The 115,343-nt window shown below is 38.9% G+C and carries 93 protein-coding genes, 1 tRNA gene and 17 pseudogenes (1 of these 111 cut by a window edge); 74 read left to right on the top strand and 37 right to left on the bottom strand.

The annotated features are described in order from the left end of the window. Window positions 1–56: 56 nt before the first annotated feature. Window positions 57–128, bottom strand: a tRNA-Arg gene (locus WG932_RS18355). 227 nt (window positions 129–355) lie between these two features. Here WG932_RS18355 and WG932_RS18350 point away from each other — a divergent pair. The 26 genes and pseudogenes from WG932_RS18350 to WG932_RS18225 all read left to right on the top strand — a co-directional run bounded on the left by WG932_RS18350 (window position 356) and on the right by WG932_RS18225 (window position 29,418). After that, entirely contained in the window at window positions 356–937 is a 582-nt protein-coding gene (locus WG932_RS18350; RefSeq protein ID WP_014019444.1) for a 30S ribosomal protein S16, read from the top strand. Between the two features lie 14 nt (window positions 938–951). After that, window positions 952–1,481, top strand: a pseudogene (gene rimM / locus WG932_RS18345) (ribosome maturation factor RimM). A 6-nt stretch (window positions 1,482–1,487) separates the two neighbouring features. After that, a pseudogene (gene trmD / locus WG932_RS18340) lies at window positions 1,488–2,211 on the top strand (tRNA (guanosine(37)-N1)-methyltransferase TrmD). Window positions 2,212–2,259: 48 nt separating this feature from the next. Then, on the top strand, window positions 2,260–2,628 hold the full coding sequence (rplS, locus tag WG932_RS18335) for a 50S ribosomal protein L19 (protein WP_014019441.1): 369 nt from the start codon (window positions 2,260–2,262) through the stop codon (window positions 2,626–2,628). Window positions 2,629–2,856: 228 nt separating this feature from the next. Continuing rightward, window positions 2,857–3,393 carry a carboxypeptidase-like regulatory domain-containing protein gene (locus WG932_RS18330; RefSeq protein WP_483084934.1) on the top strand — a complete coding sequence of 179 codons (537 nt, stop codon included), beginning with the start codon at window positions 2,857–2,859 and terminating at the stop codon, window positions 3,391–3,393. A 32-nt stretch (window positions 3,394–3,425) separates the two neighbouring features. Next, window positions 3,426–4,952 (top strand): TonB-dependent receptor plug domain-containing protein, encoded by a 1,527-nt coding sequence (locus WG932_RS18325; RefSeq protein WP_483084933.1) that lies wholly within the window; start codon window positions 3,426–3,428, stop codon window positions 4,950–4,952. Beyond that, complete coding sequence (locus WG932_RS18320; protein WP_483084932.1) at window positions 4,919–5,929, top strand: TonB-dependent receptor domain-containing protein; 1,011 nt, start codon at window positions 4,919–4,921, stop codon at window positions 5,927–5,929. The genes WG932_RS18325 and WG932_RS18320 overlap by 34 nt, the downstream gene beginning before the upstream one ends. Window positions 5,930–5,949: 20 nt before the next feature. Further along, window positions 5,950–6,627, top strand: coding sequence for a RagB/SusD family nutrient uptake outer membrane protein (locus WG932_RS18315; protein WP_483084931.1), 678 nt, complete (start codon window positions 5,950–5,952; stop codon window positions 6,625–6,627). A gap of 185 nt (window positions 6,628–6,812) precedes the next feature. Further along, window positions 6,813–6,980, top strand: coding sequence for a hypothetical protein (locus tag WG932_RS18310; RefSeq protein WP_483084930.1), 168 nt, complete (start codon window positions 6,813–6,815; stop codon window positions 6,978–6,980). Continuing rightward, window positions 6,964–7,443 (top strand): RagB/SusD family nutrient uptake outer membrane protein, encoded by a 480-nt coding sequence (locus WG932_RS18305; RefSeq protein WP_483084929.1) that lies wholly within the window; start codon window positions 6,964–6,966, stop codon window positions 7,441–7,443. The genes WG932_RS18310 and WG932_RS18305 overlap by 17 nt, the downstream gene beginning before the upstream one ends. Window positions 7,444–7,837: 394 nt before the next feature. Then, entirely contained in the window at window positions 7,838–10,870 is a 3,033-nt protein-coding gene (locus WG932_RS18300) for a SusC/RagA family TonB-linked outer membrane protein (protein WP_483088679.1), read from the top strand. Window positions 10,871–10,899: 29 nt separating this feature from the next. Next, window positions 10,900–12,405 carry a RagB/SusD family nutrient uptake outer membrane protein gene (locus WG932_RS18295; RefSeq protein WP_483084928.1) on the top strand — a complete coding sequence of 502 codons (1,506 nt, stop codon included), beginning with the start codon at window positions 10,900–10,902 and terminating at the stop codon, window positions 12,403–12,405. A 210-nt stretch (window positions 12,406–12,615) separates the two neighbouring features. Then, window positions 12,616–15,273 (top strand): c-type cytochrome, encoded by a 2,658-nt coding sequence (locus tag WG932_RS18290; RefSeq protein WP_483084927.1) that lies wholly within the window; start codon window positions 12,616–12,618, stop codon window positions 15,271–15,273. Between the two features lie 75 nt (window positions 15,274–15,348). Then, complete coding sequence (locus WG932_RS18285; RefSeq protein ID WP_483084926.1) at window positions 15,349–16,146, top strand: 3-keto-disaccharide hydrolase; 798 nt, start codon at window positions 15,349–15,351, stop codon at window positions 16,144–16,146. A gap of 112 nt (window positions 16,147–16,258) precedes the next feature. After that, window positions 16,259–17,326, top strand: a complete 1,068-nt coding sequence (locus tag WG932_RS18280) for an aldose 1-epimerase family protein (protein WP_483084925.1) — start codon at window positions 16,259–16,261, stop codon at window positions 17,324–17,326. A 29-nt stretch (window positions 17,327–17,355) separates the two neighbouring features. Continuing rightward, complete coding sequence (locus WG932_RS18275) at window positions 17,356–18,561, top strand: class I mannose-6-phosphate isomerase (RefSeq protein WP_014019433.1); 1,206 nt, start codon at window positions 17,356–17,358, stop codon at window positions 18,559–18,561. 168 nt (window positions 18,562–18,729) lie between these two features. After that, entirely contained in the window at window positions 18,730–19,761 is a 1,032-nt protein-coding gene (locus WG932_RS18270; protein ID WP_014019432.1) for a sugar phosphate isomerase/epimerase family protein, read from the top strand. A 50-nt stretch (window positions 19,762–19,811) separates the two neighbouring features. After that, window positions 19,812–20,972: a Gfo/Idh/MocA family protein gene (locus WG932_RS18265; protein WP_483084924.1), complete on the top strand. Its 1,161-nt coding sequence runs from the start codon at window positions 19,812–19,814 to the stop codon at window positions 20,970–20,972. 312 nt (window positions 20,973–21,284) lie between these two features. Further along, window positions 21,285–22,172 carry an EboA domain-containing protein gene (locus WG932_RS18260; protein ID WP_483084923.1) on the top strand — a complete coding sequence of 296 codons (888 nt, stop codon included), beginning with the start codon at window positions 21,285–21,287 and terminating at the stop codon, window positions 22,170–22,172. 104 nt (window positions 22,173–22,276) lie between these two features. Then, window positions 22,277–23,188 (top strand): TatD family hydrolase, encoded by a 912-nt coding sequence (locus WG932_RS18255; RefSeq protein ID WP_149392195.1) that lies wholly within the window; start codon window positions 22,277–22,279, stop codon window positions 23,186–23,188. Window positions 23,189–23,196: 8 nt separating this feature from the next. Beyond that, on the top strand, window positions 23,197–24,096 hold the full coding sequence (gene eboC / locus WG932_RS18250; RefSeq protein WP_014019428.1) for a UbiA-like protein EboC: 900 nt from the start codon (window positions 23,197–23,199) through the stop codon (window positions 24,094–24,096). 69 nt (window positions 24,097–24,165) lie between these two features. Beyond that, window positions 24,166–25,325: pseudogene (locus tag WG932_RS18245) on the top strand (3-dehydroquinate synthase). Window positions 25,326–25,365: 40 nt separating this feature from the next. Then, window positions 25,366–26,574, top strand: coding sequence for a metabolite traffic protein EboE (gene eboE / locus WG932_RS18240; RefSeq protein ID WP_483084922.1), 1,209 nt, complete (start codon window positions 25,366–25,368; stop codon window positions 26,572–26,574). Further along, window positions 26,571–27,944: an alkaline phosphatase family protein gene (locus WG932_RS18235; protein WP_483084921.1), complete on the top strand. Its 1,374-nt coding sequence runs from the start codon at window positions 26,571–26,573 to the stop codon at window positions 27,942–27,944. The genes eboE and WG932_RS18235 overlap by 4 nt, the downstream gene beginning before the upstream one ends. A gap of 36 nt (window positions 27,945–27,980) precedes the next feature. Beyond that, the gene (locus tag WG932_RS18230; RefSeq protein ID WP_483084920.1) at window positions 27,981–28,139 is read left to right on the top strand and encodes a transmembrane 220 family protein; all 159 of its coding nucleotides are present in this window, start codon (window positions 27,981–27,983) and stop codon (window positions 28,137–28,139) included. Between the two features lie 283 nt (window positions 28,140–28,422). Continuing rightward, on the top strand, window positions 28,423–29,418 hold the full coding sequence (locus WG932_RS18225) for an adenosine kinase (RefSeq protein WP_041935008.1): 996 nt from the start codon (window positions 28,423–28,425) through the stop codon (window positions 29,416–29,418). A 48-nt stretch (window positions 29,419–29,466) separates the two neighbouring features. On the opposite strand, the gene WG932_RS18220 is transcribed toward WG932_RS18225, so the two are convergent. The 9 genes and pseudogenes from WG932_RS18220 to WG932_RS18180 form a co-directional block, all read right to left on the bottom strand. Then, window positions 29,467–30,363, bottom strand: coding sequence for a sugar phosphate isomerase/epimerase family protein (locus tag WG932_RS18220; RefSeq protein WP_339678391.1), 897 nt, complete (start codon window positions 30,361–30,363; stop codon window positions 29,467–29,469). A gap of 16 nt (window positions 30,364–30,379) precedes the next feature. Then, the gene (locus WG932_RS18215; protein WP_483084919.1) at window positions 30,380–31,108 is read right to left on the bottom strand and encodes an FG-GAP repeat domain-containing protein; all 729 of its coding nucleotides are present in this window, start codon (window positions 31,106–31,108) and stop codon (window positions 30,380–30,382) included. A gap of 32 nt (window positions 31,109–31,140) precedes the next feature. Further along, window positions 31,141–31,584 (bottom strand): hypothetical protein, encoded by a 444-nt coding sequence (locus WG932_RS18210; protein ID WP_483084918.1) that lies wholly within the window; start codon window positions 31,582–31,584, stop codon window positions 31,141–31,143. A gap of 407 nt (window positions 31,585–31,991) precedes the next feature. After that, entirely contained in the window at window positions 31,992–32,504 is a 513-nt protein-coding gene (locus WG932_RS18205) for a hypothetical protein (protein WP_483084917.1), read from the bottom strand. A gap of 31 nt (window positions 32,505–32,535) precedes the next feature. Next, window positions 32,536–33,214 (bottom strand): annotated as a pseudogene (mnmC2, locus tag WG932_RS18200) (tRNA (5-methylaminomethyl-2-thiouridine)(34)-methyltransferase MnmC2); the annotation flags it as partial. A gap of 11 nt (window positions 33,215–33,225) precedes the next feature. Further along, entirely contained in the window at window positions 33,226–33,705 is a 480-nt protein-coding gene (gene ispF / locus WG932_RS18195) for a 2-C-methyl-D-erythritol 2,4-cyclodiphosphate synthase (protein WP_483084916.1), read from the bottom strand. Window positions 33,706–33,716: 11 nt separating this feature from the next. Further along, complete coding sequence (locus WG932_RS18190) at window positions 33,717–34,979, bottom strand: M16 family metallopeptidase (RefSeq protein ID WP_483084915.1); 1,263 nt, start codon at window positions 34,977–34,979, stop codon at window positions 33,717–33,719. 50 nt (window positions 34,980–35,029) lie between these two features. After that, on the bottom strand, window positions 35,030–35,236 hold the full coding sequence (locus tag WG932_RS18185; protein WP_149392187.1) for a heavy-metal-associated domain-containing protein: 207 nt from the start codon (window positions 35,234–35,236) through the stop codon (window positions 35,030–35,032). A gap of 90 nt (window positions 35,237–35,326) precedes the next feature. Next, on the bottom strand, window positions 35,327–37,522 hold the full coding sequence (locus WG932_RS18180; RefSeq protein WP_483084914.1) for a heavy metal translocating P-type ATPase: 2,196 nt from the start codon (window positions 37,520–37,522) through the stop codon (window positions 35,327–35,329). A gap of 377 nt (window positions 37,523–37,899) precedes the next feature. Between WG932_RS18180 and bshC (WG932_RS18175) the strand changes: the two genes are divergently transcribed. Genes bshC (WG932_RS18175) through WG932_RS18160 form a run of 4 tightly spaced genes read left to right on the top strand, consistent with a single transcriptional unit; the run spans window position 37,900 to window position 40,528 of the window. Next, window positions 37,900–38,796 carry a bacillithiol biosynthesis protein BshC gene (gene bshC / locus WG932_RS18175; RefSeq protein ID WP_483084913.1) on the top strand — a complete coding sequence of 299 codons (897 nt, stop codon included), beginning with the start codon at window positions 37,900–37,902 and terminating at the stop codon, window positions 38,794–38,796. After that, window positions 38,793–39,494 carry a bacillithiol biosynthesis protein BshC gene (gene bshC, locus WG932_RS18170; RefSeq protein WP_483084912.1) on the top strand — a complete coding sequence of 234 codons (702 nt, stop codon included), beginning with the start codon at window positions 38,793–38,795 and terminating at the stop codon, window positions 39,492–39,494. The genes bshC (WG932_RS18175) and bshC (WG932_RS18170) overlap by 4 nt, the downstream gene beginning before the upstream one ends. Continuing rightward, window positions 39,454–40,038, top strand: a complete 585-nt coding sequence (locus WG932_RS18165) for a 5-formyltetrahydrofolate cyclo-ligase (protein ID WP_339678371.1) — start codon at window positions 39,454–39,456, stop codon at window positions 40,036–40,038. The genes bshC (WG932_RS18170) and WG932_RS18165 overlap by 41 nt, the downstream gene beginning before the upstream one ends. A gap of 16 nt (window positions 40,039–40,054) precedes the next feature. Beyond that, complete coding sequence (locus tag WG932_RS18160) at window positions 40,055–40,528, top strand: hypothetical protein (protein WP_014019412.1); 474 nt, start codon at window positions 40,055–40,057, stop codon at window positions 40,526–40,528. Window positions 40,529–40,659: 131 nt separating this feature from the next. Here the strand turns inward: WG932_RS18160 and WG932_RS18155 are convergent, their stop codons facing one another. Continuing rightward, window positions 40,660–41,085: a BT0820 family HAD-type phosphatase gene (locus WG932_RS18155; protein ID WP_483084911.1), complete on the bottom strand. Its 426-nt coding sequence runs from the start codon at window positions 41,083–41,085 to the stop codon at window positions 40,660–40,662. Between the two features lie 355 nt (window positions 41,086–41,440). On the opposite strand from WG932_RS18155, the gene WG932_RS18150 reads away from it, so the two are divergent. The 7 genes and pseudogenes from WG932_RS18150 (at window position 41,441) to WG932_RS18120 (ending at window position 49,993) form a co-directional block, all read left to right on the top strand. Next, a complete protein-coding gene (locus WG932_RS18150) occupies window positions 41,441–41,902 on the top strand; it encodes a hypothetical protein (RefSeq protein ID WP_149392183.1) in 462 nt (153 codons plus the stop codon). 30 nt (window positions 41,903–41,932) lie between these two features. Further along, a pseudogene (locus WG932_RS18145) lies at window positions 41,933–43,415 on the top strand (LruC domain-containing protein). 262 nt (window positions 43,416–43,677) lie between these two features. Next, on the top strand, window positions 43,678–46,620 hold the full coding sequence (locus tag WG932_RS18140; RefSeq protein ID WP_483084910.1) for a T9SS type B sorting domain-containing protein: 2,943 nt from the start codon (window positions 43,678–43,680) through the stop codon (window positions 46,618–46,620). Window positions 46,621–46,660: 40 nt separating this feature from the next. Then, window positions 46,661–47,635, top strand: coding sequence for a PorP/SprF family type IX secretion system membrane protein (locus WG932_RS18135; protein ID WP_014019405.1), 975 nt, complete (start codon window positions 46,661–46,663; stop codon window positions 47,633–47,635). Between the two features lie 2 nt (window positions 47,636–47,637). After that, window positions 47,638–48,186 carry a hypothetical protein gene (locus WG932_RS18130; RefSeq protein WP_483084909.1) on the top strand — a complete coding sequence of 183 codons (549 nt, stop codon included), beginning with the start codon at window positions 47,638–47,640 and terminating at the stop codon, window positions 48,184–48,186. Between the two features lie 74 nt (window positions 48,187–48,260). After that, the gene (locus WG932_RS18125; RefSeq protein ID WP_483084908.1) at window positions 48,261–48,899 is read left to right on the top strand and encodes a hypothetical protein; all 639 of its coding nucleotides are present in this window, start codon (window positions 48,261–48,263) and stop codon (window positions 48,897–48,899) included. A 53-nt stretch (window positions 48,900–48,952) separates the two neighbouring features. Beyond that, complete coding sequence (locus WG932_RS18120; RefSeq protein ID WP_483084907.1) at window positions 48,953–49,993, top strand: OmpA family protein; 1,041 nt, start codon at window positions 48,953–48,955, stop codon at window positions 49,991–49,993. 178 nt (window positions 49,994–50,171) lie between these two features. Here the strand turns inward: WG932_RS18120 and moeB are convergent, their stop codons facing one another. Genes moeB through WG932_RS18105 form a run of 3 tightly spaced genes read right to left on the bottom strand, consistent with a single transcriptional unit; the run spans window position 50,172 to window position 53,429 of the window. Beyond that, a complete protein-coding gene (moeB, locus tag WG932_RS18115; protein WP_483084906.1) occupies window positions 50,172–51,590 on the bottom strand; it encodes a molybdopterin-synthase adenylyltransferase MoeB in 1,419 nt (472 codons plus the stop codon). Between the two features lie 6 nt (window positions 51,591–51,596). After that, on the bottom strand, window positions 51,597–52,007 hold the full coding sequence (locus WG932_RS18110) for a M67 family metallopeptidase (protein ID WP_483084905.1): 411 nt from the start codon (window positions 52,005–52,007) through the stop codon (window positions 51,597–51,599). A gap of 57 nt (window positions 52,008–52,064) precedes the next feature. After that, complete coding sequence (locus tag WG932_RS18105; protein WP_483084904.1) at window positions 52,065–53,429, bottom strand: polysaccharide biosynthesis protein; 1,365 nt, start codon at window positions 53,427–53,429, stop codon at window positions 52,065–52,067. Window positions 53,430–53,571: 142 nt separating this feature from the next. Here WG932_RS18105 and rfbC point away from each other — a divergent pair, with 142 nt between their 5' ends. From rfbC to WG932_RS18090, 3 genes are read left to right on the top strand one after another with little or no spacing between them, the layout of a single operon-like run. After that, window positions 53,572–54,111, top strand: coding sequence for a dTDP-4-dehydrorhamnose 3,5-epimerase (rfbC, locus tag WG932_RS18100; RefSeq protein WP_014019400.1), 540 nt, complete (start codon window positions 53,572–53,574; stop codon window positions 54,109–54,111). Continuing rightward, on the top strand, window positions 54,108–54,371 hold the full coding sequence (locus WG932_RS18095) for a Gfo/Idh/MocA family oxidoreductase (RefSeq protein WP_483084903.1): 264 nt from the start codon (window positions 54,108–54,110) through the stop codon (window positions 54,369–54,371). The genes rfbC and WG932_RS18095 overlap by 4 nt, the downstream gene beginning before the upstream one ends. Window positions 54,372–54,385: 14 nt before the next feature. After that, the gene (locus tag WG932_RS18090) at window positions 54,386–55,402 is read left to right on the top strand and encodes an NAD(P)H-dependent oxidoreductase (protein WP_483084902.1); all 1,017 of its coding nucleotides are present in this window, start codon (window positions 54,386–54,388) and stop codon (window positions 55,400–55,402) included. A 62-nt stretch (window positions 55,403–55,464) separates the two neighbouring features. Here the strand turns inward: WG932_RS18090 and WG932_RS18085 are convergent, their stop codons facing one another. The 4 genes and pseudogenes from WG932_RS18085 to WG932_RS18070 all read right to left on the bottom strand — a co-directional run bounded on the left by WG932_RS18085 (window position 55,465) and on the right by WG932_RS18070 (window position 59,882). Continuing rightward, on the bottom strand, window positions 55,465–56,424 hold the full coding sequence (locus WG932_RS18085; protein WP_483084901.1) for an NAD-dependent epimerase/dehydratase family protein: 960 nt from the start codon (window positions 56,422–56,424) through the stop codon (window positions 55,465–55,467). 122 nt (window positions 56,425–56,546) lie between these two features. Continuing rightward, window positions 56,547–57,329, bottom strand: a complete 783-nt coding sequence (gene rfbF / locus WG932_RS18080; RefSeq protein ID WP_339678332.1) for a glucose-1-phosphate cytidylyltransferase — start codon at window positions 57,327–57,329, stop codon at window positions 56,547–56,549. Between the two features lie 52 nt (window positions 57,330–57,381). After that, window positions 57,382–58,458 (bottom strand): glycosyltransferase family protein, encoded by a 1,077-nt coding sequence (locus WG932_RS18075; RefSeq protein WP_483084900.1) that lies wholly within the window; start codon window positions 58,456–58,458, stop codon window positions 57,382–57,384. 156 nt (window positions 58,459–58,614) lie between these two features. Beyond that, window positions 58,615–59,882, bottom strand: a pseudogene (locus tag WG932_RS18070) (peptidoglycan DD-metalloendopeptidase family protein). Between the two features lie 237 nt (window positions 59,883–60,119). Between WG932_RS18070 and aspS the strand changes: the two are divergent. Further along, window positions 60,120–61,873: pseudogene (aspS, locus tag WG932_RS18065) on the top strand (aspartate--tRNA ligase). Between the two features lie 6 nt (window positions 61,874–61,879). On the opposite strand, the gene WG932_RS18060 reads toward aspS, so the two are convergent. After that, entirely contained in the window at window positions 61,880–62,581 is a 702-nt protein-coding gene (locus WG932_RS18060; protein WP_483084899.1) for a lysoplasmalogenase, read from the bottom strand. A gap of 591 nt (window positions 62,582–63,172) precedes the next feature. Between WG932_RS18060 and WG932_RS18055 the strand changes: the two genes are divergently transcribed. The 7 genes and pseudogenes from WG932_RS18055 (at window position 63,173) to WG932_RS18025 (ending at window position 73,929) form a co-directional block, all read left to right on the top strand. Beyond that, window positions 63,173–66,571, top strand: a complete 3,399-nt coding sequence (locus WG932_RS18055) for a TonB-dependent receptor (protein ID WP_483084898.1) — start codon at window positions 63,173–63,175, stop codon at window positions 66,569–66,571. 382 nt (window positions 66,572–66,953) lie between these two features. Next, window positions 66,954–68,030: an efflux RND transporter periplasmic adaptor subunit gene (locus WG932_RS18050; RefSeq protein ID WP_483084897.1), complete on the top strand. Its 1,077-nt coding sequence runs from the start codon at window positions 66,954–66,956 to the stop codon at window positions 68,028–68,030. A gap of 9 nt (window positions 68,031–68,039) precedes the next feature. Next, window positions 68,040–71,099: pseudogene (locus WG932_RS18045) on the top strand (efflux RND transporter permease subunit). A 1-nt stretch (window position 71,100) separates the two neighbouring features. After that, a complete protein-coding gene (locus WG932_RS18040) occupies window positions 71,101–72,432 on the top strand; it encodes a TolC family protein (RefSeq protein WP_339678317.1) in 1,332 nt (443 codons plus the stop codon). A 158-nt stretch (window positions 72,433–72,590) separates the two neighbouring features. Then, window positions 72,591–72,902: a transporter substrate-binding domain-containing protein gene (locus WG932_RS18035; protein ID WP_483084896.1), complete on the top strand. Its 312-nt coding sequence runs from the start codon at window positions 72,591–72,593 to the stop codon at window positions 72,900–72,902. A 26-nt stretch (window positions 72,903–72,928) separates the two neighbouring features. Beyond that, complete coding sequence (locus tag WG932_RS18030) at window positions 72,929–73,288, top strand: hypothetical protein (RefSeq protein ID WP_483084895.1); 360 nt, start codon at window positions 72,929–72,931, stop codon at window positions 73,286–73,288. Continuing rightward, a complete protein-coding gene (locus WG932_RS18025) occupies window positions 73,261–73,929 on the top strand; it encodes a transglycosylase SLT domain-containing protein (protein ID WP_483084894.1) in 669 nt (222 codons plus the stop codon). The genes WG932_RS18030 and WG932_RS18025 overlap by 28 nt, the downstream gene beginning before the upstream one ends. On the opposite strand, the pseudogene crtD reads toward WG932_RS18025, so the two are convergent. Further along, window positions 73,926–75,396: pseudogene (gene crtD / locus WG932_RS18020) on the bottom strand (1-hydroxycarotenoid 3,4-desaturase CrtD). The gene WG932_RS18025 and the pseudogene crtD overlap by 4 nt on opposite strands. Before the next feature lie 149 nt (window positions 75,397–75,545). Beyond that, window positions 75,546–76,205, bottom strand: coding sequence for a DsbA family oxidoreductase (locus WG932_RS18015; protein ID WP_483084893.1), 660 nt, complete (start codon window positions 76,203–76,205; stop codon window positions 75,546–75,548). Between the two features lie 270 nt (window positions 76,206–76,475). On the opposite strand from WG932_RS18015, the gene WG932_RS18010 reads away from it, so the two are divergent. The 3 genes from WG932_RS18010 (at window position 76,476) to WG932_RS18000 (ending at window position 77,908) form a co-directional block, all read left to right on the top strand. Then, window positions 76,476–76,820, top strand: coding sequence for a phage holin family protein (locus WG932_RS18010; protein WP_014019385.1), 345 nt, complete (start codon window positions 76,476–76,478; stop codon window positions 76,818–76,820). Continuing rightward, a complete protein-coding gene (locus WG932_RS18005) occupies window positions 76,817–77,047 on the top strand; it encodes a hypothetical protein (RefSeq protein ID WP_483084892.1) in 231 nt (76 codons plus the stop codon). Before WG932_RS18010 ends, WG932_RS18005 begins: the two co-directional genes overlap by 4 nt. Before the next feature lie 75 nt (window positions 77,048–77,122). Beyond that, window positions 77,123–77,908, top strand: a complete 786-nt coding sequence (locus WG932_RS18000; protein WP_014019383.1) for a phosphoglycerol geranylgeranyltransferase — start codon at window positions 77,123–77,125, stop codon at window positions 77,906–77,908. Here the strand turns inward: WG932_RS18000 and WG932_RS17995 are convergent. The 6 genes and pseudogenes from WG932_RS17995 to panC form a co-directional block, all read right to left on the bottom strand. Then, window positions 77,891–78,820, bottom strand: coding sequence for a helix-turn-helix domain-containing protein (locus tag WG932_RS17995; protein ID WP_014019382.1), 930 nt, complete (start codon window positions 78,818–78,820; stop codon window positions 77,891–77,893). The genes WG932_RS18000 and WG932_RS17995 overlap by 18 nt on opposite strands. Window positions 78,821–78,961: 141 nt before the next feature. Then, a pseudogene (locus WG932_RS17990) lies at window positions 78,962–80,099 on the bottom strand (acyl-CoA dehydrogenase). Window positions 80,100–80,382: 283 nt separating this feature from the next. Beyond that, window positions 80,383–81,075, bottom strand: coding sequence for a zinc metallopeptidase (locus WG932_RS17985; RefSeq protein ID WP_014019380.1), 693 nt, complete (start codon window positions 81,073–81,075; stop codon window positions 80,383–80,385). A 41-nt stretch (window positions 81,076–81,116) separates the two neighbouring features. Beyond that, window positions 81,117–82,004: a lysylphosphatidylglycerol synthase transmembrane domain-containing protein gene (locus WG932_RS17980; RefSeq protein WP_483084891.1), complete on the bottom strand. Its 888-nt coding sequence runs from the start codon at window positions 82,002–82,004 to the stop codon at window positions 81,117–81,119. 97 nt (window positions 82,005–82,101) lie between these two features. Then, the gene (gene panD, locus WG932_RS17975; protein WP_014019378.1) at window positions 82,102–82,449 is read right to left on the bottom strand and encodes an aspartate 1-decarboxylase; all 348 of its coding nucleotides are present in this window, start codon (window positions 82,447–82,449) and stop codon (window positions 82,102–82,104) included. A gap of 8 nt (window positions 82,450–82,457) precedes the next feature. Next, window positions 82,458–83,314, bottom strand: a pseudogene (gene panC / locus WG932_RS17970) (pantoate--beta-alanine ligase). Between the two features lie 127 nt (window positions 83,315–83,441). Between panC and WG932_RS17965 the strand changes: the two are divergent. Then, window positions 83,442–84,254, top strand: coding sequence for a glycogen/starch synthase (locus WG932_RS17965; protein WP_014019376.1), 813 nt, complete (start codon window positions 83,442–83,444; stop codon window positions 84,252–84,254). After that, the gene (locus WG932_RS17960) at window positions 84,196–85,593 is read left to right on the top strand and encodes a DUF4270 family protein (RefSeq protein ID WP_483084890.1); all 1,398 of its coding nucleotides are present in this window, start codon (window positions 84,196–84,198) and stop codon (window positions 85,591–85,593) included. Before WG932_RS17965 ends, WG932_RS17960 begins: the two co-directional genes overlap by 59 nt. Before the next feature lie 217 nt (window positions 85,594–85,810). Here the strand turns inward: WG932_RS17960 and prmA are convergent, their stop codons facing one another. After that, window positions 85,811–86,644 (bottom strand): 50S ribosomal protein L11 methyltransferase, encoded by an 834-nt coding sequence (gene prmA, locus WG932_RS17955; protein ID WP_483084889.1) that lies wholly within the window; start codon window positions 86,642–86,644, stop codon window positions 85,811–85,813. Between the two features lie 85 nt (window positions 86,645–86,729). Further along, on the bottom strand, window positions 86,730–87,479 hold the full coding sequence (gene tpiA, locus WG932_RS17950; protein WP_483088678.1) for a triose-phosphate isomerase: 750 nt from the start codon (window positions 87,477–87,479) through the stop codon (window positions 86,730–86,732). Between the two features lie 203 nt (window positions 87,480–87,682). Between tpiA and WG932_RS17945 the strand changes: the two genes are divergently transcribed. Further along, window positions 87,683–88,078, top strand: coding sequence for a regulatory protein RecX (locus WG932_RS17945; protein ID WP_483084888.1), 396 nt, complete (start codon window positions 87,683–87,685; stop codon window positions 88,076–88,078). Here WG932_RS17945 and WG932_RS17940 read toward each other — a convergent pair. From WG932_RS17940 to WG932_RS17915, 6 genes and pseudogenes are all read right to left on the bottom strand, one after another. Continuing rightward, window positions 88,062–88,295, bottom strand: a complete 234-nt coding sequence (locus tag WG932_RS17940) for a hypothetical protein (RefSeq protein WP_483084887.1) — start codon at window positions 88,293–88,295, stop codon at window positions 88,062–88,064. The two genes, WG932_RS17945 and WG932_RS17940, sit on opposite strands and share 17 nt — an antisense overlap. A gap of 120 nt (window positions 88,296–88,415) precedes the next feature. Next, on the bottom strand, window positions 88,416–88,703 hold the full coding sequence (locus WG932_RS17935; RefSeq protein WP_483084886.1) for an AlbA family DNA-binding domain-containing protein: 288 nt from the start codon (window positions 88,701–88,703) through the stop codon (window positions 88,416–88,418). 7 nt (window positions 88,704–88,710) lie between these two features. Next, on the bottom strand, window positions 88,711–89,025 hold the full coding sequence (locus WG932_RS17930) for a hypothetical protein (protein WP_483084885.1): 315 nt from the start codon (window positions 89,023–89,025) through the stop codon (window positions 88,711–88,713). A gap of 125 nt (window positions 89,026–89,150) precedes the next feature. Further along, a pseudogene (uvrB, locus tag WG932_RS17925) lies at window positions 89,151–91,185 on the bottom strand (excinuclease ABC subunit UvrB). Window positions 91,186–91,242: 57 nt separating this feature from the next. Further along, complete coding sequence (locus WG932_RS17920; protein WP_483084884.1) at window positions 91,243–91,986, bottom strand: DUF4105 domain-containing protein; 744 nt, start codon at window positions 91,984–91,986, stop codon at window positions 91,243–91,245. Then, complete coding sequence (locus WG932_RS17915; protein ID WP_483084883.1) at window positions 91,980–92,381, bottom strand: lipoprotein N-acyltransferase Lnb domain-containing protein; 402 nt, start codon at window positions 92,379–92,381, stop codon at window positions 91,980–91,982. Before WG932_RS17915 ends, WG932_RS17920 begins: the two co-directional genes overlap by 7 nt. 299 nt (window positions 92,382–92,680) lie before the next feature. Here WG932_RS17915 and WG932_RS17910 point away from each other — a divergent pair, with 299 nt between their 5' ends. From WG932_RS17910 to nagB, 20 genes and pseudogenes are all read left to right on the top strand, one after another. After that, window positions 92,681–94,915 carry a hypothetical protein gene (locus tag WG932_RS17910; protein WP_483084882.1) on the top strand — a complete coding sequence of 745 codons (2,235 nt, stop codon included), beginning with the start codon at window positions 92,681–92,683 and terminating at the stop codon, window positions 94,913–94,915. A 531-nt stretch (window positions 94,916–95,446) separates the two neighbouring features. Beyond that, window positions 95,447–96,018: pseudogene (locus tag WG932_RS17905) on the top strand (DUF6515 family protein). A gap of 353 nt (window positions 96,019–96,371) precedes the next feature. Next, window positions 96,372–97,339, top strand: a pseudogene (locus tag WG932_RS17900) (sulfatase-like hydrolase/transferase); the annotation flags it as partial. Then, complete coding sequence (locus tag WG932_RS17895; protein ID WP_483088677.1) at window positions 97,328–97,567, top strand: hypothetical protein; 240 nt, start codon at window positions 97,328–97,330, stop codon at window positions 97,565–97,567. The pseudogene WG932_RS17900 and the gene WG932_RS17895, both read left to right, overlap by 12 nt. Window positions 97,568–98,103: 536 nt before the next feature. Further along, window positions 98,104–98,805: an MFS transporter gene (locus tag WG932_RS17890; RefSeq protein WP_483084881.1), complete on the top strand. Its 702-nt coding sequence runs from the start codon at window positions 98,104–98,106 to the stop codon at window positions 98,803–98,805. 220 nt (window positions 98,806–99,025) lie between these two features. Beyond that, window positions 99,026–100,345 carry a gluconate:H+ symporter gene (locus WG932_RS17885; RefSeq protein ID WP_483084880.1) on the top strand — a complete coding sequence of 440 codons (1,320 nt, stop codon included), beginning with the start codon at window positions 99,026–99,028 and terminating at the stop codon, window positions 100,343–100,345. Window positions 100,346–100,364: 19 nt separating this feature from the next. Further along, window positions 100,365–100,829, top strand: coding sequence for a RidA family protein (locus WG932_RS17880; protein ID WP_149392169.1), 465 nt, complete (start codon window positions 100,365–100,367; stop codon window positions 100,827–100,829). After that, window positions 100,822–101,949: a D-TA family PLP-dependent enzyme gene (locus WG932_RS17875; RefSeq protein ID WP_483084879.1), complete on the top strand. Its 1,128-nt coding sequence runs from the start codon at window positions 100,822–100,824 to the stop codon at window positions 101,947–101,949. The genes WG932_RS17880 and WG932_RS17875 overlap by 8 nt, the downstream gene beginning before the upstream one ends. A 35-nt stretch (window positions 101,950–101,984) precedes the next feature. Beyond that, window positions 101,985–103,055 carry a dipeptidase gene (locus tag WG932_RS17870; protein WP_339678277.1) on the top strand — a complete coding sequence of 357 codons (1,071 nt, stop codon included), beginning with the start codon at window positions 101,985–101,987 and terminating at the stop codon, window positions 103,053–103,055. Between the two features lie 224 nt (window positions 103,056–103,279). Next, the gene (locus tag WG932_RS17865) at window positions 103,280–103,792 is read left to right on the top strand and encodes an RNA polymerase sigma factor (protein WP_014019359.1); all 513 of its coding nucleotides are present in this window, start codon (window positions 103,280–103,282) and stop codon (window positions 103,790–103,792) included. Between the two features lie 4 nt (window positions 103,793–103,796). Then, the gene (locus tag WG932_RS17860; protein WP_339678274.1) at window positions 103,797–105,272 is read left to right on the top strand and encodes a phytoene desaturase family protein; all 1,476 of its coding nucleotides are present in this window, start codon (window positions 103,797–103,799) and stop codon (window positions 105,270–105,272) included. Between the two features lie 32 nt (window positions 105,273–105,304). Then, window positions 105,305–106,147: a phytoene/squalene synthase family protein gene (locus WG932_RS17855; RefSeq protein WP_483088676.1), complete on the top strand. Its 843-nt coding sequence runs from the start codon at window positions 105,305–105,307 to the stop codon at window positions 106,145–106,147. Window positions 106,148–106,316: 169 nt separating this feature from the next. Continuing rightward, window positions 106,317–107,161: pseudogene (locus WG932_RS17850) on the top strand (4-hydroxy-3-methylbut-2-enyl diphosphate reductase). A gap of 28 nt (window positions 107,162–107,189) precedes the next feature. Continuing rightward, a pseudogene (locus WG932_RS17845) lies at window positions 107,190–107,899 on the top strand (fatty acid desaturase). A gap of 3 nt (window positions 107,900–107,902) precedes the next feature. Then, complete coding sequence (locus WG932_RS17840; protein ID WP_483084878.1) at window positions 107,903–109,342, top strand: TonB-dependent receptor; 1,440 nt, start codon at window positions 107,903–107,905, stop codon at window positions 109,340–109,342. Next, window positions 109,342–109,581, top strand: coding sequence for a TonB-dependent receptor domain-containing protein (locus WG932_RS17835; RefSeq protein ID WP_483084877.1), 240 nt, complete (start codon window positions 109,342–109,344; stop codon window positions 109,579–109,581). Before WG932_RS17840 ends, WG932_RS17835 begins: the two co-directional genes overlap by 1 nt. Before the next feature lie 14 nt (window positions 109,582–109,595). After that, entirely contained in the window at window positions 109,596–110,357 is a 762-nt protein-coding gene (locus WG932_RS17830) for a hypothetical protein (RefSeq protein WP_483084876.1), read from the top strand. Window positions 110,358–110,988: 631 nt separating this feature from the next. Then, window positions 110,989–111,618 carry a class I SAM-dependent methyltransferase gene (locus tag WG932_RS17825; RefSeq protein WP_483084875.1) on the top strand — a complete coding sequence of 210 codons (630 nt, stop codon included), beginning with the start codon at window positions 110,989–110,991 and terminating at the stop codon, window positions 111,616–111,618. An 8-nt stretch (window positions 111,619–111,626) separates the two neighbouring features. Beyond that, window positions 111,627–112,228: pseudogene (locus WG932_RS17820) on the top strand (trimeric intracellular cation channel family protein). Window positions 112,229–112,323: 95 nt separating this feature from the next. Then, window positions 112,324–113,052: a glucosamine-6-phosphate deaminase gene (gene nagB, locus WG932_RS17815; RefSeq protein ID WP_483084874.1), complete on the top strand. Its 729-nt coding sequence runs from the start codon at window positions 112,324–112,326 to the stop codon at window positions 113,050–113,052. A 39-nt stretch (window positions 113,053–113,091) separates the two neighbouring features. On the opposite strand, the gene WG932_RS17810 is transcribed toward nagB, so the two are convergent. Next, window positions 113,092–114,888 carry a PAS domain-containing sensor histidine kinase gene (locus tag WG932_RS17810; RefSeq protein WP_483084873.1) on the bottom strand — a complete coding sequence of 599 codons (1,797 nt, stop codon included), beginning with the start codon at window positions 114,886–114,888 and terminating at the stop codon, window positions 113,092–113,094. Between the two features lie 361 nt (window positions 114,889–115,249). Continuing rightward, window positions 115,250–115,343, bottom strand: the 3' portion of a protein-coding gene (locus WG932_RS17805) for a hypothetical protein (RefSeq protein WP_483084872.1). The gene runs 731 nt beyond the window's last position; the window shows 94 of its 825 coding nt (coding positions 732–825); its start codon lies beyond the right edge, outside the window — the gene reads right to left on this strand; its stop codon occupies window positions 115,250–115,252.

Below are 115,343 nucleotides of genomic sequence, written 5' to 3'. Positions count from 1 at the left end.
GACTGTCCCCCAAAAAACAAAAACCCCAAATACTAATAGTAGATGGGGTTTTTTTGTAGCCTCGGCAAGAATCGAACTTGCATCTAAAGTTTAGGAAACTTCTATTCTATCCATTGAACTACGAGGCTAAAGATTGATTAAGAAAGGGAGACCAATTGATTTGCAGGAATTTAACCCGCTTAGGGCTGGTCTTTGGGATCTTTTTCCCTTAAAAACATCGCAATTTAAACCATTATTTTTCTATTACGCAAATAAAAATTAGTCTTATTATTCTTTTTGATATTATTACCTTATCTTTGCAGTCCAAAAATTAACGATGGACGGGTTCCATCAATTAACTAAAAGTCAATATAATATGGCAGTAAAAATCAGATTAGCACGTAGAGGTCGTAAGAAAATGGCCATCTATGATGTAGTAATTGCTGATGCTAGGGCTCCACGTGATGGACGCTTTATCGAGAAAATCGGGTCTTACAACCCAAATACTGACCCTGCATCCATTAACATCAACAACGACCGAGCGTTGAAATGGTTGATGAATGGTGCGCAACCAACCGATACTGTGAAAGCAATGCTTTCTTATCGTGGAGTCATGTTAAAGAAACACCTTCAAGTTGGAGTTGTAAAAGGTGCAATTACGCAAGAGCAAGCGGATGAGAAATTCCAATCTTGGTTAGAAGGCAAAGAGAAAGCCATTTCTAGCAAAGTAGAGAAAATTCAAACAGCAAAAGAGAGCGTTAAAAAAGCAGCATTGGAAGCAGAAACTGCTAAAAATCAAGCTCGTCTTGACGCGATCAAAGAAAGAGAAGATGCAGCCAAAGCTGCTGCTGAGGCTGAAGCCAAAGCCGCTGAAGCTGCTGCTGCTCCTGCAGAAGAAGCGCCAGCTGAAGGAGAAGCTCCTGCAGCCGGAGAAGAAGCATCAGAGGACAAAGCATAAACTGATCGACAGCCATGAACAAAGACAATTGTTACCAATTGGGCCATATTGCCAAAGTTCATGGGCTACATGGAGAGGTTTTACTGGTGCTAGATGTTGATTATCCCGATGACTATGAAGGTTTAGGACATGTATTTGTGGAAAATGGTAACAGGTTGGTTCCTTATATTTTGGAGCACATGGTGCCACAGCCCAACAATAGGTTTTTAGCCAAGTTTGAGGAATTTGATCATGTAGACAAAGTTAAGCCCATGGTTGGTTCGGCTTTATACTTGCCGGTTACCGCGCTCCCGGAACTTGATGATGACCAGTATTATTTTCACGAATTGGTGGATTTTCTGGTTGTAGATGAAGAACTCGGGGAGTTAGGGAAAGTTAAGGTGATCTATGATATGGAAACCCAAGACTTGATTGGCATGGAATACAAAGACAGAGAAGTACTTATCCCTTTAAAGGATGAGATCATACAAAAAGTAGATAAGGCAGAGAAAAAGTTTTCTGTCGTTTGCCTGAGGGCTTGGTTGACATTTATCTGGAAGATTGATAGCTGATGCATATTGATATCATAACCGTTTTACCCGGCCTTCTTGAAGGGCCCTTTTCTCATTCAATTTTGAAGAGGGCTGAAGAAAAAGGTTTGGCAAAAGTGGAAGTTCATGATCTAAGAACCTATGGTATTGGTAAGCAAAAGACTGTAGATGGTTATGCCTTTGGTGGTGGTGCCGGAATGGTCATGATGATTGAGCCCATAGCCAATTGTATCAATTCCTTAAAAAAATTAAGGGATTATGATGAAATTATCTACATGACGCCTGATGGAGAAACGTTTAACCAAGGAATGGCCAACTCCTTGTCATTGAAAAAAACCTTATCATTCTTTGCGGCCATTATAAGGGCGTAGATGAAAGGGTAAGGGAACATTTCATTACCAAGGAAATCAGTATAGGTGATTTTGTGCTTTCGGGGGAGAACTTCCTGCAGCCTTAATTGCTGATGCGATTATTAGGTTACTTCCAGGTGTTTTGAATGATGAAACTTCTGCTTTGACAGATTCTTTCCAGGATGGCCTTTTGGCACCTCCGGTTTTTACCAGACCTGCAGATTATGCAGGATGGAAAGTACCCGAGGTATTGCTTTCGGGACATGCTGCTAAGATAGAGTCATGGAGGTTTGAACAATCGGTACGTCGCACTCGCGAAAGGAGGCCTGATTTAATGCAGGGAGAATACTCCGAAGAGAATGACGATAATAATATAGAACGAAAAGATAATTAAGGATGCTTATAAAGTATCCAGGAAAGCGATAAGCAAAATAGTAAAGCAATGAGCGAACTACTTATTAAATTCGTAGAACAGGAGTACAAGGACGTAAGGTCCAAATTTCCGTCTTTTAAGGCAGGAGATACTATCAATGTTCACGTAAAAATTACTGAGGGTACTAAAGAAAGGGTACAGCAGTTTCAAGGAACCGTGATTCAAAGGAAAAATGTTAATACCAATGGTGAAACTTTTACCGTAAGGAAAATTTCTAATGGTATTGGTGTAGAAAGAATATTCCCAATCATCTCTCCAAGCATAGAAAAAATTGAGGTCTTGAGAGAAGGTAAAGTAAGAAGAGCTAGATTATTCTACTTGCGAGGAAGACATGGTAAGTCCGCAAGGATTAAAGAAAAAATCAGGGTAAAAAAATAATTACTTTGACTATTAAATTTTAAAAAGGGAACCGAAAGGTTCCCTTTTTTTATGATACTATAACATTTCAATTTTTTAATCTCACTCCATAGTAAATAAGCTTTTGTGTTGATCCTTCCATGTAAAATTTTATACAAACAGGATAGAGCAGGATAGTCATTTGGTTTATTTTAAGTTTATTTCATTACGATAAGTATTGTTAAAATTTTCAATAAAACCCAAATAATTATGAGCAAACGATATGATTGGATGCAATCCTATCTTCGAATCCTTATGGCTTTTCTGATGTTAATGTTTGTCACGACAGGTTATTCCCGTCAGGCAAGCCAGGTCTCAGGAAAAGTGGTAAGTGTAGATGATAATGAACCATTACCGGGCGTGTCTATTCTGGTGAAGGGGACGAGTCGGGGAACTGTCACAAATATGGAGGGAGAATTTTCTGTTCAGGCAGCCCCCGGTGATATGCTTACGGTAAGTTTTATAGGTTTCGAAACCCAAGAGGTGGCAATCTCCGGTGGTCGAACCAACTATGAAATCTCTATGGAATCTTCCATGGGAGACCTTGGAGAAGTAGTGGTGGTGGGGTATGGATCCCAAAGAAAAGCCGACATTACATCAGCAGTCTCTGTAATCAATATGGACAATATTGGAGAAGTGCCCACCACCAATGTCTCAAGGTTGTTGCAGGGCCAGGCAGCAGGGGTACAGGTAAGGCAAAATTCAGGAAGACCCGGGGAAGAAATGGAAGTGACCATTAGGGGATAGGCTCATTAGGAGCCGGAAGTCAACCGCTATACGTGGTGGATGGATTTCCTGTAGGCACTTCATTGGGTCAAAGCCTCAATCCGTCAGATATAGAGAGTATGACAGTATTAAAAGATGCGGCATCCACTGCTATCTATGGCGCAAGAGGCTCCAATGGTGTAATATTGATCACCACAAAATCTGCCAAGGAAGGAACTGTAAATCTTGATTTTGTAGTCAATCAAGGCGTACAGAATATCCCTGATGGAAGAAGAACCAAAATGATGAATGGGGTTGAGTTTGCTCAATTTAAACATGATAGTTTCGTAGACAGAATCAGGTATTTCGAAAATAGAGAACCTGCCATCGAAGAAGTTCCTTTGGAATTTCGCTATCCGGAACAAACAACGGTATCCACAGATTGGTTTGATGAAATACTCAACCAAAATGCAAGGTTTCAGAATTACAATGTGACACTTTCCTCCGGTAAAGGGGGGATCCGTTCTCTGGTGTCCGTAGGCTATATCAATCAGGAAGGCGCAGTAATTGAAACCGGATTTGAACGATTCAATGTAAGAGCAAATATAGGAGGTAAAATCAACGATTTTATAACTATGGGCTGGAATATCGCTGCCTCTCGTTCCAATGAAGACTATGCCTCTACCAATGGTAGAAGTGCCTTGATCGGGCGAGCATTGTGGGCAGATCCCAGGTATCCTGTTTACAATGAAGACGGTAGCTTCAATAATTATATTGGCGGTACCAATGGCGTGTTTGGTACCGCCAATGTAGTACAGGAATTGCATGAAATGGAACGCACCCTTTCAGAAAACAACCTTTTAACCAATGGTTTCTTAGAATTTTCTTTTTTAAAAAATTTTAAATTTAGGACTTCGGTAAACGCCATCCTTGACAACACCGAACAAAAAGAATTCAGGCCTTCTACCTTGGCAGGAACAGGATTTAATCAGGCGCCACCCAGAGAGGCTACTTTGTACCAAAGAAGAAATGAAACACTGAATATAGCGGCAGATCAATTGCTGTCTTACAGTAAAATTCTTGGAAACCATAGAGTGGATGGTTTGCTAGGTTTTTCAGTACAGGAAGAGACTTACAAGTACTTACAGGGGAATGGTAATGAATTTCCCAATGATCAGGTTACCTATTTAAGCGCAGCAATTAGGCAAACTTCCACCTCAGGAGAAGCGGATTGGAGTCTAATGGCTTATTTTGCTAGGGCCAATTATAGCTTTAATGATAAATACCTGCTCTCTGCTTCTTTTAGAAGGGAAGGAAGCTCTAGGTTTGGTGCCAATAATAAATGGGGGAATTTTCCTGCTTTTTCTGCAGGTTGGCGGATTTCTGAAGAATCATTTATGCCTGAGACCCGCTGGATAACCGACATGAAATTAAGGGCCAGCTTTGGAGTTACGGGTAACAATGCGATTGGTAACTATTCAAGTTTGTCCAATATGGCCATTTCAAATTATGTATTGGGGGCAGCATTGCCAATGGCCAGATCCTTTCCAATTTTGCCAATGCCAATTTGGGTTGGGAACAATCCCAACAAACAGATATAGGTTTGGATTGGGCGATGTTTGACAATAGGCTTATTCTAACTGCAGAATATTACAATCGACTAACCAACAACATGCTTCTTTCCGTGGAAATGCCTGTGATTTCCGGATTTACCCAATCTTTAGACAATGTGGGGAAAGTTCAAAACAGAGGACTTGAGTTGGCTTTGGACTACAGAACCATGATCAATCAAGTAAACATTAGATCAAACGTGAATTTGACCATCAATAGAAATAAGGTTTTGGAAATTAGAGGTGAAAATGATGAAATCTGGGCAGGTGGGTTCTATAGTACATATAATGTAGCGCAAGTTGGAAGACCATTGGCCATGTTTCATGGCTTCAAAATGGTAGGCATTTTTAATACGGACGCTGAAATTGAAGCTTGGCCGGATCAAGATGGCGCTGTCCCCGGCACTTATAAGTATTTTGATGCCAATGGGGACGGGGTAATCTCCTATGACCAACAGGACATGATAGAGATAGGTAATCCACATCCGGATTATATTATAGGCTATACATTGGGAGGAGATTATAAGAATTTTGATTTTAACCTCATGTTTACCGGGGCATTCAATTACGATGTTTTTAGAAACATTGAGGCTACAACCATGAATATGGATGGGGTGTTCAACATCCTTCAATCCGGTGTTAATCGCTGGAGGTCTGCTGAAAATCCGGGAGATGGAAGAGGAGCGACTACCAATACTTGGAAATGGCAGCGTGAATCAAACTCCAGGTATGTGTATGATGCTAGCCATGTATGGTTGCGAAATATAACCTTGGGATATACCATACCTAAGAACCCTGTAGTTCCTCATGCTCGGGTGTTTTTCAGTGCTGAGAATCCATTTTTATTTACTTCGTTTCCCGGTACCAATCCGGAAGTCAACACCAGGGGAGGTATCAATATAGGGGTAGATGATGAAGCTTATCCAATGCCTAGAACTTTCACTTTAGGTGCAACAGTAAGATTCTAAATCATTAAATGACTTAAGACATGAAAAGATACATTAATACATTATTCATTGGCCTGGGTGTTTTATTAGCTAGCACATCCTGTGATGATGAATTTCTAAATAAAACCGATCCTACCGTATTGGTGTCGGATAATTTTTATCAGACAGAAACACAACTTATACAAGCTGTAAATGGTGTGTACGGTCAATTGCGGCCGTGGCATTTGAATCAATGGCAGTATACGGAGTTTATTTCCGACAATACCACCCTTCATTTTAATCCGGGAAATAGGGGGAATGGCCCAAGTCTGGAAGCCTTGGAGTTTTGGCAATACAATCCCGCAACTTCAAATATTACCAACTTATACAACAGTACCTACGGTATTATGGTCAATGTGAATACTAGCTTGAGCAAGCTGCCTGAATCCAATGCTTCGGATGCGATAAAAAATAGGTCTGAAGGGGAATTAAAAATGATTCGGGCATACCTTTATTTTCATTTGGTACAGCATTTTGGAGATGTGATCGTCATTACAGAGCCTGTGAGCTCCCCTGCCGAAGCCTTTGAATACAATAGGACTCCTGTGGAAGCTGTTTACCAGCAAATCCTTTCAGATTTGAATGATGCAGTAGCTTTGTTACCTCCAAGTTACGGTTCGGATGATATTGGCCGTGTAACCAAAGGAGCAGCTTTGAGTTTGCTGGGTAAGGTACCCTGAAAAGCAGAAGCCATAATGCCTTGACTCAGGTTCTCTTTAGGTTATGCCTTGCTTCAGGACTATGAGGCAATTTTCGATCGCAAAACAAAAATCACCAAGAATCTATTTGGGATATTCAGTATCAAGGAGACAATCAATTTGGGGTAGGTAGCAATTTCATTTACACCTTTGCACCAAGGGAGTCAGTGGGTGCAGTCATCGATTTTCCCGGTCAAGATGGCGGAGGATGGAACACGCCTACCAATGAAATAATTGCCTTGTATGAGGAAGGAGATTTAAGAAAAGAGGTGTCTTTGAAAGAAGGCTATACCAGCCTTGATGGGAGTTATATAGGTTGTGCCTTATATCAATAAGTTTCATCATCCACATTCCATCAGAGGGGTTACCAATGACAATTGGCCTGTAATCAGGTATGCTGATGTTTTGTTAATGCTTGCAGAAGCTATTAATGAAGTGGAAGGCCCCACAGGAACAGCCTTAGGGTATTTGAATGAGATTCGAGACAGGGCCGGTTTGGAGCCTGTAAATAGTTTGGGTAAGGATGCGTTCAGAGAAGTGCTCCTCAATGAGCGAAGAATAGAGCTGGCCTTTGAGAACCATCGCTGGTTTGATTTAAAAAGAACAAAGACAGAAAGTGAGTTGGTAAATCTGCTCAATGCCTATGGCCTAAGAGAAAGAGCAAATCCTACCACCTCCAGAGAGGGAATTCCCTTTTCAAACAATGACTTTATTTTTGAGGCTCATGAGATTTTATTTCCAATTCCTCAGGATCAAATGAGAATAAATTCTTCATTGGTACAAAACCCCGGTTATTAATTTTCATCTTTTTTATGGGCTTCGGACGACTATTGGTTGCCGAAGCCCCAATTTTTTAAAAAGCCTGTTCAGAATATTTATTTATTCGCTTGGACTGATTGTTTGTCTTTAACTGTAAAATTTTTCTTTTTAAAGATAATCAAAATTAAATTTTTTTATTCACTTTCTTTTAGCCAAACTATGATATACCTATCTGAATTATAGGGGAAAAGGTTGGTTTGTTTTTTCAGCACAGTACAGGACAGTTTTGGAGAAAATAAGGGTTTTATTGTAATTAAATTCATCATTAAACTGATGAATGAGTCAATTATCCCACTCAATTTAACCTATTAATTATGAAAAAAATTGTTACCAATTTTTGGATAGCAAGCAGTTATTTTCCCTTTTAGCTGCTATGTTATTGAGTTTCGCTTCATATGCGCAAAGCACCATTTCTGGTGTGGTACGCTCAGAAGGCGATAACGAAACAATACCGGGAGTGTCGGTATTGGTAAAGGGAACAACCCGAGGAACTGTGACAGACCTAGATGGAAAGTTTCAGGTAGAAGCTGCTGCAGGCGAAGTCCTTTCAGTAAGCTATATCGGGTACGCGACCAAGGAAATCACTATTCAGGGTGGTCAAACGCAATATGACATTACACTAGCCTCATCCATGAGTGACTTGACAGAAGTTGTAGTGGTTGGATATGGTAGTCAGTTGAAAAAGGAGATTACCGGTTCAGTGCAAACCATAGACGGAGATGACTTGATGGATATTCCGGCTACTCAGATAGCTCAGAAGCTTCAAGGTCAACTTGCCGGTGTACAGATCAACCAGACCACCGGTAGACCGGGTCAGGGCATGAATGTCCGTATCAGAGGGCAACTGTCCGTTTCCGCAGGAAGTGATCCATTGTACGTAGTAGATGGGTTTCCTATAACAGGTGATATTTCTACGTTAAATCCGGATGAAATTCAGGATATTACCATATTGAAAGATGCTGCATCTACTTCTCTTTATGGTTCAAGGGCTGCAAATGGGGTGGTCTTGATCACTACCAAAAGAGGAAAAGAGGGGCAATCTTCCGTTTCTCTAAATGTGTACAGGGGGTTACAAAATGTTCCTCATTACAACCGCTTGGAGATGATGGATGCTGTTGAGTTTGCTCAGTTCAAGAAAGAGTATTACGAAGATGCAGGAAGACCTGTTCCTGAAATGTTTCAAAATCCCTCTGAATATGAAGGGAAAACCCAAGACTGGTACGATGCTTTGTTGCAGACCGCGCCCATTTCAAATTACAATTTAACCATCAATTCCAATACAGAAAAAATGAGAACATCTGTAGTGGCAGGTTATTTTGATCAGGAAGGTGTTGTGTTGAATACAGATTATGAACGATTTTCATTAAGGATCAATTCTGACTATAAAGCTTCTGAGAAAATTTCTATGGGGTTCAATATTGCTCCGCAGTATGTACGGGACAATACCCCTAGAACAGATGGTTCAAGAGGTACAGGTATATTGTTCAATGCTTTACATGCTTGGCCAAATATGCCTATATATGATGATAATGGTGAATTGACGTATTATAATAGATTCCCAAGTGAGACGGGTAATATCTTTGCCTATCCAAATTATGTGCGTTCAGCCTTGGAAATTACCAATGAGACCAAGCAGACCAATTTACTTTCTAATGCCTATGTTCAATACGAACCAATTGAAGGCTTAGTAGTCAAATCTACTATAAATGCCGAAATTAGAAACAGTAAATTTTTCAATTTCACCCCTTCCACTGCCTCTGCAGGTATAAACATTGCACTTCCTGCAGTAGCATCATCCATTAGGGATCATTATGAAAATTTCAGCTGGTTGAATGAAAATACTGTAACCTATTCAAAATCGATCAACGATCACAATTTCCAGCTCTTGGGTGGGTTTACCAATCAGAAATTTAGAAGAGAGCGAACGAGAGTTGCTGCAGATACTTATGCAGATGACAGACTTCCTACCATTCAAGGTGCGATCAATATCAATAGAGGAGGTACCCTATCTGATGTTCAAGAATGGTCATTGACCTCTTTTCTTTCTAGGTTGACTTACAACTTTAAGGGCAAATACCTGATGACAGCAGCCATTCGAGCAGATGGTTCTTCCAGATTTGGTGCAGAAAATCGCTGGGGTGTATTCCCTTCAGTATCGGCCGGTTGGGTGTTGTCTGATGAAGGTTTCTTGAATACAAGTGATAAAGTCTCTTTTGCAAAGATTAGAGGTAGTTTTGGGGTAACAGGTAACAACAATATTGGTAACTATACCCAATACGCCTTGGTTAACAACACCGTAAATGCTGTATTTGACAATACAGTAGTGCCGGGAGCAGCAATTACATCATTGTCTAATCCATATTTAGGTTGGGAAACAACCAGGCAATTTGATATAGGGCTTGATTTGGGCTTGTTTGATGATCGGATTACTTTCATTTATGATTTTTACTCTAAAAACACGACCAACCTTTTATACAATGTGCAGATTCCTCAGGAAGCCGGTTTTGGAAGCTTCACAGATAATATTGGGGAGATCAAGTTCTGGGGACATGAATTTTCTATCTCTTCTAGGAATACAGAAGGAAGACTTGTTTGGACAACCAATGCCAACATCTCTTTCAATAGAAATAGAGTAGAAGCTTTGGCTGAAGGGATTGATAGGGTTTATGGATCATACCATATCACTCAGGTAGGACAGCCTTTCGGTCAGTTTTATGGTTTGAACAAGTTAGGAAATTATATGGACCAAGAAGATCTGGATAATTCACCACAAGTTCCGGGTAGATCCACTGTGGGATCCATTAAGCTTGAAGATGTTAACGGTGATGGTATCATCAGCATTGGTGGTGACAATGATGACAGGACAATCATAGGAAATCCATTCCCTGACTTCACTTATGGCATTACCAATAACTTTACTTATGGTAAGTGGGATTTAAGTATCATTGCTTCAGGGTCCTATGGAAATCAATTGTACATGAGACACCTGTATAGTACTGCCAATTTAGATGGGGTATTTAATATGGTGGCAAAGGCTACCGATCGCTTCCGTTCTCCGGAGGATCCTGGTGAAGGAATTTTCGGAACCACAGTGGGTGGTGGTAATGTGACAGGTATTGAAAGAGATTGGGCCAACAGTAATTTTGTTTGGGATGCTTCTTTCTTCTCTATCAAAAACATTACCCTTGGATATGATATTGGCAAAATTGCCAACGTTGTGAAAGCTGCCAGATTATATGCCTCCGTACAAAATGTCTATATTTTTACGCCATACTGGGGTGGTGGTAATCCTGAAGTTAGTCAAGATAATGGTAGTGGAGATGGTGGAAACCTTAGCCCTGGTGTAGATCTTACCGGTTACCCTGTTCCACGTACCTTCACCATTGGTGCAAACATCACATTCTAATCAGGCTTTTTATCTTAATTTGATTAAAAATGAAAAAAATAAATATATACATTGTGCTCTTGGGTATCATGTTGTCAAGTTGTGAAGAATTCTTGACCCTCGCTCCCGAAACTGCACTCAGTTCAGCTACCTTTTATAAGACAGAGGCGGATTTTGAACAAGCCGTTAATGCAACCTACGCGCCTCTTCGCAGTATTGCTGATGACCGTTCTTGGTTATTGTCCGAAATGCGTTCGGACAATACGATATATGCAAGGAATATTAATTTTGGTGCCACAGAGCAGCAAGAGGATATTTCTGACCACGCCTTGCCGGAAGCCCAAGGAATTACTTCTAATGGACATGTTCTCAATCAGTACCGACAGGACTATTTGATCATCGCAAGAGCCAATCAAATTCTTTCGGTTATTGATGAGGTAAAATTTGACCAGACAAGTAAGGATAACCTAAAAGGACAGGCCCTTTTCCTAAGAGGCTATGCCTATTATGAGTTGGCGAGGTATTTTGGTGGAGTGCCACTTCACCTGGACCCGGTCACTGCTCGTGAAGAAGCTGCATTGCCTGTTACGCCTGAAGCTGAAATATACAATCAGCTTATCAGTGATATTCAGGCATCTATTGCATTGCTTCCAACTCGCTCCAACCAAGGCGTGGGTAGAGCTTCAAAGGGAGCTGCACAGATGTTGTTAGCAGATGTGTACATTACCCAAAAGAAATGGGCGGAAGCAGAAACCCTTTTGAATGCCATAGTTAGCAGTGGTGAGTATGAACTTATTGGAAATTATGAAGATGTGTTTTCCGAAAGTGTGGGCAATAAAAATAACATCGAGTCTCTGTTTGAAGTACAGTACCTTGAAGGTCCTGAAGGCTTGAATGGAAACTTTTTGTACAGCTTTATGCCAAGACCAATTTCACCGCAGGAGTTACAGCCTATTACCGGAACTTCAAATACCCAAGGGCTGGATGGAGAAGGAAACAATATTCCTACACCCGATATTATTGCTGCCTACGAAGATGGTGATTTAAGAAAAGATGCATCCATTGCTTACGTGGAGATTGCAGGAAGTGACAGAGATGATAAGGTCTACCCTTACATTAAAAAATATGCTAAAGCCCATGATTTACATGGAAACCATGGCATGAGTTGGCCTATTTATCGCTATGCTGAAGTTTTACTTTTCTTGGCAGAAGCCTTGAATGAGCAGGGTAAAACTGCTGAAGCAGCGGCTTACCTTAATCAAATCAGAGATAGAGCTGGTTTGGCAGCTACTACCGCTTCAAGTCAGAGCGATATGAGAGAGGCGATCTTTAAGGAGAGAAGAGTAGAATTTGCATTTGAAAACAAGAGATGGTTTGATATCACCAGAGCCGACAGGGTTCAGGAGATCATAGGTGCTTTTGGTCAAAGAGCTGTAGCCAACCCATTGGATTATTATTATCCTGAAGGGCATACGTTTAGAGATCATGCATTTTCAAACATCACCAAATATTACGCATTGCCTGCAGCTGAAGCGGAGATAACCCCTCACTTCTAAGTAGGTTTGTACTTCAATTTAAACCTCAAAAAGGGTTTAAGGTACAACGGAAAGCGACAGAGCTTTCCGTTGTTTTTTGGGTTTTTATGACCAAAGGTTTTATTTCGACATTATTGGTTATCATAAGCTGCGAATTTGGGTTAATTTTAAAATTGGTTTCAAGCCTGTGGTAAACAATTGATTGTAGGAAGCTGAATTAACAACAAACTTATGTATAAAATTAAAATGATGAAGAGCTGGCTAATGGCCGGAATGATCCTATTAATCATGGGGTCATGCGGACAAAGCGATGGCGATCAAAAGGAGGTACATCCTAAAGTAGCCAAATTAAAATTGCCGACAGGTTTTGAAGCAGAACATCTATACAGTCCCGGAGAAAATGATCAGGGCTCTTGGGTAGGGATGACTTTCGATGACAAAAATAGACTTTTAACTGTGGATCAATATGGAGCAATTTATCGCTTGGAAGTTCCGCCAATCGGTTCAGATTCTTTGACACCGACAGTGAATAAATTGATCATAGGGGATAAAGGAGACGACAAAATTGGAATGGGATATGCCCAGGCCTTGCTGTATGCTTTCAATAGCCTGTATGTGATGGTTAATCACCGTGCCAATGATGATTTTGACAAAAGCACAGGTCTCTATAGACTTCAAGATACCAATGGTGACGATCAATTTGATAAAATAACCACCTTAAAAGAATTTACCGGAAGTCCCGGAGAACACGGCCCACACAGTATGGTAGTTTCTCCTGATGGTCAGTCCATTTATATTGTTGTTGGTAACCATATTGACGTTCCGGAAATGGATCATTACAGGATTCCTCGTGTATGGGAAAATGACAACCTGATCCCTGAAATAAAAGATCCCAGAGGCCATGCCAATAGTAGAGGTGCTCCGGGTGGATGGGTAGCCAAAATTGACCCAGAAGGTAAAGAATGGGAGTTGGTAAGTGTGGGGTATAGAAATCCTTTCGATGTAGCGTTCAATGAAGTAGGTGATTTGTTTACTTATGATTCTGATATGGAGTGGGACTTTGGCATGCCTTGGTACCGCCCTACGCGTATCAACCATGTAACGAGTGGAAGTGAATATGGATGGAGAACAGGAAATATGAAATGGTCTCCGGACTATACCGACAACCTTCCAGCAGTATTGAATATTGGACAGGGATCGCCAACCAATGTTTTTTATGGCAGCAAAGCTAAATTTCCTGAAGAATACCGCAATGCATTGTATGCATTCGATTGGAGTTTTGGGATCATGTATAAAATTAACCTTACTCCTAGTGGAGGTTCCTATGCGGCTACAGGTGAGGAATTTATTTCCGGCTCCCCACTTCCATTGACGGATGGTGTCATTGGACCTGATGGAGCTTTGTATTTTATGACCGGTGGTAGACGCCTTGAGTCCGACTTATACAGGGTTCATTACACAGGAGACTTGAGTGGTGACAGTAAAGGTGGCCTTACAGAAGCAGATCTTCCTGAAGAGCACAAAATCCGTAGAAGCCTAGAAGCCTATCATTCCGGTCCCAAATCCGGTGCGATTGATTTTGCCTGGCCTTACTTAAGTCATAGTGATCGCTATGTGCAATATGCAGCAAGGATTGCGGTAGAACATCAGCCGCTGTCTGAATGGGAAGCCAAAGCTCTCAACGAAACCGATACCAGAGCCTTGACCCAGGCCATTATCGCCTTGGCAAGACATGGTAAATCTTCTCAGAGAGACCAGATGGTTCAAGCTTTGATGAAGGCGGATTATGCATCTCTTGATGAAGGAGACAAAATGAATTTGGCCAGAGCTTTTGAAGTGGTAATTGCCCGGCATGGCAACCCTTCCGGAGCGGTTAGAAATCAATTGATAGCCTATTTAGATGACCATTTTCCTGCCGAGACCAATGAAGTTAACAGGGTTATGGGAAAAGTTTTGGTCAAATTGGAAGCCCCATCTGCTGTGCCAAAGTTATTGGGCATGTTGGATGAAGCCAAGGATGATCCTAACTTTCAAAAGACCCTTACAGCTTCTTCTGATTTAATCATGAGAAATCCGCAATATGGATTGGATATTGCCAATATGCTTGCCAATGTTCCACCGGCACAACAGACTTATCTGGCTACCGTACTTGGGGGCGCAAAAGCAGGTTGGGACGAATCTTCTTACGAAAAATATTTTAATTGGACCAATAACGCATTTCAATACAAAGGTGGAAGAAGTTATGTGGGCTTTATAGACAGGGCCAGAAAGATGGCGCTAAGTACAGTTCCAAAATCGAAATTTGATCACTATGATGAAATGTCCGGTGGGAAAAGGCTTTCGGGTTCAGGGAATGAAATTGTAGAATCGACTATTCAGCCTGAAGGTCCTGGAAAAAGGTGGACAGTAGAACAAGCGGCACCTTTGGTAGAAGATCTTAAAGGCAGAGACCTTGAAAGAGGCAAGGCAATGTTCAATGCCACCCTTTGTAGTTCATGCCATGCCATGGGAGGAGAAGGTGGAGCCGTAGGCCCGGACCTTACCCAATTGGGTACAAGGTTTAGCCCTAAGGATATTCTTGAGGCCACGATCAATCCAAATGATGTCATTTCAGACCAATATGCTGCAATGGTTTTCGTTATGGGAGATAAGTCTTCTGTGGTGGGTAGACTCATTAGAGAAGATGAGACCACTTATTATGTTTCACAAAATCCTTTTTCTCCTGAAATGATAATGGAGATACCAAAGGAAAAAGTGACGAGCACCAAAGAGTCTGAGGTTTCAGTGATGTTGCCAGGCTTGGTTAATAGACTTAACGAAGAGGAACTAAAAGATTTGATGGCTTACCTTGTGTCAGGAGGAAACCCTAATCACGAAGTATACCAATAAAACTTAATTTTCAATGATTTTCAGGCCAAGCAAGTATTGTTTGGCCTGAAAACTTTCAACCTAAATCATCACCTAATGAAGAACATACTTAAAATAACCTCAATGCTTGCAATTTCAGCATTGACTTTTGCCTGTAGCTCAGGCCAACAAAAAGAGGAAGCTGCAACTGTTCAGGAGGAAAGCCCTGCCAAGGCAGAATCGAATGATGGCTTTATCAAGATTTTTGATGGAGAAAGCCTAAATGGTTGGGACGGTGATGCTACTTACTGGAGGGTAGAGAACGGCGCCATCGTTGGGGAGATTACAGAAGAAACCAAATTGGAAAGAAATCATTTTATAATTTATCAAGGAGGACAGCCTGCAGACTTTGAGTTCAAAGCGGAATTTAAAATTACAGAAGCAGGAAACTCAGGGGTAAATTACCGAAGTGAACCTGTAGAAGGTTTAGCCCATGCCCTAAAAGGTTATCAGGCAGACATTGACGGAAAAAATAACTATACCGGGCAGAATTACGAAGAAAGAAAAAGAACAACACTTGCATACATTGGTCAACAAACCAAAATCAACCCTCAAGAAAAAGAAGGCGACCTCAGAGCCAATGTGGAGAAAAATGCTTGGCTTGGCCTAGAGGTGGTAAAAGAGTTAGGAGATAGAGCGGAGATGAGAAATGTAGTAAAGTCCAATGATTGGAATGAGATACGTATTGTTGCCAAAGGAAATCGTCTGAAACATTATATCAATGGCACCCTTATGAGCGATGTTACCGATGAGGATCCTGCCAATAGTACTTCCGAAGGCTATTTAGGCATGCAGGTGCATGTGGGGCCTCCAATGCAGGTGGCTTATCGCAATATTTATTTAAAAAATCTATAATTTTAGCTGTTTAAATAAATAGACAATGCCTTCACCGGGATAAACCCTACAGAACAGGATAGTTTGCCGGAAATGGATTGTTATTTTAGTGGAATTAAGCTTGTACAAAAATATGAATCCAAAAAATCAGTGTTGGAAAGGGAAGGTAGGAAATGTAAAACAATTAGGGGGTATTGAAACTGCCATACTGGACAATGGCACCGGTAAAGGAGTCAGAATAGCCAATATTGATACGGGGGCAGGATTTCGGTACCAACTTGTTTTGGACAGGGCCATGGACATATCCACAGCTCAGTTTGGTGAGCACGGATTGGCTTGGATAAGCCAGGTCGGCATTACTCCTCCTGCACCATTTACTGCCGACGGCATAGATTGGTTAAGTACATTTGGTGGAGGCTTACTTACCACTTGTGGCCTATCCCATGTGGGAGGTCCTGAAAATGATGAATACGGAAAGAGAGGCCTACATGGAAGGATTTCCAATAACCCTGCTGAGATCGTTGCTATAAAACAACCGGACATCTATTCCGGAGATTTAGAGATGCATATTACCGGCTTGATTAGGGAGTGCAGTGTGTTTGGTCCCAATCTTTTATTGAAAAGAACCATTTCAGGTATTTTGGGTCAGCCTTACCTCAAAATATCCGATGAGATTACCAATATCTCTAATGTTGATGCCCCTCATATGTTGCTTTACCATGTTAATTTTGGTTGGCCTTTGGTAGATGAGGGTACACAAATAATTTGGAATGGATCCTGGGAAGCCAGAGATGGCGGTCCAAATAATCGAATTTTTAATAAAGACAACGATTTTAAAACCTGTCCTGCGCCTATGGATGCGCACAGTGGATTTGGCGAAGATGTAGCTTTTATCCAACCGAATTCTGAACCTGATGACCGCTGCAGAGCGGGTTTGTACAATTCTTCCTTGGGTTTTGCTTTTAGGATGACTTTTGATAAAAGCCAGCTTCCCTGGTTAATCAACTGGCAACATTGGGGAGAAAATGAATATGTGACGGCCTTAGAGCCGGGCACCAACCCTCCTTATGGGCAAACTCAGGCAAGAGAAGAAGGGGCCTTGATCCTATTAAAGCCAGGAGAAAATAGAAAGTATGAATTGGTGTTTGATATTTTAACAAACAAGAAAAAAATTCAATCATTTATAGAAAACAAAGCGTAATATATTAACAATAAATCAAAATAGAACCTATGAGTTTGGCAAAAAAAGCATTAGAAGAAGGACAGGGTATTTTGCGTTTGGCACCTACCTGGGTACCCAGATCTTTTTGTGTACCCGGAAGAAGGATTAAGCTTCACCCGGATGATTACTATATATTGGGAGGCGAAAGAGGCGGAATTGATGAGCGATGGTTTTCCTCTACCTGTCCTGCCGAAAACGGTCCCCTTACCGGTGAGCATGAAGGCTTAAGTAAAGTGGTCTTAGGAGAAGACGGTAAAGAGGAACAAATTTTATTGAAGGATGTCATTGATGAACTGAAAGGTGAGATCATAGGTGACAGGCTCTGGGATGAATATGAAAGTTGGCCAATGTATTCAAAGTTTTTTGACAATATGGGGCCATTGCCACACCATATTCACCACAATGATGAACATGCCGCTAAAATCGGAATGAAAGGCAAGCCGGAAGCGTATTATTTTCCACCTCAACTGAACAATCACGGTGGCGATTTCCCTTATACTTTTTTTGGAATAGCCCCGGGAACAACTAAGGAACAAATCAAAGAATGTCTTAAAAACTTTAATAAAGGTGACAATAAAATCACCAGCTTTTCTCAAGCGTTCAAACTTGATCCGGGCACAGGATGGGATGTTCCTCCGGGGATGCTTCATGCGCCGGGAAGTATGTGTACTTATGAACCACAAAAAGCTTCTGATGTATTTGCCATGTACCAATCATTGGTAAATGAAGCGATCATCCCAGAAGAACTATTATGGAAAGGAACCCCTAAAGACAGAATTGGTGATTATGACCAATTAATGGAAGTGATTGACTGGGATTTAAATGTAGATCCTAATATTCTAGAAACTCGTTTTATGGCTCCAATACCTGTCAAAGATAGTGCAGAGATGGAAGCAGAAGGTTATGTAGAAAACTGGATTTGCTATAGGTCGGATGCCTTCAGTGCCAAGGAATTGACCGTTCTTCCCGGCCAAACTGTAGTTATTAAAGACAGTGCTGCCTATGGGATGATTATGATGCAAGGCCATGGAACCATGGGAGTGTGGGATATAGAAACACCTTCCTTGATTCGTTATGGTCAGCTAACGCATGATGAGTATTTTGTAACTGAAAAAGCAGCTCAAGAAGGAGTGAAAATCACCAACCTTTCTAAAACTGATCCAATCGTTATGCTGAAACATTTTGGCCCTGAAAACCCTGATTTGAGCATATAGAAGCTTAATTGATAACTATTGGAAGCCTTATTTCAATGGTATTCCGATAGTTATTTATTAAATTGATAAAAAATAATAAACTGCTAGTTTTAAGGTGAATACCCTTTTTAGAATGGCAGTTTATTATTTTGATTTAAATTAATTATTCATTGCTAACCATATTAAATTATGTCCCAAAATAATTTTCCTAAATTACATAATGCGACATGGCCTGGAATAGTTGGAAAAGGTCCTGATTCCGAGCCTATCATATCATTTGATGAGATGTTACAAAATACCGCCAATGCTGAAGTTGATGGCGTTAAATTTGACGGTGTGGACATCGGACTTTTTGATCCCCATATTGACTTAGAAATGGATGATGATGGGGTAAAAAAATTAGCAGATAAAGTTTCCGCTCTTGATCTAAATATTGGAAGTGTGGTAGCACCCATCTGGGGCGGCCCTATTCTAGGTTCAAAGGAAGACAGAGCTACCTATTTGGATTTATTAGAAAAATCCTGCAAACTGGCTAAAAAATTAAGAGACATAGGAGTTAGACCCTATGGAATTGTTAGAATAGATACTGCTAGTAGTCCTGAAATGTGGGCAAAAGACCCTAAAGGAAGCCAAAAAATAATTGTAGAAACACTTAAAGAAGCTGCTAAAATCGCTGAAAATTACGGAGAAAAATTAGCTGCAGAAGGAGAGATTTGCTGGGGAGGAATGCACAGTTGGAAAATTATGCTGGAAACCCTTGAATCTGTGAATAGTCCTTATTTAGGCTTTCAGGCAGACATGGCCCATACATTATTGTACACCTTGGGTTACAATTATCCTGAGCATAGATTGCTTCCTGAAGGCTATGACTGGAAAGACAAATCTGTCTGGAAGGCTGCCTTAAAAGAAATGACAGACGCCTTAAGGCCTTGGACCATTGATTTTCATGTAGCTCAAAACGATGCCACTGTCTTTGGATCAGGTTCTCATGACAAAACAGGTAGACATTGCTTGGCAAATGATCCCAACGGAAAACTGGATATTGCCGAAGATGCAGGTTACTGGCTTCGAAATGAAAATGGAGAATTGACCAAGGCTTTTCAGCACATATGTTGGGATGGCTGCATGTTCCCGAATGAGGTGATGAGTAAGCAGGACACTTGGAACAATATCTTGGCAGCTTTGATCTCAGTAAGAGATAAACACGGCTGGAAGGCATAGTGGACAACTAACTTTCACCAACAATTGATTAGCAACCAAAATAATAGAAAATGTCAGAGAAAAAGAAAATAAGAATAGGATTGATAGGTACGGGCCTTATGGGAAGGATTCATACCAACGGATATAAACGATTGGGAGACTTTTTTCCTGAATATGAATACCGTCCGGTATTGCAAGCGGCGTGTTCCAGAAGGGAAGATAAAATCAGAGAGTTTGCAGAACAGTGGGGGTATGCCTCCTATGAAACAGATTGGAGAAAAATTATTGAAAGAGACGATATCGATGCCGTTGATATCTGTACACCTAACAATACCCATGCAGAAATCGCAATTGCAGCTGCAAAGGCCGGTAAAATGATTCTTTGTGAAAAACCACTTTCCAGGACTTTAGAAGAAGCTGAGGAAATGGTGAAGGTTGTGGAAGTAGCAGGGGTGAAAAATACCGTTTGGTACAATTACAGAAGAGTTCCTGCAGTGACCTTGGCCAAGCAGTTAGTTGACTCAGGTAAGCTGGGGAAAATCTTCCATTACCGCGCCAACTTCCTACAAGATTGGACGATAAATCCTGAGTTGCCACAAGGAGGTGATGCCTTATGGAGACTGGATGCCGCAGCAGCCGGATCAGGTGTGACAGGTGATCTTTTGGCGCATTGTATTGATACAGCCATGTGGTTAAATGGTGGCATCAAAGATGTTTCTGCCATGACGGAAACTTTTATCAAAGAAAGGGTACACCAAGGAAGTGGAGAAAAACAAAAAGTAGAAATAGATGATGCTTGTGCATTCCATTGCCATTTTGACAATGGTTCCTTAGGTTTATTTGAGGCGACTCGCTATGCCAGAGGACACAAGGCGCTTTATACCTTTGAGATCAATGGAGAACATGCTTCCATAAGATGGGATCTACATGACCTAAACAGGTTGGAATACTTTGATCATAATGATGAGCCGGAAGTAAGAGGTTGGCGTTCTGTCCATGTTACTGAAGGAGATCAACCTTATATGGATCGTTGGTGGATCCCCGGGACAAGCATTGGATATGAGCATTCATTTATACATCAAGTCGCTGATTTCTTCAAGAGCCTAGAAGGAAATGAGCCGTGTCACCCAACCTTCAGAGATGCTTATGAAACGCAGAAGGTTTGTGAAGCTGTGCTAGACTCAGCTAAGTCCAGAAGTTGGAAAGATACAGGTGTTGATTGGCAAGAATAATTCCAATAAATTCATTTAATACCTAAATACAAGCCAAGCATTTCAATCTTGAAATGGCTTGGCTTTTTTCTTGGGAGCTAATTTATATCATAAGGTTGAACTTGCTCAATGGAGGGGCGGATAATTTCTTTTAGGTCTTAATTTTGTTGATTGTTAATTTCATTTACAAGAAGTCTTGTTCAAACACCAACCTTTCCTTATTTTTTATTTAGCGAGGAGAAAAACAGTCTGTAGATTTATGATTGTTCTCATGTTCAAAAAACAGCAATGGAATAAATGTTATATTTGTAATTAACAAAAAGTTAAAAAAGTATGAAAAGTATTTCATCCACCATAGAATTTTTAAAGCATTGTCTAGCAGCTACTGCTAGTGCTGAAAGCATGGATTGGTTGGAACTTCAGGTAGCTAAGATTAAAGCGGACAATGGGTCCATGAAATTGTTTTTGTCCTTTAGCCAAGCTTCCCGTCATTTTTCCAAGCATCCCATGGATTTAGCCATTGATACTTTACAAAGGGCAGAAGCAATCAGAAGTGGTTTCTCCATGAAAAACTGGACCGGTTTGCAAACGGCTAGGGTGATATTGGTTTTGGAGGCCTTTTCAGAGAACACTGAAAAGTGGTTTGGAGACATGGAGAAACTTTTTGAATCTGCAGATATTCATGAACAAGAGGCACTTTATGCGGCCTTGCCAATTTACCCTTTTCAAGAAAGGTTTACCAAGCGCGCAGCTGAAGGATTGAGAAGCAATATGACTTCCGTTTTTGACGCCATAGCCTTAGATAATCCTTATCCGTCAGACTATTTAAGTGAGCAAGCATGGAACCAGATGGTTTTAAAAGCCATTTTTATGCAGCGTCCCCTTTATAGGATTGTAGGAGTAGATCAACGGCAGAACATCAATTTGGCAACTACTTTGGTTGATTATATTCATGAACGTTGGTCTGCAGGCAGAAATGTAATTCCTGAATTGTGGCGTTTCCTAAGCCCATTTATTGATAAAGAAATCATTGGCCTTTTAGAAAAGGTAGGAGAAAAGGGAGACAGACTGGAGAAGTTTGCAGCAGCCCTAGCCTGCCATGAAAGTGACAATCTAGCTGCCAAAGGGCTATTGGACAAGCATCCGGAAATTAAAGAAAAGATTGAGAATGGAGAAATCAGTTGGGAGAAAATTGGTGAAGATTTTGAGGCTCTAAACTAAATTACCGGTAAAGTTTGCCGTTTTCACTTGATATTTTCCGTTCATTTGTAATCGTTATGATTTGCATTTAATTTAACATAGGTTAGCATATAAATTTGAGCGTTATGATGTACATAGATCCACACATACATGTCACTTCCAGAACTACGGATGATTACGAAGCCATGCAAAAAGCCGGCATCGTAGCCATAATTGAACCGGCATTCTGGCTGGGACAAGCAAGAACCAAAGTTGGAAGTTTTCAAGATTACTTTAGCAGCTTGGTTGGTTGGGAACGTTTCAGGGCCAAACAATTTGGGATTGTGCATTATTGCACCATCGGACTCAATTCCCGTGAAGCCAATAATGTAGCCTTGGCCGAAGAGGTTATGGAATTGCTACCACTTTATGTAAGTAAAGAAGGTGTAGTGGCAATTGGTGAGATTGGGTATGATGACCAAACTGAGGCAGAGGATAGATTTTATCGGCTGCAACTTGAATTGGCAAAGGAAGTAGACTTGCCAGTTATGATCCACACACCACATAGAGATAAAAAGAAGGGAACCATAAGAAGCATGGACGTGAGTGAAGAGCATGGGCTTGCTCCCAATATGGTGATTGTAGATCATAACAATGAAGAAACTGTAAAAGATGTTCTTGATAGAGGTTATTGGGCGGCATTCACCATTTACCCTCATACGAAAATGGGAAGTGAGCGAATGGTGGAAATAGTCCGTCAGTATGGTCCTGAGCGAATTATTGTTGACAGTGCGGCTGATTGGGGAATCAGTGACCCCTTGGCTGTGCCAAAAACAGCTGCTTTGATGCGTGAAAAAGGTATTCCGGAAGAGCATATCAAAATGACTTGCTACGGTAATGCTTTGAAAGCTTATGGACAAAGTGGGCAAATGGATGAGAAAGATTGGTTAGAAAAAGAGCCAATAGACCAAACAAAAAAAATGGGCGGCAATACTGTGCTAAGAGGGGGACAAAACCCTCGTGTAGACAGTGATTCCTCAAATATTATAGAGAATTAAAATTACAGATGTCATCTATCATAGCACACATTAAGCTTACCCGACCGGCCAATATTGTTACTGCAATAGCGGATATATTGGCGGGTGCAGCCATTTCCGGTGCGGTTTACCTCTTGCTACAGGACGCAGATCAAGATATAATCAAATCTATTGCTTGGTTGGTCTTGTCCACCATAGGTCTATACGGTGGGGGTGTAGCTTTTAATGATGTCTTTGATGCAGAATTGGACAGCGTAGAAAGACCTGAACGCCCCATTCCAAGTGGTCAAGCCTCAGTCAAAAGTGCAGGGATGATGGCCTTTCTTTTACTTTTGGTTGGCGTATTCGCAGCTTGGCAAGTTAGTGCTTTTTCTGCCGGTATTGCTTTAAGTGTGGCTTTACTCGCTGTGCTTTATGATGCCTGGGGAAAACATCAGAATGTATTTGGGCCCATAAATATGGGTCTTTGTAGGGCTGGGAATTTGCTCTTGGGTATGAGTTTGATGGATGGGGCTGTGCAAAACTATTGGTACATTGGTCTCATTCCTCTACTTTACGTGGCAGCCATTACAATGGTAAGTCGCGGAGAAGTTCATGGTCAGAATATCTTGGCCTTAAAATCAGGATTGGTGATTTATGCAGTCATTGTTGGTTTTATATTTCTATTGGCCTATAGCAATATTGAAAATTGGTGGGAAAGCTTGCCTTTCTTGGCTTTGCTAAGTTACTTTATATTTCCCCCACTCGTTAAAGCTTTGAAGTACAAAGAGCCCTCATTGATCGGCAAATCTGTTAAGGCCGCCGTATTGGCTTTGATTATTGTGAATGCTGCCATAGCCGTTGCCTTTGCCGGCTGGATTGTCGGTTTGGTGATTTTACTTTTATTACCTTTATCTTTGCAATTGGCAAAAGGGTTTGCAGTAACCTAGTGAACCAAATGGGACTTAATTTACTTATTTATAAAGAGCAAGAAGTTCTTAGGGACAATCATATTAAAAATGAAAAAAGTGGCACATCAATCTATAGAACAAGTTTTTAGTGTTCCTTACAATTACCAAGTGTTTTTTACCAAAGCATTGTTTTCAATTGATAACAATCTTTTTGCTGACTTGGTAAGTGGAGAGAAAATCCCTAAGGTTTATTTTGTCCTGGATGAAGGTGTAGTACTTACCAACCCTAATCTTATTGACTCCATTCATCAATATTCAGAGAAAAACAGTGATGTTTATACGCTTTGTGCTGCTCCACTAGTGATTCCCGGTGGAGAACTGGTAAAGAATGACCAAAACTATTTTCAGAAGGTGCTTAAGGCCACGGACGAATACGGAATAGACAGACATTCTTATATCGTTGGTTTAGGTGGAGGAGCCCTATTGGATATGGTGGGCTTTGCAGCCACTATTGCTCACCGAGGGATAAGACATATTCGTATTCCAACCACTGTTCTTTCTCAAAACGATTCCGGAGTAGGAGTTAAAAATGGCATAAACGCTTTTGGAAAAAGAATTATTTGGGTGCATTTTGCCCTCCCTATGCGGTGATCAACGACAGTGATTTTTTGCAAACCCTGGAGCAAAGAGACTGGAGATCCGGAATATCTGAAGCCTTAAAGGTTGCCTTGATCAAAGACGCTTCCTTTTTCCTTTGGATTGAGGAAAAGGTTGAGGAACTTCTGGATAGAGGCAGTCCTGCCATGCAAGAATTAATCTACCGTTGTGCACAAATGCATTTGGACCACATTGCCTCTGGAGATCCATTTGAAACCGGGTCCTCAAGACCGTTGGATTTTGGGCATTGGGCTGCGCATAAGTTAGAGCACCTGACAGATTATAAAGTAAGGCATGGAGAGGCTGTAGCGATAGGTATTGCCTTAGATACCACCTACTCCTATCTAGCCGGGAAGCTCTCTGAAAATGAATTAAACAGGGTCTTGAATGTTATTGCCCATCTTGGATTTGACCTTTATCAACCGGAACTTTCTGGAGAGGTTTTGTTGAAAGGCCTTGAAGAGTTTAGAGAACATCTGGGGGGAGAACTTACCATTATGCTTCTTGATAAGATTGGCCATGGTGTAGAAGTACACGAAATGGATAATGATTTGATAATTAATGCCATCGGTAAACTTAAAGCCTTACAACTTGAATCTCCAAAAGCCTAAACTAAATCTTTGAATAAATTAATATAGCCTAACCTATCCTATGCAAGTATCCGATTTCCATTTGACCTATTGCACCAATATACATCCCGGGGAAAGTTGGGAGGCTACCTTTAAAAACCTAAAAGAATACATTCCCAAAATTAAAGGGGAATTGTCAGTAGAAAAGGCCTTTGCCATAGGTTTAAGGCTCTCTGATGAGGCAAGTAGGGACTTGATAAAGCCGGAAAAGTTGGCCGAATTCAAATCTTGGCTTAGTGCCAATGATTGTTATGTGTTCACTTTCAATGGTTTTCCTTTTGGAGGATTTCATAGACAAGTGGTGAAAGATGAGGTGCACCTTCCGGACTGGAGTACTGAAGCAAGGAAGGCTTATACCTTAAGGCTCTTCACCATTTTGGCAGAAATAATGCCCACAGCTATGGATGCCGGTATTTCTACTTCTCCTTTGAGTTATAAATATTGGCACAAATCCTCAGAGGCTTTGGACAAGCTTATGGTGCAATCTTGTGTCCATATCATGGAGGTAGTGGAATACCTTTATCAATTGAAATTGGATAAAAACTTAGACCTTCACTTGGATATAGAGCCTGAACCGGACGGAGTGATTGAAGAGTTCAAAGGCTTGATTCAATTTTTTAAGGACTGGCTTGTACCAAAAGGAGTTCCCATCCTTTCGAAGAAATTTGGACTTTCAGCCGAGGAGGCTGAAGCAGCCATTAAAAATCATGTGCAGGTGTGCTATGATGTATGTCACTTTGCAGTAGGCTACGAAGATCATGAAGAAGTCTTGAATGCTTTTGAAAAAGAGGGAATTAAGATTGGTAAATTCCAGTTAAGCGCTGCTTTAAAAGCCAATATTCCTACTGAAATTAACCAAAGACGGGCCGTTGAGAAGGCCCTATTGCCATTTGTAGAATCCACCTACCTACATCAGGTGATAGGTAGAATGGAAGACAGTACTTTACATGCTTACCCCGACCTACCGGATGCCCTTATGGATTTGGCCAGCACCAAAGAACTAGAGTGGCGAATTCATTTTCATGTGCCTTTATTTCTAGCTACTTATGGAGACGTGCATTCTACACAAGAGGATATAGTAAGCGTCTTGAAATTGAATGGTGAAAGGAAACTTACCAGTCACCTGGAGGTGGAAACCTATACGTGGGAAGTTTTGCCTGAAGATATCCATTTGTCATTGGATCAGTCCATTGCTAGGGAATTAAATTGGGTAAAAAATAATATCAAATGAAAAAAACGGTTGTTCTGAATGTAGTTGCACTTTCACAAAGGGTAATAGGAGAACATACTCCATTTTTAAAACAATGGAGTGATAAACGAAAAAAAGCAGCAATAAGCCCCGTGTTGCCGGCAGTTACCTGCTCTTCGCAGTCCGCATACCTAACCGGTAAGTGGCCAAAGGACAATGGAATAGTGGGCAATGGCTGGTATTTTAAGGATGAGTGCGAAATAAAATTTTGGCGACAATCCAATCATTTGGTACAATCCCCCAAAGTATGGGATGATTTAAAGGCCAAAAACCCGGACTTTACCTGCGCCAACATGTTTTGGTGGTACAATATGTATTCCTCTGTAGACTTTGCTGTTACACCAAGGCCTTTGTACCCTTCAGATGGAAGAAAATTACCGGACATTCATAGTCAACCAATGGAGCTAAGGGACCGACTGCAAAAAGAATTGGGACAATTTCCTTTGTTTTCATTTTGGGGACCCAATGCCAATATCGCTTCTAGCCAATGGATAGCAGATGCTTCCCTGAAAGTAGATGAATGGTATGACCCAACCTTGACATTGATTTACTTACCTCACTTGGATTACGCCCTACAGAAATTTGGAATTGATTTTGAAAAGATTAGTACCAGTTTGAATGAAATTGATGCGCTTTGTGAACAGGTCATCACCTATTATGAGAGAAAAGGGGCTGAAGTACTTCTATTGTCTGAATATGGCATTACTTCTGTAAACCAACCTGTGCATATCAATAGGGCTTTGAGAAAAGCCGGTTATATTCAAGTGAAAGACGAGTTGGGCCTTGAGACATTGGATGCTGGAACTAGTGGTGCTTTTGCTGTGGCAGATCACCAGTTAGCGCATGTTTATGTGAATAAGCCGGAGGAATTAGCTAAAGTAAAAAAACTACTGTCTGCCCTTCCTGGGGTAGAAAAAGTTCTTGATAAGCAAGAACAGGAGGCTTACCGACTGAACCATGATCGATCAGGTGATTTGGTAGCAGTAGCCGATAAAGATTCTTGGTTTACTTATTATTATTGGCTGGATGATAAAGTTGCTCCTGATTATGCAAGAACTGTGGACATCCACCGCAAGCCGGGTTACGATCCGGTAGAAATGTTTGCCAATCCTGACATTAAATTTCTTAAAGGGAAATTGGGTTGGACCCTTTTAAAAAAGAAGTTGGGCTTCAGGTACTTGATGGATGTAATTCCTTTAAAAGCGGAATTAGTCAAAGGATCCCATGGGAGAATACCTGAAGATAAAGCAGACTGGCCTGTTTTGATTGGTGGGAAACAAGCCGTGGAGAATGAGGATGTAGCTCCTACAGATGTCTATTCTGTGATCTATGGGATTGTAAACAGAAAGTGATTTTCTTCTTCTTATAAATCTTAATTGAGTGCTGTTATGAGTAAATTCTGGAAGTATTTCTTTGGGACCTTTTCTATACTTTTTTTGCTATTCGGGTATTGGCAGATTAATGATCCTGACCCTCAGTGGTGGGTTCCTATTTACCTTATTGCTTCTGCTACAGCAGGATTTGCTTTTTTGGAAAGTTCAATATAAACTTATTGGTAATCCTTACCTTTAGTTACCTGATTGGAGCAATCTTTTTTGGCCGGACAATATTTTTGGCTGGATAGGGCAAGAGTTAGAACAAAAAGACCTTTCAATGAAAACGCAGGCCATGGAAATTAATAGGGAGTTTTTTGGCTTGCTAATCTGTGCAATATTCTTTGCCTTGGAAGCAATCAAAGGGAGAAGCATAAAGCTTCGGGAATAGGGAAACTATTCCAGTAAAAATTTAAAAGATCTATTTCAGATCAAAACAATAGTTTAAATCAATATGATGAAAAAGTATGATGTTACCGGCATAGGAAATGCCTTGGTAGATATTGAGTTTGAAGTTAGTGATACCTTTCTTGATAAATACGGGATTGAAAAGGGATTAATGACCTTGGTAGATGAAGATCGGCAAGGAGAATTGATGGCAGCCATCAATACCAAGACTTCAAAATTACAGTGTGGAGGTTCGGCAGCCAATTCAATCATTGCCGTTAGTCAATTTGGAGGTAAATCCTATTATTGCTGTAAAGTAGCCAATGATGAATTGGGGAAATTTTTTACCGATGACTTAAGAGAAGCCGGTGTCAATCATAACTTAGATCCATTTAAGCTGGAAGAGGGGATTACCGGAAAGTGTTTGGTTATGGTTACTGCGGATGCTGAACGTACCATGAACACTTTTCTCGGTATTACAGAGAAATTCTCTACCTCCCAATTAAATGAGGAGGCAATTAAAGCTTCAAAGTACCTGTACATCGAGGGATACCTTATCACTTCCCCCAATGCCAAGGAGGCCATGATGGCAGCCAAGAAGATTGCTGAAGAAAATGAGGTGAAAGTAGCCATTACCTTTTCTGATCCGGCCATGGTTAAATATTTTGGGGAAGGCTTTAAAGAAGTAATAGGTTCAGGTGTGGACATGTTATTTGCCAATGAGGAAGAAGCAATGCTCTATACAGGAAAGGACAACGTGGCGGATGCAGCTGAAGCCTTGAAAAAAATCGCAAAGCATTTTGTGATTACTCAAGGTAAGAATGGGGCATTGATTTTTGACGGAGATACTTATATAGATATTGCTCCCTACCCGACGGTGGCAGTAGACAGTAACGGGGCCGGAGATATGTTTGCAGGGGCTTTTATGTATGGTATCACCAACGGACATTCCTATGCATCTAGTGGGAAGTTGGCCAGCATGGCTTCATCTAAAGTAGTCAGTCAATTTGGGCCTAGGCTTACTTGGGAAGAAGCCAAGGCTGTTCTGAATAGACTTCAGCCTTAAATATATAATAGTATCGGAAGCATCTAAAACCCCTAAGATTTAAAGGTTTTAGATGCTTTCTTTTATGTGCTCAATCATCCAATCGGTAATTTTTTCATAATCATAACTGGGATTGGCTTTACCCCATTGTTCACACGAATAGATGCCTTTGAAACCTTGGTCCTCAAAAATTCGGATGCACTTTTGGAAATCGTATGCATTGTGTTCCATTTGATCCGAAAAATCTTTAGCCTTTGCAGAAACTAACATGGTGAATGGAGCGATGTGACGCAATGAGTCAAACCTATCCATATTAGAGGAGTAGTTTCCGAAATCAGCAAGCAGTCCAATATTGTCCATAGAGATGTCTTTTATTGTGCTGATATGTGTCTGATAATCCGAAAACATGTCGTTGTGATTCTCAATCAATATCCTAACCCCCTTTGACTTGGCATATTTTGTAATCTCTTTGAGAGACAGTACTGCCTGAGGATAGGACTTTTTCATTGATCTTACACGTAACGACTCGCACCCAAGGACTTGGGCAATATCAACCCAGTTTTTAACTTCTATTACTGCTTGTAATCTATTTTCTTCCAAAGGATCTGAAGGGTCGAATTTCCCTTCAGATTGCAAATTGATTAAGGAGCAATGGTGTTTATGCAGGCTCTTTTTAATTTCCTTTAAATAATTTTTGCTGGTAGATTCAAAATGATTGGTCCACATTTCAACGTTATGTACATTAAATCGATCTACGAAATATTCAGGAGCGGATAATAAAGTGAGTTCATTTTCCAACACCACATTCTTCGGTTTAGTTGAAGCAAATCGATTTCGAAATACCACAGTGGTTAATCCAATTCGGTTCATTTTACTTTTACCGGGCCCTGTAAAACCGGCAAATGGCAGACCGGTGAAGGCAAGGGTGGATAGTGTCGCCTGTAGGATGAAATTTCTTCTTTTCATGATATTAAATTTTTTATTATTTAATAAGCAGATTTCTGAATAGCCAGGGTTTGGCATCTGTTGCGTATTTGTCTTCCCCAACAATGTCTAAATCACCATCTCCATCCATATCTGCTATTGCGCCTGAATAAATACCTTTTCCTTTTGCTACTAAGATTGATCCTTGAAATTCACCGCCTTCATTGATATAAATCCTTATTTCTCGGTCATCCCAAGCTACTGCTGAAATGATGTCTAAATCTCCATCATTGTCCATATCAGCGAGTTTGGCGCAATGGGCCTTATTGTAATCTGATTTGACTACATGTTTTTTCCATGCTGTTACTTCTTCCGGATTGGGTGGGCACTCGTACCAAGCCAGATCATAATTTTCGCCTCCATATTTTTTAAAATGTTCGGCAGGAGATAGTAAAACATCCGGACGGCCATCATTATTTATGTCTCCAACTTCCTCTTTGGTAGCCTTATTCACATCCTTAAAACCCACTTCAATATCAAATCTGATAAATTGATCGTTTTTTGGGTCTTTGGGTGCCTTAAACCAATGTCCTGTCATGGTAATATCAGGCATACCATCCCTATTAATATCTCCAACTGCCAGCCCTTCTCCCGCTTGCCCTTCATAGATAGTCTTGGTTTGCCAATCTTCATTTCTATTCTGAAAGATGATCTTTAACGATTCCGGATTTTTATGACGTATTATAACATCTTTTTTCCCATTCTGATCCATGTCTGCCAATCGCATGTCATTGGCATGGAAGCCATTGATGGTTGAAATCAGTGCATGTTCCCATTGGTTGTAAACCTTCTTTTACCCGGGTTGATTAATAAATAGACATTGATAGGACCTGAACCGTGGCCATCGTTGCTGAAAACCAAATCCATGTCTCCATCATTGTCCATGTCGTCGCATCGTGCAGAACCAATGAAATCGTCAAATTTAACTGGGATGTTAAAATCATGTTTTATCCATTTGCCCTTTTTTGTTTGCTCAAACCATGCTAAGGTAAAACGACCTTCAGCGTGGACACCTCCTTCAAGTACAATCACATCCATTAAGGCATCACCATTCAAATCAGCAACATCTAAAGCACTGACTCCGGATACAACACCCTGACTTACATCAATAGGTTTGTCAAATGTAATGGATTGGCCATGTACATTTACGATTATAAGTAGGTACAAAATTGCACTTGTCAGTATGGATGTGAAATATTTCATGATCTTCACCGGGTTTATTTGTCATTTATTGAATTATGATTCCAAAAGACAATTGGGTTTTCTGAACTTCTCTAATGGTCTTAGGAAAGAATTTGTAACTCTAATATAGGGTTTTAGTGAATGAATAAGAGCTGATCTACAGAAATAAAGGTCATTGTTAGGTGTTGAAATCACTACAAAATCAGCCCCTTCTTTCTGCTTTTAATTTTACCCTAGTAATGCTGCACAAAATTCTTAAATAGTTCGATTGCTCTCGATTACAACCCTCTCTGATAAAGTTAGGAAAGCCAATTACTAATTGAATCACTAGAAGTAAAAAGGTAGGTTAATTATACTGATTTTGAATTATTATACGCATAATTCTTCCTTAAAATATTTGATCCATTGGCTCAGATCAAGGTTTATTTTTAATCAAAAATTATGTGCTTGAAATGATATACGGAACTGACCAAACTGTCTTTTTCCGAAGGGAGATATTTGAACTTAAGATCAACTGCGCTTAAATCCAGTGCATTGTAAATGACTACCTGAAGAATGCCATTCGCTAGTGGGGTGAGTACATAATCCGGACAGTCAGGAATCGTTGTTTCGATAGTACCGCTAAATGGAATTGGGTAGCTTATTTTTAGGTAGTACTTGTCCTCGAATAGGAAAGAATCAGTTATGCGTGGAAAAATGAAGTTATAGATCCTTTTGTCCTTCAGTATAAGGCTTTCATAAAGAATTTTGTCATTGAGATGTATACGGTGGATAGTACTGTCTCCCTTAAAAAGTTTAAGAAAACCTTCTTTATTTTGAGAAGGGGCAAGAATGACTTCAGTGCTTGGTTCAATTGCGTTTTCATTATCCTTCTCTGTGGATGACTTTTCACTCCCAGACTTGCAAGCAAAAGTGGTTGCAGCAAGCACATAATAGGCCAATAGAATTGTAAAACCTTTTAAAGTTAGCTTTTTTCCACCCTCTTGTCATTTCTTTTTTTCCCGGAGGGCCGGGCACTTCGTCTAGGCTCAAGCCAAGGGATTGCAAGTTTTTTTGAGATGGCCTGCAGCACAGTACGTTACAAAAGCAGCAGAAGGATTCATACTGTCTTCGATTTTTTCAACATTTCCAAAGTCCAAAGTTCCGGTTGTTTTTTGGGAGAAAAAGCGTCGAAAAACACCAAATCTGCGGGGTAAAGTTGTACCTCTTGTAGGGTAGTCTTCTCTTTTTTAATGTTGAAATAATCAGTCATAGGCATGCCCTTGTCCCAGCTCATTTGGTGAAGACGTTTGAAATAGCCGTTGAAATGGGTTAGGGTTTCATCCAATTGCGTGAAATTAAGCGCTTCGTAAATCTCTTTCTCTAAGGGGTATGGCTCTATGGTATGGTAAAGTACGGGAACTTGGTTTTGTTCGGCCCAGATCAAAGTTAGCCAGGCATTAAGGCCTGTACCGAAGCCTACCTCAAAAATTCGAATAGGAAACTTTCCTCTATTTCTGGCATACCAAGCATCTAATCCATATAGGAAAAAAACATGGATGGATTCTTTATAAGCCCCATGTGAAGAGTGGTAGCTTTCATTGATGGCAGGGAGGTATACGGAGTGGGAGCCATCTTCTGTTGTTATGATTTTTGGTTCCTGGTTTTCCATGTTTCGGTTATTTATGGGTGGATCAATGCAACGCAGTAGGCAGAGACACCTTCTTCTCGACCTACAAATCCCAAACGCTCTGTAGTTGTAGCCTTCAAGGATAATTTATTGGCTTGGATATTCATTACCTCAGCTAGGCAGGCCTTCATGGCAGGAATATGAGGGTTGATTTTTGGTTGTTGCAAACAGATGGTTACATCAAGGTTTCCTATTTGATAACCTTCCTTATTCAATAGTGCCATGACCTCTTTGAGCAAAATCTTACTGTCAATTCCTTTGTATTGAGGATCTTGATCAGAGAAATGATATCCAATATCCCTTAAGTTAGCTGCACCCAACAGAGCATCGCAGATTACATGAATAAGCACGTCAGCATCTGAATGGCCAACTGCTCCTTTGCTATGAGGAATCACTATTCCTCCTAACCAAAATTCTTCACCTTCTTTTAATTGGTGAACATCGTATCCAAATCCAATGCGAAAAGCACTCATATTTTATTGTTTTAAAGGTTTTCTGTCGAGCCATTGTTAGGCGCACACTTATAATAGACTACAGAGGCAAGTTCGTCTCTTAAGTACTTCCTTGTAGCCAATTGGATTTCCTCTACTGTAATCGCCATTTTTCGATCAAACTCAGCATTCATTAGCAATGGATCTCCCAAATAAGCATAATAGGCCAATTTCATGGCCCTTCCAAGGAGGGAAACGGATTCATAGGTCTGCATGGCCTCTGCTTGGTTTTTAATTTTTTGAAGATTTGTTGGGTCTATTGGTTCATTTTTAAAGCTTTCAAGCGTTTTGTCCAATTCTTTTTCAGCGTCTTCGGCAGCAACACCTTTCTCCATTTTTCCCGTGATCACTAATAATCCCGGGTCGATATTGCCAAGAACATAGGCTTGACAATTGGCAAAGAGAGAGGAGTTTTTTATCAATCTCTTTTCCAATAAAGATGATCTTCCAAATCCCAATATGTCAGAAATAAGATCACATGTTAGGTAATTTTTTTCTAGTCTTCCTGGGATCTTATACACTTTGTACAAAGCCTCTGTGGGGACATTGGCAAAAACTTGCTTTCTCCTTATACAGTCTTGTATGGGCTCTGTGGGGATCGTTTTTGGTGCTGCCTTCCCTCTTGGTATTTCATCAAACCAATGCTTTACCTTTCCCTTTACCGTCTCAAAATCGACCTTTCCCGCAATGCAAAGGACGGCATTGTCCGGGGCGTAGTTTTGCTCATAAAAGTCCTGCAACTCTTTCTTTTGCACTCCTTCTATGTCTGCTATTTTTTCGCCGATGGTAGGCCAGCGGTAAGGGTGATTTTTAAAAGCCAGCTGTCTCACATGATGCATAGCATCCCCATAAGGTTGATTGAGGTACCGTTGCTTGAACTCCTCAATCACCACTTGTTTTTGGGTGTTGATTGGCTTTTCTTTCAGGTTAAGAAAACGCATCCGGTCTGATTCCAGCCAAAGGGCTGTATCCAGATTAATTGCAGGAAGGGTAATGTAAAAGTTGGTGATATCAGTGTTGGTAAATGCATTGCATTCACCTCCAACTTTTTCTAAGGCAGTGTCGAATTCAGGTATATTTTTGGAACCCGAAAACATAAGGTGCTCAAAGTAATGAGCTAAACCGGATTTACCCGATTCCTCATTCCTGGATCCTACCTTATACAAAAGGTTGACCACAGCCATTTCTGAAGAATGGTCTTCATGGACCAGTACCTGAAGTCCATTGTCCAGAGTAAAAGATTTATAGTTGATCATAGAATAGAGGCAAAAGTAATAAATTTTCTACCCATCCTGTATCCTTTCAATCAAATTGATTCACCTTTATAGCCCGATCGATCAAGTGCTGCTTTTATTTCTTCCGGCTTTATTTCTCCTTGCACAGTTAATATTCTATCTGGAGAGGTTAAATCAACTTCCCAATGTTTTGCTTTTAAATTGTCCATTGCCGGGGTAATGGCCGCAACACATGCGCCACATTTTACATTCGTTTTAAATTTTATTTGCTTGTCCATATTGATTAATCTTTGATTTTATTATTATGACAATTTTCATTTAATAGGCCAGCTTAGCTGTTCAGTTTATTAGTTATAATTGATCATCCATTAACTGTACTTCAACCGCAAACTATTACCTACCACCGATAGGGAACTAAGTGCCATTGCTGAGCCGGCGATCATAGGATTGAGCAGAAAACCGGATATTGGATACAACAATCCGGCAGCAATGGGTATGCCAATGATATTGTAAATAAAGGCCCAAAACAGATTTTGCCGGATGGTGGCAACTGTGTTCTTACTTAGTTTTAATAAATCAGGTATGGCCATAAGGTCGGCATGTATCAGTGTAACCTGAGCAGTTTCCATGGCAATGTCAGTCCCTCCTCCCATGGCTATACCTAAATCAGCCAAAACCAATGCCTCACTGTCATTGATACCATCCCCCGTCATGCCTACCTTGTGTCCGGCTTTCTGCAATTTTTTATGTATTGCCCTTTGTCTTGAGGGAGTAAACCGCTTCGGAAATGGGTAATTCCTACTTTTTAGCGATGTTTGAAGCTGTTTTTCTTGATCTCCGGTCAGCATGTGAACAGCAATACCCATTTTATTAAGTTGAGCAATGGCTGCTTTAGATGTTGCCCTTAGCTTATCAGCGATGGAAACGATTCCTACAACTTCTTCTCCTTTGGACATGTAGACTACAATATTGCCCTGCTCAAGCAATTCATCAGCTGATTGTGACAAGAGTTGTTCGATAGTAATACCCAATGTCTTTAACCATTTTATATTTCCGATAGCATATTGCTCTCCCTTGTATTCTGCCATCACACCTTTTCCGGTAAAGGTTTTGAATCCTGTTAGCTCACCTATTGCTTTCTCTTTAGAGAAATGTTCTGTAATGGCTGCAGCCAATGGATGCTCGCTTTTTTCTTCCAGCGCTCTAAAGACTGTGCCCATGGGCTTTTCGTCTACACCTGACTTCCAAATTACCTTTTGGACACTAGGCTTACCTTCCGTTATAGTGCCGGTTTTGTCTAGAATTAAGCAGTCAATTTTCTTACCGTTTTCTAGGCTTTCAGCATCTCTAACCAAAATACCTAAGGAAGCAGCTTTTCCGATTCCCACCATTATGGCTGTAGGTGTTGCAAGTCCAAGGGCGCAAGGGCAAGCAATTACAAGGACGGTAATGGCTGAAAGCATTCCCCTCAAAACGGCATCCTCTGCCCCACTTAATGACCAAACAATAAAAGTAACCAGAGAGATCGCCAAAACGGTGGGGACAAATATTTTTGTGACCTTATCCACAGTTTTCTGAATGGGTGCTTTAGAACCTTGAGCTTGCTTAACCCTGGCGATTATGCTGGAAAGTAAGGTTTCTGATTTGCTTTTGTTAGACTTAAATTCAAAGCTCCCACTCTGGTTAATGGTTCCGGCATACACGGTATCACCATTGTTTTTTTCTACGGCCAAAGGTTCTCCGGTGAGCATGCTTTCATCCACAAAGGATTGCCCCTGTGTTAGTATGCCATCTAAAGGGATTTTTTGCCCCGGTTTGACTAAGATAGTTTCCCCGGGCAAAACTTCTGAGACATTCATTTGGATCGCTTTCCCTTCTCTAATGACTGTTAAATCTGTGGGTTGAAGTCCGATAAGATTTTTTAAGGCCTCAGAAGTGCCAGCTTTTGCTCTCGTTTCCATCAATCTTCCCAGCAAAATAAAAAAGATGATAACGGCAGCTGCTTCAAAGTAAACATGTGGGGTCATTCCTCGGGATTCCAGCCAATCCGGAAAAAAGGTATTAAAAGAACTGTAGAGGTAGGCTACTCCTGTACTTAACGAGACCAAGGTGTCCATATTGGTATTTCCCTTCTTGATTTGCTTGTAAGCATTGGTAAAAAAAGCATTTCCAAATAACACCAATATTGGAGTGGTCAAGGCCCACATGATTACATTGGCATAAGGGATCTCGGGCCAAAACATCCCAATTAGGAAGACAGGAAATGCCAATATTCCTGAATAAAGGGTTTTCTTTTTCAGCTCCTTTAATTCAGCCTCCTTAATTGCTTCCAAGTCTTCCGGCTTATTAATGTCTATTAATAAATCATAGCCAATGGATTGAATATTTTTCTTGGCCTCAGAAAGGTCCATCCCTTCTTTTTCTAAAGAAATAATAGCAGACTGGTTGGCATAATTCACACTTGCAGATTGTATGCCCTTGGTTTCTTTTAGCATAGATTCCACGCTGACAGCACAGGCAGCGCAACTCATTCCGGAAATAGGTACTTCAATTGTCTTGCTCATGATAGAATGCTAGTTTAATTCGAAATAGGCAATAGAAAATCAATTAGGTGCTGAAATCGCTTCAAAATCAGCTACTTCGTTGCTGTTTGGATATTTCACCGTAGCTGTGCTATGCTAAAATATCCAAATCGCCTTATTGTTCTTGCGATTGCAACACTTTCCGTAAACACCGGACAGACCCTCATAAATCCTATTACATAATCTGAGTTTAAAGCTCAAAATTACAAAGCGTCTGCAGGTTTATTGTTACAGAATTTTTGAAAAAATGTATAACTTGCCTACCCGTTTGGCGGTGATTTAGGTGAACTTTACTAACCCTTTGCCCGTTTTAATGGTTTCGATACCTGCCTTGTATAAAAATTGAAATTGCATTCTTTATGTTAAAGTCCAGCTTAGATCCGGCCTGTACCGGCCTGTTTTCATCCCTTTTTTTAGATTATATTCATAAAAAGGAGTCAGTAAAACAGTTTTATAAGGATTTTCCGGATTTAGAGCAATTTAAAAAGTCATTGCCTCAGAAGCATTTTGAACAGGAAAAAAGAAGTAGGCTAGTTAGGGTTCTGGAAAAGCAATATGAAGGATTTGAAGGGGCTAAGGTTAAGGCAAATATTCAGCAACTAAATCAAGTCAATACTTTTACTGTAACGACCGGACATCAATTAAACTTGATGACCGGCCCTTCCTATTTTATCTATAAGATAATTTCTACCATTGCCCTGGCAGATAAGCTTAACAAGGAAAATCCGGATTACCATTTTGTTCCGGTATATTGGATGGCCACAGAAGATCATGATTTTGCCGAGATCAACCATTTTTATTTTGACGGAAAGAATTATGAATGGCAAACCGACCAAACAGGTGCTGTTGGGGAATTTGTTTTAGATGAATCTTTAAAAAAATTAATAGGAGAATTACACTTTCTTCCTGAGTTTTTTAAAACTGCTTATACCCAAAGTAAGTTTTTGAAGGAGGCTGTCAGGAAATATGTGCATCATTTATTTGCAGACAGGGGACTGGTTATCATTGATGCCAATGAAAAAGAGTTGAAGCAATTGTTTGTGCCTGTCATCAAGGATGACATACTGAACGCTACGGCCAATAATCTAGTGAATGATTGTAATAGCGCCTTGGAGAAAGCCGGCTATTCCACTCAAATTTTTCCTAGAGAAATTAATTTCTTTTATATGGAAAAGGGCCGTAGGGAAAGGTTGATTTTAAATAATGGGTTTTTGAAACCCATGATGGTAAAAACAAGTGGGATGAAGCAGAAATGACAGCATTAATAGAGCAAAAACCGGAGAATTTTAGCCCCAATGTAGTCATGCGCCCGCTTTACCAAGAGGTGATTTTACCCAACATAGCCTATTTAGGTGGGCCTGCGGAAGTGGCTTATTGGTTTCAACTAAAAAATGTTTTTGCGCATTATTCGGTAGATTACCCATTTTTACTACCGAGAAACTTTGCAATGATTTTGACATCCCCCTTGCAGCGTAAAATGAATAAGCTTAGGCTGGAAGAAAAGGAATTGTTCCTTCCTTTTGATGATTTGCGGATTAAATATGTAAAAGAGAATTCCGATCAAGACCTTGAATTGATAGAGGAAAGAGATAAATTAAAAGATATCTATAAAGCTTTAGCAGAAAAGTCTCAAGACATGGATGCTACTTTGACTTATGCAGTTAAGGCAGCTCATAAGCGCAATGAAAGAATTTTAGACCAGGTGGCCACGAAATTTCGCAAAGCGGAGGAAAGAAAGAAAGCTACAGCCATTCAGCAAATAGCTGAGATTAAAAAGGAGCTATTCCCACAAGGAACTTTGCAAGAAAGGAAAATCAACTTTCTAGAGTTCTATTTAGGTAACCCGGAATTTATAAAGGAGCTTTTTGATACCTTTGACCCTTTAAACTTTGATTTTATTCTTCTGAAGGAAAATGGTGACAAAAGAAGTATTAAGAAAGCAACTCAGAACTAGCCGCCAAGCATTGGGGATGGAAGAGCGGGAAGCCTACTCCCAACAGATAACTTCAAATTGCTTATTATTCTTAAAGCAATTTCCCAAGATCAGGCATATTCATTTGTTTTTACCTATAAAAAAACTTCTGGAGGTAAATACGGTATCATTATTGCAATCTTTATTTGACCTAAATTACCATGTGTACAGTTCCATTACTGTTCACCATGCACAAAAAATGGCTACTGTGAAATTGACTCCGAAAACAGTTTATGAAAATGATAAGCTGGGCATCCCTGTACCAAAAGATCCGGTTTTGATGGATGATCCAAAGATTGTGGAATTGGTATTTGTACCTTTATTAGGTATAGATTCAAGAGGAAATAGAATTGGTTATGGATTGGGGTTTTATGATAGGTTTTTTAAAGAATTAAGTGAGGATGTGATGAAAATCGGACTGTCTTTCAATGCACCCATGTCAGAAGAATTACCTCATGAACCACACGATATTCCCTTGGATGGCTGTATACATCCCGGTGGGATCACCCTTTTTGAGAACTATTAATTAAACAACTATAATTATGATGAAAAATGTAATGATTGCCGTGATGGCATTGGTACTCATGTTTTCCTTATCTAATGAAAGTAAAGCACAGGCATATGATACTGGGGTTGGTTTGCGCTTAGGGGCAAGTAGCGGATTAAGTGTAAAGCATTTTATAAGCCAGGATGCAGCCCTTGAGGGAATTTTGCATACCCGTTGGAGAGGTCTTTTGATTACCGGTCTTTATGAAGTTCACAGGGATATTGAAGACGTAGATGGCTTGAATTGGTTTTATGGGGGAGGAGCCCATATAGGTAGTTGGAACAACAGTTCTAAATATGATTACGATGGATCTACCGTAATTGGTATTGATGGGATTATCGGTTTGGAGTATGTTTTAGAAGAGCTTCCTCTTAATTTTTCCTTGGATTTTAAACCTGCGATCAATATAATTAATAATGGAGGCTTCTGGGGCGACGATTTTGCTTTATCTGTTAGGTATATTTTTTAGCGAAAGCAAAAGTACAATCCCTTTTTTAGACGGTTTTTCGATGATATAATGTCATAAAATGGCTAGTAGTAATAATTGATTGGCCTGTTAAGCCCTCAAAGATTAAGTTCTTCTCTCGGTTTTAATCAAAACTAAGAGAAGAACTTAAACCAACTTTTTCGTTTGCTTTGGTAATTAAAATGAGCTATTGAGTTTCTCAACTGGTGATGAAATTCACCTCCTTCGGGATGCAGTGTTTGCCATACAGTTTCCCACCCAAGAAACCCTCCTAGGTTTCGGTCATCAATAAAAAGATCAGCCTCTAGTTTTCTTGGAGATTGACATTCATCAGTCTCCCCCGGATAATTTTCATTAACAGCATAGAATTCAACACCATTATCGTTACAAAGGTCTACTGCCTCTTTGAGTAAAGGGCCTTCCCGATAGGTCTCAATTTTATAGAATAGCTTTTTTGATGTGTTAATGGTTTTGAACGTTAAATGGTTACCTATTATAGATGTCTTACAAACTAGAGAAAATTCCTTATTTCCTTGGCTTTTATAATTTATAATTGTCAAAATAGTGTAGGTTTGGTTTAATGCGTAAAAAAGATGGGTTGAAAATCGAATTCGTTGCTATGAAATATTTCGTAGTATAAAATTTGGACTTTGAATAATGAAAAGAAGTTTGTGCTGTTTCATACCTGTTTTTTGTTGGTTTATGTTTTTAAAAATTTTATTTGTTTTCTACATTTATTCCTGAAAACCAACCACTCGTAAGTACTCCGCCTACTAAAAACCAGAATTGACCGACCTTTTTCAGCAGTTGGTCGATAATTTTCCTAAGGGACCTTAAAAAGGTAGATTTTTGGTGCATAATTGAGTTGATCGAAAGGTCACTTAACTTTTTTTGGATACAGTAAACAGCAAAACAATGAAAAATAGCAAAACAACAGGATTGTCATTCTTGGTATTGATAATCCCCGTCATCACATTATTTTCTTCCTGTGTAAAAGATCAAATTGATGAGAGTACCCAGCAACTTACTCCTTCCGGAGAAACAATTGACGATTTAGTCGTTTCAGCATTTTTTGATTGGGAAACTACAGAAGAGCTTACCGTAAGCATTGAAGGTTTACCGGTGGATGTTGGGGTTAGCAAAAAGCTGACCTTATTGACAGGTGAAGGGACAGAGATTTATGGAGGCACTCATGCCATGCATGAAGATTTTGAGATGACCTTCGATTTGGTCTCAGGGGTTGATGAAATTGTTATGAAATATGGTGAGGCAGTAAAAACGGCCGAAGTTAATAACCATACCGCCTCCTTTAATTTTGAGGTGGAAAGAGAAGTTGACCCTTTGAATTTTGATTTTCCTGAATTAGGTGCTGAATAAATCCCTACCAATTTTTAAACTATTAAGACAATGAAAAAATTACTATTTAGTTTTTTATTAGGATTGGTTGGTTTCCAGTCAATTGCTCAGAATGAAGTTGAGAATGATGCTGAGTTGAGCTCATTAAAAGATTATTTTTATACATGTTGGAGTTTGGATGGATTCTCTTTATCTGATGATTCCGATCATGTGATTGAAGGAAAGCAAAGCTTTATTGTTAAGGCCTCTGAAAATCAAGGGCGTGGAGATATGAAATCTCCTTGGATTAAACTAGAAGATGGGAAGGTGGAATTGGAAGTTAAACCTACCTCAGAAATAGAAAAAACCACCGTATATGCCCTTTTACTGCCTTATGATTCGGAGAATAAGGAAAATGGAGAAAGTAAAGATTACATTTATTTAGGCTATTCTACTGTCGAACATAAAGGTAATTCTGCCACGAAGGCTGTAAAAGTTAAGTTCAATTACTCCAATAAGCTTATTGGAGAATTATTCAAAGTATACTTAGTAATTATTGTAGAGGGCGATGAGGGAGCAACAGCAGTTGACAATCTAGTCATTCAGGGACAGTATTATTCAGATCCTTCAGCAGGCTGTCTTCCTAAAGGTGAGCTAAAAGATGCTGACGGAGACGGAGTTGCAGATGACGAAGATGATTATCCTGATGATAAATACAAGGCCTATAACAACTACTTAACACCTGAAGGAGCAGCAACTTTAATGTTTGAAGACCTTTGGCCTGCTACCGGAGATTATGATTTCAATGATTTGGTATTGGATTATAGTATCAATAGGGTAACAGATGCTTCGGGGAGATAGTGGAAGTAGTGATAGATCTTTTGCCAAGAGCAGCAGGAGCGGGCTATTCCAATGGATTCGGGATAGAGTTTACTGGGATTTCACCAGACCAAGTTTATAAAGTTGTAGGATCCAAAATTAAGTCCAATAGCATTCATGAATTTATGGACAATGGACTTGAGGCGGGGAATGAACATGCCACCATTATAGCCTTTGATGATGTTGACAATGTGCTAACGCATCCGGGCGGAGGAGCAGTAGGTATCAATACCGATCCCAATTTCCCAATGCAGCCTGTTGAGAAAATGCAAATAACCATGTACATTAAAGATGGTGACAATGCAAAAGGACACATCAAACTGGATGAACTGAAAATGGATAATTTCAATCCATTCTTGATTGTCAACCAAAAGAGGGGGTAGAAATCCATCTTCCCGGAAAGACGCCCACCGCACACGTGGACAAATCACTTTTCGGTACAAAAGAAGACAACTCTAACGGAGATAAAGAAGCATATTATAGAGGAAAAGACAATGGCCTACCATGGGCTCTGAATGTATCGGGAAGCATACCTTACATGATGAATAAGGAGAGCATTACCACCGGTTATCAGATGTTTTATAAGTGGGCAGCAACAGGAGGAGAGGCTTATCCTGATTGGTATGAGGATAAAGAAGGGTATCGTATAGATAAAGTTTTATTAAATGCAAAATAAATTAAGTACCTGCAATAGGTAATTTAGATTGGAATATATCCCATCATGTTAATTGGTTGTTTTTAGTTGTAGATACCAGGTAGCTTCTTTTGAAGTTGCCTGGTTTTTTCTAATAAAAAATTGTGATTGATAATTTATAAATATATTTATTTGGGGGATTATCTGCCTTGTCAGTTATGAATAAATAACCTATTTTTGGGCACTATTTAATTCTTTTGTTTTGTAGAGGTGTGTTGTGACTAGTTTTTAAGTTTAATTTTATATGAAAAGTTTAATTCTATTGGTACAGCTTAGGTTTTATTATTTTTTTAAAAAATCCTTAAAGTTTATCTCATTTATTTTCTTACTAGGAATGGTTTTTATAGGGCAGGTGTCAGCCCAGACCGTTACTGTTACAGGTACTGAGAACAATATCCCTATAACAGAGGTGAGGTATACCATTGAGGGAAATGAATTGATTCAGACTTCCCCAGATGGGAATGAAAATCCAAGTCCGGCAGATGTTCCTGTGGTGATCAGTTCTATAACGATCGATACGGATAAAGTGATATATGCCACAACTAGAAATCCTACAGTAGAGAACCCAAATCCGATTATAGGATCAGCTACGATAAGGTCTGATGCTATCCAAATTGTTCACTCGGACAATACCATCACCAGTCATTTGGATGATGATTTTATTAGTGGGCTTGAAACGGTCGTTTCCACCCCTGATATACGGTCCTATTGGGATATCAATGGTCAGCCTTCAATACCTCAAGGGGAAGCTTTTGTAGACTTGGAATACAAGGATCAAGTAGTGACCTCAGGTTACTTGCTCTATACAGAGAGGAATGGGAATTCAGCCACTGATTTTATTGCCTTAGATAGAAATGGCAATCCGATTGAAGGGGCTAAAAGAATTCAGGTAAGAGGTTTTCAATGGAATACTGGAATTAACCATGTAACAAATGTGCCTACGCAAACCCAGTACATGGTGCTATTTTCACCTTCAATTTTTGAATCCACCGAACCAATTTTTGGGATTAGAATTATTGCGGAAAATGAACCGGATGGTAAACTGGTTTTCTTTGTCAACGCCATTTCCGCTACACCGGATTTGAAAGAAAGAGTAAACAGTGAACTGGGAGGCGATGCTGTACTAAATGTTTATGACAATGATGAGTTGAATGGGTTTCCCTTGAACCCGATAGATGTGACATTGGAAATTGTAAACCCTTTCCCTATCTCAGATGTAACTTTAAATTTGGATGGGACTGTAGATGTAGCTCCCAATACTCCTCCGGGAGAATACAAGCTAGTATATAAAATTACTACGGGAGGAGGCGATTCTGATGAAGCCGAGGTGACCATTGAAGTGATTGAGTACATTCCAATTGCAATGGATGATGCTTTTGAACAAGATGATAGTTTTGGTAAAGAGAACATACTTAATGTGTTGGACAATGACTTGTTGAATGGGTTGCCTGCTTTGATAGAAAACGTTAATTTAAGTACCCTTAGTAACGATTCTGATGGAAAGATAATATTGAACGCAGATGGATCTATTGATATTGTAGAAGGGATACCCTCAGGAAATTACGAACTTGTATACCAAATTTGTGACAAAGAGGACCCAGCCAAGTGTGATCAAGCTACCGTATCTGTTACCATTAACCCTACTGTTTTAGAAGCTGTAGAGGATAATTATGGTTCGGTTAATGCCAACAGGGCAGGAGAAATAGGTAATGTATTATCCAACGATCAAATCAATGGTGAGGCGGTTAGCTCAGATCGGGTGCACGCGGTACTAACAGACAATGATGGACTGACAGGAGTAAGTTTAGCAGAGGATGGCACACTTACGCTTCCTACAGGTCTTCCTGAAGGTAATTATGTATTGCTATATGACCTAGTAGAGACCATTAATCCGTCGAATAAGGATGAGGGAGAGATTAAGTTTAGTTTACAGGACGTGCAGTTGGAAGCCAAGGATGACGAGGTAGTAACCAATCAAAATGAAGCCGTCACAATAGCTGTTTTAGATAATGATTTTACCAATTCCGGGGCAATTTTAGATGAAACTTTGTTGATAACTGAGTATCCTGTTTCCGGGGTAATTTCCATTGCAGACGATGGTTTGATTACTTACACCCCAGAGACCAATTTTTCAGGAACTGATTCCTTTGTTTATGAAATTTGCGAGAATGCCGACAGGATGTTCTGCGATCAAGCGAAAGTTACCATCCTTGTAAGGCCTATATTACTTGAATTGAATAAAACGACAAGTGCCACAGAAATTCCTATCGATGGAGTAGTAACTTATACCATTACCATTACAAATAATTCAGCATTTGATTTGTCAGATATCCAAGTAGAAGATCCTCTACCTTCAGGTTTATTGAGCATGGGAACAGTACCTGCCCAAGGTACGGATGGAAGCTGGATCCTTACCTCGCTAAGTGCCGGAGAATCTGCCAGCTTTCAAATTGAAGCAATGGGAGTAGAGAAAGGTGAGAAAGTGAATACTGCAACCATCAGTGTTGGGGAGTTTACAGATCAGGTTACTGCCCCTACTGTCACAGTAGTTGCTAAGCAAGTGGACATTAGCATCTCCAAGACATCATTTGGTAAGGCCATTTATGAAGGCAATGAATTTGAATATGAAATCAAACTAACCAATAATGGTCTGAGTTCAGCTGAAGATGTTGTGGTAAGTGATCAATTGCCATCCAATGTTGAGTTTCTAGGATTTACGGGTTTAGATCCGGGAGCAACAGTTTCAGGCAATACTATAAGTTGGACGGTAGCTTCCATTGCTGCCGGTGAAGAGCTGGTTTATGTCATCAGGGTACAAGCCACGGGCTTAGGGACGGTGACCAATACCGTGACTGTAGAAGTGCCGGATAATCAGGATAATATTTCATCAAGCAAAGAAGACAGTGATACCAATCAAATCATTAGGTTCTTTGTGCCCAATGTAATCACCCCGGGGAATGTAGATGGTAAAAATGATACTTTTGAAATAAAAGGAATTCAAAATTTCGCCAAAAACTCCTTGACAATTCTTAACCGAAATGGTGACCATGTTTTTGAAATGGAGAATTATCATAATGATTGGGCCGCAGAAGGGTTGAATTCAGGAGCTTACTTTTATGTCCTGATTATAACGGACAATAGTGGTGAAGAACAGACCTATAAAGGTTGGGTTCAGGTCATAAAATAATGATTTTGTGTATAGTAGCAGCATTAAAATAATAAGTTCGATGAAGAATATTTTTAGAGTTTTTGGATTTTTGGTGATTTTACTTCCTGCAGGCCTTAATTCGTCTATGGCCCAGCAGCTGCCTCAGTTTAGCCAATACATGTTTAATGGCTTACATGTAAATCCGGCCTATGCGGGATACAAGGGGGAACATTATGTTCAATCTACCTATAGAAGTCAATGGGGAAGTTTACCGGGAGCGCCTACCACTTTTACTGTCACCGCAGACTTAAGTGCCAACGAAGGGCTTATGGGGTTCGGTGCATCCATTATGGCAGATGAAGTAGGTCCTACAAAAACCAATACGGCCCTGTTAACTTATGCCTATAGAATTCAAACAGGAAATGAATCATTTCTTGGTATAGGAGTAAGTGGAGGTGTATCAGAATATGCCATAGATGGAAGCATGTTTGATCCCAATGATTTTGGAGATGGAGAATTACCTGAAGGGAGAATCAATGTTTTTACACCAAACTTAAACACCGGGATCTTTTTTCACAGCCCAAAGTTTTATGCAGGCTTTAGTGCCTATAATCTAATTGGAAAAAAGAAACTTGAAGAAGAAGCAGTGGCATTGGCCTATCATAATGTCCATTATTACCTGACAGCGGGAGCTTTGTTCCCAATTTCTGACCAAGTTCAATTCAAACCTTCGTTCCTGATGCGAAATGGCGGGAGTGGTCCTACTAACCTTGACCTTAACGGTATGTTTTTATTCATGGACAGGGTATGGGCAGGAGCCTCCTACAGAACCAACTTAAAAGTTGGAGCTACGGATTTACCCCCCGGTCTTTCTTCTAAGAATGCTGTAGCCTTTATTTTAGAATTGTTTGCTACAGAGAAACTTAGGCTGGGCTATGCCTATGATGTGCAAACCAATGCATTCAATGGTTTGCGAAACAATAGTCATGAGATGTCTTTAGGATACTATATCTCTCCAAGAAAAGTAAATATGAAAAACCCAAGATGGTTCTAAATATGAAAAAGATTTTTATTTATTTCTTGCCTGTAATTTTATTCAGCGCTATTGTCTGCCAAGTTCAGGCACAAAGCGGACTGTTAAGGTATGCCGAGCGTAAAGCTTTGGAATCAAATTATTTTGAAGCTGCCAATGGCTATTCAAAAGCCTATAATAAGAAAGCTACTTATGCCGCAGCAAAAGGAGCAGCAGAAAGCTATACCTATTTGAGAGATTATCAAAAAAGTTATGATTGGTGGGTAAAAGCTGTAAACTTTCCGGAGGCAACAAACAATGATTGGTTGGCTTATATAGCTGCAGCAAACCAAGCCGATCGCAATGAAGCTGTTTTCCTTGCCCTCGATTCACTGACGGGAACGACATTAGGACCTAATCTTAACCTTGATTCTTTGAAATATTGGTATGGTAATAAACCTAATTCTGCTGTAGTTGGTGTGGATGGCCTGAATACTAATAGCGCTGAGTTTGGCTTTTCAAAGGACAGCCATGGTACAGTTTATTTCTCCTCGGATAGGGGTGGGGAATTGGACCGAAAAAGAAAGGGCTAAGAATTGACAAGAGTTATAAATACTATAACAAGAAATCAGATTGGACAGGCAGGGATTACCTAAGTATTTATAAAATGGATGAATCGGGAGAGGTAACAAAAGTTTCTGTACCGGTTCCTGATGTTTTTCATTCAACTGATCCTTTTGTTTTACAAAAATCACCAGTGCTTTTTTATACAGTCAGTAGAGAAATTAGGGATTCAGGAAGCTATGAAGTTTATCCGGAAATTTATTACAGTAGTATCAATGAAGAAGGTCAGTTGACTGATTTTAAAGGGCTTTCTATTAATGCGCCATTAGAATACAGCTTGAAAACTCCCTATGTAGACGAAGAAGAAAATCGTCTGTATTTCTCGTCAGATATGCCGGGAGGTTTTGGAGGCTTTGACTTGTATTACATGAATTATTCCGATGATTTCGTGTTTGAAGCTCCTGTCAACCTAGGCAGTGAAATCAATACCACAGGTAATGAAAGCAATCCTTACCTCAGAGAAGGAAAATTATTCTTTGCTTCTGATGGACATATAGGGCTAGGGGGCCTTGATTTATTTGAGTCGAAAGTTTTGGGAGATGGTTTTTCAGGAGTAAAAAATCTAGGTATTCCTTATAATTCTCCCCAAGATGATTTCGCTTTTTTATTACTTCCGACAACAAAACCATCTTATCTTCAGATAGGCCGGAAAGTAGAGGTTGGGATGATATCTTTGAATTAGAAACACGCTATAAAGATTTTCAAGCTTTAATTCTTGGTTGCGATGGTGAGCAGTTGACTGGTAACTTGGAGGTAAGTTTAATGGAAGGCTCTGACCGGATCAACGTAGAAATAGTACAAGATGGAAAGGGCAAATTGGAAGCCTCGGTTGCACCTGAGGAGGATTTTGAAATTGTTATTAAAAAAGATGGTTATTTTTCTATTCATGACAAGTCTCTCAGTACAAAAGGTTTGAAAGAAACCTCATTGGAAAAGACTTATCAAATGGTAAGGGTGCCTTATAATACCACAGCATATGTGGATTTGGTTTTTTATAATCTCGACGAATCAGCCATTAGAGAAGATGCTAAACCATCACTCGATAAAGTTGCTGAATTATTAAAATCCTATTCGTTTTTAAATATAGCTGTTAGATCGCATACTGACTCTAGAGCAAGTGAAGAATACAATGAGGCACTAAGTGAAAGAAGAGCCGATGCAGTAAGGGATTATTTAGGGCAATTTGGTATAGCAAGATCAAGGATTGAAGCTTCTTGGTTTGGAGAAAAAGAACCAACCAACAATTGTGGTGATGGTGTGCCTTGTCCTGAAGATCAACATCAGGTTAATAGAAGAACAGAGTTATTGTTGCTCGCATTTCCTGAGGAAGGAAAAGCCTATCAACTGCCTCCTGAAATGCAAGGCCTGGATCTGTGTGATGTAAGTAATATTCAGTTGCCGGCAGATTTGCCTACCATTTATTTTGGTTTCGATCAAGCAAGCCTATCGGTCAATGATATGATGGCCTTAGAAAGGGTGGCCTTAATGCTCAGAGAAATGCTTTATCACCGATTGGAAATTAAGGGGCATACAGATAATAGAGGAAGTGATGCTTACAATGAAAAACTCTCTGAAAAACGGGCATTGGTAGTGAAGAAATATCTAGAAGATAAGGGTATTGCTCCTAGTAGATTAAATTATGAGTTTTTTGGAAAGAAAAACCCAATCAATGATTGTGGTGACCAACCTTGTACACCTAATATGCATAAAGAGAATAGGAGAACTGAGTTAAGTTTACCCAAATTAAAGAAAGACTGGACCAATAAAGAAGAATAATACCTTTTCGATTTAGTTACATTCTAAAAAGATAAAATGCATAAAAGCCCTCCTCGAAACAATTGAGAAGGGCTTTTATAATTTATTAACTACTGCCGATTTTGAAGTGATTTCAACGCCTAATAGATTGTCAATTCCAATTCGGAAGCATGAAATCATCTTGATAATAGTAGGGATCTCAATTTTGGGTTACACTGGAATCATATTTTTCTAGGTAAGCGTCTATACCTCCAGTGAGGTTAAATAAATTATCAAAACCAAATTTGGCTTCTAGCTCTCGAATAGCCTTGGCACTTCTCCCTCCCATTTTGCAATGAACTACTACTTTCCTGTCTTTTTTAATCTTGTCCACATTTTCAGTAATATTCTGAAGAGGAATATGGAAACCGTTTATATTGACCAAATCAAACTCGTGTTGCTCCCGAACATCAATTAATTGGTAAGCTTCTTCGCCTTCTTTAAGCGCATGAAATTCATCAGCAGCAATTTCTTTAATAGCCTTTTCTTCGCTCTTTACATTACAGAATTGCTCATAGTCGATGAGTGTAGTTTGGGTTGGCTGGGTTCCATTCAGCGGGTTGCTCTCCTTTCGCTTAATCTTGAAGGTTTTTGACTGAAAAGAAAAGGCATCGAATGTATACAGTTTTCCACTTAGATTATCACCTATCCCGGTGACTACTTTTATAACCTCAAGTGCCTGTAAACTTCCTATAATACCCGGCAATACCCCTAGGACGCCGCCTTCAGCACAACTCGGTACCAAACCGGCAGGAGGAGGTGTTTCATACAGGTCTCTGTAATTTGGGCCTCTCTCACCATCTTTGAGGTAATTAAAGACAGAAACCTGACCCTCAAACTGGAATATGCTAGCATAAACATTGGTTTTACCTGTCAGTACACAAGCATCATTAACCAGGTACCTTGTAGGGAAATTGTCGGTTCCGTCAGCAATAACGTCGTATTTAGAGATTAATTCCAATGCATTTTCACTTGTAAGTTTTTGATTGTAGGTTTCAATAGTAATATATGGATTGATGGCTTCTAATCTATTTTTCGCAGCTACAACTTTTGCTGTTCCAATTTCATTTACACCAAACAATACCTGCCTTTGCAAATTACTGTCTTCCACAAGGTCAAAATCAATCAAGCCAATGGTTCCTACTCCAGCTGCTGCCAGATACAATAGCAAAGGGCTACCAAGTCCTCCGGAACCCACTACCAATACTTTTGCCTTTTTGAGTTTAACTTGGGCTTCCCTTCCAAATTCAGGAATGATTATATGCCTGTTGTATCGAGCCAATTCCTCCTTAGAAAAAATGTCATCAATACCACCGGCAATAGCAGGTACGATACTAATTAAACTGGTTGAGGAGATTGATGTTTTTTCCATCTCCAAGTCTCTAATGTCCTCATCATCTACAAAAATATTGATGAAGGAAGGTGTTTTCCCTTCAGGAGTATAAAGGTATTTTTTTAATTCAGGGTGTTTTATTGAAAGGCTGTCTAATAATTCGCCTATTGATTGAGCCTCTAGCTCAATTTTGGAAATGTTACCGGTAAATTTCCGCAATGGCGTAGGGATAAATACAGTTGCCATGTTATTTTATGATTTGGTGATGACTAACTTTTCTTCCTTGAAAGTTTTAGCTTGAGTTAATTTCCAGGATCTGATTTCTGAGAAAACTTGTTCTTGAAGAGAAATGATTATATAAGATAAATTGGGAAATGCCATTATCTGGTCAGTTTCAGAAGGGCTTGCGGGCCAATTTAAATGACTATGGTAGACTCCCAATAGTGACCATTCATTTTCAATTGCTATTTTTTCTGCTTCAATAAAATCTTTAGGGTTAATTGAGTATCTTTTCTTTCTATTTTCCTTACTATCGTTTTTTACAGGTAAAATTTTTATAACCCTTTTAGCTCTATTACTATTTTTCCCCAATAAGAAACCACAGGATTCTTCAGGTATTTTTTCTATGTATTGAAGGATTTCTTTTAAAATATTTTCTTCCAAATATACCATAAAAGAATGGTTTATAGTGAATGGTAAAACTCAAAGAGTCCATGGGGTTTACGATGGAATGTTAGCAATAGAGGCAAACATGGAAGGTGTCATTTCTTGAAAGTCAGCTTCCGACAATCCTTCTAAATCGAGGTACTTAGGATCTAAACCCCACTTTAAAATATCTTGCGTTTGAGAAACTTCAACATAATTTAAAGAGTCATTGAAAATAGCCTTTAACCCTTCAACCAATACTTTCTTAGTGTTTTCCTCTCCTTCGGTCATGACTATGTCCTGGATGAGGTTATCGAGCAACGTACTGGAAAATGGAACAATGGAGGAAATTATAATGTCGTCCTCTGGATTAACTGTTCGGTTTCTATTTTCATAAACATTAATCAATAGGTTTAAATCAGTAGGGTTTTTCCAGTCCAATTGCCCTCGAAAGAACTTTTCGCTGTAACCTTTTGGGTTTCCTGAAAATACAATTGGGATTCTTCTTTTGTATGTTTTTATGTAATAAAGTGCTAATTCTAAACTTTCCACTGGCCATTCCAGATTTTTTACTAAAAGGAATTTACATTTCCCTAATTCTGAATAAATCAGCGCATTTTGCATCAAGCAGGCAGCCTCCTCCACATTTTGAGCGGTTACAAACTTTCCGGGAGCGTGAATCGTAATATAATCTGCAGTTTGCGCCAATTTTTTTAATTGATGGTCCATTAAACTGTTGTTAACAATATGGGTAAACCGGACCATACTGTATTTTTTATTTCCTTTTCTAGCAAAGACATCTAACAGCATTTCGCAAACTTTTTTGGTAGCAGCATATATTTCAGTGGTAAAATACCTACTTGCTTTTCCTGTAGAGGAAAATACGCACTGGTGCACAGATTTGGTTTTTTCGCAGGCATTTAAAATATTGAGGGTACCTATAATATTTGTTCTGACAGTATCGAATATGGCTTTTTCAGCCAAGCCGGGATCCCTTTGAGCAGCAGCATGAAAAACAAATTCCGGTAAATGCTTACTGAAAAGTGCTGTTACTTGTGCTTCATTTGTAACGTCTTCCTGAATACTAATAATTTTTTCGGAGGCCGGATGTTTATAGGGAGAATCTTCTATACTTATTTTATCTAAAATTATTATTTTTGAAGGAGCGCATCTCATCAGGTGCTCAACCAATTTGCTTCCAACACAACCAAGCCCACCGGTTACCAAGCATACCTTTCCTTTTATCATTTTTGTAATGGTTTTGTTAGGTAGTGAAAGGGTTCTGGTAAGGGCGGGAGCCAAAGGATTATCTGATAATCTTCCTTGGGACTCATAAAGTTGGATCAGTTGACTCGTTAATTCAGTTAACGAATCAGAATGGAGTTCTCTTTTATCTTTAAAAGAGAGGTTCCAAATATCTTTAAATAGATTTGATTCCATAGGTTAAGGGTTTAACGGTAATATATATTAAGAGGGTATATAAATAAAAAAAATTATTCTAAAAATTTAAAAATAATTACATTCAAAAATATATTATTTTCGTTTGAAATAATGTTTTTAATTTTTCACAAACAGTTATTTTATGATTTTTACAGAAACTAAGTTAAAAGGTGCCTATATCATTGATGTGAATAAAATTGAGGATGAGCGGGGGTATTTTGGGAGGGTGTTTTGCAAAAAAGAGTTTGATGAAATTGGAATTGAATCAAATATTGCCCAGACCAATATGTCTTTTAACCCTAAAAAAGGTACATTGAGGGGGATGCATTATCAGGTATCTCCTTATGAAGAAACCAAGCTTGTAAAATGTACATCAGGGGCAATTTATGATTGTATTGTTGATCTAAGAAAAGATTCTCCAACCTACATGGAATGGATTGGGGTGGAGCTAACCCAGGAAAATAATAGGATGTTATTTGTACCCAGAGATTTTGCCCATGGCTTTATCACATTAGAGGACAATACAGCAATTCAATATTTTGTTTCTCAGTTTTATGCCCCGGGAGCAGAAAAAGGAATCAAATGGGATGACCCCAAGATAAATATCAAATGGCCGGTAGATGTGGATGTAATTTCCGAAAAAGACAATAACCACCCTTATTTAAATGACCAATTACTATGATTATTATTGATACTGCGCTCCGGAAAAGAGCGGAAGAAGGAAAACCAGTTAGGGTAGGAATGATCGGCGCCGGCTTTATGGCACAAGGGATTACACTCCAGATCGAAAAATACACTGAAGGTATGGAGCTAGTTGCCATTGCCAATAGAACATTATCCAAAGCCAAGGATGTTTATTCAAAAGCAGGACAGGAAAATCCTCAGGAGGTGGACAACTTGGAAGAATTGAATCAAGTGATTAAAGAAGGGGAAGAGCTGTAACAAACGATCCCTTTTTGATTTGCAAAGCGGAAGGGATTGATGCTGTCATAGAAGTTACCGGAGCTGTAGATTTAGGTGCAAGAATTGCACAGGAATGTATAGACAATGGTAAGCATATCATCATGATGAATGCTGAAACTGACGGTACGGTTGGTCCAATTTTGAAAGTGCATGCGGACAACAAGGGGGTGGTCTTTACCAATGCTGATGGAGACCAGCCGGGGGTGACGCTTAATTTATTTCGTTTTGTCAAACAGCTTGGCCTTAAACCGGTACTTTGTGGAAATATCAAGGGGCTTCATGATCCGTACAGAAACCCTACTACTCAGGAAGGATTTGCCAAGAAATGGAAGCAAAAACCTGCCATGGTGACTTCGTTTGCAGACGGTAGCAAAATATCTTTTGAACAGGCAATTATTGCCAATGCAACAGGGATGGGCGTAGCCAAAAGAGGAATGCACGGTCCCACAGTGGCTTCAGGCAAACCTATCACCGAATGCGTGGACGAATATCCTTTGGAAGATATTTTAGCAGGAGATGGAATTGTTGATTATATAGTTGGGGCTAGTCCGGGGCCGGGTGTTTTCGTATTAGGAACCATTGATGATCCTATACAAAAGCACTATTTGAACCTATATAAAGTCGGTGAAGGTCCTTTATATTGTTTTTATAATCCTTATCATTTATGCCATTTTGAGGTACCTATCACAGTGGCAAGAGCGGTGTTGTTCCAAGATGCTTCCATAGCCCCCGAAAAACCAATGGTGGATGTGGTGACCACTGCCAAAAGAGATCTTAAAAAAGGGGAGAAAATAGATGGGATAGGCCATTACATGACCTACGGTTTATGTGAAAACATGTCTACTTCCCTAGAGGAGGGTTTACTGCCATTAGGTTTGGCTGTTGACTGTGTACTCCGTCGAGATATACCGAAGGATCAGGTTATAACCTATGAGGATGTGATTTTACCGGAAAATAGGTTTAGTGACCAGTTAAGGGCAGAACAAAATAAGCATTTCTTTGACCTATAGGCAAGTAAGGCTAGATGCGAAATCAAAGGCTAAGTGAATATTTACACTTAGCCTTTGGTTTTTTATAGAAAAGATTTATCTGTCCAATTTAGGTTTTCATTTAACAGTCCTTGGTCTTGGAAACTGTTTAGAACTTTTAGCCGAATCAGATTTGAATCCCTAAAATTAGCATCATTAAACCCTATGCTTTTCATTCCTAATTCCAAGTCAATAATTGCTTTTTCAAGATCAAATTGAGGTTGGAAGTCAGGAGCCAGTTCCATGAATTTATCAAAATTCACTTTGTAAGAACGTTTGTCCGCTGGGGCATCCTGATTTATTGTGACATTAATGCCAGGCAATTGTTGCTGAACAGCCAGGGCCATGGTTTTTACTTGGTGGTTCCACTTATTAGTACCGATATTAACGGCTAGAAATGATCCACCATTTGATGTTTCTCGAATAGAAGCCCATTCAATGGCTCTTGACATGTCTTTTACATGTACCATCGCCCTCCATGGTGTTCCATCACTTAATATAGAAATTTCTCCTGAGGATATGGCCCCTGCTACAAAATCATTGAGTACCAGATCTAAACGTAGCCTTGGGCTAAAGCCACATGCTGTAGCAAAACGTAAACAGGTAATGATGAAATTTTCACTTGCCAAGTTGTTCAAGTCGTTTTCCGACATTACTTTTGATCTCGCGTAAGCAGTAAGTGGATTTAAGGTATCTTCTTCAGTTTTAGGATAATCATCAGCAGCTCCATACATGCTGCAACTAGAAGCAAAAACAAAATGTTTTACCCCGGCCTTTTTGGCCATTTTTGCCAAATTAATGCAAGAACGGTAGTTGACATCGAGGGTGAATTCTTCGAATTTTTTACCCATAGGGTCGTTGGATATGGCAGCAAGGTTTACTACGGTATCCACTCCTTCTAAGAGTTTTTCCGGAAAATTTCTTACATCTCCAAAGACTTGCTGGTCAACATTGACTTCAGGAAAAGGTCCATTGCTGGTAACACATTGGGCAAAGTACCCCATATCAAATCCAATAATTGTACATTTTGGATAGGCTTTTTTAAATGATTGACTAAAACAGGGCCTATATAGCCCATGTTTCCTGTGATAAGTATTTTCATTTTAAATCTTTTAAAAGGTCAATATCACCAAACTTTCCAAGGTGCATTTTGTTGATTCCACAAGTCCTCCAGATAATTTCTATCCCTAAGGGAGTCCATTGCTTGCCAAAATCCATTGTGGACATAGGCAGCCAGATCATGGTTTTTGGCTAATTTTTCTAATGGTTCTCTTTCCCATACGGTCTGATCGTTATCTATCAAATCCAAAACCCTTGGTTCCAAGACAAAGAAGCCTCCATTAATCATTGCTCCTTCATTTCCATCTCCTTGTGGTTTCTCTCTGAAATTTTCTATTCTGGAGGCTTTTGAGGACAAGACAAAAGCACCAAATCTGCCGGGTTGCTTAACGGCAGTTAAGGTAGCAGAGGCTCCCTCTTTTTTATGAAAAGCAATGGCTTCATTGATGTTTACATCCGATACACCATCCCCATAGGTCATGCAGAATGTCTCATCACCAATGTATTCTTTCACTTTTTTTAGCCTTCCTCCCGTCATCGTATCAAGACCTGTATCAACTAGAGTCACCTTCCAAGGCTCAGAGGTTGCATGGTGAATGTCAATTTTATTGGTACTTAAATCTATAGTGAAATCGGACTTCAAGAGGTGGTAGTTAGAAAAATACGCTTTGATTACTTCTCCTTTGTATCCACAGCAAATAATAAACTCATTTATACCGTAATAAGAATAAATCTTCATTATATGCCAAAGAATTGGTTTCTGTCCTATGCTTACCATAGGTTTAGGGCGAATTGAGCTTTCTTCACTAATCCTAGTGCCAAATCCTCCCGCTAAAATTACTGCCTTCATATAATATTATAAAAAAACTAGAAATATTACTTAATGCCATGGAACATAACTGCTATGGTCTATTATTATCCTTATTGTATACAGAGAGGAGGACGCTTTCAAGATGAGTTGCGAAAACTTCGGAATTAAATTTGTTTTTAAAAGTTGATTGGGATTTGTCACTCATCTCAAGCCAAATGTCCCTATTTTCCTTTAGTATCCTTAATTTTTCCCTCCAGCTATTTACATCATACATGTCCACCCAATATCCAATTCCTTCCTCTTCAATATCCAAATTTAGACAAGGATTACGGGTCATTATTACCGGTTTGCTAAAGGTCACCACATCTTGAAGGCTTGTCATTCCTTGACATCCCTCTTTAGATTTTGGATATTTAAGTGGAATCAAAATAGCAATTGATTTTTGGTAATAAGGGACGAGGTCATAGGATAATGTTACCTCCCAATCTACTTCTACATTTGGAGGGATATCAACTGTCTTTGGAATAGTTTTAGGTGTGCAGAATATTTTTAGTTTATAATCCAAACCTCTAAATGCCTCTATAAGGGTCTCGAAGTCCCTGTCGGTATGGCCCGCACTAATAAAGAAATCGCAATCTTCAAAGGTATTGCGTTTAATAGAATACCGCTCGAAATAAGTCATGTCAGGCCCCCATTGGGCCAGACTGAACTTATCTTTGTAGGCTTTTTTGGGGATTTCTAAAAGATCTACCGTCTTTTCCAGTAGTGGTTTACTTAAAAAGATGGAGGCCGTGTAGTTTAAAATATATTGTCTAGCGTATAATCTGAAAAACCAATTTTCATTCCTGCCCATCCAAAAAGGTTGATGGATGGTTACCACAATAGGTTTTCTAAATAACCCAATTGCTTTTAAAAAGAGCAGTAATTTTGTATTTGATTTGGAATAAGGCGAATATAAAATATCGAATTTATTGACATTTAACAATATCCTTATTTGTTGATCAAGGTGACCAATGCCAAAGAGTCTACCAATTTTATTGAGAATTTTATATTTCTCATGGGGGAATACTGTCATTTCCACTTTACCTCTTTGGTCCAGTTCAACCTTGCCCCAGACATGGTGGCTTCCACTTATCCCTTTTTCCCAAAGTGAATAGGCCCTTTCCATAGAGTAATTATTAATCAAAAATACCTTAGGCTTCATTTAAATTAAAAATTATTTGGGGAAACATCAGGGGAAATAATATTTTTAAATATGAATAAACAACTTTGTTTTTAATTAATTCTTTTTAATAAAAAAGGTTTGAGATTTACTTTTCTGTATTTATTTACTTGTAAGTAAAGGCACTTTATTGGTGTACTGGATGGCCATTAATTTATTGATTTTTTCTTGTTTTACCTGTTCAAAAGCAAGCTTGTTTTCTTCAGCTATTGGTTCTGCCGGTGGAATTTCTTCTTTTAGCCAATCTACTTGTTTACCGTGTTTCCAGAATCTGAAACAAAGATGTGGCCCGGTAGCTAATCCAGTGCTGCCTACATAACCGATGACCTGCCCTTGTTTCACCCGAGTTCCTTTTTTAATTCCTTTTCCAATTTTGGACATGTGCAGATATTGAGTGGTGTAGGTTCCATTGTGTTTGATCTTTACAAAGTTGCCATTGCCTCCTCTATAGGTGGCCTCTAGCACTGTTCCATCACCCACTGCCCTAATCTCAGTTCCCCTTGGTGCCGCATAATCAGTGCCTAAATGCGCTTTGTATCTTTTTTGCACCGGGTGAAATCTACTAAGACTATATCTTGAACTGATTCGGGAGAATTTCAATGGGTCTCTTAAAAATGCTTTTTTAGACTGTTTCCCTTTTCATCAAAATAAGAAATGATACCATTTTGCTCAAAAGGAATGGCGTGGTATCCTTGGCCCATATGTTCAAAATAGGCCGCCTCAATGTCCTCAATTCCTACAATTTGGTCTTCAACTACTTGTTCTTTATAAATTACTTTAAACTTATCTCCCTTCTGAAGCCTTTGGAAATCTACCACCCAGCCATAAAGGTCGGCGAATTGATCTACAAGGTCAGGACCTAAGCCCAACTCTGTCATGTTTACATAGAGAGAGGAGCTGATAGTACCCCCGATTTCTCTATTGTTGATCTCCATCGGTTTGTTTTCTTTATAAATTTCCGGTTGGCTCAAATTAAAAACTACAAATTCAGTTCTATTGGGTTCGTAAACAAAGAATTTAGACTTTGTGGAATCTCTAGGGCTAAGCACCGTGTATTTTTTGTTGAATGCTATTTTTTTTACATCAAATATATCCTTTGATTTTTTGGCGATTTCATCTATAATTTGATAGGGTACATCAAATGGGGCCAATATTGTAGATAAAGTTTGGTTTCTTTTCACCACACCTTCCACAATGTCAACATCATCAACATTGATTCCATATAATAAATTTTCTTCTTCCGGTTCAGGAACGTTTGCTTCTAATTCTTGCGGTTCATTTTCCTGAACTTGAGGAACATTTCCATCGTAAATCCAAAATGCAATGCAGGTAATGATAAATAATCCTCCGAAAGTCCAATATTTTTTCATAAATTCTAGGGTAATTAATATTTACTGGGGGTTGTGATGTCGAATAAGGTAGTAAATTACAATTAAAATTGTGTATCCTATGCGAATATACATTTTTTCCTGCAAGAACTAAACTATATTTATTGTCAATAAACGAGATTTACCTTCATTGTATTGCTTTATCTTGAGGATAAAAATAGCAATCTCTAGTCTGAATCATTATCTTTGGCGATTATTTGCAAATAAAAATCTAATTCAATGCTTAGAACACATACTTGTGGAGAACTCCGTCTGGAGGATTTGGATAAAAAAGTTATACTTTCCGGATGGGTGCAGAGGGTAAGGAATAAGGGAGGATTAGCATGGGTAGACTTAAGAGACCGATACGGTGTTACCCAACTGATTTTTGAAGAAGGAGCAGTTGCTCCTGAGCTTTTGAAAACCGCAACAACCTTGGGACGAGAGTATGTCGTTCAGGCTGAAGGAGTGGTGATTGAACGTGCTTCAAAAAATGACAAAATCCCTACCGGATCAATTGAAATTCGCGTGAGTGAATTAAAAATATTAAATAAGGCAAAGGTGCCACCTTTCATCATTGAAGATGAGACAGACGGAGGGGAAGAGTTGAGAATGAAATACCGGTATCTGGACTTGAGGAGAAATGTAGTCAGAGAAAAGCTGCAACTCAGGCATCGCATGATGCAGGAAACCAGGAAGTACATGGATGGGCAAGATTTCATGGAAGTGGAAACCCCCGTTTTGATCAAATCTACTCCTGAAGGTGCCCGAGATTTTGTTGTTCCCAGCAGGGTCCATGGTGGTGAATTTTATGCATTACCTCAATCTCCCCAGACCTTTAAGCAACTATTAATGGTCAGTGGATTTGATCGGTATTTCCAAATAGTAAAGTGTTTTAGGGATGAGGATCTCCGTGCAGATAGGCAACCTGAATTTACCCAAATAGACTGTGAAATGTCCTTTGTAGATCAAGAGGATATTTTGGAGATTTTTGAAGGTTTGGTTCGTCACCTTTTTACGAAAGTGAAGGGGATGGAATTGGGCGAGATTGAACGCATGACCTACGAAGATGCCATGCGCTTGTATGGAAATGATAAGCCTGATATTCGCTTTGGGATGCCTTTTGTTGAACTTAATGATTTGGCACAAGGCAAAGGATTTAGCATTTTTGATAGTGCTGAGTTAATCCTTGGAATCAATGCAGAAGGTGCTGCTAATTACACAAGAAAGCAATTGGATGCCCTTACCAATTGGGTCAAACGACCCCAGATAGGTGCCAAAGGATTGGTTTATGTCAAATGCAATGAAGATGGTTCTTTTAAATCATCTGTTGATAAATTTTACAGCCAAGAAGACCTTAAAGCATGGGCAGAAAAAGCAGGTGCTAAAAAAGGAGACTTGATATTAGTACTTTCCGGGAGTGAAAAAGACACCCGAAAGCAAATGTCTGAATTAAGGCTGAAAATGGGAGACGAACTAGGCTTGAGAGATAAGTCTGTTTACAGACCTCTTTGGGTGCTGGATTTTCCATTGCTTGAATGGGATGAAGAAACCGCTAGGTACCATGCCATGCACCATCCTTTCACCTCACCTAAAAAAGAGGATATGGAACTTCTCGACAAAGATCCGGGAAAGGTACGTGCCAATGCGTATGATTTGGTTATCAATGGGGTAGAAATTGGAGGGGTTCAATAAGAATTCATGACAAGGAAACCCAGCAAATGATGTTCAGGCATCTAGGCTTTACAGAAGAAGAAGCCCAATCACAATTTGGGTTCCTTATGGAAGCTTTTGAGTTTGGTGCGCCTCCTCATGGAGGAATAGCATTTGGTTTTGATCGCTTGTGCGCCATCTTTGGAGGTACTGATTCCATCCGAGATTATATCGCTTTCCCTAAAAATAATGCAGGTAGAGACGTGATGATTAATTCACCTAGCAGCATTTCCGACGAACAATTGGTTGAATTGTCATTGGATATAAAATTGAAGGAATAAGCAGTCTTAATTTGAAGCTTTATTCACCTGCAAAAGGTGGCTTCTTATTCCCATAATGATCAGTAGTTGACCTAGGATATAAGTTCCCATGATGTAAAGATCTCCATCGATAATGGGATAAAAAAAACGATCCAAGGCCAGCAAACTATCTGATATAAAAAACAAGAAAGCACCAATAAACAACTGCCAAAAACTGGCACTATTGGTTCTTCCATACCTTTCTCTGGCCATTGTCACCATCATGACAATGGCCATTGTGTAGATAATTACCGGTATTTTTAATTCGTTCAACTGCGCATGAATCAAGAAATAGATAAATGCTGTTAGGATGTAAAGAGGGATGTTGTAAACAAACATTTTTATGAAATTCACCTTAAACAGGTTTAAGGTCTGATTTTGGGTCAGTTTAAAGGCGATGATGTAACAAACATGCGTCATGAAAAAAGCACCGAGGCCATATAAAAACAAATCTTTGTTTAAAAGTAAAGTGTCTCCCAGAAATGAGAAAAATAGGCCTGCAGATACAGTGATGCGCAATAAACTCCCCTTTATTAATTTTGTGCTCTGCAAAAAGTAAAGCATTAGGGAAATCATGATCAAAGGTTTGGTGAGATACCTGTAATTAATTTCCGGATGAATAATCATTGAAATATCTGCCAAGGATGCAAAGAGGAAGATATATAACCATAAGATTTCTTTTTTGCGCATTTTGTTAAATTTCTTTAATTTTATTTATCATAAAGCCGAACCAATCAGCTACTTAGGTAGTTATTAAATGTAAAATAAACATTTACTTCTCTTTGAAGTTAAGGAGTAAAGTAGGCTTGGGAGAAAGTTCAATATTATTTACAATTTGAAGGGTTTTATACAAAGCCGGGTAGAGAGGAAAACAGCTGCTAGCCCGTTTGCATTTTAAAATTGAATATAATATGTTTCTATGAAAAAATGCTTTAAAAGTGGAGCAGTTTTAGGAAGAAATTGCATTCGATTGAGAAAATTCACTAAGATAAAATTTTGAATTTATGCCTTTCTTGAATTTGAGAAGTGTTTGTGGAATAATTATGAGGTGATTTATAAATTCACGATTGATTATTTTTTTTCAATTGGGTAAATAAAGGCTTTAAAATATTTCCTTTTAAATTCTAATGTTAGGGATTTGTTAATTATTTTTGCCACTTCAATTGAAAACTTAATATTTAGCTATTCTGTTAGCCCCAATTTAAGATTATATTTGTACCCAAATAAAGCCGACCCTATTTTTGATTTTATAATTTACTTATACCTATTAAATATTTGAAAATGAGGCAACTGTTACAAAAAAGAATGCTTATTGTGCTATTACTGTTTCTCGCTATTGGGAGCAGTTATGGGCAAGTAACTACCAGTTCCGTTCAAGGAGCTGTGTTTGACACCGAAGGAGAGGCACTGATAGGTGCTACTGTAAAGGCAACTCACGAGCCTTCCGGTTCCGTGTATGGTGCTGTTACCAATGTGGATGGAAGGTTTAACCTACCCAACCTTAGAGTAGGAGGCCCCTACTCTATAGAAATTAATTACCTTGGATTTGAATCACAACTATTTTCAGGAATAGTGTTGAGGCTTGGAGAGGTTTACAATTTAAATGCAGTACTTACTGATGGAGACACTGAATTGACAGAATTTGTTGTGGAAGGAGACAGAGGGTCAGATTTCACCTCAAACCGTACAGGTACAGCAACCAATATCTCGAATGAACAATTAAAAAACCTTCCACAGATCAACAGGAGTGTACTTGAATTTACCAGGTTGACCCCACAAGCTAGTGGGAATTCCTTTGCGGGAAGGGATGCAAGGTACAATAACCTTCAAATTGATGGAGCTAACTTTAACAATGGATTTGGTTTAAGTGGTGAACCTCTACCAGGTGGAGATTCCCAACCAATTTCTTTGGATGCCATAGAAGAAATTACTGTAAATATTGCACCATATGATGTGTTGCAAAGTGGCTTTACAGGTGCAGGTATCAATGCTGTAACCAGAAGTGGTACCAATACCCTAGAAGGTTCTGCCTATTACTTCCTTAAAAACCAATCCCTTCAGGGAAGGAAAATTGGCGACAATGAATTGGAAGCTGTAGATGCTGCCACCAAGAATTTTGGCTTTAGATTGGGTGGTCCTATTATCAAAAACAAATTGTTCTTCTTTGTGAATGCAGAAAGAGAGATCCTTACTGGAGCCAATGCTTCCGGGGTAAACCTTTGGAGACCATCAGAAGATGGAATTGCTGATCCTGAAAACAATATTGCCAGACCTACTAGAACAGATTTGGAAGCTGTGCAAAATCACCTGATCAACCAATGGGGTTATGATCCGGGCAGATACGAAGGCTATGCCAATGAGGCGGAGCAATCAAGTACGAAGCTATTGGCTAGGATTGATTGGAACATCAATGAGAAAAACAAATTAGCTGTAAGGTACAATCAAGTAGTTGGTACTTCCAACCAATTGGCCAATGCAACTTCAGGGCCTCGTCCTAGAGCTCCATGGCCAAATGGCGCCAGAGTTAGCCAGAATGCCATTACTTTTGAAAATGGGAATTATGGATTTGAGAATTCGGTAAGATCCATTACTGCAGAATTAAATAGTTACATTAGCAATAGTTGGTCAAACCAATTATTGGCTACTTATTCTAGAATTCAGGACAAAAGAACTTCTCCATCTGACCAGCTCTTCCCTTTTGTTGACATCTGGGACGGTGGAGGATTAATTGATGACGGTGAAGGTAATATGGTGCAGAACAAAGGTTCCATGAACTATATTTCTTTCGGTACAGAGTTATTTACTTATAACAATGATGTGATAAATAATAACTACTCAATCATCAATAACTTGAATTATGTAGAAGGCAAGCACAACATTACCATGGGGGCTGCTTTTGAACTTCAGAATTTTGGCAATAGCTACACCAGAATGGGTACCTCTTATTACCGTTATGCTTCTGTAGATGATTTTCTTTCTACGGGAACTGCCAATGAAGTTGCACCTACGATGTTCGGCCTGACTTATCCTTATGCCGGGCAAGACACTTATTCAAGAGTTAATTTTGGATTGGCTTCTCTTTATGCACAAGACAAATATGCGGTAAATCAGGATCTAAGCATTACCTTCGGTCTTCGTGCAGAGCTTCCAATTTATCTGAATGAATTAACCGCCAATGAATCCATAAATGAGATTACATTGACCAATCAATTTGGCATGCCTACCAATTACAATTCAGGAGAGTGGCCAAGTTCTAAATTAATGGTCTCTCCAAGATTTGGGTTTAACTATGATGTATTTGGAGACCGTTCGCTTACTTTAAGAGGTGGTACCGGTGTATTCTCAGGTAGGGTACCCTTTGTATGGTTGACCAATATGCCTACCAATGCAGGAGTAATACAGAATAATGTTGAACCGGGAAGTTACGAACAAGTTGAAGGATGGATAGACAATATTACTTTCCAACCTGAGCGTTATTATTATGTGGAAAATGTTCCTCAAGGAGCTGAAGATGTTTTTATCTCTTCTCCATCAGAAGGTGCTCCGGGTTCATTCGCATTGGTAGATCCTGACTTCAAAATGCCTATGGTATGGCGATCTAGCTTTGGTTTGGATTACCAAATCCCTAATACACCATTGCTATTGACGACAGATTTATTGTACACCAGAGATATCAATGCTGTATTCCAGTACGGGGCTAACCGAGTAAGGTCTACCAATACCATGGATTATGGTTCAAGTGGAGCTCCGGGTGATTATGGTGACACAAGAGAAGTTTTTCTTCCCGGACAAAGCACCGCATACAATAGCGTGATGGGAGGAAATAATGCAACTGTTCTTTCCAATACTAGTATCAAAGGTAGAAGCTTTAGTGGAACAGTAGGTTTATCAGTGCCTTATCACAGGGGTTTTAGTGCTTCTTTGTATTACACTTATTCCTCTGCGAAAGAAGTTACTGCTAACGATGGATCCAATGCAAGTTCTGCATGGGGTGCAAGCCCAACAATTAATAGTCCTAACGACCAAATGCTGCATATCTCTAACTTCGCGATTCCACATAGGATAGTTGGAAGTGTAAGTTATAGAATTGAATACGCCAATGCATTGGCCACAACAATTGGACTTTACTATAATGGAGCACATCAGGGAAGATTCTCTTATGTTTATGGCAATGATTTTAATGGAGATGGAATTACAGGGGACTTAATATATCTTCCTGAGAGTTCTTCAACAATGAATTTTGTTGATATTACTGATGATGACGGCGTAGTTTACACTGCTGCAGAGCAAAGAGCTGCCTTTGATGCCTATGTAGAAGAAAATGGATTGAGCAAATACAGAGGGGATTACCTACCGAGAAATGCCTTCCTTAACCCATGGTTAAACAGGTTTGATATCCGAATCTTACAAGATGTTTCTCAGACATTTGGGAAAATGAAAAATACTGTTCAGTTAAGTGTGGACATTGTGAACCTTGGTAATTTATTGAACAGCGATTGGGGAATTCAGGACGACTTAAATGGAGCTGAAAATTTACTTTCAAGAGCCGGGTCAGTAAGTGCAACTCCTGATTTTAATCTAACTACCATCTCAGGAAACCTTCCTACAAATCCTTTCAGAAATGTAAGTGGATTTGGAACAACATGGAGCATGCAGGTAGGTTTACGATATTTGTTTTAACTGATAATTAGATTGCTTTTAATAGAAAAGGTCACCTTTATAGGTGGCCTTTTTTTATTAATAAGCAACTGATCGGATTGGAGAATACAAGCTTAAACCCGAATAGTGTAATAGATTGTCTATTGAAAATTGGGGGTAAATATAATTTCTCACAATGGATGTCTACAAGATCAAGGATATGGGGATATAGTTAGGATATGACAATATTCACCTGGTATTTTTTAATTATATAATTTCTGCCCTTAATTATTCAATTCTCTTGCCATTAATGGCTTAGTTTTGCCTCTTAAATTTTATTGTTTTTTTGCTATTGCAAATAAGGTTACTTTAACTTTATATCTTAAAATAAACTTGTTGGTTAAACGATACATTAGTTTTCAGAATGAAAAACCAAACCAAAATCATTTTGTCTGTAATTATCCTATTAGTGATAGGGTTTATATTTTTCTATCCTAGAATGGAGCTTTTCACTGAAGGAGAGACAGCAGGTACAGAAAGTGTGGCTACAGGAGTTCAGTCAAACCTTCCTGTAAATGTGATTAAACTGAAGGAAGAACCTCTGGAAAGCAACTTAAATATCACAGGTTCTCTTATACCAAATGAAATCGTGAACTTAAGGCCGGAAGTAAATGGGTTGGTAGAGAAAATAACGTTTAAGGAAGGGCAGTTTGTAAAAAAGGGTACCCCCTTGCTGTATTTAAATGATGACGAGCTAAAAGCCCAATTTGACAGGCTAGCGTATACAAAAAAATTGTATGAAAGTCAGGAGAAAAGGCAAAAGCAATTATTGACTAAAGAGGCCATTAGCCAAGAAGAATACGACATAGTCCTGAACCAATACAATACCAATCTTGCAGATTTACGTTTAATCGAAGCTCAATTAAGTAAAATGGTTATTAGAGCGCCATTTGATGGAGAATTGGGATTTAGGCAGATATCAGAGGGAAGTGTGATCGGTACATCGGATCTTATCGCCACCATTGTCAATGTGGATCCTATCAAGATAGAATTCTCTATTCCTGAGCGGTATTCTAATGAAATAAAGGTAGGAACAATCATTTATTTTAACTCAAATGTATCCGATGATGAAGCTGAAGGAAAGGTTTATGCCATTGAACCGAATATTGATGCAGCAACCAGAACTTTAAAAATTAGGGCACAAAGCCCAAATAGAGAAAAGAAATTTCTTCCCGGAATGTTTGTGAGGGTCCGTTTGGTTTTAGATGAAGTGTCAGATGCCATTCTTGTCCCGTCTGAATCTGTGATTCCGGAATTGGAAGGGTACAAGGTTTTTGTGGCCAAAGATGGTGTCATCGAATCCAGAAGAGTGGAGATCGGTCAAAGATCAGATACTAGGGTACAGTTGTTGGAAGGGGTAAAACCCGGAGAACTGGTATTAACTACAGGTGTACTGCAAGCAAAGGATGGAATGTCCGTTGATGTTAACTTAACGAACTGATAGAATATTATGTCAAGTTTATCTACGATCAGTATTCGAAGACCCGTATTGTCCATAGTGATGTCGCTCACTATTTTAATTTTTGGAATCATTGGCATTTCCTTTTAGGAATCCGAGAATTTCCTAGTGTGGATCCACCTGTGGTAAATGTGAGGACCACTTATGTGGGGGCCAATGCGGATGTGATTGAGGCACAGATTACAGAACCTCTTGAGGAAGCCATTAATGGCATTTCCGGAATAAAATCCTTGTCTTCCATCAGTAACGATGGGAACAGTAGCATTACAGTGGAATTTGAAATTGGAGCAGACATGGAGGCTGCAGCCAACGATGTAAGAGATAAAGTGTCTAGGGCCCAAAGAAACCTTCCTCCCGATACTGATCCACCTATCGTTTCCAAGCAAGATGCAGATACACAGCCTATCGTATTTTTAAATGTACAAAGTGATCAACGTAGTTTATTGGAATTGTCCGATATCGCTACAAATATTTTCAAAGAAAGGCTTCAAACAATCAATGGTGTCAGTGAAATAAGAATTTGGGGGAAAAGGAGTATGCCATGCGTCTGCGAATGGACCCCTTGAGAATGGCTTCCTATGGCATTACACCCACAGATGTATTGAACAAAGTACAAAGTGAAAATGTGGAACTTCCTACCGGTAAAATTGAAGGGGAATCCATAGAGCTTTCAGTTCGAACACGAAGTAGAATGAGTACTTCAGAAGAATTTAACCGGCTCATCATCAAAGAGGAATCTAATAATGTCGTGCGCTTTCAAGACATAGGAAATGCTGAGGTAGCTCCTTTGAATGAAAGGACAGTACTCAAAAGAGATGGGGTGCCTATGGTGGGAGTGGCCTTGGTTCCTTTGCCCGGTTCCAACAGTATTGAAATTATAGATGAGTTTTACCGAAGACTGGAATTCATTAAGAAAGATCTGCCAGAGGATATTCAGCTGGGTATAGGTTTTGATACTACTAAATTCATTCGGAATTCCATTAGTGAAGTGCAACAGACGATATTTGTAGCCTTCTTACTAGTGGTACTTATCATCTTTCTTTTCCTAAGAGATTGGCGTACGACCTTTATTCCCGTACTCACCATCCCCATTAGTTTAATTGGTGTATTTTTTATCATGTATATGGCAGGGTTTTCTATCAATGTATTAACCCTGTTGGGCATCGTTTTATCGATAGGCCTGGTGGTAGATGATGCCATCGTGGTGTTAGAAAATATTTATACTAAAATAGAAAACGGAGAAAATCCGGAAAATGCAGCAGAGCAGGGAGCGGAGGAAATATTCTTTGCGGTGATAGCCACCACTGTGGCCTTGGCAGCAGTTTTTTTACCGGTGATATTTCTTACAGGAACCACCGGTAGGTTGTTTAGAGAGTTTGGTGTGGTAGTGGCCGGTGCGGTGATCATTTCTTCTTTTGTGGCCCTCACCATGACACCAATGCTCAGTTCCAAACTACTGAAGAGGAGGAAGAAACAAAATTGGTTGTATAACAAAACAGAGCCTTTCTTTCTTTGGTTAAATAAGGTTTATGTGCAAGCCCTATCCTCATTTATGAAGATAAAGTGGATGTCCTTTGTATTGGTAGGGGTTATGGGGCTTGGAACCTATTATCTATTTAACAATATCCCTTCCGAGCTTGCCCCTTTAGAGGACAGGGGACAAATAAGAATAAATATGGCCGGACCTGAGGGGGCTACTTTTAGCTATATGGACCGAATTATTGATGAAATGACCGTGGAATTGTCTGAGATGATTCCTGAAGAAGAAAGGGCAGGATTAATTTCGGTTACTTCTCCCGGTTTTAGTTCAGCCAGTACTAATTCAGGATTTATAAGGCTGGTGTTAAATGATGCAGCAACAAGGGAAAGAAGTCAGCAAGAAATTTTTGATGAGGTTGCCGTTTATTTAAAGAATAAAACAGCCGTTAGGGCTTTTGGGGCGCAGGAGCCTTCCATTGGAGACAGGAGGGCGGGATTACCCATTCAATATGTTATTCAAGCCCAGACATTGGAGAAGTTGAAAGAAATTATCCCGGTTTTTATGGATAAAGTAAGCCAAAGCCCTGTTTTTACTTTTCCTGACGTGAATTTGAAATTTACCAAGCCTGAAATAGAAGTAGAGATCGATAGGGAAAAAGCCAGAAATATAGGAGTTTCGGTGCAAGAAATTGCGCGGACACTCCAGTTGAGTTATTCCGGTCAACGATTTGATTACTTTATCATGAATGGTAAGCAATATCAGGTAGTTGGAGAAATGCAGTTGGAGGATAGGAACGAACCTATAAACCTCAGGATGCTCTATGTCAGAAGTGATGATGGAGAATTGATTCAAATGGATAATTTGGTCAAGATCAATGAAAGAAGTACTCCCCACAACTTTACCGTTACAATAGGTTTGTAAGTGCCACGGTGCAGGCAGGCCTTGCTCCGGGAGAAACGGTAGGTTCTGGGCTTGAGGAAATGGACAAGATTGCTGCTGAAGTACTTGATGAAACCTATACCACCGATGTGGCCGGTCTATCCAAGGAATATAGAGACAGTTCTAGTAGTTTGGTGTTTGCCTTTGTGTTTGCTTTAATATTGATCTACCTCGTTTTATCTGCACAATTTGAAAGTTTTATGGATCCATTGACAATTATGTTTACTGTTCCACTGGCAATCTTTGGTGCTTTATTTTCATTGTGGTTATTCGATTTTACCCTTAATGTTTTTAGTCAAATTGGAATAATCATGCTCATAGGCCTTGTGACCAAGAATGGGATTTTGATTGTGGAGTTCGCCAATCAACGTAAAGCTCAAGGGATCCCTATATCAGAGGCCATTGAAGGAGCAGCGGCTGCAAGGTTCCGCCCCATTTTAATGACTAGTCTCTCCACAATATTAGGTATACTTCCAATTGCATTGGCTTTGGGAGCGGGTTCAGAAGGAAGGGTACCTATGGGAGTGGCAGTAGTAGGTGGGATGTTACTGGCTACACTGCTTACTTTATTTATTATTCCGGGTATATATACTTATTTGACATCTAAAAAAGGAAGATTAGCAAGAGTTTAATATGAAGAAAATAATATTGCTAGGAATGATGGTGGCCTTTTCCTGTACATTGTATGGGCAGGAAGGTGAACCTTTAACTTTTGAAAAGGCAGTTGAGATTGGATTAGAAAATAACTTTGATGTTAAGATTGCTACCAATCAGGTTTTGTTGGCAGAAAATGAGAAAAAGCAAGCCGGAAGTCTGCTGATGCCTGTACTCGACTTAAACAATACGCGAATATATAGGAAGGAAGATACGGAGCAAGCCTTCGTTAGTGATCCGGAAAACCCAAGAATCATCCCCAATGCGCAAACCAGAAACAATAATTATAGTTTAGTAGCCATTTATGGTTTTAGGGCTGATGCAGTGGTTGCCTTGCAGCGATTAGGAAAACTGAAAGAAGTTTCTGAGCTCGAAGCCAAGGTAGTTATAGAAAATACGGTAGCCGCTATTGCCACGGCTTATTATAGGTTGGTGCTTGAGCTGCAACGGTACGAGGTGCTTAGCCACACTTTAAAATTGTCTGATGAAAGACTGGAGATTGCCAAAGCTCAATATGAATTGGGAAGGGCATCTAAAAGAGATTTTTTAGCGGCTCAGGTAGATTACAATGCGGACCTTACAGCTCTAGTAGCCCAAGAACAAGTGATCCAAAACTCAAGGGTTAATTTGAATGAATTACTAGCAATAGGGCCGGATAAAGACTTCGTGGTAAATGATACCATTACTATAGAAGATTCCTTTTCGCTTGAAGAATTGAAAGAAAGCGCTTTTGATCAAAATAAGGGTTTCTTGGCTACTCAAAGAATGGAGAATGTCGCCTATCTCCAATTAAAAGAGCTGAGGGCACAAAGGCTGCCGACCATAACTTTGAACGGGTCTTATATAGACAATACTTTAAATTCAGATGCTGGATTTTTGCTAAGTAATCAGCAACAAGGAATTAATTTGGGAGCAACCATAAGCTTAAACTTATTCAGCGGATTGGCCCTAAACAAGCGCATTCAGGCAGCTAAAATTCAAATCAACAATCAGAAGCACTTGATCGAGCAATATGAAAATCAAATGCTGTCTGATTTACAAAGAACCTTCAATACCTATCAAAACAGCAAGCGGCTTTTGGAGATAGAAAAATTGAATTACGAGGTGGCTGTGGAAAGTTCTGACATTACATTAGATAGGTTTCGCTTGGGAATCACAAATTATCTTGAGTTTAGGGATGCCCAAGTGAGTAGACTGCAAGCTGAGAGCAGATTGATAGAGTCGCTATACACCATTAAAGAAAATGAAATAGAACTTATGCGGCTTTCCGGAAATATTTATTTCGCCAATTTGGGAGAGAATTCACAATAATAGTGCTTCGCCTTTTATATTTTGCGGGGCTAATTTTGGTATATTAAGGATAAAAGCCTATAATTGAAAACACCAAAGCACGATTAGAGTGCCCACTCTATGTCAAAAATCAGCATTTCTAGCGTTTTCTTGCTTATTATAGCCTTCGAATTGACTTCTTGCAAGCCAAATGTAGAAGAAAAAAAGTGCCGGAATATTGGGAAAACCCTGCTGTGTTAGATTTTGATGCCATTAAAAAAAGAGGTTTTATTAGGGCAGTTGTAGATAACTCTTCTACCAGCTATTATATCTATAGGGGTCGGACTATGGGCTATGAATTTGAGTTGCTGCGGAATTTGGCCAATCAATTGGGAGTGAGTCTAAGGTTAATTGTTAAGCATGACCTAGAAGATGGATTTCGCCTCCTGAATAAGGGGAAAGCAGATATTGTTGCCATAAACTTTGAAGTGAACGAAGAGCGAAAAAGTTAGCCAATTTTACGGCACCTCTTAATAGCATGAAAACGGTGGTGGTCCAGCGTAAGGATCAATCCCATGTGGATAGCCTAACCCAACTTTCTAATAAAAAGGTTTATATAAAAAAAGGAACGATTTATAAAGAAAGGCTTTCTGTACTTAGCGATTCTCTCTCACTTTCCTTGGCTATCGAAGAAAAGAATACAAGTTTGGAAGACTTGATCAACCAGGTAATTGAAGAAAAGATTGACTATACGGTAGTGGACAATGATATCGCTTTGGTTAACGCAACCTACAATGACCTGTTAGATGTAAGCCTTACGGTGAGTCAACCTAACCCTGTAGCTTGGGCCATCAGAAAAAATGCCCCCAGTTGGAAGCCAAGATCAATGAGTGGATAGAGAGAATAGATCGAACAGGCTACAAAGCCATATTGTATCACAAGTATTTTCTTAATAAGAAAAACAGTTATCACAGGTCCTCTTCAGCTTTTTCTTCAGTTTCAGGTGATAGGATTTCTGCTTACGATGAAATTATAAAAAAAGGTGCCGATAACCTGGGCTGGGACTGGAGGTTATTGGCTGCCTTAGTGTATAAAGAAAGTCGCTTTAACCATTCCGCTGTCTCCTATGCAGGAGCAGTAGGTTTGCTACAGTTGATGCCTGTTACCTTGCAGCGCTTTGGGGTAAATGACCCAAACAATCCCAATGAAAGTTTAAGAGGAGGGGTGAATTATCTCAAATACTTGGACGGATTTTGGCTTGACCGAGTGCCTGATAACAATGAAAGAATAAAATTTATTTTGGCTTCCTACAATGTGGGGCATGGTCATGATCAAGACGCTTGGCGCTTGGCCTATAAATATGGGAAAGACAACAAAAGGTGGAAGAATGTGGCCTATTACCTTGAGAGAAAGTCCAAACCTGAAGTGTATCGAGATCCGTGGGTAAAAAGTGGGTATGCCAAAGGCCATGTGACGGTTCGCTATGTGCGAGAGGTCTATGGACTATATGAGTCCTATAAGGTTTTGGTAGCTTCTTAAGGTTTCGGAATCATGTCTGCTACGATTTTTGCAGACAATAAACACAATGGGATGCCACCTCCGGGATGCACACTCCCCCCACAAAAATACAAATTCTTAATTTTTGAGTATAATTAGGGTGTCTTAAAAATGCAGCATAACGGTTGTTTGAACTGTTTCCGTACAAGGCACCATTCGCTGATGAAGTTTTAGTAGCTATACCAATAGGGTCTAAGATTTGTTCCACTTCAATCAATGGCTCAATATCCGTATGTAAGGTGGTATTTATTTTTCTAATGATAGCTTTTCGAGCTTTGGCTTTTAAGTATTCCCAATCCTGACCTTGGTCGTTAGGTACATTGATCATCGTGAACCAGTTCATGGCACCTTCAGGCGCATCATTTGCTTTTTGCACTGAGGTGATATTAATATACACTGTAGGATCATCATCGATGTCCTTATCTTTAAAAATAGCTTTAAATTCCTTTGCATAATCCTTACTGAAAAGAATGTTGTGTAAATCGAGTTCAGGAAAAACCTTTTAACACCCCAGTAAAAAATCAAAGCAGAGCTGGATTTGGGTTGTTTTAATAAGCGTGTGGGTTGTTTTTCCTCTTTAAGTAGGGTTTTATAGGCCGTAACCATATCCATGTTGTTAAGGATATAATCGCCATCATAAGATTTGCCTCCTGCTTGCATTCCAATGGCTACTTTATCTTTGACTAAGATTTTATCCACGGCCTTATTAAAGTGAAAGTTTACGCCCAATTGTTTGGCAAGTGTGTAAAGGCTGGAAGTTATCGAATGCATGCCTTCGGTGGGAAAATAAGCCCCTTTATTAAATTCCAGGTGGGGAATAATATTTAGAGTAGCTGGAGTTTGGTAAGGGTTCGACCCGTTGTAGGTGGCATACCTATTAAATAGTTGAGCCAGTTTTGGATGTTTAAACTGTCGTTGATTGGCTTGATTCATGGTGTGAAAAAGACCAAATTTACCTATCCTAAAATAGGAAGCCATGGCTTTTTTATTTAGCCAAGTACTCCACTTGTGTAAAGACCTATGCATAAACAAAGGGGCGAGGTACTTGTAAATATAGGCTGATTTATCAAGTGCTTTTTTGATGTTTTCCGGTTGCTCCCCGAATTGATACGCTACCTCTTTAGTGAATTTATCCAAATCAGAGTAAGCACTTAACCTTGCACCGTCTTCCCAAAAATAATTGCAATTAACCTCGAGCCTCTTATATCGAAAGAAGTCTTCGGTTTTTAAGCCTGCTAATGCAAATAATTCATCTATTTGCTCAGGTAAAGTAAATAGAGAAGGGCCAGCATCAAATCGATAACCGTCCATAATAATTTCGGTCAATTTTCCACCGGGATAGGAGTTTGCTTCAAATACATCTACTTGAAACCCTTTAATCGATAATCGAATCGAAGCTGCCAAGCCTGCTATACCGGCCCCTATTATTATTACTTTTTTCCCATTCATTTAAATGATTGCCACTGTATTGATGTGGATCTTTTGGTTTCTAAATATCAATTTATTCATTGGTAACTATTATAAGCAGGCTTTGTTAACAAAAAGGCTACTTGATGGCGAGCAACCAGTAGCAGGTAATACGCAATGCTCAGGGTTTATCAATTATCCTCTGTTTGGAATTCTGCTTCCTGCCATTCATTAAAGGATTGATTGATTGCTTCAGCAAAAACCTTGGTGTCTTGAGCGCCACTAATTCCGTATTTACGGTTGAATACAAAAAATGGCACCCCTTGGATACCAAGTTGCTTAGATTCTAGAATGTCCCTTTTTACTTCGTTCGAAAAGTTGTCATTCTGAAGAGTATCTTCTACATATAAAAGACCTATTTCATGTGATAAGTCTGTTAGAATGTCAATATCATCTATGTTCTTGCCTTCTATAAAGTAGGCTTTAAGCAAGCGTTCTTTCATTGCTTGTTGCCTTCCTTGCGATAAGGCTAGTTGTAAAATTCTGTGGCTCCTGAAGGTATTTGCAACCACAGCATTTTCCATATGGAAACCAAGTCCTTCTGAAGCTGCCTGTTCGGTGACGTATTGCGTCATCTCAGTGGCTTTATTTAGAGTAACGCCTTTACTTTCTGAAAGATATTGTTCCACCGATTTATTGGTGTCAGTTTGTATGTCCGGGTTTAACTGAAAACTACGGTAAATTACCTCAATTTGATCTTTTTGGTGGAAGTCATTCAAAGCTTTTTCAAATCTACGCTTACCGATATAGCAAAATGGACAAACCACATCACTCCAGATTTCAACTTTCATTTTCTTATGCATGGTAGTGTTTTTTTCGATATCCCAAATTTTTGATTTTTGAGAATGCTGTAATTTCACTACAACACTTCAAGATTGGCTTCGGTTCTGGAGTTTGTCAATTTTTGTTTCAAGGGATTTGATTTTCTTTGTGGTTGCCAAACAATCCTAGGTTTGTTCGGCTTTCTTAAAGAAGCGGAATTTTCTGCAAGGTTTTTGCTATAAAATATAGTAACTTGACTATCGCATTTAATAAATTGTTAATTCAACCCCTATGTTTGTATGAATGAGATCATTACAACGATAAAAAAATTAATAGAAGTAAGGGTAAACATCATTAAAGCTGAAATAACCGACCAGATTAGTTCTATTGTGGCTAGAGTGGCGGCCATAGTTTTAATGATTATATCTGCTTCTTTTATTTTACTTTTTGGAAGTATTGCACTGGCTTTTTATTTCAGTGAGTTATATGGTAGCAGTTCCATTGGCTTTTTAATGTTAACGGGGATTTATACTTTTATATTTTTGTTATTGTATCTTTTGAGAAATGCAGGGGGCTTTCAGAGAATACTCAAAAATTCTCTCTACAGGTATGTTTTCTTATTTAAAGGTAGAAAAGGAGAATGATGAAAGAGGAATTGTTAAAACAGTCGGAAGAATTAGAGCAGACTTTAGAGAAGCAACTTCAGCTTTTCAAACAAGATTCACAAGATTATTTAAAAGTAGGTGGCTTGGCAATTTTAGGTGGCGTATTGGCGGTTTATGCCGTAAACCGACTTGGCGGTAAGGGTAAAAAAAGGTGGCCAAAAAGAAAAAGCAGGGAAAAAAGCCTTATAGTTTTTTCGGTAACTTGAGAAGTAGGTTGTTTTGGATCTTAGTAGGAATAGGGAAAGCAAAGTTAATGGAGGTAGTTATGGCCAAGGTAGGAGATGAAGGAGAATCGAATTAATGCACTGCGAGAACTCCTTAAAGAAAAGAAGAAAAAAGGAGAGAAGAGCTTAGCACTGCTTATAGATCCGGAAAAGCTTGACAAACAACCGTCTTTGGATTTATTGAAACAACTTTCCCACGGTCTTAGGATCGACTATTTTTTTGTTGGAGGAAGTTTAGTTGCAGCCAAGCGACTGGATCAGTGCTTACGCAGACTTAAGGAAGTGACCCAAGGAAATGTTCCCATTGTATTGTTTCCGGGAAGCGTCATGCAGATTTCCGGAGAAGCAGATGCCATTTTGTTTCTTTCTTTGATTTCGGGTAGAAACCCAGATTTATTGATTGGACAGCATGTCTTGGCTGCCCCTACCTTAGCGAAAAGTAACCTGGAGGTGTTGCCCGTTGGATACATGTTGGTAAATGGAGGCGTGGGGACCAGTGTGGAATATATAAGTCAAACGATTCCAATCCCACACAATAAGCCGGATATAGCAGTCGCCACAGCTTTGGCAGGCAAGTACTTAGGTTTGCCTATGTTTTATCTTGATGCGGGTTCCGGTGCCAAAACACCTGTTTCAAAAAAGATGATAAAGGCAGTAAGTGAACAAGTAAAATGTCCCTTGTTGGTAGGAGGAGGTATTCGATCTCTTAAAGAAGCCAAAGCAGCTTGGGCTGCGGGGGCAGATATATTGGTTATTGGGAATGGGGCAGAAAAAAACCCCAGCTTGATCACTGAGGTTTTGCATTATGCCAAAATTTATAATTCGTCACTGAACGTTAATTAATGACTCTCTACGTCTCATTTTTCCGGCGGGAAGACCATACATCATTTTAAATCTTCTACAGAAGTATGCGGTATCTTTGTAGCCTACTTCTTTTCCGATGTCTCGAATGCTCTTCTTGGTTGTGCGCAATAATTCTACCGCTGCTTCCATTCTTTGGTACTCGATATAATCCTGAGGATTAATTCCTGTTAGCATTTTAAAATATTGACCAACATAATCTTCGGATACATTGGCCACCTTAGCCAATACTTTGTTGGAAAGGTCACCACCTATATTCTTTTTGATATAATTGAACATATCGATCAATCGTGGATCTTTAAAATAGGTACTGTTAGTAGATAACTCTTCCACAAATAACCTGTTTTTAAGAATATGGCGAACCAATTCTACCACAAGTAGTTCAGTATATAGCTTTATTACTCTTTCTTTGCCGGGTGTATTTTGTTCAGATTCCTTTACTACATCTTCAATTATTGAAGCAATTCGGTCATTGAACCTTATTACAAATGCGGGAATTCCCAGAGAGTTAAAGAAATTTACAACATCGAAGACTTTAGCTTCAAAAGTGACTGTGGTGATGCAGTCATCATCTAGGTTTTTTATGTTTTTGAAGCTTATGGTCTGAAGGTATTTCTTCTTGTTTTCCAAAAAGTTTTCATTGTTGGTTTCGTTACGCTTGGTAACGGTGCCAAAAGATACCCTTGTAGGCCTGCTTGCTGGAATAAAAAGAATTTCCCCTTCGTTTACAGATTCTTGGTCTTCACCATAATTCAGCGAGCCCCTGTGAAGAAGGATGGCCGTGTTTTCAGAATCCGTATAATCGGTGATGGTTACAGGTCGTTCAATTTTGAAGTTATTGCCCTTCACGTACCTTACTCCGACCGACTCGATCACCTTATTGTAATATTCCATGATTAGTGCATTTAGAGTTATTTTTTGTAAAAGTATATTTTTTTTCTGATTTATTATGACAATTTCCAATAAAAAATTAGAATAAACTAAATTCCGATTTGAAAATTACTATATATTTTTAATTCTCTACTACTATTACAATTAGCTTAAAAGCTTTCTGGATATGATTATTTTCTGAATTTCGGAAGTGCCTTCATAGATTTGAGTTATTTTTGCGTCCCTCATCATTCGTTCAACATGGTATTCACGTACATAACCATAGCCTCCATGAATTTGGACGGCTTCAATACTGGTTTCCATAGCCACCTTCGAAGAGTACAATTTGGCAATTGCACTTGCCCTTACATAATCTTCATTATTGTCTTTTTTAAGGCTGCCTTGTAACAAAGCAAACGAGCGGCTTCAATTTCAGTGTCCATATCTGCCAATTTGAACTGTATGGCTTGATGCTCACTGATCGTTTTGCCAAAGGTTTTTCTTTCCAAAGCATATTTTACAGATAATTCTAAAGCGCCGGCTGCTATGCCAAGTGCCTGTGCAGCAATACCAATTCTACCACCATTTAATGTCTCCATGGCAAATTTAAATCCAAAGCCCTCCTCACCAATGCGATTTTCCTTGGGTACCTTTACGTCAGTAAACATTAATGAACAGGTGTCTGAAGCCCTTATTCCTAATTTGTCTTCTTTTTTACCTACTTCAAAACCTTCCCAATTCCTCTCAACAATAAATACAGAAATTCCATGGTGTCTTTTTTCCTTGTTGGTCTGTGCAATGACCAAATAATAATCAGCGGAATAGCCATTGGTGATCCAGTTTTTTGTTCCATTCAACAAATAATGATCACCTTTGTCGACAGCTGTGGTTTTCTGTGAGGTAGCATCTGATCCTGCTTCCGGCTCTGACAAAGCAAAAGCTCCTAAGGATTTTCCGGAAGCTAAGGGTGTTAAATATTTCTTTTTTGCACTTCTGTTCCGTACCTTTCCAAACCCCAACAAACAAGGGAATTATTGACAGACATGATTACAGCTGCAGAAGCATCTATTTTGGCAATTTCTTCTAAAGCTATAACATAGGATAGGGTGTCCATTCCACCACCTCCATAAGCAGTGGGAACCATCATGCCCATAAATCCCATTTCTGCCATCTTTTTTATCAGATCCTTTGGAAATTCACATTTGATATCTCTTTCAATGACTTCCGGTAAAAGTTCTGTTTTAGCAAAAGCTGAAGCAGCTTCTTTGATGGCCTCCTGTTCTTCGTTTAGTTTGAAATCCATAATCCTGAATTTTTGTAGTTACAAACCCATTCATTAAAAGAAAAATCTCGTAGGTTAATTTAATGCCTTTTTCCTGACTTCCAATAATTTGAGATCTGTTTTCAGAAGAACGTTGGTAAGTGTTTTGATAATGACATCCCAAAAGGAATAGTTAACCTTTGGAGTAGTAATTCTACTTTTTTACGGATAAATATTCACAAACCGGTTTCCCCTAATTAGTTATACTCAAAAATAAAAAAGGGGCAACGCTGCCCCTTAAAAAAATTAAATATATTTTAGTTCGTTAATCTCTATTTCCAAAAAAGATAAACATATAGTAGGCTAAAGTAGCCATAGAAGCTAAAGCAGCAACTACATAAGTCATTGCAGCCCATTTCAATGCATCTTTAGACATTCCATACTCTTCAGGTGTCACAATATTACGTTGCTTTACCCAAGCCAGCGCTCGGTTACTTGCGTCAAATTCAACAGGTAAAGTGATCACACTAAATAATGTAAGCATACTGTATGCGCCCACTACAACAACACCCACTGCCTCATAAGGTAAGCCAAACAGAGCTATTCCACCAAAAAGCGAGGCGATCAAAACTACGTTTAATATTTTACCGCTGATATTTTGGATGGGCACTAAGGCTGACCTGAGCTTTAGCCATGCATAAGAATTGGCATGCTGAACAGCGTGACCACATTCGTGTGCAGCTACGGCTGTTGCGGCAGCATTTCTTCCATAATAAACATCCGTGCTTAAGTTCACGGTTTTGTTCATTGGGTTATAATGGTCGGAAAGTTGACCTTCCACACAATTTACAGTGACGTTGTGGATATTGTGATCTGCCAACATCAATTCTGCAATTTCTTTACCGGAAAGATTTGCCTTCAAAGAAACCTGTGAGTATTTCTTGAACTTATTCTTCAGTTTGTTACTGACCACATAACCAAGAATTGCAAAAACAACTACTATTAATATGATTCCCATTTTTTTATATTGCTTATTTTCCTTCTAATACGATTTTACTTTTATAATGTTTCTTGCTTTTTTCTAAAAAGGTAAAGAAAACTAATTCCCCCGAAAATTAAAACGATAATCATCTGAGAGGTATGAGCCAGCATTGCAAATACCTTGCCCTGAGCTTCAGGGATGCCATAAAATAACAAGATGAAAGCTACCAATGCATGAAAGGTTCCTATTCCTCCTTGAACCGGAGCAATCATACCTATGCTTCCCATAACCAATACCATCAATACAGAAGTTGCTGATAAAGAGCTTGTTGAAGGTATGGATAAAGCCATCCAATACATCATCAAAAAGTAAATGATCCAAATTAGGAAGGTAGCCAACCAAAACGCGGCTTTGTTTTCCATTTGAAATAAGGTTTGGAGGCCACTGACAAATTGTCTGACAAATTGAAGGAGTTTACCTATAAAGGCAGTTTTTTTAAACTGTAAATAAATGAAAATGACAAAAACCATTGCGCCAATTAGCAGAAGGATGGCCAAAATGATATAGTCTGAAATAAAGTTTTTGATGGAAGCAATAGAAACTAAGTTATTCAGAATTTCTAAAAATATTCTGCCTTCAAAGATAAATGCCAGAGCCATCATCAATAGCATAAAGAGCATGTCTATTGTTCTTTCCAAGACAACTGTGCCGAAAATTTTGCCAAACTCTATGGGGTAGGTTTTTCTTACAGCGCCACATCTGGCGACTTCTCCCGCTCTTGGGAAGATTAAGTTGACCACATTGCCAAACATCAATGACCAAAAAATTGGGCTAGTTTTCAAGGTAATAGTCTCGTTGGTGGCAATTAATCTTTTCCACCTCCATGCCCTCAGCCAGAAGCCAATTAACCCGATAGACATTGCAGTGGCAAACAAAAAAGTGTTGGTACCCTTGAGGGCTTCCAAAAAACTTCGCTTTCTATATCCTTATAAAGATAATAGAAAATCAAAAGGGCAACCACCAAAGAAACGGTTACACGTAAACCGTTTTTTAACTTATTGCTCAAATCAATTTGTTTTGGTCATCCGGGAAAACAATGGTTGGTTTATATTTTTTCGCTTCTTCAAAATCCATGCTAGCATAGGAGATAATGATGATAACATCCCCTACCTGGGCTTTCCTTGCGGCAGGCCCGTTTAGACAAATTTGTCCCGAATCTCGCTCACCCTTGATAACATAGGTCTCCAAACGTTCGCCATTGTTGATATTTACAATTTGAACTTTTTCGTTTTCGATAATATTAGCTGCTTCCATCAATGCTTCATCAATGGTAATAGATCCAACATAATGAAGCTCTGCTTGGGTGATTTTTACCCTGTGGATTTTAGATTTTAATAACTGAATTTGCATGTCATTAGTTATATATGGTCAGTACGGATAATAATGTTGTCTATTAATCGTACCTCTTCAATGTGTGCCGCTATACAAATAGCGTATGGCTTTTCGGGTGTTAGATTATTGACAGAAGTAAAACTACCTAATTCTACGAGTTCCAAATACTCTGGTTTTATTTTAAGTGGTTCAAGCATTTCCGGAATGACCTTATTTTTTATGTTAAACCATTCCTCACCCCTTAAAAGTTCATCTTTACATTTGGATAAAGTCTTATAGAGTATGGGAGCAAGAATCCTTCCGTCTTTACTTAGTCGTTGGTTTCTAGAAGACATGGCCAGGCCATCAGCCTCTCTCATGGTAGGGACTACTTCGATTTTTATGGGGTAAGAAAGGTCGTTTACCATTCTTTGAATAACAGCGACTTGCTGAATGTCTTTTTGCCCGAAAAAGAAATGTCCGGCTCCAAAATATGGAACAATTTAGAAACTACTATAGCCACTCCATTGAAATGTCCCGGGCGAAAGCGGCCTTCTAACACTTGTTCCATAGAACCAAAATCAAATTCCATCATTACCGCTTCAGGATACATTTCGCTTTCAGAAGGAGTGAATACCATATCAACACCTTCTTTGGCTAATATCTCTAAATCGGAAGCTAAAGTCCTTGGGTATTTTTGAAGGTCTTCCGGATTGTTAAACTGTATGGGATTGACAAAAATGGACACAAATGTAATGTCCGTTTGTTTTTTCGACTGCCGGATCAATTCTAAATGTCCTTGGTGCAATGCCCCCATAGTTGGCACCAATCCTATGGACTTGTTTTGAGGTTTTAAGGTCCTTAAATGCTGTTTTACAGAAGATATCGTTTTTAGTATTTCCAAAGCTCGTTTTGAAGTGGAATAGGAAAATAGGTGCAAAAGTATATTATTCTGAATAAAAACAATGGGAATTGGCGATTTTTTTGTAAATTTGTAGTCCCGTTATATCCCTTAATAAAACACACACGATATGTCTAAACTTCGTATCCTTTACGTAGCAAGCGAAATTAATCCATTTCTTCAAACTTCCGAGGTCGCTAATTTTGTAAGAGCATTGCCCCAAGCAATGCAAGAAAAAGGAATGGAAATCCGAATTTTGGTCCCAAGATTTGGATTGATTAATGAGAGAAAGAATAGGTTGCATGAGGTTGTGAGACTTTCAGGTATTAATATATCAGTAGGCGAGGAAGAGAAACCCTTGATAATTAAAGTTGCTTCAATTCCCAATGCCAAATTGCAGGTTTATTTTATTGACAATGAAGACTATTTTCAGAGAAAAAGCGTTTTCTTTGACAAACAGGATAAATTTTATGAAGACAATGACGAAAGAGCCATTTTCTTCTGCAAAGGAGTGCTAGAGACCGTTAAAAAATTAGGTTGGGCGCCGGATGTAGTTCACTGTAATGATTGGATGACAAGCCTTATTCCTTTGTACCTGAAGACTACCTATAAGAATGAGCCGCTATTCAAAGAAACAAAATCCGTATATGCTATTTATAATAACGGATTTAGTCATAAATTTGGGGACGATTTATTCGAAAAGATAAAAATGGTGGACATTGACGACCAGCTTCTGGCTCCATTGAAGTCCAAAGACTATGAAGGGTTTTTGAAATTGGGAATGGAATATGCTGATGTAGTCGTGAAAGGAGAGGATATTTCCGAGAGCCTGACCGCCATGATTCAAGAATCTTCTAAAGACAAACAGTTTGAAATTAATAGTGATGAACAAGACGAGCTTTTTGAAAGCTATTACAATATCTATACAGACCTTGCAGGGTAAATTCCTCGGGGCCCTGTGCTCAATTGTTATTTTCGCAGGAGCTTGTTCAGACCCGTCCGAAATTGGATTGGTACTGGATCCCGGCTCCAACCAGATAGGGGTTTTCTATGAAGAAATACCCCTATCTTCTTTTTTGGTGTTGGAAGATTCTTTCAATACAACGAATCAGAGTAGGTTGGTGGTAGGAGGAGATCATAGTGATCTTTTTGGTACCACTGAATCCATTGGATACAGTAGGTTATCTTTTAATCCCAATGGAGTTTTGCCTGAAGACAATGCCATATTTGATTCTGCCATTTTTGCCTTCAATATTGTTGATCTTATAGGTGAAGATTTTGATGAAGCAAAAGAGTTTAAAGTTCATAGACTTTTGGAGGCAATCGAAGATACTACCTATTACAGTTTTAGTTCTCTCGATTTTAATATGGAAGAAACTTTGGCAGAAGGTTCTTTCCTTTTAACCCCGGACACGGTCAACCAGGTAAGCATGGATCTCAATGAGGACTTTGCTGCGGAGCTATTTGGAAAGCTTACTTCTCAAGACCCTGTATTCGATAATATATTTGCTTTTAGGGAATACTTTCCCGGAATAGTTATCAAAGGTAATCCTGATCAAAATACATCCGTTTCAATGGCGATTGGCAGTGGAACAGGTATTACTATGTATTACCATTATGAAGATGATACGGTTTCTACAGCTTATCCTATCAATACCATCCAGTCCAGACATTTTAATCAAGTGATAAGCGACCGCCAAGGCACGCCTACAGAGGTGATCACAGAAACCAATGTAGTCTATGATGTGGCCGGGGATAAAGTTGGTGTGAAAGCAGGTCTTGGTATGATGACCCAGCTTGATATGAGTCCTTTGCATGAGTTTTTGGACACCCTTGAAAATGTAACTTTCAACCAAATACTACTTGAGGTGGGGCCTGTGGATGAATACCCTGAAGGGAAGAATCCTTACGGTGCTCTTGTTATGTATTTTGCTGATGGGGGAGAGTATTATAGAAGGTTTGATGGGGTCAAAGTGGCTGTTCAAGGAGAAAATAATAGTCAAACAGGTTTAGATCAAGATGGAAATATTGTGCCTATCACTTCCAATCAGAATGGCTTGGCATTCAATACTGAAACTAGGGTGTATTCCAATCAGATAACTTCATATGTGGATGCCATGTATCGATCAGGACTGGTTAAAACAGATTTATTTTTGTACCCCAATACACCAAGTACTGAGAGTGGCGTGGTGACTTTTGATGCCTTCAAGCGATCGTTAAAAGAATTCGTCGTAGATAAGGATCAAATAAAAATGAAGATTTATTACTCTAAAATTAGATAATAACGTATTATTTTCTGATCCCCTTGCAAATACTTCCCGATAGGAAATAAATGCAAGGGGATCAGTGTTTTTAGCTTAAATTGGCAGCCCTATTAGAGTTGTGATCAATTCATATTAGGGCAGTTTAAAGCTAATTTTTTACCATCTGAGTTTCTAAAATGTTAAATTTGGTCAAGTGAAAAAGTTAGTGGGAATTTTTGCTGCCTTAGCTTTTCGGTCATTCTTTTCTGAAAAGCAGTGAAGTCCATTTGTTGCGGACCTTCTTCCCTTGAAGGGTTAACCCGTATTTTTCTGCTTTTTTGCTGATATCGGCAATGTCTGATTCATAAAAACCACTTAAAAGCAATTGTCCTCCGTTCAATAGCTTCTTGGCATAGGTTTCCATTTCATCCAAGAGAACATTTTTATTAATATTGGCAAGAATTAGGTCATAGGCTTCTTCCGTCATCACAGAGCTGATGTTTCCTGTTTGCATTTCAAGGGTATGGAAACCATTGATCTCAAAGTTTTCTTTTCCATTCTCCACACTCCATTCATCAATGTCAAAGGCTGTTACACGGTCTGCCCCCAGCTTCATTGCCATGATTGCTAAAATCCCTGTACCTGAGCCGGCATCCATCACCACTTTGCCGGTATGGTAGATTTCATTTTGCCATTCGAGCATCAGATAAGTGGTGGAATGATGGCCCGTGCCAAAGGACATTTTAGGGTTAATTACAATTTCATTTTTGTAATCTTTAGATTGAGAAGGATGGAAAGTAGCCCTGACATAAACTTTATCTGCTACGGAAATAGGGTCATAATTCTTTTCCCAAGCCTCATTCCAATTGATTTTGGCAAGAATACCTGCATCAATTTTAATCGCTGCTTCGTCTTGGTACCTTGAAATGACTTCATTCCAAAGTTTTTCATCTTGATCTTCCTGTGGTATATAGGCGTCGAAGCCAGTATCCGTTTCCAAAAAGGAATCAAACCCTATATTTGCCAATTCTGCCATCAGGATTTCCCGATAGGCTTCTCTGCAACTTATTTTAAACTCCAGGTATTCCATTGCTAGGGTTATTTAATTTGAAATATATAAAAATGCCCCGGCAAGTCAATGCCTGGGCAATTCTCTTTATTATAAAGATCGGTACTTAAAAGGATTTTGCAATATCAACAAAATCTCGAGATTTTAATGAAGCACCGCCTATTAAGCCTCCGTCTACATCTGCTTTAGAGAATATCTCCTTTGCATTGCTAGGTTTGCAGCTTCCTCCGTATAAAATAGAAATTTCTTCAGCTACAGCTTCTCCATATTTGGATGAAAGGTGCTTGCGAATAGCAGCATGCATGTCTTGCGCCTGCTCCGAAGAAGCGGTTTTACCAGTTCCAATGGCCCAAATAGGTTCGTATGCAATTACTAATTTTTTTATTTCTTCTTCGCTAAACCCAAATAAACTTTCGGTAAGCTGTGCTTTTACATAGTCTTCATGAGTATCTGCTTCTCTGATTTCCAAGGGTTCACCACAGCAGAAAATTGGGGTCAAGCCATTTGAAAGCGCTTGCTTGATTTTTTCTGTCAACAATTCATTGCTTTCATTAAACATAGACCTTCTTTCACTGTGGCCAATGATGACATATTCAGCGCCAAATGAAGCCAACATAGCTGCTGATGTCTCTCCGGTATAGGCACCTGCCTCTTTGTCTGAGCAATTTTGGGCACCTAGGGCAATATTGTCAACTCCTGCGATAAGCTTTTTAACGCCATGTAGGTGTACAAAAGGAGGATTTAATATTACTTTAACGTCCTTAATTGGCTCGTCTTTTATCATGTTTACTATTTCAGAAGTAAGTTTTTGACCTTCTTCAAGTAAGCAGTTCATTTTCCAGTTTCCTGCAACAATTTTTTTCGCATGATATTTCTATTTAGATTTATATATTTGGTCAGGATTATCCCGTTAATATACCAAAAGCTAAAATTACGTAAAATGTCAGTTCCAGAAAAAGGAAATTCGGTTTCAGGTTCAAAAAAGAACAATAGCTATTCAAAAGCTTTAAAAAAATAGCTGCTTATTGCGCCTATCAGGAGCGAGCTATTTCTGAGGTTGTGACCAAGCTGGATGAAATCGATTTAGAGGAAGGTGAGAAAGAAAAAATCTTACAAAATTTAATTGCGCAGGATTTCATCAATGAGAAGCGCTTTGTGAGTAGTTTCGTTAAAGGAAGGTTTAACTTGAAACGTTGGGGAAGAGTAAGGATTCGGCAAGAACTTAAAATGAGAGGGATCTCAGATCAATTGGTTCAGGAAGGGTTAGATTTATTGCAGCCCGAGGAATACCATGATACTTTGTTACACTTGGCAGATAGGAAGTGGAAACTGACCAATGAAAGTGATTTGTATAAAAAGAAATCCAAAGTAGGGCGATTCCTGATATTTAGGGGCTTTGAATCAGACCTAGTCTGGGAAGTGGTGGAGCAGTTGGAGACTAAAGATGGGCTTTAGTTTTAAACCTGTCCCCTGATTCTTGTGGTATGACCTCCAAAACATTGGCGATAACTAGTTTTACCAGTGTTTTGGAGGCTATGTAAACAGGAATTCGAGCCATGTTCATAAACTCCTTTAACGTAATGTATGGTTGATTGGCCAAAGCTTTCATCAACAGCTCTTCCTTTTTCCCGTATTTGAAGATTACATTGTTCGAATTATTTTTCCTTTTCATTATTTCCCACATTTCACGGCTGGCTTGGATGCTTCTGTCGGCTACTCTGACATAGGATTTTTTCTTTTTCCTTCACGCAAATAATGAGGGGCAGAAGTGTTTTTTCTATTTTGTAAATGGCTACTCCCTTTTTTGGTTGAGTGCCTTTACTGTGCAGTTTAGTTTTATCGGAGGATGTATCAATTCTTTGATCGCTTTGTCCATTGCATAAACCTCTTCCTCAATATGGCGTTGACCACTTACAGTTCCATCATCATCAACACCAAGTAATAGATGACCTCCATCTGTATTTGCCATCGCTATAATTTCTTTAACGATTTTTTCAGGATGAGCCGCTTTCTTTTTAAATTCAACATGCAGGCCTTCTCCTCTTTGAGCTAGTCTCGTGATGTCCTGAATGGTGGTCATTTTTCATTTAATTTATCAAAATTGCAAGTCCAACCCGTAAGCCTATCGCTTTTCGTTGAACATAATAATCCGTCATGCCTTCCAAACGCATTCTATAGCTTAAATTATAAGTGTAGCCGGCTCCTAAGCCGAAATCTGCACCATTCCCTAAAAGAGCACGAGCACGCAGAAATACAGGTTCTAATGGGTAATACCTTAAGCCGGCTGTTACCTGATTTGGATGGTTGATATTGTATTCATAACCTCCGGAAAAAGACAATTGATGCAAATAGAAATAATTGACCTCAGCACCAAACTGAGCCCTTTCTAATATTTTGTTCAAATCAGTCCTAATTAGATCAACTCCTGTACTAACCAAAAACTACCTCCTGCTTGTTGAGCTTTAATTTGTTCTGTGGTTAGAATGGTGATGCCCACGATTAGGACAATGCAATTTATTATTTTCATTTATTTACCAACGTTAATAATCTCCAGTCTTTTCTTAAGTCCCGTCCATTCATCTCGTAACCTGGCAGCTTCCATAAAGTTCAATTCCTTGGCAGCAGCTTCCATTCTTTTTGGGTTTGGGTGATTAATTTTTCAAGTTTTTCTCTACTTAAATATTGAATCACTGGATCTGCTGCCACATCCATCTCTTCAGGATTATTTTCGACATAAACTTTGGCATTTCGTTTACTGTCTGCTACTTTGGTTTGGCCCATAATTCTGTCATGTGACTTGATAACAGTTTTAGGGGTTATGCCATTTTCTTCATTATAAGCATGTTGTTTTGCTCTCCTTCTATTGGTTTCTTCAATGGATAATCGCATGCTTTCAGTAGTTTTATCCGCATACATAATTACTTTTCCTTCAGCATTTCTTGCTGCCCGGCCAATGGTCTGAACCAAACTCCTTTCATTTCTTAAAAGCCTTCTTTGTCAGCATCTAAAATAGCTACTAAAGCCACTTCAGGTAGATCTAAACCTTCTCTCAATAAGTTTACCCCTACCAAAACATCGAATACACCCAGCCTAAGCTCTCTTAATATTTCCACCCGGTCCAATGGTTTTACCTCGGAATGAATATAACGGGATTTTACACCCACCTTGGCCAAATACTTGTCCAGTTCTTCTGCCATTCTCTTGGTAAGGGTGGTCACCAATACCCTGAATCCATTTTTAATTGTTTGGTCGATCTCATCTAATAAATCATCAATCTGATCAGCACTTGGTCTAACTTCGATCACGGGATCAAGAAGCCCTGTAGGACGAATGATTTGTTCAATAACTACCCCTTCAGATTTATTAAGCTCATAGTCTCCCGGGGTGGCACTTACATAAATTACTTGATTGGTAAGGGATTCAAATTCATCAAATTTCAATGGGCGATTATCCAACGCCGAAGGAAGTCGGAAACCATAATCTACCAAGTTGGTCTTCCGAGATCTGTCCCCACCCCACATGGCCCTAACTTGTGGTAAAGTGACATGGCTTTCATCAATTACCATCAAGAAATCATCGGGAAAATAATCCAAAAGGCAGAAAGGGCGAGTCCCTGGTAGTCTCCGGTCAAAATACCTTGAGTAATTTTCCACTCCTGAACAATATCCCAGCTCCCTAATCATTTCCAAATCAAATTCCGTTCTCTCTTTGAGCCTTTTGGCTTCCATTAATTTCATGTCCCGCTCAAATGCAGAAACTTGAGCAACCAAATCGTCTTGAATTTCATGTATGGCGGTGTCTATCACATCCCTTCCGGTGACAAATAAATTGGCAGGGAAGATGCTGATAATTTTTTCGTCAGATAATTTTTTGCCGCTCACTGGGTCCACTCTCTGTATGGCTTCTATTTCATCTCCCCAGAAGAATATCCGGTAGGCAAAATCTCCGTAAGCTACAAATATATCAACTGTATCACCTTTCACTCTAAAAGTGCCTCTGGTAAAATCACCTGAGGTTCTGCTGTATAGGACTTCCACCAATTTAAATAAGAATTGGTTTCTAGGTATTCTATCTCCTTCTTGAACTTTTATGACGTTCTTACCAAATTCATCAGGATTTCCTATACCGTAAATGCAGGAAACTGATGCCACGACGATTACATCTCTTCTGCCGGAAAGAAGGGCAGAAGTTGCAGATAGTCTTAATTTTTCAATTTCTTCATTTATAGAAAGATCTTTTTCTATATAGGTACTACTGGTAGGAATAAATGCTTCAGGCTGGTAATAGTCGTAATAACTAATAAAATATTCTACAGAATTGTTGGGGAAAAACTGTTTGAATTCACCATACAATTGAGCTGCCAGCGTTTTATTATGGCTAAGTACCAAAGTGGGTTTTTGTACCTCCTGAATCACATTGGCTACGGTAAAGGTTTTTCCTGAACCGGTTACTCCTAACAGTACTTGGGAAGGTTCGGCAGAATTAATGCCTTCTACCAGGCTTTTGATGGCTTTAGGCTGGTCACCCGTTGGGACATAATCTGAAATAATATTGAAGCTCATCTGGATTTTTTAATTATATACCTACAACGCTTAATGGGTAATGAATAGTTTGATGATTCAGTTTCTTTTCCTTAAATAACTGAACCGATCAATGTTATAATATAGGAAATTTGTCCTTAGAATAATGATTAGCAATAATGGCAAAATACTGGGATGAAATGATTGAAAGCCCAATAACCAAACCACCAAAGCCAAATCAGCCAGTATCATTGCGGCTACCAGTAATTTTTTCAATATTACTTTATTGGGTTTTTTGATCAATAAATAACTGATATACAAATGACCCGGAAATGCCCAAAAGAGGTTCCAATTGTTTTTGGTTTGAGAATGGGCTGTGAAAAACCAAAGGAATACAAGCAATACTCCTAATAAACCCAAAATGGTAAAGAGACTGATGTCAAAACCTTTGAACAAACGTTTTTTCTTGAAACCTATAAAGGTCACAATCCCAACAAGTATCGCAAATACCCAGAAAATCACATAAGGATTTACCAAATTAAATTCATTATTCGCAGTTTTTGGAAAGTCGTAAATGGTATTGGTCCGGCTTACCAAAGGCCTTTCAGGTCCATCACCTATAATCGTGGCACTACTGAATGAAGCCTCTAAATAATCCGGCAGAAAGGCTTTTTCTGCCGCTGTGGCTTCCCTGTCAATCACTGCACCCAACGCAAGATCTATGCCTAAATCTGACCAAGGGAGAGGATAAACGTATTCATCAATTAAATTTCTAAAAGTCTTTTCATCTGCTTCAGTTGGGTAGTTCCATCTCAAAGATTGCCCCAATACACTTTCTAACATTCCTGTAATTCTGGTAGCACAATTGTCAAAGAAAAATCATACCGGTATTTTCTGTTTTCAGGCCGGTAGTTGTTTTGCAGAAAAGCCACAACTGCCTGGCTTTGCTCAGGTGATAGGTTCAATTCCTGCTCCCTTACGTTTCGTTTGAAATAATTGTATTCCCGTAAAAAATTCGCTGTGGTAGTCAAAGACAATTGGTAATCCAAGGTGCGACGAATGAACTTAATATAGAAAAAGGGTGTGTTAAAATCGAAAGTTCCGTAATTGAATACCAGATCTTGTCCACTCTCCAATTCTACTACACGGATGGCGCTATGGCCAAAGGTGGAATACAACTCATCTCCGGGGTCGCATGTAAGCAGGCTTATTTTGTACGTGGCCGCAGATGCGGGCAAGGTGATAAAAAAGCCAAAAACAAAAAGGTACTCAAAAAGAGCCTTTTTCGAAAGTTGTGCTTGAGAATTTCTAATGGCATAATATTAAATGCAGTATGAGGAAAATATCAGATTACCTCACAAATTTAAAGTAATATTTGAGTTATCCTGATATCCGTTTTCTTTTAATAAAAGGCTTACTGATTCGTTTGTTGTTTTGATTCTATGCGATATAAAAGAAGTTTATATAAGTTTATTTGAATTATATATTTTGAAAATAAATGTAAAATCACTATTTTAATTAATTATTCATTTTTGTTATGGATATTTTTTATAAAATAGCGATTTTTAATTATTCTAAACGGTTTGTATCAACCATTATCTTTGCTACGCTATTTTTATTCTTAAGTTTTCCTTCAATAAGTGCCATCCCTCTTGACAATACCTGTTATAGAAGCAATTTGCCTGAAGATGGGGTGGGAGATTGGGACGATCCCAATACATGGGAACAATACAATGGGGCAGAGTGGATACCTGCGACCGACTATCCAAAACGGATCAGCAAGGTGTTTATTGGATGGAAGCAAGAAGTGAGGTTGACCCAATCGGAGGAGGTAGGGAGTTTATATCTTTTTGCTGAAACCATTTCATCCATTGATCCCGGTAAAAAGCTTAATTTACAAACCCACGAATTATGGGTTTTTGGGCAGTTGCATAGCATAACAGAGGAAGCCGGCAATTTTGAGTATTTCAATGCTACATCTGGAATTACAGATTGGATTTATCCGGAAACAGGCACCCTCGTTTTTAAAGGCAAGAGCCGAACCATTGTTGATCGAAATTCTTGGAGTGCAAGCAATTTGAACAGTCGGTTTGGGGTGATTTTTGCGCCTGATGGGGAGGATACCTTGGTGGTTAATGCGGCCTTTAAAGCCAATAGCTTTGTGGTGGAGAGTGGTGCGGTAAAGCAAACCGTCAATGAGGAACAGACTCCTTTCTATACCTCAACCTTTTCATTCAATATCCAAGATAAGTTTGGAACTGAGGATTATGGAGATTTTAGAATATTATCCGGTGCCACATTAATTTCTGAAGGGACCAAAGCCTTTAATCAAATAATACGCAGGTCCGATAGTAGGCCAGCAAGTTCTTTTGTACTTGAGGAAGGGGCTAATCTGATGCTTTCCGGAGAACGACCCATAATTGATGCAGTAAGTGTGCAGTTGGATGGAAATGTTATCTACGCGGGAGAAGGAGGTTCCCAAGAGTTGTTAGAAAGTACCATGACAACATCAGAGGATGATTTTATTTACAACAATTTGTATTTTTCAGGTGCTGCAGAGAAGGTCTTGCCGCTACTATTAAAGGTAAAAGGAGACTTGATATATTGGGATGGAGGAACGGTGAATGGGACTTCTACCCGTTTGATTGTTGATGGGACAAGTGGTCAGCTGATTTCTATCCCATCTTTTCAGCTTTTTGAATTGGATATGAATAAGGAAGCTGGAATGCTGATCCTTGATCATGACTTAATCATTCTCCAAAACTTTGAGCAACTAGCCGGAGATATTGATTTTTCAAACAATTCGCTCTTTTTAGATTTTGGGCCTTCAGGAACCTATCATTACAGTGGCGGGAATTGGCATAATTTGGAGGAGATGGTTTATCAAAACCTTCCTGAAATCCCTGATCAAGGGAATGCTTTGTTTCCATTTTTTGACAATGAACTAGGATTTCCGCGGCATTTATTATTGGACGGAAACCTTTCCGAACAGGGGAATAGTATTGCTATTCGGTATTTTAATAATCCCGGCGTAACCTATGACCCCGGCTTTAATGATGTAGATGGGACAAAAATTGTTTTTGAGTTGAACAGCTATTTTGAAATAACAGCTTCTGCCGGCTCTTCTTCATTAATTAACCTGTGGGTTTTAGCCGATGATTTAGGTATTCAAGACGTGGATCATGTAAGGTTAACAGGAAATGGAGAAGCAGCAGCAGGCTTACATTTGCCTGCAAGTGAACTATCGGGAAAGTTATGGGCAGGAAGGACTGTAGTATTAAATGAATTGTTAAACAATGCTTTTGCTATTTCAAGTATCAATGAATTAAGTGTTTTGCCTTTGGAATGGATGGAGTTTGAAGCTTTTTTTAATGGAAATAGTGTGGAAATATCTTGGGTGAATGACACTAAATTGCCTGCAGACTATACCATTTTAAGAGCTGATGGTCAAAGCATGGAGTTTAATCCAATTGAAGTTTTGTCAAGTCAAAATTATGGGGTCAAAGTGATGTTTCATGATGATTATTTAACTTTTAATAATCCCTATTGGTATTATCAGGTAAAAGCTGAAGATGAAGAGGGTGAGTTAAGTTTTAGTCCGGTTTTGAGGGTGGATAATCCAAGATTTCTCAACCAAGAGCCACGAATTCATCCTATGCCATACACAGGGGGCGAGGTTCATTTAGATCTGTTTGATCTACAAGATCGTCCGGAGTTCACTTACATGGTGTGGAGTTCAGGAGGCGTGTTGTACTTAGGGGGAGCATTTTAGATGAGATAGGAAAGATTAAATTAGAAGAGGACCTGAAAAGCCTCCCTTCGGGCAGTTATTTTATTCAATTTAAAGTTGGTACCAAGTGGTACAAATTGAGGTGGATAAAGGTTATATGATTTTCCCACTTCAAATTTATCTTGAACGGTGCCATATTCCCATTTTTTTTATTAGACAGTTAGGATATTTTTTGTCTCATTAAACCATTTCCTCTGGCCATTGTCAAATGAATATGTTTAACCCCGAAAAACGCAATGGCTTTTTAATACCTATTGAATTACTGCTTTAGAGAATTTTCAACCCAGGTTAGAAATTAAGGTTTCTTGAGCCTTCTCAGACAGTGTTGGAACTGAAAGAAAACCTGGCTGATTGGAGATTTTAACTTTGTATTGTTGTTTAAAGTTAGATACAGCAATGAAATGGATAGTTTTGAAGTAGTTTCAGTAAGCAATAGCATGTCTAAAATTAATTAAAGGTTTAAGGCCTGTTGATAAAAATCATTTGAGTATACCGGGTAAAAAGTATAGAATTATGAAAAATATAATTAAAATTTCCAGCCTTTTAGTATTCCTTTTTATTGTTTCCGTTCCTGAAATGGCCACAGCCCAAAAAACGGGTGGATCAAAGAAAGTTGTTGTTATAAATAAAGAAAATAGACGGGTTTCAAGTAAGCAAGTGGTATATAAAAAACCTAATAAAAAGGTGGTGGCTGTCAGGACTCTGCCCAATAGAACAGTCGTTAAGTACAAAGATGTCAATTACTACTTTGCAAATAATAAGTTCTATACCTATTCAGGTGGAAGGTATATAGCTATTGCTCCCAAAAAAGGGTTTCGTATTCAAACACTTCCGGTCGGTTATGTCAAGGTAAAACATCCGCGTAGAGATTATTTTTGGTTCAATGGGGCTTTTTCATCCAGGTAAACAATGCCTATGAAGTAGTAGAGCCTGAAGTTGGAACGATAATTTATGAATTACCCAAAGACTATGAAAGGGTAACCATTGAAGGTTATACCTATTATGAATTTTCCAATGTCCTTTATGAAAAAATTCAAATTGATGGTACGAGGGCTTATGAAGTGGTAGGTTTTATCGATCAGTAATCGGCTTTGTGCTATTACATAGGTCAAATCTGAAATCGATATTTCGGAAGCAGCCTTTACTTTAACGGTTAGTTTAGGACTGATAAGATGGTTTATTGATGGATTCAGTTGTCAAATCGAAATGGTCCTAGGAAATGGTTTTGGATTAGAATGTCATAAAAAGGAAATTCTGTCACTGAATGTTAGGAAAAAGAAGGAAATGTTTTTTTCTATTCCTAACTTCGCTAGGGCAATGGAGATTTATTTATAGGCCGGAGTTTTTGTTTTTATATTCAAGGACAATTTCTATTTCGACTGATAATGAATTCCATTTTAGCAGATCTTAAATCTCAAATGTAACACACTTTTATAAAATGAAAAACCCCTACTTCTTTCTGTTAATGAGTGCGTGGCTATTGTCATGTGGAGGTGAAAAAGAGAGCTTGTCAATGCGGCCAAATATTGTGTTAATAATGGCAGATGATTTAGGTTATGGAGATCTCTCTTGTTATGGAAATGAGTATATAAATACGCCAAATTTGGATTTATTGGCTTCGGAAGGGGTTTTGTTTACCGATTATCATTCCAATGGCTCGGTATGTAGTCCCACTCGAGCAGCTTTAATGACCGGGAAATACCAGCAACGAACGGGTGTGGAAGGGGTTGTTACTGCCAAAAGCCATAGAGATGTAGGTTTAGCCTTAGCTGAAGTTACTTTGGCAGAGGAGTTAAAACAACTCGGTTACAATACAGGGATGTTTGGCAAATGGCACCTTGGGTACGACAAAGCTTTCAACCCTACCCTTCAGGGTTTTGATGAGTTTGTTGGGTTTGTAAGTGGGAATGTTGATTATCACGGCCACATAGATCAAGAAGGATATCTCGACTGGTGGGATGGGGTGAAAATTAAAAATGAAAAAGGCTATACTACTGACCTTATTTCTGAATATGGTGTAAAGTTTATTCAAGAACACAACCCCGAAGTGAAGGGGGCTCCCTTTTTCTTTACCTGCCACATGAAGCACCTCACTCTCCTTATCAAAGACGGATCGATAAAGTATTGAGAGAAATTGGTACTGCGGGTACCCAAGAAGTGATCCAAGATAGCATATCTTCTATTTACAAAGAAATGGTGGAGGTGATGGATGAAGGTGTAGGTCGAATTATGCAATCCCTGAAAGAAACAGGTCAGTACGAGAATACAATAGTTATTTTTATTTCTGACAATGGAGCGAACCATTATGGGGATAATGGAGGGTTAAGAGGATTTAAAGCAGGGCCTTATGAAGGAGGAAGTAGGGTTCCTGCGATTTTTAGTTTTCCTAAAGAAATTAAAGGTGGAAGTGTCAATAATCAAACGGTTCTTTCTATGGATTTACTGCCAACTTTGTTGGATTTTATCGGCCGAAAACCAAGCTCGGCAGTTGATGGCATTAGCATTAAAGAAAATTTATTGGGACAGGAGAAACTGCCCGAAAGAGATGTTTTCTTTGCCTACGGTATAAAAAGTTTTATCAGGAGCGGAGACTGGAAATTGGTGGTGGTCGAAAAAAAGAGGAGAAAAAATTGAACTTTTTAACTTATCAGAGGATTTAGAAGAGCGGAATGACTTAAAATTAAAAGAGCCTGACATTAGTGCAAGGCTATTAAAAAAACTTGAAACCTGGACTTTAGAAGTTAGAGAGGGAGTGGATCTGGTGTCTAGGTAAGATGTTTTCCATAACCCATCTAAGGGTTCATTGAAAAAATGACATTTGAAACACTCTAAAATTATTCTCCCCGTAATTGTTTTCTCCCAATTTTGCTGTACCTCCCTCTGGTTTGCAGGAAACGGTGTTATCAATGATCTTGTTTTAAATTTTGATTTGAAACCAAGTGCTTTAGGACATTTGACTTCAGCAGTGCAGTTTGGTTTCATTATAGGTACATTGATTTTTGCCCTTTTAACGATTGCAGATCGGTTTTCGCCTTCAAAAGTGTTTTTTTCAGTGCCCTTATTGGGGCTTTGTTCAATTTAGGTGTGACTTGGGATGGTAATGGATTGCTGAGCTTGATTTTTTTACGATTTTTTACCGGTTTTTTCTCGCAGGAATTTATCCTGTAGGGATGAAAATAGCGGCGGATTATTATGAAAAAGGCTTGGGTAAATCCCTTGGCTTTCTAGTAGGTGCACTTGTGATTGGGACAGCCTTTCCTCATTTACTAAAAGAAATGGGAGGCGCCTACCCATGGAAAGCAGTTTTGGTGGCTACCTCCGGTTTAGGACTTTTAGGAGGCATATTGATGTTGGTTTTGGTGCCAAGTGGCCCTTTTAGGAAAGCAGGTCAACCTGCAAAAGTAACCGCTATTTTTAAGGTTTTTGAAAACAAAAAGTTTCGCTCTGTAGCCTTTGGGTATTTCGGGCATATGTGGGAGCTTTATTCATTTTGGGCTTTTGTTCCTGTGATATTATTAAAATACAGTAATGAACATTCGGCTGTAACATTTAATGTACCTTTATTATCCTTTCTGATCATTGGGGTGGGAGGTGTCGCTTGTGTGTTTAGTGGTTTTTTGGCTTCAAGGATTGGGGTAAACCGTTTGGCTTTTTCTTTTTGTTTTTATCAGGTCTTTGTTGTTTCATTTCTCCGCTATTATTATCTAGCCAAAATGAACTGCTGTTTGTTGGTTTTCTTTTTTCTGGGGAATAGTAATTATTGCAGATTCTCCATTATTGTCTACACTTGTGGCGCAACATGCATCGGCGGAAATCAAAGGAACAGCGCTTACAATAGTAAACAGTATAGGCTATACTATATCTATCATTAGCATTCAACTGGTCTCTGCCATGATGGTATTTAGTGATTCCAATGCTATATTTATAGTTTTGGCCATTGGCCCATGCTTAGGTTTAATTGGTCTGCTCAATGGAAAAAATAGTGACGACTTTCATTCTAGACAAAAGTCAAATTAATTATAGAAGTTTTTTATAGCGAAATAGGCATTTAGCAGAATATGCTGTAATTTTTGGCTTAGTTTAAAAACCACTATGACTTTTGTAATTGTCGCCTCAAGTATTTTGTTCTTGGTTGCACTGATCGTTTGGATCAAGGTTGAGCCATTTATAGCATTCTTAATTACCTCAATCCTCGCAGGTCTATTTCTAGGAATACCACTAGAAGAGATTTCAGGCGCTGTTCAAAAAGGGGTAGGGAATCTGATGGGGGCTTTGGTGATTGTAATTGTTCTTGGCGCGATGCTTGGTAAAATCGTAGCTGATAGTGGTGCTGCCCAACGGATTGCTCAATTTCTTATGAATAGCTTTGGTCAAAAACATGTTCATTGGGCCATAGGGCTAACAGCATTTATTGTGGGCATTCCGTTGTTTTTTAATGTGGGCTTTGTGCTTTTGGTGCCATTGGTCTTTGCAGTAGCCTACCAATATAAAGTTCCGGTAATGATTTTAGGTATGCCCATGCTTGCTGCCTTGTCTATTACCCATGGACTTCTCCCGCCACATCCGGCTCCGGTAGCGTTAGTCGCTCAATTTGGAGCCAATATTGGGACTACCCTGATCTATGGTTTTATTATTGGGATTCCGGTAATAGTTTTGGGTGGGCCTTTGTTGGGGCGACTTCCCTATTTGCGGAAAATGCAGATCACTCCTTTGGATGTTTTTAATGTAAAACCAAAAAAGGAAAGTGAATTGCCGGGGCTGGCCAACAGTCTTTTTACAGCTTTATTGCCGGTATTCCTACTGATAGTGTTGTCCCTAGTAGGTTTGAAAATGGATGCAAATAGTCCTGCTTATGGATTGATGATGTTTATCGGAGATGCAAATATTGTCATGTTAATTTCTTTGACATGGGCGACGATTAGTCTTGGTATACTGAAGAAGATCAAAGTGGCTGATATTATGAAAGGCTATGCTTCAGCTGTAAAAGACATTGCGTTGATACTTTTAATTATTGCTGGTGCAGGAGCGTATAAGGAAGTGTTGGTAGATAGTGGGGTGAGTGGCGAGATTGGGGCTTCGTTACAGCAATTGTCCATCAATCCTCTCCTACTGGGCTGGTTAATAGCTGCAGTAATTAGAATTTCCGTTGGTTCAGCCACAGTGGCTGCTCTCACGGCAGCCGGTATAATTGCTCCTTTGGTTGCTTCAGGTGTAGGGGATCCCAACCTTATGGTATTGGCCATAGGAAGTGGAAGTTTGATATTTTCTCACGTCAATGATGGAGGATTTTGGTTGGTAAAAGAATATTTTAACTTAAGTATAAAGCAAACCTTTCTCTCGTGGACCATGCTGGAAACAGTAATGTCTATATTGGGGCTTTTAGGTGTGCTAATTTTAGATTTATTTATATAACATTAACAAAAAAAATAATATGTCTGCAGAAGCAAAAGTAAAAGAGTTGGGTTTAGTATTGCCTCCTGCACCTCCTCCAGGTGGTGTTTATCGTCCTATTGTAATCACCGGTAATCTATTGTTCCTTTCAGGTCATGGGCCTGTATTGCCCAACGGTGACATGATAAGGGGAAAAATTGGAATAGACTTAGACAAAGAGCAAGGGAAAGAGGCAGCGAGGCAAGTAGGATTGACCATGTTGTCAACGCTTCAAACCCAGTTGGGAAGTCTGAATAAGATCAAAAGAGTGGTTAAAGTTTTGGGGATGGTAAACTGTGCACTTGACTTTGAAGAGCATCCTTTTGTTATCAATGGATGCAGCGAATTATTTGCCGATGTTTGGGGAGAAGAAAATGGTCTTGGATCTAGAAGTGCTATAGGATTTGGCTCTCTACCGGGCAATATATCGGTGGAAATTGAGGCCACATTTGAATTAAATGAATAGGAATTATATGCATGACAATTGGTTTGAATTAAACCATCCTGAAAAAATTGATAGTCCGGCATTGCTGGTATATTTGGATAGGGCTAGAAAAAATATTGATAAGGTAATTCAGGAGGTTGGTGCTGCTCATCGGCTTAGGCCTCATGTAAAGACCAATAAATCAGCAGAGGCATGCCAGCTCATGATTGATGCAGGGATCACTGCCTTTAAAGGGGCCACAATAGCTGAAATTGAACTGCTAGCTTCTGTGGGGGCTAAGGATGTATTACTGGCTTATCAGCCGGTGGGGCCTAAGATTGATCGGTTTTTGGCTTTAGTTGCCAACTATCCGGAGGTTAAGTTTAAGTGTCTGATAGATCATGTAGATGCAGCCAAACCCTTAAATGAAAAGCTGTTGGAGGCTGGTTTAGGGATTGGTGTTTACATTGATCTGAACGCGGGAACAAATAGAACAGGTATTGCTCCCGGTGCTGCTGCGGAAGAATTATTTGAAGAGCTGGTAGCGATGGAAGGTTTAAACGCTGTAGGGTTTCATTTGTATGATGGCCATTTGCGAGATCCGGACCTTCAAAAAAGGGAAGAAGCTTGTGATGCGGGCTTCGCTCCAATTGCTCAAATGCGAGAAAAACTGGAGAAAAAACACCAAGTAACTTTAGATGTAATTGCCGGAGGGTCAACCACTTTCCCTTTTCATTCCAAAAGGGAAAGGATTACTTGCGCGCCTGGGACATTTATTTACTGGGATGAAGGGTATGCAAGTGGACTTCCGGAACAATCTTACGAATACGCGGCATTGGTATTGTGTCGGGTAGTGTCTTTACCTACTTCCAATTATGTATGTGTGGACTTAGGTTACAAAGCGATTGCCTCTGAAAATCCATTGAATAACCGGGTGAAATTTCTAAATGCCCCGGATTTGGAACCGGTAAGTCACAGTGAAGAGCACCTTGTTTTAGAAGCCAAGGAGGGACATTCTTATAAAATAGGAGATGTTTTATATGGGGTTCCAATTCATATTTGTCCTACGGTTGCCTCTTACCAGGAAGCGCTTGTTATCCAGGAAGGTGAGCAAATTGCTAGTTGGAGAACCATTGCCAGGGACAGGAGAATTACTTTTTAAGTATACTCATTTAACACATTAAATCAATAACAAAGATGTTTACTATAGATGCTCATTTAGATTTAAGTATGAATGCCCTTGAATGGAACAGGGATCTTACTCAGCCTGTGGAAGCAATTAATGCCCGAGAAAAAGGGATGACTGACAAAACAGATCGTGGGAACGCAACTGTTTCTTTACCTACCTTGAGAAAAGGAGAAATTGGTCTGGTAGTAGCAACACAAATTGCTCGCTATGTAGCCCCGGACAATCCACTTCCCGGATGGAACAGTCCGGAGCAAGCTTGGGCTCAAACCCAAGGGCAACTGGCCTGGTATCAAGCCATGGAAGCTAAAGGGGAAATGGTTCAAATCAGGAATAAAAAGCAATTGAATGAGCATGTCAAACTATGGAAGAATGGAGAGCCGAATGATAAAAAACCGGTTGGTTACATTCTATCTTTAGAAGGTGCAGATTCCATTGTAGAATTAAGTTACCTCGAAATAGCATATGAGAATGGGTTGAGAGCGCTTGGACCAGCACATTATGGACCTGGGAGATATGCTCAAGGAACAGATGCTTCCGGACCTCTTGGAGAAAGTGGCAGGGCTTTGCTTAAAGAAATGGAGCGTTTAAATATCATTTTAGATGCGACCCATTTATGTGATGTTTGTTTTTGGGAAGCATTGGATCATTTTAATGGTCACGTTTGGGCTAGCCACAATAATTGCAGAGCTCTTGTTGATCACAATAGGCAGTTTAGCGATGAAATGATCAAAGCACTTGTGGATAGAGGGGCAGTAATTGGTGGTGCTTTAGATGCTTGGATGATGGTGCCGGGTTGGATTAGAGGGAAGTCATTGCCCAAAGAGATGGATTGTGATTTGGAGAAAGTTGTAGACCATATGGACCATATCTGTCAAATTGCCGGCAATGCTAACCATATTGGAATAGGTACGGATTTAGATGGCGCTTATGGTAGAGAACAAAGTCCTTATGACCTTGAGACAATTGCTGATATCGCAAGAATACCTGGGATGTTGCTGAAAAGAGGCTATACAGAAGAAGATGTTGAGAAGGTAATGCATAAAAATTGGTTGCGATTTTTAAACGAAGCTTGGTCTTAGGTAGCTTTTTGTTTAAATAAATTAAATAATATTAAACAAAAATTATGTGATATTAGCTTATTGGAAGCCTTTAAAAACCCTTTCTAATTGATTAGAAAGGGTTTTTTTGTTTATTATTTCCTATTATTAAAAATTTTGTTTAATAAAAATATAAAAAAATTAGACAAAATATTTGACATACTGTTTAACATTATGTAAGTTTGATTAAACAAAAATAAGGATCCATGACAACTTTAGAATTTAGTTATTCGCTTACAAAGCTCAGTCCTTCCTTGAAGCCATTTGCTTTAAAATTGACACGGGATATGGATGATGCAAATGATTTATTACAGGACACCATGGTAAAAGCCTTTACCAATAAGGACAAGTTTACAGATGGTACCAATTTGAAAGCTTGGTTGTATACCATTATGAAAAACACCTTTATCACCAATTACCAAAGGATGGTGAGGAGAGGAACCTTTGTGGATACTACTGAAAATCTTCATTTTATCAATTCCGGTTCAACGATTATTGAAAATGGAGTGTATGGGGATTTTGCAATGAATGACATAACCAAAGCGATTAATCGATTGGATGAGGTTTATAAATCTCCCTTTTTAATGCATTACAGAGGCTTTAAATATCATGAAATCGCCATTAAATTAAATATCCCAATTGGGACAGTAAAAAACAGGATACATATTGCAAGGAAGCTATTAAAAGACGATCTTAAGGTTTATACTACCATTAACTAATTAAATGAGACCAAAAAAGATTGTTGTGATCGGCTCCGGTTTTTCCGGATTATCTACAGCCACTCATCTGGCGGCCGCAGGGCATAGTGTACTTGTACTGGAGAAAAATGAGGTCTTAGGTGGAAGGGCTAGAAAATTTAATGCCAATGGTTTTACATTTGATATGGGGCCAAGTTGGTATTGGATGCCGGATGTATTTGAAAATTATTTCAGCAATTTTGGTAAAAAGGCAGCTGATTATTATGATTTGGTCAGATTAGACCCTTCATATGCAGTTTTTTTTGGTAAAGGGGATGATATAAAAATCCCAGCAAACTTGGATGAGTTTAAAGCGGAACTTGAAAAATTAGAGCCGGGAGTTTCAGAAAAGTTAGATGCTTTCTTAAAACAAGCAGCTTTCAAATATGAAAGAGGCATAAATGATTTGGTCCATAGACCAAGCCTTTCTCTCATGGAGTTTTTGGATTTCAGACTATTTAGAGATGTTTTGAAAATGGATATTTTTCAATCCATGTCTAAACACCTACGTAAGTTTTTCACCCATGAGAAAATTATCAGACTGATGGAGTTTCCTGTGTTGTTTCTTGGAGAAACAGCACAGAAAATTCCTGCATTGTACAGTTTGATGAATTATGCTGACATTGTTTTGGGTACTTGGTATCCATTGGGAGGAATGCATAAAATTATTGAAGGAATGGTTGCTCTGGCGAAAGAAAAAGGCGTGGTCCTTAGAAATAACGCAGAGGTGGTAGCGATATCTGCAGAGAATAGCGCAGCAAAAACAGTGAAGTTGGCTAACGGTGAAGAGATTACATTTGATTTTTTAGTGGCAAGTGCTGATTATCATCATGTGGATAAAAATTTATTAGCTCCTGAGTACAGTAATTACAGTCAAAAATATTGGGACCGTAGGGTAATGGCTCCTTCTTCCCTTTTGTTTTATATTGGGGTAAATAAACGTTTGAAGAATTTACAACATCACAATTTGTTTTTTGATGAGCCTTTGGAACCACATGCTGACGCCATTTATACCAACCCTAGATGGCCGGAGAAACCTTTGTTTTATGTTTCTGCCCCTTCTGTAACTGATCCTGCGGTAGCACCTGAAGGAAAAGAAAATCTCTTTGTGTTGATTCCCTTGGCTCCCGATTTAAAAGACACTGAAGAGTTGAGAAATGAATATTTTCACAAAGTAATGGATAGGCTAGAAAAGATTACAGGTCAGGAAATTAGACCGCATATTGAGTACAATCGTTCCTATGCACACAGTGATTTTAAGAAAGATTATTTTGCATTCAAAGGAAATGCTTACGGTTTGGCCAATACTTTAAAACAAACGGCGATTTTAAAGCCAACTCTTAGGAATAAAAAATTATCTAACCTATATTATACAGGACAGTTGACCGTTCCAGGGCCTGGAGTTCCCCCATCTTTGATCTCCGGAGAAGTAGTAGCAAAAGAGATTTTAAAGCGTATTTAAAAATAAAATTTTCAACCAGTGAAAATGTTATGATGGATTCAAAGCAACTTTTTGACGAAACGGCCTTGGACTGTAGTAAACTAATTACACAGCGCTACAGTACTTCTTTTACATTAGGTATCAAGACTTTGTGTAAAGGTCTTCACAAACCCATTTATGGGATTTATGGATTTGTAAGGTATGCAGATGAAATCGTTGATACGTTTCATGATAAAGATAAAAAGAGATTGCTTGAAAAATTTAGACAGGACACCTATACGGCAATTGAGGAAGGTATAAGTATGAATCCGGTTTTACATGGCTTTCAATTAATTGTTAACAAATACCATATTGAAGCGGAACTCATTGAGGCTTTTCTTAAAAGCATGGCCATGGATTTGGATTTTGCTACTTACAATGATTCCAAGTACAAAGAATACATTTATGGCTCAGCTGAAGTAGTTGGGTTGATGTGTTTACGTGTGTTTTGTGAAGGAGATAGAGAAAAGTATGAAGAATTAAAATATGCTGCCTGTAAACTCGGTTCTGCCTTTCAAAAAGTTAATTTCTTACGTGACTTAAAGAGCGACTATGAAGAAAGGGGTAGGGTATATTTTCCTGGAGTGGATTTCAAAACTTTTAACAATACTGTTAAATCGAAAATTGAGTCTGATATTGAGCGCGATTTTGAAGAAGCACTGATTGGGATTAACCAATTACCACGAGGAGCTAAATTAGGGGTCAAAATTGCCTATCTCTATTATTTGAAGTTGTTTTATAAAATTAAATCTTTGTCTCCTGAAACAATTACCCAAAGGAGAATAAGGATTCCCAATGCTAGAAAATTTACCCTACTGATAAGTACTTATTTTGGATATAAGGTGGGTTGGAATTAAGCAAGTAAAAAGAGTTTTTCAGTGTTGTTATAGCAACTATTTAATTAATATTCAAGGAACTGTTTTTACTGCTTAAAGCGTTAATGGATTGGGGTTTACTTTCCCTGAATTTTAATAATTAAATAAGTCATAGTAGCAAACATTTAGATAAGAAGTCGGTTTATTATATATGTTAAAACTGAATGTACATATTGATCAATTTTCAGGCTTTTGCTTTGGTGTGGTTTACGCTATAGAGATGGCAGAAGACATTCTAAATGAGGAAGGACATCTTTATTGTTTGGGAGACATAGTGCATAATGATGAAGAGGTAAAAAGGTTAACAAAAAAAGGATTAATCATCATTAATCATGAAGAGCTAAAGAATTTAACTAACGAAAAGGTTTTGATTAGGGCTCATGGTGAGCCTCCAGCTACCTATGAGTTGGCCATTAAAAATAATCTTACTTTGGTGGATGCCAGTTGCCCAGTGGTTTTAAAGCTTCAGAATAGAATTAAAAATTCTTTTGACAAGGATGAAAACATATACATCTATGGAAAACATGGGCATGCTGAGGTAATAGGCCTCCTTGGGCAAACAAGAAATAAAGCGGTGGTATTTCAAGATATTAATGAACTAGACCTTGAGAACATCCCTAAAAACATAACCCTATACAGTCAGACAACTAAGAGTACAGATAAGTTTTACGAAATCAATAATATTTTGAAAGACAATGGTATTACAATCAATACAAATGATACCATTTGTCGGCAAGTATCCAATCGTGACAAAGAGCTAAGGGGCTTTGCGGCACAGTTTGATCACATTGTTTTCGTGAGTGGTACTAAATCCTCCAACGGGAAGGTGCTATTTAATGTCTGCAAAGAAAAAATCCTCAGACTTACTTTGTTTCATGTCCTGAAGAGGTAGATCCAAATTGGTTTAAAACGGGACAGAGTGTAGGGATTTGTGGGGCTACTTCAACGCCAATGTGGTTGATGGAAAAAGTGGAGGAAACCATCAAGAAGTTTTAATTTTTTGACATAAACCTTTGTCATATCCATGAATACTTCAATCAAAAAGCAATTGCATACTTCCATTGATCCTAAAGGCATCATTATCGCTTTTTTGGTCATTTTGCTTTGGACAGTTTCGTTGGTATTTTTACTTCAATATCCTGTAAATTACACAAGTCCAATTTTGTATATAGGTGTTCTGGTGCAGACCCACCTTTACACCGGGTTGTTTATTACTGCCCATGACGCCATGCATGGGGTGGTTTCGAGAAATATTAGGTTAAATCATTTTATAGGTTGGTTAGCTGCCATTTTGTTTGCTTTTAATTTTTATTGGAAGTTATTCCCCAACCACCACAAACATCACCGGCATGTAGCAACTGATAACGATCCTGATTTCCATACTTCAGATAATTTTATTTCTTGGTACTTTAGCTTTATTTTGAACTACCTTACCATTTGGCAGTTTCTCTTAATGGCCATAACATTTAATCTATTGCAATTAATTTTTCCTGTACCAAACCTGATATTGTTCTGGATGTTGCCAGCTATTTTATCAACCTTTCAATTGTTTTATTTTGGAACATTCCTACCTCATAGAGGAAAACATTCCAATAAACATCATTCTGGAACTTTGAAAAAAACCATGTATGGGCTTTTGTATCCTGTTATTTTTTTGGTTATCATTTTGAACATCATGAATTTCCCAATACTCCTTGGTGGAGGCTTTGGAAAACCAAAAAACTGTCTAATTAAAATTTGAGTCACAATTTTTACCTAAAACCGAACCTTACTGGTGATGCAATTCCCTGCTATGAAAGAGTATTTAATGTCAACCATTTTGTTTTTTTCTCCCTGACGCTTTTTGCACAAGAAGGCGTAATACAAGGGAAGGTACTTAACCCAATCAATAATAATCCAATACCCTTTGCAAATATTATTGTGCAAGGAATAGATGTTGGAGCTGTTTCGGATTTGGAAGGAAATTATGTTATCAGTGGATTAGCACCTGGCTTGTATAATGTGAAAGCATCATTTGTGGGGTTCAAATCAAAAACGGTGTTTGAAGTTCAGGTTACCAAAGCCAATGCTGTACAATTGGACTTTGAATTGGAAGAAGATGCTTCCAATTTGCAAGAAGTTGTGGTGGATGCAACCTTTAGCAGAACAGAAGAAACCCCTGTGTCTGTCCGACAACTTAATGCCAATGAGATCGAACGTTACCCTGGAGGGAACAGAGACATTAGTAGAGTGATACAGTCCCTGCCCGGAGTGGCAAGTTCTGCAAGTTTCAGAAATGATATTATTATTCGGGGAGGAGCACCCAATGAGAATAAATTTTTTATCGATGAAATAGAAGTGCCTGTAATCAATCATTTCGCAACGCAAGGATCTTCAGGTGGACCTGTGGGCATTTTAAATGTTAACCTGATTCAGAATGTTGAAGTTCTAAGCGGTGGCTTTCCTGCCAATAGAATGAATGCCTTGAGTTCCTTTTTTGAGTTCCAATTGAAAGATGGGAGACGAGATAAAATGCTCACTCAGATTACTTTGGGTGCAAGTGAAGTGACACTCTCTAATGAGGGACCTATAGGTGAGAAAACAACCTATATATTTTCCGCCAGAAGATCCTATCTTCAAGGGCTTTTTAGGTTGATTGGGCTACCCTTTTTGCCAACATTTAACGACTTCACCTTCAAAACCAAAACAAAAATCAATGACAAAACGGAATTGACCGTGTTGGGAGTAGGAGCCATAGATCAATTTGCACTAAATTTTGATGTTCCGGATGAGGAGACAGAAGAAGAAAGGGACGACAGGTTGTATTTGTTGGATAATTTACCAATATCCACTCAGTGGAACTATGCCATGGGGGCTAAATTAAAGAAATTTAGAGACAATGGGTTTTGGACTTTTATCGTAAGCCGGAATATGCTTAACAATCGTTCCTATAAATATGCAGGAAACGATGAATCCAGTGAGGATAATTTGCAATTTAACTATCTTTCCCAGGAAAGTGAAAATAAATTTAGAGCAGAAAATAGTATTTTCTCAAAAGGATATACCCTACAATACGGAATGAATTATGAATTCAGTCGGTATTTGATAGAAAACTATGATACCAAATTTACAGATCAAAATGGCCTCCCTAGAGATGTTCTTCTATCTCTCTTTTTAATAGTTATGGAGCCTTTGTAATGGGCAGTAAAAAGTATTTTAATGATCGATTAATTGTGAATTTGGGTCTTCGTATGGATGGGAGTGATTTTGGTGAAACAGCTAAGAACCCCTTAAACCAACTTAGCCCTAGGTTTTCTACCAGTTATCAATTAAAAGACAATCTATTCTGGAATGCAAGTGCAGGCATTTACTATCAAAAGCCTCCCTATACTGTTTTAGGCTTCCAAAATAATGAGGGGTTTTTGAGAATCAGGTGAATGATGTGAAATTTATGCGAAGTACACATTATATCACAGGTTTCGAATGGCAATTTCCGGCAAAAAACAGAAAGCTCTCTGCTGAGGTTTTTTATAAAAGCTATGCGAATTACCCCAGTTCTATTAGAAATGGTATCGCTTTGGCAAACCTTGGAGCTGATTTTGGAGTGATAGGAAATGAGCCGGTTACCTCTGATGCCAAAGGCAGGGCTTATGGTTTAGAGCTTCTTGCCCAGCAGCGTTTATTCAGCGGGTTTTATGGTATTGCAGCGCTCACGTTGGTGAGGAGTGAATTCACCAACCCCAACACAGGGTATTTACCCTCCTCTTGGGACAACCGATTTATTGTAAGCCTTACAGCAGGGAAACGCTTTAGTAAAGATTGGGAACTGGGGGCTCGTTGGAGATTTTTGGGAGGAACACCTTACACTCCATATGACTTGGAATCTTCATCTTTACGTGCCAATTGGGATTTATACAACAGTGGACGGTTTGATTTTACAAGGATAAATGGAGAGCGATTAAAAAGTTTTCATCAGTTAGACCTGAGGGTAGATAAAAAATATTACTACAATAAATGGAATCTCAATTGGTATTTTGATATTCAAAATGCTTATAACTTCCAAGCTGAACAACAAGTAAACTTGGTTCCTAATCGAGATGATCAGGATAAACTGATTGTGGATCCGGAAGATCCAAGTCGCTATTTAATAAGGGAAGTGGCAAACCCTGCCGGAACGGTTTTGCCAACTATTGGGGTGATAGTGGAGTTCTAATAGTGCTGCTTTATGCTTGCCATATAAATAGGACTGACCCCTTTTCCTATTCGGGTAATATTGTTGATGGAGTGTTGGGTGTTGTAGCAAAATAATTGATATGTCCCTACAGGGAATCGATTTGTCTTTAGGAGTGGGCTTTTTGTGAATAATAGTTAAATAGGCTCTAATTTGGAGGCAATGAACAGCGGAAGAGTAAGGTTCCTGAGTTCATTTTTCTTAAATGAGTGTCTTTTGGCTTATTGACAGGCAAAATAATGAAGCAGTAAATCGAGAGAAAGGCTTACTTTTCGATAACCACTCGGGCTTATATATTGGTTTAATTGAGTCATTTAAATTGTTTTTTTATTAAAGATTTTTGTTAGACATTTCGCGCTTAGAAAAGGATATCTAGGTATAATTTAGACTTCAGTCCTACAAAAAGGTTAAAGTAAATGAAAAGATTTTTAAGCCTTAACTGAACTCAATGGGAGATTTTTTAAATTTCAATTCTATTTCTTTGGAATAAATGAATGAGCTTTTGTCAAGGAAAAGAACGACCTTTGTTTTTTATGGGTTGATGTTTTTAGTTTCAATTTGAGATTAATAAAGTTTTTGGCAGGGGGAATTTGCTGCATTTAAGGTGTTAAATATGGAGATTAGTGAACTTAATAAGTTGTTAGGAAATATAGACCTATATCTTTTAGATCAACTGCTAAAAGGGAGGTTTACCAAAGAAATGATGATTCTTGATGCTGGCTGTGGGGAAGGTAGAAATACACATTATTTTATTCAGAAAGGGTATCGGATAGTTGGAGTGGATGGCAATTCCTCGGCAATTAGCATGGCTAGGATTTCAGGTAGAACTTTGGATCCGAATTTCGATCCATTGAGATTTCAAGTTGCCGAGCTAGTAGATATTCCTTTCCATTCTGAAGCTTTTGATGCGGTGTTAAGTAGTGCCGTGTTGCATTTTGCTAAAAATAAGATTCATTTTCTTGAACTTTTTCAAGAGCATATGCGTGTGTTAAAGCCTGGTGGGCTCTTTTGGTTAAGGATGTGTACAGATGCCGGAGGAGCATTTGTTTTAAAAGATCAGCCTTCTGATTTGATGCAAAACCTTCCTGATGGAACCGTACGATTTGTTTTGACTGAACCCTTACTTAAGGAAATTATGAATAATCATAACCTTAGCTTACTTGAACCGGCAAAATCGGTATTGGTACATCACAAAAGGGCCATGGGTGTATTTGTTTTTCAAAAAAAGGCCGGAAAAAAATAATGGGTATAATGGATTTGCAATATGCTTTAGAGTTGGTAGGTACCTACTTTTTGCGATTTCAGGTGCTTTGGCAATTCAAAATAAAGACCAAGATTTATTTGGGGTTGGATTTATGGGCTTCATCACGGCCATCGGAGGGGGTAGTTTGAGGGATATACTTATCGACTCCTACCCATTGGTTTGGATTGAAAATGTTAATTTTCTATACGCTATTTTTGCAGGCTTGATCACAACTTTTTTATTTTTCAATCACATGACCAAACTAAGGAAAACCTTGTTTCTGTTTGACACCTTAGGAATTGCATTTTTTACAATTTTGGGGGTGGAAAAATGTTTGAATCTAGGCTTCAGGCCGGAGGTAGCTGCCATTATGGGGATGTTTAGTGCTGTTATGGGAGGTGTTATCAGGGATACACTAACCAATGAAATACCAATTCTATTCAGAAAAGAAGTGTATGCATCAGCTTGTTTAGCCGGGGCAGTTTTGTATCTCTCTTTGGATTATTTTGGTGTAGTTAGAAATACAAATCTGTTGGTTTCTATTGCGCTGATTATTATTATCCGTTTAGTGGCAGTTAGGTTCAAGCTAAATTTACCTATCCTTAATTAATGAATGATTTAGATTAAATTCTCTATCTGACTGATGGCCATTTGCCTTTTATTTGAGTATCTCATTAACCGTTTATATTTAATTACTATTGAATTATGCAAATACAAATTTTTCAAGACAAGGAAAGTTTACACCGTGCTGTTGCACAAATGTTCATTGATGCAGTAAAGGCCAAGCCAAACATTGTATTAGGTTTGGCCACCGGAAGCTCTCCCTTGGAAACCTATGAAAATATGATAAAAGACCATCAAGAAAAGGGCACCGATTATTCAGGGGTGGTTACTTTTAATTTGGATGAATACATTGGTCTAGAAGGAACCCATTCACAGAGTTACAGGTATTTTATGAATACTTCATTATTTAATGGACTCAATATTCCTTTGGACCAAACAAATGTTCCTAGCGGAATAGGAGATGTCAATGAAATTTGTAAGGCCTATGAAGAGAAAATTACGAGTGTCGGAGGAATAGATTTTCAATTATTGGGGATTGGTACAAATGGGCATATTGGATTTAATGAACCGGGTACCTCATTTGATACAAGAACCCATTTAACCGCATTGACACAAGAAACCATTGAAGGTAATGCACGCTTTTTGAAAGTGAAGATAGTGTTCCCAAAAAGGCTGTCACCATGGGGATTCAGACCATTATGGATGCAAAAAATAGCGTTGATTGCATATGGTAGCAAAAAAGCTGCGGCCATTAGAGATATGGTGAATGGTCCAATAACGGAAATGATGCCTGCCTCTATTCTTCAAAACCATTCTGATACGACCTTGTTTTTAGATGAGGAAGCGGCAGCCTTACTAAAGGCCCGTTAAAATTGTAACATTTGCGGAAAAAGGAGCCGTAGTATAGGGTTAAGATTGATTAATGATTAAATTTCTCAGATATACTCTAAATATGGTTCCTTTTCCAACTTCACTTTCTACCTCGATTTTGCCATCATGAGCTCTAATTTGCTCTCTAACTAAGTAGAGACCTAGGCCTTTTCCTTCCACGTGGGTATGGAACCTTTGGTAGAGTCCAAAAATACGGTCACCATACCTGGATAAATCCATTCCTATCCCATTGTCTTCAAATCTAATGACGCAATACTTTCCCTCTCTATAGGTATTAATGTTGACAATGGGGCTACGATCCGGATGTTTGTATTTGACCGCATTGGTCATGAAATTCATAAAAAAGTTTTCAAGGTGTGCATAGATATAGTTAATATCATTTAAAGCTGTAAAGTCTTTGTGGATGACAATACCAGATTCTTTGAGTTGGTTATATAAGCTTTTTTCAATATTGTTGAGCAGCAGTTTGAAATCTATTTGCTCAACCTTTGGTATTTTTTGTTTCTTAATAGAAACTACTTCTATCAGATCCTGAAGAGTGGAGTCCAGTAAATTGGTTGAAATTTTAAGGTTTTCCCAAATTTCTTGATTTTCAGGATCTGCAGGGTTTTCCTCATTATAGAGGTCTAATAATAGTGAAATATTGACGATTGGTGCTCTCAGGTTATGAGATACAATATAGGCAAACCTCAATAGCTCTTCATTATGAGATTTTAAGTCTTTAATTAAGTTGACACGGTCTGATTCAAGTTTTTTTGCCTCTGTAATATTTTGTTTTACTAATAAAATACGCTCTACCTCATCTGAATCATTCATTAATGGCACTGCACTTTGCAGGTATTTTTTGCTTTTGGTCTCAGTTTCAAAACTAACTCTTTGGCCTTTCAGTACTTTGCTAAGGTTGCTCTTGACAATTTTTAGGTTTTTACCTGTCAATTGTTTTAAGAGGTTGGTGCCTAACAAGGATTTAGGGTCTGTAGCAGACATTTTATATTCTTCACCATCGGTGAATAAATAATGATAACTATTGTCTAAAACATCCACGGTTCCCTGTGGAAAGTTTTCTGCAATACTTCTGTACAACTGCTCAGTTTTAATTAGTTTCTTCTCTGAGAGGGTTCTTTCAGTGATGTCATCCACAAAAATAACATAGGATTTCTTGTTCTCTTTTCCATATAAGATTCTTGTAAATGAAATTTTCAGCTCTTTATAATTGTTATCTTCACAAGGAAGATGGAAGTAGGCTACTTTCCGATCGGTTTTTAGAAAGTTGATGATTACTTGATGGAGCGTTTTTTTTATGTTATCCTTTATTAGGATGGTTTTTAATAAGTCCTTTTTATTCTTGATATTAAATATTGGGAGAGTTTTATTGTTTATCAGTATGGGCTCAAATTGGTGGTTGACAGCAAATATGGCATAAGCAGTACCATTCAATATGGCGTCGTGCATGTAATTGGTTTCCTGTAACATGCTTTCAAATCGGAATCGGTAAAGCTCTTTGCTTATCCAATCTCTCAGTATACTAAACAGCTCACTATAGTGGTTTTTGTTTTTAATGGGTTGGTCATGAAGTAAACACATGGTGCCTATTTCATTTCTCTCAGTATCGTAAAGCTTTAGTCGGATTAATGAACTGATTTGTTGGTCAGCCAAACTGGAAATATTAGCCAGTTGTTCATTATTTTCTGAACTGATCATCAAAAAATTGTTCGTGCTGTCCATTAAAAGCAATTCTTCATTAAGAATTTTGGCCCATTTCTTATCCCTGTCCAATAGCTTTTTCCCGGCACCACAAAGCGCCAAGACCTCCATCTCCTTTTTTCCGTTACTTAAATTTCCAATAAGGCAATATTTAAACCCTAACTTTCTATAAAATAGGTAATTAATTTCTTCGAATAAATTTTTCCCTTAAATAAGCTTGAGATGGCTGACACTTCTGTCAACATGCCCTGGATAAATTTTTTCTCGAATAGTTTTTTTATTAGGCCTTCTTTGCTTTTTGGTTTAATAGGACTGTTTTGAGGGGTAGAGATATTGATGATGTTGCCAGTAAGCCCCTCCTCTAAAGTATATGGGCTTTGAAAAAAGCGAACGCTATTTTTTATTTCTTGATAATGTCCTTTTTTATGCTTTACCCTATAGGAAATAGAGTAGTTATTTTTTCCATAGTGCCCTAAAGATAAAAATCTTCAATCTTTTGCTTATCCTCCGGATGAATCAAATTCAGCCAATCCCATATGTAAAAACTTCTAAAGTTACCATCCTCA

This window comes from Cyclobacterium sp. SOCE241, assembly GCF_056867545.1.
This window is presented reverse-complemented; position numbering and strand designations above follow the sequence as displayed.

What these genes read in the sequence shown, in the direction of transcription:
- WG932_RS18225 (WP_041935008.1), top strand. Translation starts at nt 28,423, where the DNA reads ATGAAAAAGTATGATGTTACCGGCATAGGAAATGCCTTGGTAGATATT.
- ispF (WP_483084916.1), bottom strand. Translation starts at nt 33,705, where the DNA reads ATGAGTGCTTTTCGCATTGGATTTGGATACGATGTTCACCAATTAAAA.
- WG932_RS17935 (WP_483084886.1), bottom strand. Translation starts at nt 88,703, where the DNA reads ATGACCACCATTCAGGACATCACGAGACTAGCTCAAAGAGGAGAAGGC.
- bshC (WP_483084913.1), top strand. Translation starts at nt 37,900, where the DNA reads ATGTTAAAGTCCAGCTTAGATCCGGCCTGTACCGGCCTGTTTTCATCC.
- WG932_RS17835 (WP_483084877.1), top strand. Translation starts at nt 109,342, where the DNA reads ATGGGCAGTAAAAAGTATTTTAATGATCGATTAATTGTGAATTTGGGT.
- WG932_RS18135 (WP_014019405.1), top strand. Translation starts at nt 46,661, where the DNA reads ATGAAGAATATTTTTAGAGTTTTTGGATTTTTGGTGATTTTACTTCCT.
- WG932_RS18180 (WP_483084914.1), bottom strand. Translation starts at nt 37,522, where the DNA reads ATGAGCAAGACAATTGAAGTACCTATTTCCGGAATGAGTTGCGCTGCC.
- WG932_RS18300 (WP_483088679.1), top strand. Translation starts at nt 7,838, where the DNA reads ATGTTATTGAGTTTCGCTTCATATGCGCAAAGCACCATTTCTGGTGTG.
- WG932_RS17965 (WP_014019376.1), top strand. Translation starts at nt 83,442, where the DNA reads ATGTCTAAACTTCGTATCCTTTACGTAGCAAGCGAAATTAATCCATTT.
- WG932_RS18270 (WP_014019432.1), top strand. Translation starts at nt 18,730, where the DNA reads ATGTCCCAAAATAATTTTCCTAAATTACATAATGCGACATGGCCTGGA.
- WG932_RS17865 (WP_014019359.1), top strand. Translation starts at nt 103,280, where the DNA reads ATGACAACTTTAGAATTTAGTTATTCGCTTACAAAGCTCAGTCCTTCC.
- WG932_RS18220 (WP_339678391.1), bottom strand. Translation starts at nt 30,363, where the DNA reads ATGAAAAGAAGAAATTTCATCCTACAGGCGACACTATCCACCCTTGCC.
- WG932_RS18140 (WP_483084910.1), top strand. Translation starts at nt 43,678, where the DNA reads ATGAAAAGTTTAATTCTATTGGTACAGCTTAGGTTTTATTATTTTTTT.
- WG932_RS18085 (WP_483084901.1), bottom strand. Translation starts at nt 56,424, where the DNA reads ATGGGGTACTTTGCCCAATGTGTTACCAGCAATGGACCTTTTCCTGAA.
- WG932_RS17860 (WP_339678274.1), top strand. Translation starts at nt 103,797, where the DNA reads ATGAGACCAAAAAAGATTGTTGTGATCGGCTCCGGTTTTTCCGGATTA.
- WG932_RS17875 (WP_483084879.1), top strand. Translation starts at nt 100,822, where the DNA reads ATGAATAGGAATTATATGCATGACAATTGGTTTGAATTAAACCATCCT.
- WG932_RS18030 (WP_483084895.1), top strand. Translation starts at nt 72,929, where the DNA reads ATGAAAACGGTGGTGGTCCAGCGTAAGGATCAATCCCATGTGGATAGC.
- WG932_RS17890 (WP_483084881.1), top strand. Translation starts at nt 98,104, where the DNA reads ATGAAAATAGCGGCGGATTATTATGAAAAAGGCTTGGGTAAATCCCTT.
- WG932_RS18050 (WP_483084897.1), top strand. Translation starts at nt 66,954, where the DNA reads ATGAAAAACCAAACCAAAATCATTTTGTCTGTAATTATCCTATTAGTG.
- eboE (WP_483084922.1), top strand. Translation starts at nt 25,366, where the DNA reads ATGCAAGTATCCGATTTCCATTTGACCTATTGCACCAATATACATCCC.
- WG932_RS17825 (WP_483084875.1), top strand. Translation starts at nt 110,989, where the DNA reads ATGGAGATTAGTGAACTTAATAAGTTGTTAGGAAATATAGACCTATAT.
- WG932_RS17985 (WP_014019380.1), bottom strand. Translation starts at nt 81,075, where the DNA reads ATGGGAATCATATTAATAGTAGTTGTTTTTGCAATTCTTGGTTATGTG.
- WG932_RS18290 (WP_483084927.1), top strand. Translation starts at nt 12,616, where the DNA reads ATGTATAAAATTAAAATGATGAAGAGCTGGCTAATGGCCGGAATGATC.
- WG932_RS18315 (WP_483084931.1), top strand. Translation starts at nt 5,950, where the DNA reads ATGAAAAGATACATTAATACATTATTCATTGGCCTGGGTGTTTTATTA.
- WG932_RS18150 (WP_149392183.1), top strand. Translation starts at nt 41,441, where the DNA reads ATGAAAAATAGCAAAACAACAGGATTGTCATTCTTGGTATTGATAATC.
- prmA (WP_483084889.1), bottom strand. Translation starts at nt 86,644, where the DNA reads ATGGAATACCTGGAGTTTAAAATAAGTTGCAGAGAAGCCTATCGGGAA.
- WG932_RS17830 (WP_483084876.1), top strand. Translation starts at nt 109,596, where the DNA reads ATGCGAAGTACACATTATATCACAGGTTTCGAATGGCAATTTCCGGCA.
- WG932_RS18075 (WP_483084900.1), bottom strand. Translation starts at nt 58,458, where the DNA reads ATGGAAAGGGCCTATTCACTTTGGGAAAAAGGGATAAGTGGAAGCCAC.
- WG932_RS18230 (WP_483084920.1), top strand. Translation starts at nt 27,981, where the DNA reads ATGAGTAAATTCTGGAAGTATTTCTTTGGGACCTTTTCTATACTTTTT.
- WG932_RS17810 (WP_483084873.1), bottom strand. Translation starts at nt 114,888, where the DNA reads ATGGAGGTCTTGGCGCTTTGTGGTGCCGGGAAAAAGCTATTGGACAGG.
- WG932_RS17940 (WP_483084887.1), bottom strand. Translation starts at nt 88,295, where the DNA reads ATGAAAAGGAAAAATAATTCGAACAATGTAATCTTCAAATACGGGAAA.
- WG932_RS18330 (WP_483084934.1), top strand. Translation starts at nt 2,857, where the DNA reads ATGAGCAAACGATATGATTGGATGCAATCCTATCTTCGAATCCTTATG.
- WG932_RS17885 (WP_483084880.1), top strand. Translation starts at nt 99,026, where the DNA reads ATGACTTTTGTAATTGTCGCCTCAAGTATTTTGTTCTTGGTTGCACTG.
- WG932_RS18265 (WP_483084924.1), top strand. Translation starts at nt 19,812, where the DNA reads ATGTCAGAGAAAAAGAAAATAAGAATAGGATTGATAGGTACGGGCCTT.
- eboC (WP_014019428.1), top strand. Translation starts at nt 23,197, where the DNA reads ATGTCATCTATCATAGCACACATTAAGCTTACCCGACCGGCCAATATT.
- WG932_RS18235 (WP_483084921.1), top strand. Translation starts at nt 26,571, where the DNA reads ATGAAAAAAACGGTTGTTCTGAATGTAGTTGCACTTTCACAAAGGGTA.
- panD (WP_014019378.1), bottom strand. Translation starts at nt 82,449, where the DNA reads ATGCAAATTCAGTTATTAAAATCTAAAATCCACAGGGTAAAAATCACC.
- WG932_RS18105 (WP_483084904.1), bottom strand. Translation starts at nt 53,429, where the DNA reads ATGGAATCAAATCTATTTAAAGATATTTGGAACCTCTCTTTTAAAGAT.
- WG932_RS18060 (WP_483084899.1), bottom strand. Translation starts at nt 62,581, where the DNA reads ATGCGCAAAAAAGAAATCTTATGGTTATATATCTTCCTCTTTGCATCC.
- WG932_RS18010 (WP_014019385.1), top strand. Translation starts at nt 76,476, where the DNA reads ATGAATGAGATCATTACAACGATAAAAAAATTAATAGAAGTAAGGGTA.
- WG932_RS18185 (WP_149392187.1), bottom strand. Translation starts at nt 35,236, where the DNA reads ATGGACAAGCAAATAAAATTTAAAACGAATGTAAAATGTGGCGCATGT.
- rplS (WP_014019441.1), top strand. Translation starts at nt 2,260, where the DNA reads ATGAGCGAACTACTTATTAAATTCGTAGAACAGGAGTACAAGGACGTA.
- WG932_RS18000 (WP_014019383.1), top strand. Translation starts at nt 77,123, where the DNA reads ATGAAGGAGAATCGAATTAATGCACTGCGAGAACTCCTTAAAGAAAAG.
- WG932_RS18275 (WP_014019433.1), top strand. Translation starts at nt 17,356, where the DNA reads ATGAGTTTGGCAAAAAAAGCATTAGAAGAAGGACAGGGTATTTTGCGT.
- bshC (WP_483084912.1), top strand. Translation starts at nt 38,793, where the DNA reads ATGACAGCATTAATAGAGCAAAAACCGGAGAATTTTAGCCCCAATGTA.
- rfbC (WP_014019400.1), top strand. Translation starts at nt 53,572, where the DNA reads ATGATTTTTACAGAAACTAAGTTAAAAGGTGCCTATATCATTGATGTG.
- WG932_RS17855 (WP_483088676.1), top strand. Translation starts at nt 105,305, where the DNA reads ATGGATTCAAAGCAACTTTTTGACGAAACGGCCTTGGACTGTAGTAAA.
- moeB (WP_483084906.1), bottom strand. Translation starts at nt 51,590, where the DNA reads ATGGCAACTGTATTTATCCCTACGCCATTGCGGAAATTTACCGGTAAC.
- WG932_RS17880 (WP_149392169.1), top strand. Translation starts at nt 100,365, where the DNA reads ATGTCTGCAGAAGCAAAAGTAAAAGAGTTGGGTTTAGTATTGCCTCCT.
- WG932_RS17910 (WP_483084882.1), top strand. Translation starts at nt 92,681, where the DNA reads ATGGATATTTTTTATAAAATAGCGATTTTTAATTATTCTAAACGGTTT.
- WG932_RS17870 (WP_339678277.1), top strand. Translation starts at nt 101,985, where the DNA reads ATGTTTACTATAGATGCTCATTTAGATTTAAGTATGAATGCCCTTGAA.
- WG932_RS17960 (WP_483084890.1), top strand. Translation starts at nt 84,196, where the DNA reads ATGAACAAGACGAGCTTTTTGAAAGCTATTACAATATCTATACAGACC.
- WG932_RS18255 (WP_149392195.1), top strand. Translation starts at nt 22,277, where the DNA reads ATGATGTACATAGATCCACACATACATGTCACTTCCAGAACTACGGAT.
- WG932_RS18130 (WP_483084909.1), top strand. Translation starts at nt 47,638, where the DNA reads ATGAAAAAGATTTTTATTTATTTCTTGCCTGTAATTTTATTCAGCGCT.
- WG932_RS17995 (WP_014019382.1), bottom strand. Translation starts at nt 78,820, where the DNA reads ATGGAATATTACAATAAGGTGATCGAGTCGGTCGGAGTAAGGTACGTG.
- WG932_RS18125 (WP_483084908.1), top strand. Translation starts at nt 48,261, where the DNA reads ATGGATGAATCGGGAGAGGTAACAAAAGTTTCTGTACCGGTTCCTGAT.
- WG932_RS18040 (WP_339678317.1), top strand. Translation starts at nt 71,101, where the DNA reads ATGAAGAAAATAATATTGCTAGGAATGATGGTGGCCTTTTCCTGTACA.
- WG932_RS18015 (WP_483084893.1), bottom strand. Translation starts at nt 76,205, where the DNA reads ATGAAAGTTGAAATCTGGAGTGATGTGGTTTGTCCATTTTGCTATATC.
- WG932_RS17920 (WP_483084884.1), bottom strand. Translation starts at nt 91,986, where the DNA reads ATGTTAGAAAGTGTATTGGGGCAATCTTTGAGATGGAACTACCCAACT.
- nagB (WP_483084874.1), top strand. Translation starts at nt 112,324, where the DNA reads ATGCAAATACAAATTTTTCAAGACAAGGAAAGTTTACACCGTGCTGTT.
- WG932_RS18165 (WP_339678371.1), top strand. Translation starts at nt 39,454, where the DNA reads ATGGTGACAAAAGAAGTATTAAGAAAGCAACTCAGAACTAGCCGCCAA.
- WG932_RS18350 (WP_014019444.1), top strand. Translation starts at nt 356, where the DNA reads ATGGCAGTAAAAATCAGATTAGCACGTAGAGGTCGTAAGAAAATGGCC.
- WG932_RS18055 (WP_483084898.1), top strand. Translation starts at nt 63,173, where the DNA reads ATGAGGCAACTGTTACAAAAAAGAATGCTTATTGTGCTATTACTGTTT.
- WG932_RS18295 (WP_483084928.1), top strand. Translation starts at nt 10,900, where the DNA reads ATGAAAAAAATAAATATATACATTGTGCTCTTGGGTATCATGTTGTCA.
- WG932_RS18160 (WP_014019412.1), top strand. Translation starts at nt 40,055, where the DNA reads ATGATGAAAAATGTAATGATTGCCGTGATGGCATTGGTACTCATGTTT.
- WG932_RS18210 (WP_483084918.1), bottom strand. Translation starts at nt 31,584, where the DNA reads ATGAAATATTTCACATCCATACTGACAAGTGCAATTTTGTACCTACTT.
- WG932_RS18260 (WP_483084923.1), top strand. Translation starts at nt 21,285, where the DNA reads ATGAAAAGTATTTCATCCACCATAGAATTTTTAAAGCATTGTCTAGCA.
- rfbF (WP_339678332.1), bottom strand. Translation starts at nt 57,329, where the DNA reads ATGAAGGCAGTAATTTTAGCGGGAGGATTTGGCACTAGGATTAGTGAA.
- WG932_RS18095 (WP_483084903.1), top strand. Translation starts at nt 54,108, where the DNA reads ATGATTATTATTGATACTGCGCTCCGGAAAAGAGCGGAAGAAGGAAAA.
- WG932_RS18285 (WP_483084926.1), top strand. Translation starts at nt 15,349, where the DNA reads ATGAAGAACATACTTAAAATAACCTCAATGCTTGCAATTTCAGCATTG.
- WG932_RS18215 (WP_483084919.1), bottom strand. Translation starts at nt 31,108, where the DNA reads ATGCGATTGGCAGACATGGATCAGAATGGGAAAAAAGATGTTATAATA.
- WG932_RS18190 (WP_483084915.1), bottom strand. Translation starts at nt 34,979, where the DNA reads ATGATCAACTATAAATCTTTTACTCTGGACAATGGACTTCAGGTACTG.
- WG932_RS18280 (WP_483084925.1), top strand. Translation starts at nt 16,259, where the DNA reads ATGAATCCAAAAAATCAGTGTTGGAAAGGGAAGGTAGGAAATGTAAAA.
- WG932_RS18005 (WP_483084892.1), top strand. Translation starts at nt 76,817, where the DNA reads ATGATGAAAGAGGAATTGTTAAAACAGTCGGAAGAATTAGAGCAGACT.